94 protein-coding genes (1 of these 94 running past the window's edge) are annotated in these 115,343 nt (G+C 50.2%); 55 read left to right on the top strand and 39 right to left on the bottom strand.

Features of this window, described 5'->3' with window-relative positions; all coding sequences use genetic code 11:
- From QWI17_RS05495 to QWI17_RS05435, 13 genes are all read left to right on the top strand, one after another.
- On the top strand, window positions 1–997 hold the 3' portion of the coding sequence (locus QWI17_RS05495) for a glutamate-5-semialdehyde dehydrogenase (RefSeq protein ID WP_302721512.1). 269 nt of this gene lie to the left of the window's left edge; 997 of the gene's 1,266 nt are visible here — the last part of the coding sequence; its start codon lies off the left edge, out of view; its stop codon occupies window positions 995–997.
- Window positions 997–1,650: a nicotinate-nucleotide adenylyltransferase gene (nadD, locus tag QWI17_RS05490; protein WP_302721511.1), complete on the top strand. Its 654-nt coding sequence runs from the start codon at window positions 997–999 to the stop codon at window positions 1,648–1,650. Before QWI17_RS05495 ends, nadD begins: the two co-directional genes overlap by 1 nt.
- 10 nt (window positions 1,651–1,660) lie before the next feature.
- On the top strand, window positions 1,661–2,002 hold the full coding sequence (rsfS, locus tag QWI17_RS05485) for a ribosome silencing factor (RefSeq protein WP_302721510.1): 342 nt from the start codon (window positions 1,661–1,663) through the stop codon (window positions 2,000–2,002).
- Window positions 2,003–2,015: 13 nt separating this feature from the next.
- On the top strand, window positions 2,016–2,486 hold the full coding sequence (gene rlmH / locus QWI17_RS05480; RefSeq protein WP_302721509.1) for a 23S rRNA (pseudouridine(1915)-N(3))-methyltransferase RlmH: 471 nt from the start codon (window positions 2,016–2,018) through the stop codon (window positions 2,484–2,486).
- Window positions 2,487–2,514: 28 nt separating this feature from the next.
- Window positions 2,515–4,356, top strand: a complete 1,842-nt coding sequence (gene mrdA, locus QWI17_RS05475) for a penicillin-binding protein 2 (protein ID WP_302721508.1) — start codon at window positions 2,515–2,517, stop codon at window positions 4,354–4,356.
- Window positions 4,356–5,501: a rod shape-determining protein RodA gene (gene rodA, locus QWI17_RS05470; RefSeq protein ID WP_302721507.1), complete on the top strand. Its 1,146-nt coding sequence runs from the start codon at window positions 4,356–4,358 to the stop codon at window positions 5,499–5,501. Before mrdA ends, rodA begins: the two co-directional genes overlap by 1 nt.
- Entirely contained in the window at window positions 5,498–6,523 is a 1,026-nt protein-coding gene (gene mltB / locus QWI17_RS05465; protein ID WP_302721506.1) for a lytic murein transglycosylase B, read from the top strand. Before rodA ends, mltB begins: the two co-directional genes overlap by 4 nt.
- A complete protein-coding gene (locus QWI17_RS05460) occupies window positions 6,520–7,326 on the top strand; it encodes a septal ring lytic transglycosylase RlpA family protein (RefSeq protein WP_302721505.1) in 807 nt (268 codons plus the stop codon). Before mltB ends, QWI17_RS05460 begins: the two co-directional genes overlap by 4 nt.
- 270 nt (window positions 7,327–7,596) lie before the next feature.
- Complete coding sequence (locus QWI17_RS05455) at window positions 7,597–8,745, top strand: D-alanyl-D-alanine carboxypeptidase family protein (protein WP_302721504.1); 1,149 nt, start codon at window positions 7,597–7,599, stop codon at window positions 8,743–8,745.
- Window positions 8,746–8,836: 91 nt separating this feature from the next.
- Window positions 8,837–9,109, top strand: coding sequence for a YbeD family protein (locus QWI17_RS05450; protein WP_302721503.1), 273 nt, complete (start codon window positions 8,837–8,839; stop codon window positions 9,107–9,109).
- Between the two features lie 17 nt (window positions 9,110–9,126).
- Window positions 9,127–9,762 (top strand): lipoyl(octanoyl) transferase LipB, encoded by a 636-nt coding sequence (gene lipB, locus QWI17_RS05445; protein ID WP_302721502.1) that lies wholly within the window; start codon window positions 9,127–9,129, stop codon window positions 9,760–9,762.
- Window positions 9,763–9,806: 44 nt separating this feature from the next.
- Window positions 9,807–10,817: a lipoyl synthase gene (gene lipA / locus QWI17_RS05440; protein ID WP_302721501.1), complete on the top strand. Its 1,011-nt coding sequence runs from the start codon at window positions 9,807–9,809 to the stop codon at window positions 10,815–10,817.
- Window positions 10,801–11,325 carry a GNAT family N-acetyltransferase gene (locus QWI17_RS05435; protein WP_302721500.1) on the top strand — a complete coding sequence of 175 codons (525 nt, stop codon included), beginning with the start codon at window positions 10,801–10,803 and terminating at the stop codon, window positions 11,323–11,325. Before lipA ends, QWI17_RS05435 begins: the two co-directional genes overlap by 17 nt.
- Here QWI17_RS05435 and QWI17_RS05430 read toward each other — a convergent pair.
- Window positions 11,322–12,011: a glycerophosphodiester phosphodiesterase gene (locus QWI17_RS05430; protein ID WP_302721499.1), complete on the bottom strand. Its 690-nt coding sequence runs from the start codon at window positions 12,009–12,011 to the stop codon at window positions 11,322–11,324. The two genes, QWI17_RS05435 and QWI17_RS05430, sit on opposite strands and share 4 nt — an antisense overlap.
- A gap of 86 nt (window positions 12,012–12,097) precedes the next feature.
- On the opposite strand from QWI17_RS05430, the gene QWI17_RS05425 reads away from it, so the two are divergent.
- Window positions 12,098–12,604, top strand: a complete 507-nt coding sequence (locus tag QWI17_RS05425; protein WP_302721498.1) for a mechanosensitive ion channel domain-containing protein — start codon at window positions 12,098–12,100, stop codon at window positions 12,602–12,604.
- Between the two features lie 21 nt (window positions 12,605–12,625).
- On the opposite strand, the gene QWI17_RS05420 is transcribed toward QWI17_RS05425, so the two are convergent.
- Together QWI17_RS05420 and QWI17_RS05415 are read right to left on the bottom strand one after the other, a co-directional pair.
- Window positions 12,626–13,732, bottom strand: a complete 1,107-nt coding sequence (locus tag QWI17_RS05420; protein WP_302721497.1) for an EAL domain-containing protein — start codon at window positions 13,730–13,732, stop codon at window positions 12,626–12,628.
- A 96-nt stretch (window positions 13,733–13,828) separates the two neighbouring features.
- Complete coding sequence (locus tag QWI17_RS05415; protein WP_302721496.1) at window positions 13,829–15,019, bottom strand: amino acid aminotransferase; 1,191 nt, start codon at window positions 15,017–15,019, stop codon at window positions 13,829–13,831.
- A 128-nt stretch (window positions 15,020–15,147) separates the two neighbouring features.
- Between QWI17_RS05415 and hisC the strand changes: the two genes are divergently transcribed.
- Window positions 15,148–16,230, top strand: coding sequence for a histidinol-phosphate transaminase (gene hisC / locus QWI17_RS05410; RefSeq protein ID WP_302721495.1), 1,083 nt, complete (start codon window positions 15,148–15,150; stop codon window positions 16,228–16,230).
- Here hisC and QWI17_RS05405 read toward each other — a convergent pair.
- Window positions 16,202–16,744: an STAS domain-containing protein gene (locus QWI17_RS05405; protein WP_302721494.1), complete on the bottom strand. Its 543-nt coding sequence runs from the start codon at window positions 16,742–16,744 to the stop codon at window positions 16,202–16,204. The two genes, hisC and QWI17_RS05405, sit on opposite strands and share 29 nt — an antisense overlap.
- A gap of 529 nt (window positions 16,745–17,273) precedes the next feature.
- On the opposite strand from QWI17_RS05405, the gene QWI17_RS05400 reads away from it, so the two are divergent.
- Complete coding sequence (locus QWI17_RS05400; RefSeq protein ID WP_302721493.1) at window positions 17,274–19,544, top strand: putative bifunctional diguanylate cyclase/phosphodiesterase; 2,271 nt, start codon at window positions 17,274–17,276, stop codon at window positions 19,542–19,544.
- Between the two features lie 42 nt (window positions 19,545–19,586).
- Here the strand turns inward: QWI17_RS05400 and QWI17_RS05395 are convergent, their stop codons facing one another.
- Genes QWI17_RS05395 through QWI17_RS05385 form a run of 3 tightly spaced genes read right to left on the bottom strand, consistent with a single transcriptional unit; the run spans window position 19,587 to window position 22,067 of the window.
- Window positions 19,587–20,660, bottom strand: a complete 1,074-nt coding sequence (locus QWI17_RS05395; protein ID WP_302721492.1) for a succinylglutamate desuccinylase/aspartoacylase family protein — start codon at window positions 20,658–20,660, stop codon at window positions 19,587–19,589.
- On the bottom strand, window positions 20,657–21,562 hold the full coding sequence (rimK, locus tag QWI17_RS05390) for a 30S ribosomal protein S6--L-glutamate ligase (protein WP_302721490.1): 906 nt from the start codon (window positions 21,560–21,562) through the stop codon (window positions 20,657–20,659). Before rimK ends, QWI17_RS05395 begins: the two co-directional genes overlap by 4 nt.
- Before the next feature lie 46 nt (window positions 21,563–21,608).
- Window positions 21,609–22,067, bottom strand: coding sequence for an ATP-dependent zinc protease family protein (locus QWI17_RS05385; RefSeq protein WP_302721489.1), 459 nt, complete (start codon window positions 22,065–22,067; stop codon window positions 21,609–21,611).
- A gap of 228 nt (window positions 22,068–22,295) precedes the next feature.
- Between QWI17_RS05385 and QWI17_RS05380 the strand changes: the two genes are divergently transcribed.
- Window positions 22,296–22,487, top strand: a complete 192-nt coding sequence (locus QWI17_RS05380) for a PA3496 family putative envelope integrity protein (RefSeq protein WP_302721488.1) — start codon at window positions 22,296–22,298, stop codon at window positions 22,485–22,487.
- A gap of 197 nt (window positions 22,488–22,684) precedes the next feature.
- Entirely contained in the window at window positions 22,685–23,986 is a 1,302-nt protein-coding gene (locus tag QWI17_RS05375) for a GGDEF domain-containing protein (protein ID WP_302721487.1), read from the top strand.
- A 6-nt stretch (window positions 23,987–23,992) separates the two neighbouring features.
- Here QWI17_RS05375 and QWI17_RS05370 read toward each other — a convergent pair whose 3' ends face one another.
- Genes QWI17_RS05370 through QWI17_RS05345 form a run of 6 tightly spaced genes read right to left on the bottom strand, consistent with a single transcriptional unit; the run spans window position 23,993 to window position 30,895 of the window.
- The gene (locus QWI17_RS05370; RefSeq protein WP_302721486.1) at window positions 23,993–24,805 is read right to left on the bottom strand and encodes a symmetrical bis(5'-nucleosyl)-tetraphosphatase; all 813 of its coding nucleotides are present in this window, start codon (window positions 24,803–24,805) and stop codon (window positions 23,993–23,995) included.
- Between the two features lie 27 nt (window positions 24,806–24,832).
- On the bottom strand, window positions 24,833–25,201 hold the full coding sequence (apaG, locus tag QWI17_RS05365; protein ID WP_302721485.1) for a Co2+/Mg2+ efflux facilitator ApaG/CorD: 369 nt from the start codon (window positions 25,199–25,201) through the stop codon (window positions 24,833–24,835).
- Between the two features lie 4 nt (window positions 25,202–25,205).
- The gene (gene rsmA, locus QWI17_RS05360; RefSeq protein WP_302721484.1) at window positions 25,206–26,018 is read right to left on the bottom strand and encodes a 16S rRNA (adenine(1518)-N(6)/adenine(1519)-N(6))-dimethyltransferase RsmA; all 813 of its coding nucleotides are present in this window, start codon (window positions 26,016–26,018) and stop codon (window positions 25,206–25,208) included.
- A complete protein-coding gene (gene pdxA / locus QWI17_RS05355) occupies window positions 26,015–27,016 on the bottom strand; it encodes a 4-hydroxythreonine-4-phosphate dehydrogenase PdxA (protein WP_302721483.1) in 1,002 nt (333 codons plus the stop codon). The genes rsmA and pdxA overlap by 4 nt, the downstream gene beginning before the upstream one ends.
- Window positions 27,013–28,344, bottom strand: a complete 1,332-nt coding sequence (locus QWI17_RS05350) for a peptidylprolyl isomerase (protein ID WP_302721482.1) — start codon at window positions 28,342–28,344, stop codon at window positions 27,013–27,015. Before QWI17_RS05350 ends, pdxA begins: the two co-directional genes overlap by 4 nt.
- A 13-nt stretch (window positions 28,345–28,357) precedes the next feature.
- On the bottom strand, window positions 28,358–30,895 hold the full coding sequence (locus tag QWI17_RS05345) for an LPS-assembly protein LptD (RefSeq protein WP_302721481.1): 2,538 nt from the start codon (window positions 30,893–30,895) through the stop codon (window positions 28,358–28,360).
- Between the two features lie 316 nt (window positions 30,896–31,211).
- Between QWI17_RS05345 and QWI17_RS05340 the strand changes: the two genes are divergently transcribed.
- Together QWI17_RS05340 and murU are read left to right on the top strand one after the other, a co-directional pair.
- A complete protein-coding gene (locus QWI17_RS05340; RefSeq protein ID WP_302721480.1) occupies window positions 31,212–32,264 on the top strand; it encodes an aminoglycoside phosphotransferase family protein in 1,053 nt (350 codons plus the stop codon).
- Window positions 32,261–32,941: an N-acetylmuramate alpha-1-phosphate uridylyltransferase MurU gene (gene murU, locus QWI17_RS05335; RefSeq protein ID WP_302721479.1), complete on the top strand. Its 681-nt coding sequence runs from the start codon at window positions 32,261–32,263 to the stop codon at window positions 32,939–32,941. Before QWI17_RS05340 ends, murU begins: the two co-directional genes overlap by 4 nt.
- Here the strand turns inward: murU and QWI17_RS05330 are convergent.
- Genes QWI17_RS05330 through QWI17_RS05315 form a run of 4 tightly spaced genes read right to left on the bottom strand, consistent with a single transcriptional unit; the run spans window position 32,915 to window position 37,564 of the window.
- Window positions 32,915–33,979: an acyltransferase family protein gene (locus QWI17_RS05330; RefSeq protein ID WP_302721478.1), complete on the bottom strand. Its 1,065-nt coding sequence runs from the start codon at window positions 33,977–33,979 to the stop codon at window positions 32,915–32,917. The genes murU and QWI17_RS05330 overlap by 27 nt on opposite strands.
- A gap of 49 nt (window positions 33,980–34,028) precedes the next feature.
- Window positions 34,029–35,045: a hypothetical protein gene (locus QWI17_RS05325; RefSeq protein WP_302721477.1), complete on the bottom strand. Its 1,017-nt coding sequence runs from the start codon at window positions 35,043–35,045 to the stop codon at window positions 34,029–34,031.
- Complete coding sequence (locus QWI17_RS05320) at window positions 35,020–36,438, bottom strand: MBOAT family O-acyltransferase (protein WP_302721476.1); 1,419 nt, start codon at window positions 36,436–36,438, stop codon at window positions 35,020–35,022. Before QWI17_RS05320 ends, QWI17_RS05325 begins: the two co-directional genes overlap by 26 nt.
- A 10-nt stretch (window positions 36,439–36,448) precedes the next feature.
- On the bottom strand, window positions 36,449–37,564 hold the full coding sequence (locus tag QWI17_RS05315; protein WP_302721475.1) for an acyltransferase family protein: 1,116 nt from the start codon (window positions 37,562–37,564) through the stop codon (window positions 36,449–36,451).
- Between the two features lie 197 nt (window positions 37,565–37,761).
- On the opposite strand from QWI17_RS05315, the gene rpe reads away from it, so the two are divergent.
- The 19 genes from rpe (at window position 37,762) to QWI17_RS05220 (ending at window position 60,629) form a co-directional block, all read left to right on the top strand.
- The gene (gene rpe, locus QWI17_RS05310) at window positions 37,762–38,454 is read left to right on the top strand and encodes a ribulose-phosphate 3-epimerase (RefSeq protein WP_370659589.1); all 693 of its coding nucleotides are present in this window, start codon (window positions 37,762–37,764) and stop codon (window positions 38,452–38,454) included.
- A gap of 484 nt (window positions 38,455–38,938) precedes the next feature.
- Window positions 38,939–40,612 (top strand): hypothetical protein, encoded by a 1,674-nt coding sequence (locus tag QWI17_RS05305; RefSeq protein WP_302721473.1) that lies wholly within the window; start codon window positions 38,939–38,941, stop codon window positions 40,610–40,612.
- Window positions 40,613–40,989: 377 nt separating this feature from the next.
- Entirely contained in the window at window positions 40,990–42,072 is a 1,083-nt protein-coding gene (locus QWI17_RS05300; RefSeq protein ID WP_302721472.1) for an Ig-like domain-containing protein, read from the top strand.
- Window positions 42,073–42,162: 90 nt separating this feature from the next.
- Window positions 42,163–43,104 carry a peptidylprolyl isomerase gene (locus tag QWI17_RS05295; RefSeq protein ID WP_302721471.1) on the top strand — a complete coding sequence of 314 codons (942 nt, stop codon included), beginning with the start codon at window positions 42,163–42,165 and terminating at the stop codon, window positions 43,102–43,104.
- A gap of 28 nt (window positions 43,105–43,132) precedes the next feature.
- Window positions 43,133–44,830, top strand: coding sequence for a GspE/PulE family protein (locus QWI17_RS05290; RefSeq protein ID WP_302721470.1), 1,698 nt, complete (start codon window positions 43,133–43,135; stop codon window positions 44,828–44,830).
- Window positions 44,831–44,914: 84 nt separating this feature from the next.
- A complete protein-coding gene (locus tag QWI17_RS05285; RefSeq protein WP_302721469.1) occupies window positions 44,915–46,117 on the top strand; it encodes a type II secretion system F family protein in 1,203 nt (400 codons plus the stop codon).
- 34 nt (window positions 46,118–46,151) lie between these two features.
- Window positions 46,152–46,574 carry a type II secretion system major pseudopilin GspG gene (gene gspG / locus QWI17_RS05280; protein ID WP_302721468.1) on the top strand — a complete coding sequence of 141 codons (423 nt, stop codon included), beginning with the start codon at window positions 46,152–46,154 and terminating at the stop codon, window positions 46,572–46,574.
- Between the two features lie 14 nt (window positions 46,575–46,588).
- Window positions 46,589–47,047, top strand: coding sequence for a prepilin-type N-terminal cleavage/methylation domain-containing protein (locus QWI17_RS05275; RefSeq protein WP_302721467.1), 459 nt, complete (start codon window positions 46,589–46,591; stop codon window positions 47,045–47,047).
- Window positions 47,031–47,417, top strand: a complete 387-nt coding sequence (locus tag QWI17_RS05270; RefSeq protein ID WP_302721466.1) for a type II secretion system protein — start codon at window positions 47,031–47,033, stop codon at window positions 47,415–47,417. Before QWI17_RS05275 ends, QWI17_RS05270 begins: the two co-directional genes overlap by 17 nt.
- A complete protein-coding gene (locus QWI17_RS05265; protein ID WP_302721465.1) occupies window positions 47,410–47,985 on the top strand; it encodes a prepilin-type N-terminal cleavage/methylation domain-containing protein in 576 nt (191 codons plus the stop codon). Before QWI17_RS05270 ends, QWI17_RS05265 begins: the two co-directional genes overlap by 8 nt.
- On the top strand, window positions 47,985–48,845 hold the full coding sequence (locus QWI17_RS05260) for a hypothetical protein (protein WP_302721464.1): 861 nt from the start codon (window positions 47,985–47,987) through the stop codon (window positions 48,843–48,845). Before QWI17_RS05265 ends, QWI17_RS05260 begins: the two co-directional genes overlap by 1 nt.
- On the top strand, window positions 48,832–49,848 hold the full coding sequence (locus QWI17_RS05255) for a PilN domain-containing protein (RefSeq protein ID WP_302721463.1): 1,017 nt from the start codon (window positions 48,832–48,834) through the stop codon (window positions 49,846–49,848). Before QWI17_RS05260 ends, QWI17_RS05255 begins: the two co-directional genes overlap by 14 nt.
- Complete coding sequence (gspM, locus tag QWI17_RS05250) at window positions 49,845–50,402, top strand: type II secretion system protein GspM (RefSeq protein ID WP_302721462.1); 558 nt, start codon at window positions 49,845–49,847, stop codon at window positions 50,400–50,402. Before QWI17_RS05255 ends, gspM begins: the two co-directional genes overlap by 4 nt.
- On the top strand, window positions 50,395–51,003 hold the full coding sequence (locus QWI17_RS05245) for a hypothetical protein (RefSeq protein WP_302721461.1): 609 nt from the start codon (window positions 50,395–50,397) through the stop codon (window positions 51,001–51,003). Before gspM ends, QWI17_RS05245 begins: the two co-directional genes overlap by 8 nt.
- 19 nt (window positions 51,004–51,022) lie before the next feature.
- Entirely contained in the window at window positions 51,023–53,215 is a 2,193-nt protein-coding gene (gspD, locus tag QWI17_RS05240) for a type II secretion system secretin GspD (protein ID WP_302721460.1), read from the top strand.
- Between the two features lie 18 nt (window positions 53,216–53,233).
- A complete protein-coding gene (locus tag QWI17_RS05235) occupies window positions 53,234–53,629 on the top strand; it encodes an outer membrane protein assembly factor BamD (RefSeq protein ID WP_302721459.1) in 396 nt (131 codons plus the stop codon).
- Window positions 53,630–53,686: 57 nt separating this feature from the next.
- The gene (locus QWI17_RS05230; RefSeq protein WP_302721458.1) at window positions 53,687–55,039 is read left to right on the top strand and encodes a methyltransferase domain-containing protein; all 1,353 of its coding nucleotides are present in this window, start codon (window positions 53,687–53,689) and stop codon (window positions 55,037–55,039) included.
- A complete protein-coding gene (locus QWI17_RS05225) occupies window positions 55,036–59,826 on the top strand; it encodes a glycosyltransferase (protein WP_302721457.1) in 4,791 nt (1,596 codons plus the stop codon). The genes QWI17_RS05230 and QWI17_RS05225 overlap by 4 nt, the downstream gene beginning before the upstream one ends.
- Window positions 59,827–59,831: 5 nt before the next feature.
- Entirely contained in the window at window positions 59,832–60,629 is a 798-nt protein-coding gene (locus QWI17_RS05220) for a glycosyltransferase family 2 protein (protein ID WP_302721456.1), read from the top strand.
- Here QWI17_RS05220 and QWI17_RS05215 read toward each other — a convergent pair.
- Genes QWI17_RS05215 through rfbB form a run of 5 tightly spaced genes read right to left on the bottom strand, consistent with a single transcriptional unit; the run spans window position 60,550 to window position 64,704 of the window.
- A complete protein-coding gene (locus QWI17_RS05215) occupies window positions 60,550–61,308 on the bottom strand; it encodes a glycosyltransferase (protein ID WP_302721455.1) in 759 nt (252 codons plus the stop codon). The two genes, QWI17_RS05220 and QWI17_RS05215, sit on opposite strands and share 80 nt — an antisense overlap.
- Before the next feature lie 4 nt (window positions 61,309–61,312).
- Window positions 61,313–62,182, bottom strand: a complete 870-nt coding sequence (rfbD, locus tag QWI17_RS05210; protein ID WP_302721454.1) for a dTDP-4-dehydrorhamnose reductase — start codon at window positions 62,180–62,182, stop codon at window positions 61,313–61,315.
- Complete coding sequence (gene rfbC, locus QWI17_RS05205) at window positions 62,175–62,765, bottom strand: dTDP-4-dehydrorhamnose 3,5-epimerase (protein WP_302721453.1); 591 nt, start codon at window positions 62,763–62,765, stop codon at window positions 62,175–62,177. The genes rfbD and rfbC overlap by 8 nt, the downstream gene beginning before the upstream one ends.
- Complete coding sequence (gene rfbA, locus QWI17_RS05200) at window positions 62,762–63,646, bottom strand: glucose-1-phosphate thymidylyltransferase RfbA (protein WP_302721452.1); 885 nt, start codon at window positions 63,644–63,646, stop codon at window positions 62,762–62,764. Before rfbA ends, rfbC begins: the two co-directional genes overlap by 4 nt.
- Complete coding sequence (rfbB, locus tag QWI17_RS05195; protein ID WP_302721451.1) at window positions 63,643–64,704, bottom strand: dTDP-glucose 4,6-dehydratase; 1,062 nt, start codon at window positions 64,702–64,704, stop codon at window positions 63,643–63,645. Before rfbB ends, rfbA begins: the two co-directional genes overlap by 4 nt.
- A gap of 198 nt (window positions 64,705–64,902) precedes the next feature.
- Between rfbB and QWI17_RS05190 the strand changes: the two genes are divergently transcribed.
- From QWI17_RS05190 to trpC, 3 genes are read left to right on the top strand one after another with little or no spacing between them, the layout of a single operon-like run.
- On the top strand, window positions 64,903–65,490 hold the full coding sequence (locus QWI17_RS05190; protein ID WP_302721450.1) for an anthranilate synthase component II: 588 nt from the start codon (window positions 64,903–64,905) through the stop codon (window positions 65,488–65,490).
- A gap of 58 nt (window positions 65,491–65,548) precedes the next feature.
- On the top strand, window positions 65,549–66,580 hold the full coding sequence (gene trpD / locus QWI17_RS05185; protein WP_302721449.1) for an anthranilate phosphoribosyltransferase: 1,032 nt from the start codon (window positions 65,549–65,551) through the stop codon (window positions 66,578–66,580).
- Between the two features lie 21 nt (window positions 66,581–66,601).
- On the top strand, window positions 66,602–67,408 hold the full coding sequence (gene trpC, locus QWI17_RS05180; RefSeq protein WP_302721448.1) for an indole-3-glycerol phosphate synthase TrpC: 807 nt from the start codon (window positions 66,602–66,604) through the stop codon (window positions 67,406–67,408).
- Here trpC and QWI17_RS05175 read toward each other — a convergent pair.
- Window positions 67,398–69,020 carry a methyl-accepting chemotaxis protein gene (locus tag QWI17_RS05175; protein WP_302721447.1) on the bottom strand — a complete coding sequence of 541 codons (1,623 nt, stop codon included), beginning with the start codon at window positions 69,018–69,020 and terminating at the stop codon, window positions 67,398–67,400. The genes trpC and QWI17_RS05175 overlap by 11 nt on opposite strands.
- A 394-nt stretch (window positions 69,021–69,414) precedes the next feature.
- Between QWI17_RS05175 and QWI17_RS05170 the strand changes: the two genes are divergently transcribed.
- From QWI17_RS05170 to QWI17_RS05160, 3 genes are all read left to right on the top strand, one after another.
- On the top strand, window positions 69,415–71,967 hold the full coding sequence (locus QWI17_RS05170) for a family 20 glycosylhydrolase (RefSeq protein ID WP_302721446.1): 2,553 nt from the start codon (window positions 69,415–69,417) through the stop codon (window positions 71,965–71,967).
- A 982-nt stretch (window positions 71,968–72,949) separates the two neighbouring features.
- A complete protein-coding gene (locus QWI17_RS05165; RefSeq protein ID WP_302721445.1) occupies window positions 72,950–76,024 on the top strand; it encodes a TonB-dependent receptor in 3,075 nt (1,024 codons plus the stop codon).
- A gap of 134 nt (window positions 76,025–76,158) precedes the next feature.
- The gene (locus QWI17_RS05160; RefSeq protein WP_302721443.1) at window positions 76,159–77,670 is read left to right on the top strand and encodes a tryptophan halogenase family protein; all 1,512 of its coding nucleotides are present in this window, start codon (window positions 76,159–76,161) and stop codon (window positions 77,668–77,670) included.
- Window positions 77,671–77,694: 24 nt separating this feature from the next.
- On the opposite strand, the gene QWI17_RS05155 is transcribed toward QWI17_RS05160, so the two are convergent.
- From QWI17_RS05155 to rdgC, 3 genes are all read right to left on the bottom strand, one after another.
- A complete protein-coding gene (locus QWI17_RS05155) occupies window positions 77,695–79,206 on the bottom strand; it encodes a tryptophan halogenase family protein (protein WP_302721442.1) in 1,512 nt (503 codons plus the stop codon).
- Window positions 79,207–79,334: 128 nt separating this feature from the next.
- Complete coding sequence (locus QWI17_RS05150) at window positions 79,335–79,895, bottom strand: glutathione S-transferase family protein (protein WP_302721441.1); 561 nt, start codon at window positions 79,893–79,895, stop codon at window positions 79,335–79,337.
- The gene (gene rdgC, locus QWI17_RS05145) at window positions 79,892–80,806 is read right to left on the bottom strand and encodes a recombination-associated protein RdgC (protein ID WP_302721440.1); all 915 of its coding nucleotides are present in this window, start codon (window positions 80,804–80,806) and stop codon (window positions 79,892–79,894) included. The genes QWI17_RS05150 and rdgC overlap by 4 nt, the downstream gene beginning before the upstream one ends.
- A 722-nt stretch (window positions 80,807–81,528) precedes the next feature.
- On the opposite strand from rdgC, the gene nagK reads away from it, so the two are divergent.
- Entirely contained in the window at window positions 81,529–82,440 is a 912-nt protein-coding gene (gene nagK, locus QWI17_RS05140) for an N-acetylglucosamine kinase (protein ID WP_302721439.1), read from the top strand.
- 158 nt (window positions 82,441–82,598) lie between these two features.
- Window positions 82,599–83,675, top strand: a complete 1,077-nt coding sequence (locus tag QWI17_RS05135) for an acyltransferase family protein (RefSeq protein ID WP_302721438.1) — start codon at window positions 82,599–82,601, stop codon at window positions 83,673–83,675.
- A gap of 73 nt (window positions 83,676–83,748) precedes the next feature.
- On the opposite strand, the gene QWI17_RS05130 is transcribed toward QWI17_RS05135, so the two are convergent.
- The 3 genes from QWI17_RS05130 to QWI17_RS05120 all read right to left on the bottom strand — a co-directional run bounded on the left by QWI17_RS05130 (window position 83,749) and on the right by QWI17_RS05120 (window position 87,251).
- On the bottom strand, window positions 83,749–84,759 hold the full coding sequence (locus QWI17_RS05130; protein ID WP_302721437.1) for a LacI family DNA-binding transcriptional regulator: 1,011 nt from the start codon (window positions 84,757–84,759) through the stop codon (window positions 83,749–83,751).
- Window positions 84,760–84,918: 159 nt separating this feature from the next.
- Window positions 84,919–86,232 (bottom strand): gluconate:H+ symporter, encoded by a 1,314-nt coding sequence (locus tag QWI17_RS05125; RefSeq protein ID WP_302721435.1) that lies wholly within the window; start codon window positions 86,230–86,232, stop codon window positions 84,919–84,921.
- 62 nt (window positions 86,233–86,294) lie between these two features.
- Window positions 86,295–87,251: a 2Fe-2S iron-sulfur cluster-binding protein gene (locus QWI17_RS05120; RefSeq protein WP_302721434.1), complete on the bottom strand. Its 957-nt coding sequence runs from the start codon at window positions 87,249–87,251 to the stop codon at window positions 86,295–86,297.
- Between the two features lie 185 nt (window positions 87,252–87,436).
- Here QWI17_RS05120 and QWI17_RS05115 point away from each other — a divergent pair, with 185 nt between their 5' ends.
- Window positions 87,437–87,997: a lipid-binding SYLF domain-containing protein gene (locus QWI17_RS05115; RefSeq protein WP_302721433.1), complete on the top strand. Its 561-nt coding sequence runs from the start codon at window positions 87,437–87,439 to the stop codon at window positions 87,995–87,997.
- Between the two features lie 100 nt (window positions 87,998–88,097).
- On the opposite strand, the gene QWI17_RS05110 is transcribed toward QWI17_RS05115, so the two are convergent.
- On the bottom strand, window positions 88,098–89,816 hold the full coding sequence (locus QWI17_RS05110) for a GMC oxidoreductase (protein WP_302721432.1): 1,719 nt from the start codon (window positions 89,814–89,816) through the stop codon (window positions 88,098–88,100).
- A gap of 17 nt (window positions 89,817–89,833) precedes the next feature.
- Window positions 89,834–90,418 (bottom strand): gluconate 2-dehydrogenase subunit 3 family protein, encoded by a 585-nt coding sequence (locus tag QWI17_RS05105; RefSeq protein WP_302721431.1) that lies wholly within the window; start codon window positions 90,416–90,418, stop codon window positions 89,834–89,836.
- Between the two features lie 182 nt (window positions 90,419–90,600).
- Between QWI17_RS05105 and QWI17_RS05100 the strand changes: the two genes are divergently transcribed.
- The 4 genes from QWI17_RS05100 to QWI17_RS05085 all read left to right on the top strand — a co-directional run bounded on the left by QWI17_RS05100 (window position 90,601) and on the right by QWI17_RS05085 (window position 96,769).
- The gene (locus QWI17_RS05100; protein WP_302721430.1) at window positions 90,601–91,224 is read left to right on the top strand and encodes a TetR/AcrR family transcriptional regulator; all 624 of its coding nucleotides are present in this window, start codon (window positions 90,601–90,603) and stop codon (window positions 91,222–91,224) included.
- Between the two features lie 164 nt (window positions 91,225–91,388).
- On the top strand, window positions 91,389–92,561 hold the full coding sequence (locus QWI17_RS05095) for an efflux RND transporter periplasmic adaptor subunit (RefSeq protein WP_302721429.1): 1,173 nt from the start codon (window positions 91,389–91,391) through the stop codon (window positions 92,559–92,561).
- A 3-nt stretch (window positions 92,562–92,564) separates the two neighbouring features.
- Window positions 92,565–95,684, top strand: coding sequence for an efflux RND transporter permease subunit (locus tag QWI17_RS05090; RefSeq protein WP_302721428.1), 3,120 nt, complete (start codon window positions 92,565–92,567; stop codon window positions 95,682–95,684).
- Between the two features lie 155 nt (window positions 95,685–95,839).
- Window positions 95,840–96,769, top strand: a complete 930-nt coding sequence (locus tag QWI17_RS05085; protein WP_302721426.1) for a lipase family protein — start codon at window positions 95,840–95,842, stop codon at window positions 96,767–96,769.
- On the opposite strand, the gene QWI17_RS05080 is transcribed toward QWI17_RS05085, so the two are convergent.
- The 4 genes from QWI17_RS05080 to pulA all read right to left on the bottom strand — a co-directional run bounded on the left by QWI17_RS05080 (window position 96,757) and on the right by pulA (window position 109,282).
- Window positions 96,757–99,753, bottom strand: coding sequence for an ATP-binding protein (locus QWI17_RS05080; protein WP_302721425.1), 2,997 nt, complete (start codon window positions 99,751–99,753; stop codon window positions 96,757–96,759). The genes QWI17_RS05085 and QWI17_RS05080 overlap by 13 nt on opposite strands.
- Window positions 99,743–100,933 carry a sugar ABC transporter substrate-binding protein gene (locus QWI17_RS05075; protein WP_302721424.1) on the bottom strand — a complete coding sequence of 397 codons (1,191 nt, stop codon included), beginning with the start codon at window positions 100,931–100,933 and terminating at the stop codon, window positions 99,743–99,745. The genes QWI17_RS05080 and QWI17_RS05075 overlap by 11 nt, the downstream gene beginning before the upstream one ends.
- Before the next feature lie 10 nt (window positions 100,934–100,943).
- Window positions 100,944–105,314 (bottom strand): PAS domain S-box protein, encoded by a 4,371-nt coding sequence (locus tag QWI17_RS05070; RefSeq protein WP_302721422.1) that lies wholly within the window; start codon window positions 105,312–105,314, stop codon window positions 100,944–100,946.
- Window positions 105,315–105,715: 401 nt separating this feature from the next.
- A complete protein-coding gene (gene pulA / locus QWI17_RS05065) occupies window positions 105,716–109,282 on the bottom strand; it encodes a pullulanase-type alpha-1,6-glucosidase (RefSeq protein WP_302721420.1) in 3,567 nt (1,188 codons plus the stop codon).
- 593 nt (window positions 109,283–109,875) lie between these two features.
- On the opposite strand from pulA, the gene QWI17_RS05060 reads away from it, so the two are divergent.
- From QWI17_RS05060 to QWI17_RS05050, 3 genes are read left to right on the top strand one after another with little or no spacing between them, the layout of a single operon-like run.
- Window positions 109,876–111,957, top strand: coding sequence for a type IV pili methyl-accepting chemotaxis transducer N-terminal domain-containing protein (locus QWI17_RS05060; protein WP_302721419.1), 2,082 nt, complete (start codon window positions 109,876–109,878; stop codon window positions 111,955–111,957).
- 10 nt (window positions 111,958–111,967) lie between these two features.
- Window positions 111,968–112,348 (top strand): response regulator transcription factor, encoded by a 381-nt coding sequence (locus tag QWI17_RS05055; RefSeq protein ID WP_302721418.1) that lies wholly within the window; start codon window positions 111,968–111,970, stop codon window positions 112,346–112,348.
- Window positions 112,341–112,790 (top strand): chemotaxis protein CheX, encoded by a 450-nt coding sequence (locus QWI17_RS05050; protein ID WP_302721417.1) that lies wholly within the window; start codon window positions 112,341–112,343, stop codon window positions 112,788–112,790. The genes QWI17_RS05055 and QWI17_RS05050 overlap by 8 nt, the downstream gene beginning before the upstream one ends.
- Window positions 112,791–112,826: 36 nt before the next feature.
- On the opposite strand, the gene QWI17_RS05045 is transcribed toward QWI17_RS05050, so the two are convergent.
- The 4 genes from QWI17_RS05045 to QWI17_RS05030 all read right to left on the bottom strand — a co-directional run.
- A complete protein-coding gene (locus tag QWI17_RS05045; protein WP_302721416.1) occupies window positions 112,827–113,588 on the bottom strand; it encodes an ABC transporter permease in 762 nt (253 codons plus the stop codon).
- Complete coding sequence (locus tag QWI17_RS05040) at window positions 113,585–114,523, bottom strand: ABC transporter ATP-binding protein (protein ID WP_302721415.1); 939 nt, start codon at window positions 114,521–114,523, stop codon at window positions 113,585–113,587. Before QWI17_RS05040 ends, QWI17_RS05045 begins: the two co-directional genes overlap by 4 nt.
- Window positions 114,524–114,562: 39 nt before the next feature.
- Window positions 114,563–115,102: a hemerythrin domain-containing protein gene (locus QWI17_RS05035; protein WP_302721414.1), complete on the bottom strand. Its 540-nt coding sequence runs from the start codon at window positions 115,100–115,102 to the stop codon at window positions 114,563–114,565.
- 17 nt (window positions 115,103–115,119) lie between these two features.
- A partial coding sequence (locus tag QWI17_RS05030) for a hypothetical protein (RefSeq protein ID WP_302721413.1) occupies window positions 115,120–115,343 on the bottom strand: 224 nt, incomplete at its 5' end.

Below are 115,343 nucleotides of genomic sequence, written 5' to 3'. Positions count from 1 at the left end.
GCAGGTAGCGGCTCTGCCCGATCCCTGCGGTGAAATCACTGATTTAAGCTTTCGCCCCAGCGGTATTCAGGTGGGAAAGATGCGAGTGCCGTTAGGTGTCGTCGGAATCATTTATGAGTCCCGTCCCAATGTCACCATTGATGCGGCCAGCCTGTGCTTAAAATCGGGCAACGCGGCCATATTACGCGGTGGTAAGGAAGCTATCCATTCGAACAGAGCGATCGCTCAGTGTATCGAGCAAGGGTTGGCCGATGCAGGTCTGCCGCTTGGGTGTGTACAGGTTGTGCAAACCACTGACCGTGCTGCGGTCGGTGCGATGATTACCATGCCCGAATATGTCGATGTCATCGTGCCGCGCGGTGGGAAAGGCCTCATTGAACGCATTTCCAGTGACGCTAAGGTGCCGGTTATCAAGCATTTGGATGGCATTTGCCATGTCTATATTGACGCTAAAGCGGATCTTGAAAAGGCGTTCAATATTGCGTTGAACGCCAAGACGCATCGTTATGGCGTTTGTAACGCCATGGAAACGTTGCTCGTGGATGAGTCGGTTGCAACGGCGATACTGCCGAGATTGGCTAGCGCGTATAAAGAAAAAGGCGTGGAACTGCGCGGCTGTGACAAGACCTGTGCTCTTATTGATGCCAAATTGGCGACGCGGGATGACTGGGCCACTGAATACTTGGCACCTGTTCTGGCGATTCGTGTGGTGGCCTCGCTAGAGGCGGCAATGGACCATATCGCGCAATACAGTTCACAGCATACCGAGTCGATCGTAACCGAAGATTATACGCGCGGGCGCCGTTTTTTGACCGAGGTGGATTCCAGTTCGGTGATGATTAATGCCTCTACGAGGTTTGCCGATGGCTTTGAGTACGGCCTGGGCGCGGAAATTGGTATCTCTACCGATAAAATTCACGCCCGCGGCCCGGTAGGTCTGGAAGGGCTGACCTCGCAGAAGTGGATCGTGTTAGGCGACGGCCAGATTCGCGATTGATGTTGCGCAAAATTGCATTTTTGGGCGGTACGTTTAATCCGGTTCACCACGGGCATTTACGCCTTGCGCTGGATTTAGTGAACATTGTCGGTTTCGAACAGGTTCGCCTCGTACCTTGCCATCTCCCTACACATCGGCAGCAGCCCAGTGTCAGCAGCGACATGCGGGCGAGCATGGTGGGGCAGGCAATTGCTGGTTGTCACGTGCTCGCGCTCGACCGGCGCGAGTTGGAGCGGGGTACGGCTACCTATTCTGTCGATACTTTGTTGGAGTTACGCCGTGAGCTGGGCGACGATGTATCTCTGTCGATGATTATGGGGACCGATGCCTATCTGGGGTTGCCTCGCTGGCACCGTTGGCGTGAGCTGTTATCGTTAGCGCATCTGGTGGTTGTGGAGCGGCCAGGTTATTCACTTGCCTCACACGGTGAGTTGGCCGAGTACGACCGTCAAAACACGGCGGAGCTAGACGCATTGGACAATGCCGCCTACGGCTCAATTGTGCACTTGAGTGTGCGCTTGTTGGATATCAGTGCAACGCAAATACGAGCACTGATAGCTCGCGGCCAATCAACCCAATACTTATTGCCGGAATCAGTTCGGCATTTTATTTCGAAGCACGGCCTTTATAGTGCCGATGCTCCTACATGTTAATAGGTAATTTATGTCAGATAACTTGATCGATGTTTTGTTAGGCGCACTGAATGACTTGAAAGCCAAAGAGGCGACTCAGGTGGATGTACGTGGGAAAAGTGATGTGATGGATGTGCTGCTTATCGCGTCTGGCACCTCTAATCGCCATGTTAAATCTCTGGCTTCTAACGCCGTGGAAGATGCAAAGAAGGCGGGCTTTCAGCCTCTGGGGGTGGAAGGCCTGGAGAGCGGTGAATGGGTGTTGGTCGACTTTGGTGATATCGTGCTTCACGTAATGAAGCCCGAAACGCGTGAGTTTTACGATTTGGAAAAGCTGTGGTCAGTGGAACCCGCGGGCCGTTCTGCGGACTAAGGTTAGAATCACTGTGCGTATCAAGTTAATTGCTGTAGGCACACGCATGCCTGGCTGGGTAGAAGAGGGCTATGGAGAATATGCCAAACGCCTGCCGCGCGGTGATATGGTTGTGGAGCTGGTCGAGTTAGCGTTGGCCAAACGCGGTAAAAATGCCGATATAGCCCGCGCTATGGAAGCCGAAGGGGAGGCTATAATTGGCGCGATAGGCAAGGGTGATCGGGTAATTGCGCTGGACGTCTTGGGGCGATCTTTCAGCACCGAAACACTGGCAGATAAGTTATCGGGTTGGCGCATGGACGGGCAGGATGTCAGCTTGTTAATAGGCGGCCCCGATGGCTTGTCGGCCAAGGTGCTGGCGCTGGCCGATGAAAAATGGTCTTTGTCAGCACTGACGTTGCCTCACCCCTTGGTGCGAGTATTATTAATGGAGCAGCTGTATCGAGCTTGGACGGTGCTAAATAACCACCCCTACCATAAATAAAACACGATAAATATATACATGGGTTCTAATGTCTGAGGCGCGGCACTTTAAAGACCATCATCGCGAAGCGAAGATTTTTGTTGCCCGTGCAATCTTTACGGCTCTGGCTATTGTGCTTTTAACGGGTATGTTGCTGGTGCGATTTTATTCCCTCCAGGTAACCCATCATCAGGACTATGTCACCCAGTCCGACCGTAACCGCGTTCACGTGTTGCCCATCTCTCCAACTCGCGGGCTTATTTATGACCGCAACGGCGAGTTGTTGGCTGAGAATCGTGCCAGCTATACCCTGTCTATTGTGCATGAGCGTGTAGAGGATCTAGGGCAAACGCTCGATACTCTGGGTGATTTAGTTGATATCTCCGCAAATGATATTGAAAAGTTCAACGATCAATTGCGACAAAAGCGCCGGCCGTTTGACCCTGTGCCGTTGCGTTATAACTTAAATGAAGAAGAAATTGCGCATTTGGCGGTCAATGAGTATCGCCTGGATGGTGTTGAGGTACATGCACAGCTTGTGCGCAACTATACCCATGGCGAACTCTATGCTCACACACTGGGTTATGTGGGGCGTATCAGTGAAAAGGAACTTGCTGGGTTTGATGAAGATACCTATCAGAAATACAGCGGCACCCACTCGATCGGCAAGATCGGTCTCGAGCGAGAGTATGAATCGATGTTGCTAGGCGATGTAGGCTACCAAAACGTGGAAACAAACGCGCGTGGTCGCGTGTTGCGCGTGTTGGATAGCCGCGACCCCAAGCCGGGGCAAGATCTTGTCTTACACATGGACACTGAGGTGCAGCGCGAAGCGCACGCGGCGCTAGATGGCCGCAGAGGCGCCGTTGTAGCGATTGACGTTGCAACGGGCGGCGTGATTGCCGCTGTTAGCGCGCCCAGCTTTGATGCTAATTTGTTCGTTACCGGTATTAGCTTTAAAGATTATCGTTTGCTGAATCAGTCACGCGATTTACCGCTGTTCAACCGTTTTTTACAGGGCCAGTACCCGCCAGGCTCAACGATTAAACCGGTCGTCGGAATGGCGGGTTTGCATCACAACGTCATCACTCCACAAGACACTATTTACGATCCTGGCTACTATCGTTTAGGAAACGATAAACGGCTCTATCGCGATTGGAAGCGTCGCGGCCATGGGACAAAAGTGGACTTATTGCAGGCCATCGCCGAGTCTTGTGATACTTACTTCTACGATCTGGGGCACAATCTGGGAATTGATGATTTGCATAGTTTTGGCAGCCAGTTTGGTCTCGGCGATAAATCGGGAATCGATATTCCCAGCGAGCGTCGCGGCCTATGGCCGTCGCGCGCCTGGAAGCGAGGCGCGCGCGGTTTGGCCTGGTATCCGGGCGACACGCTTAATGTGTCTATTGGACAGGGTGATGTTTTGGCAACGCCTCTACAATTGGCGGTAATGACTGCAACCTTAGCCAGTCGCGGACGGCATTTTCGTCCTCAGTTGGTGGCGAGTATCGGTGGTCAAGAAGTCGCGCCAACGTTGGTAGAACAGGTTGAAGTTGCCCCAGAGCATTGGGAGACTATTCTCAATGCGATGCATGAAGTTGTTCACGGGCTGCATGGTACCGCTAAGAGTATTAATCGCGGTGCCGATTATGAAATGGCGGGAAAAACCGGCACTGCGCAAGTTGTCGCTATTGCTCAAGGCGAAGAGTATGACTCCGAGGCGTTGTCCGAACGCAATCGTGACCATGCACTTTTTGTTGGATATGCGCCTTTTGAGCAACCGCAGATCGCTGTGGCGGTTATTTTAGAAAATGCCGAATCAAGCTCGTCGGCCGCGCAGATATCGCGCCGGGTATTTGATGTTTGGTTAAACCGTGAGAATAACTAATGCCTAACCAAGACTTCTTACGGAGACTCCCCGAATCTGATCAAACGTTACGTCGGCGCGATCGTTTGCAACAACGCGTGCACCTGGATTTTTGGTTACTGTTACTGTTGCTGACGATTACCGTAGGGGGATTGTTTGTTTTGTATAGCGCCAGTGATCAATCTGTCGCTACCGTCAAGCGCCAGGGCGTGTATTTTATAATTGCTTATATTGCGATGATTTTTGTGGCACAAGTCCCCGTGCACTTTATGCGGCGTTTGGCACCTTGGGCTTACGTCGTTGCCGTGGGCCTATTGGTTTTGGTTATTTTTCATGGTGTTGGCGCTAAGGGTGCTCAGCGCTGGTTGAGTTTGGGCGGTTTTCGATTTCAGCCTTCTGAGTTAATGAAGCTGGCTATGCCCATCGCTATTGCAGCCTATTTGGGGCAAAGGCACTTGCCGCCAGCTTTCAAGCATATTTTTTGGACGTTGGTGTTTGTGTTTGTACCCGTCGTGTTGATTGTGAAACAGCCTGACCTAGGTACGTCAATTTTAGTTGCTGCCTCCGGTCTAATGGTGCTCTTTTACGCCGGAATATCATGGCGCTATATTTTTGCTGCTGTATTGGCCGCTTTGCTTAGTTTGTGGCCTCTGTGGCAATTTGTATTACATGATTACCAAAAGCGGCGGGTGCTTACCTTATTGAATCCCGAGGCTGACCGACTGGGCGCTGGTTGGAATATTATTCAATCGAAAACGGCAATCGGCTCAGGTGGTGTGCCAGGTAAGGGTTGGCTACAGGGTACTCAGTCGCATTTGGATTTTTTGCCCGAGGGCCATACCGACTTTATTATTGCGGTTCTGGCAGAAGAGTTTGGGTTAATAGGGGTGTTAGTCTTACTGGGGTTGTATATGCTCGTTGTTGCTCGCGGCCTGATGATTGCGTTGCGCGCGCAGGAAAGTTTTGGCCGTTTACTGGCGGCCAGTATTACGCTGACTTTTTTTGTCTATGTATTCGTGAATATTGGGATGGTATCGGGCTTGCTCCCGGTGGTGGGAGTGCCGTTACCGTTGGTCAGTCAGGGCGGAACCTCGTTAGTCACGCTATTGGCTGGATTTGGTATTCTCATGGCAATTGCGACTGAGCCCCGCAAGGTGATTCGATGAAGATAACCCGCAGAGTTAATTTGCTTGCAACCTACTGCCTCCTTGTTTTTTTTGTAATGTTTAGCGCGGCTGTTAAGGCTGATTACTCTGAGCACCCCAGCGCGCAACCGTTTATTGCGCGGATGGTTGAGCAGCACGATTTTGATTCGTTCGAGCTTACACAACTTTTTAAGGCAGTAGAAAAGAAGCAATCTATTCTTGATACCATCGCGCGCCCGGCCGAAAAGACAAAGAGTTGGGCTGATTACCGCAAGATTTTTATCAAGCCCGCACGCATTGAAGGTGGTGTGAGCTTTTGGTTGGACAACGCTGAAGCTCTATTGCGCGCGGAGAGAGCCTTTGGCGTGCCCGCTGAATACATTGTTGCCATCATAGGCGTCGAAACTCTGTACGGTAAGATCACCGGAAGTTATCGAGTGATGGATGCTCTAAGCACTTTGGCGTTTGATTATCCGCCTCGCAGCCCTTTTTTTACTAAAGAGTTGGAGCACTATTTACTGTTAACGCGCGAGCATGGACAAGATCCGTTGCTCAATAAAGGATCCTACGCGGGGGCTATGGGGCTTGGGCAATTTATGCCATCTAGCTATCGTGAATATGCGGTCGATTTTAATGGCGATAGCTGGCCCGACATTTGGCAAAATAAGGCAGATGCCATAGGCTCGGTCGCGAATTATTTCCACCGGCATGGCTGGCAAGCCGCGCAAAGGGTGACTGTGCGGGCCCGTCCAAACAAGAACATTGTATTGGCTGAGCCGAAAACTATTGCTAAGCCGGAGCTGACAGTGGCTGATTGGATGCAGCGGGGCTTGCAACCTGTCATCGACCTGAACGAGGACGTGCTGGCCAATGCTATTGTGCTGGACGGCGCATTGGGCGATGAATACTGGCTGACAATGAATAATTTCTATGTAATTACACGGTACAATCGCAGTGCAATGTATGCTATGGCGGTAGATCAGTTAGCCCAGGCTATATATCGCGAGGGCTTTGATAAAGTCGAGGAGAAACTCAATCCATGAGGTGTTGGTTAAAGGTTGTCGTCTGGTGTGTGATCGCAGGGTTAGCGGCGTGTTCGCAGAATGAATCACGCTATGCAATGAAACACGATACCGGACCAGACCGTCACGTGGATGTGACGCATATTCCTGATGCCGTGCCCAAATATGAAGCTCGCACGCGGGCCGGGAATAAAAATCCTTATACAGTTCTAGGCCAAACGTATTATTTAATCGAAGATGAGTCCGACTATAAAGAGCGTGGTACGGCATCCTGGTACGGCAAAAAGTTTCACGGTCATAAAACCTCCAATGGCGAAGTCTATGACATGTATGGCATGACAGCGGCTCATAAAACGTTGCCGATACCTTCCTACGTGCGCGTGACCTATTTAAAAAATGGCCGCAGTGTCGTGGTTCGGGTGAATGACCGGGGGCCCTTTCACCAGGGCCGGATAATTGATTTAAGTTACGCTGCGGCGCAAAAGCTCGGTATTGCCAGTGCTGGAACGGGGCCGGTAGAGGTAGAGATAGTTGTTCCCGGTGATACCCCGCCCCCGCCGTTGCGCCCGGAGGATCGTGCCGCTACACACGCCGATGGTATCTATTTACAGGTCGGCGCTTTTAGTTCAGCAAGTAATGCGAAAGGACTGCGGGATGACGTCGATAGCGTGTTAGAGGCACGTGTCTTTGTCAGTGAGTTCCTGGCCGCCAAATCGCTGTATCGAGTCAGAATTGGCCCCTTGGCGGATATGGCTGAAGTGAGTAGGGTAAGGGGTAAGCTAACCGGCGCAGGGTTTTCGGCGGGCCATATAGTCAAGGATTAGTCAAACCGGCGATGACCGCATGGACTTAACCCTAGCAGCAACTGTGTTCTAGATTATGATGGGCTTATATGGCTCCCCCGATCTGAACACAGTTGCTGCTAGTAGACCTGCGATATGGATAATTCTTAATTCGGTAGGGTCACAGTTATACAGAGTACAATTGCAGGTTTATCGACGAAAAATGCGCGAACGGGTGCCGATTGAGGCGGGTTTGCGGTAAACTGTGTCAATCATTTAAACCGATATAGACGGGCGTAATACGGGCCAACCATGCTTTCCAAATTATTTTCTTTCGTAGCAATTTTCTCCCTAACTGTGGCTGTTCAGGCGCAGCAGGTATTGATTCCCGCTCCGCCTCAGTTGGCCGCAACCGCTTATTTACTGGTTGATGCAGACACGGGAGAGGTTTTAGTGGAGCACAACGCCGACGAGCAACTCCCCCCTGCCAGCCTGACTAAAATGATGACCAGCTATATCGTTACCAACGAGCTTGAGCATAACCGCCTTGGTGAGCAAGATCTGGTCAATATTAGCGTCAAAGCCTGGGAAATGGGCGGCTCCAAGATGTTTGTGCGCGAGGGTACGCAAGTGCCGGTCATCGATTTGCTGCGCGGTGTGATCATTCAGTCGGGTAACGATGCGAGCGTTGCGCTTGCCGAGCATATTGCAGGTGGTGAGGACGCGTTTGCTGATGTCATGAATCAAACCGCGCAACTACTGGGCTTGCACGGCACACACTATATGAACAGTACGGGGTGGCCTGCAGAGGGCCATCTGACTACGGCGCGGGATCTCGCTACGTTGGCTCAGGCGATAATTGCTGATCACCCGCAATACTATCCACTGTACGCGGAAAAGTATTTTGAATATAACGAAATCAATCAGCCCAATCGCAACCGACTGCTGTTTCGTGACAGTTCAGTCGATGGACTAAAAACAGGTCATACCGAAGCGGCGGGGTACTGCTTGGTTGCATCGGCCAAGCGCAAACAGATGCGTTTAATCTCTGTGGTAATGGGTACTACCAGCGAGAACGCTCGTGCGGCTGAGACGCAAAAATTGTTGGCGTACGGTTTCCGTTATTATGAGAGCGCTGAATTGTATGTGGCGGGCTCGGTGCTGGATACAGCGCGGGTTTGGTACGGTACTTCTGACGCACTTACGTTAACTGTGCCTGCCGCAGTGACTATGACCATCCCCCGGGGTAGTAAAGACAATATTGAGGCGAGTCTGGTTATGCCTGACACCTTAAAAGCACCTATAGCCATAGGAGACGAACTGGGGAAACTCACGCTGACACTAAACGGTGAGGTGATAGCCGAAGTGCCTGCGGTGGCCGCGCACGATGTGGATGAGGCTGGTTTTTTTGCCCGCTTAATTGACGCTATCAAGCTGTTTATTTCGAATCTGCTGAGCTAATACGCCAGGTGTCGCCAGATTGGCGGCACCAACGGCCATCAGAAGAATTCTGATATAATGCCCGGCGTGAAAATGAATCCCCGAAGGTCGTATGACTCCGCAAGATCCTCCAAAAATTGAATTTCCCTGTCCCGGTTACCCGATTAAGGTGCTGGGTGACGCCGGTGAGACGCTGAAAGCTCTGGTCATTGAGGTCATGCAAGCGCATGACCCTGATTTTGATACGAGCACTCTCAAAATTAAAGACAGTGGTAAAGGCCGCTATCAGTCAATCACGGTATACATTACAGCCACGGGTATTGAGCAGTTGGAAACAATCCATCAGGATTTGCGAGCCAGCTCTGTGGTAAAAGTTGTATTGTGACGACTGAGGCCACCCCTGTGCTGATCAAATACCTGGGCCGACGGGAATATCAGCAGACCTGGGACGCAATGCAAGTGTTCACCAATGAGCGCACGGCGCAAACAGCGGACGAGATTTGGCTGGTTGAACATCCGCCTGTGTTTACTCAGGGGCAAGCCGGAAAAAGTGAGCACTTGCTTACTTTGAGTGATATACCAGTTGTACAGTCTGATCGTGGCGGTCAAATCACTTATCACGGTCCAGGACAGTTGGTGGCCTATCCACTGCTCGATCTCCGTCGTCTCAAATTGGGCGTGCGCGATCTCGTGACCATTCTCGAGCAAAGCTTGATTTGGCTGTTGGCGACATACGGTATTGAGGCCTATGCGAAAGCTGATGCCCCTGGTGTTTACGTTGGCGAACGCAAAGTTGCCTCATTGGGGCTGCGAGTGCGACGTGGATGCAGCTTCCATGGCTTGGCGCTGAATATTGATATGGACCTGACTCCATTTACGCAAATTAACCCTTGCGGTTACGCCGGAATGGCGATGACTGACATGACACGCGAGCTAGGCCAGGCACCTGACATGGCAGAAGTACAGCGGCGTTGGGTTGAGGGTTTTGTACAGAATTTAGGCGACAAAACCGGTATAATACCGACAATCCGTTCCTAATCCGGCTCAAAAGGCCACACGATTAATACCCGAAAGAGTTTTTTATGACCACCGAAATCCCCGATATTCAACCGGTTAAACGTACTCGCCGCCACAAGCAAGGCGAGAAGCTGCGCGATGCTGACAAAGTAGAACGTATCCCGGTAAAGGTGATTGCCAGTGATGCAACTGAAATACCACGCAAACCGGACTGGATCCGGGTGCGCGTTCCCGCCTCGCCAGAGGTGGATCGTATTAAAAAGCTGCTGCGCAAAAATGGCCTGTCCTCCGTTTGCGAAGAAGCCAATTGTCCTAATTTGGGGGAGTGCTTCTCAGGCGGTACTGCGACCTTTATGATCATGGGCGACATTTGCACACGTCGCTGTCCGTTTTGTGATGTTGGCCATGGTAAACCGAACCCTCTGGACACCAACGAGCCTGTGCAATTGGCCGAGGCTATTGCTGAAATGGGGCTCAAGTATGTGGTGATAACATCGGTTGATCGAGATGATCTGCGCGATGGCGGTGCTGGTCATTTCGCTGACTGTATTCGCGAGTCGCGTCAGCGCTCGCCAAAGTTACAGGTCGAAATTTTAACCCCGGATTTCCGTGGTCGAATGGAACCTGCCCTCGATATTTTGGAACAAGAAGCCCCGGATGTTTTCAACCATAATCTGGAAACTGTGCCGCGCTTATACCGGCAGGCACGCCCCGGTGCTAATTACAAATGGAGCTTGAAGTTGTTGGCGGAGTATAAAAAACGTCGCCCGGATGTTTTGACTAAATCTGGCCTTATGGTCGGACTAGGCGAAACCAAGGAAGAAATTTTTGAGGTGATGCGCGATATGCGAGATCATCAGATCGATATGATAACCATTGGTCAGTATTTGCAGCCATCGCGCGACCATTTGCCTGTTGAGCGCTATGTGCATCCGGATGAATTTGCCGAGTATACTCAGCTTGCCGATGAAATGGGCTTTAAGCACGCGGCATGTGGTCCGCTGGTTAGGTCTTCTTATCATGCCGACAAGCAAGCACAGGGCGAAGATGTGAAGTGGTTTGATACTAAGGCGTGATTTTGTGGTCGGTGCGGCGTCAGGCAACTTTGAAATTTGTGAGCTGCAGCGCCGACCTGACTTTCTTGATAAAGTGGCCGCATGGCATTATCGGGAGTGTTTACGCCAGGGGCTGCAAACCACGCTAGAAAAGCGCAAGTCACGCCTAGCCCAGCATCTCAAATATGATCCGAAAATTCCGCAAACGTGGTTGGCTATCAACGAAAATATCTTGGTTGGCTGCATCAGTCTGGTCAGTTACCATTTGCAGTCGGCGGCGAATTCATCCAGCCAGTCGGAACCTCTGTGGCTAAGTAACTTATTTGTCGAACCCGAATATCGCCGTAGAGGGGTTGGTTCTGAGTTAATGAACACCGTCATATCCTACTCACGCGAGCTGGGTGAACGTGAGCTTTGGCTTATCGCCAGCGATCAAACCGATTACTATCGCTCGCGCGGCTGGCATACCGTGCGACAAGTGCGTATTGCCAAGCAACCGGCCAATGTAATGCGAGTGTCTCTGCTTTAGCGTTCATTAAAGCACATCAACTTTTGTGCATGATCGGTAAATACAGCGTCGGCTCGCCAGCGCTTGAGCTCCGTCCATTCATCGATAAAATTCGCAGTGTACACCCAGCTCTCCATGCCTCTGGCGTGAATGTCGGCAATGAGTTCGATGGTGGTCAAGTCAATATGGGTATTGAACGAGAAAGGCGCTAATGGCTCGGCCAAAGCAGCGTAGCTCAGGGGCAGGCCTGCCAGCAATACACCGATTTTGATGTCCGGTAATAGCTTGCGACAGGCGTAAAGCTCAAGGTGATTGAAGCTGGAAATAATCAGGTGCTCTTGCGTTAACTGGAGTTCCCGACAGACGTTATCAATAGTTTGCGCCAGTACCTCGGCGCCGCCTGAATTTTTTATTTCTAAATTGAGTAGGCAGTTGCCGTTAACAGCCTTTAAGATAGAATCGAGACTGGCCAGTGGCTCACCATTGTCCAGTCGCAATTGCGACAGTTCCAAATAGGTTAGTTCATCTATGCGATGATTATCGTAAAATCGCAAGCGACGGTCGTGAAAGACCCAGAACTGTCCGTGGAGAAACCAAAGGTCTACCTCAATGCCGTCGACACCAAGCTCGACGGCGGCTTGCACGGCAGCCAGTGAATTCTCCGGTGTTCCCGCAGCGCTGCAACCTCGATGAGCAATGCACTTCATTGTATCGGTCTCCGTTAATTCCAGCCTTACAGTTGAATTATTAGCATACCAGTATCATAGTGAGTGTTTTTCTAGAGGGGAAGGTTGTGACTAAGCTATTGATGGTAGTTGGATGTATTTTGCTGTTTTTGCTGCTATCACAGGTGGTGGATCGCATTGTCCGCGAACTGGCAAATAAGCGCAATGTCAGTGCGTATCGAGTAGGATATCTTACTAAAATCACCTATTTTGCGATGCTGTTTTGTACTATTGCTGTCGTTTGTTTGGTTTTAGGCTTGGGGTATGGCGACGTTGCTCTGTTCCTGTCTTCTGTCTTTGCGGTCGTGGGTATTGCCCTTTTTGCCCAGTGGTCAATTTTAAGTAACATTACCGCCAGTGTGATTATCTTTTTTGGTTTCCCTTATCGGGTTGGTGACCGCATTCGTGTGCTTGACCCGGACGCTACTTTTACCGGTGTTATTCAAGAAATTACCATGTTTCACGTTATCGTAACGCTGGACGAAGGCGATACGGTTACCTATCCCAACTCATTGATGTTACAGCGTGCCGTGCTGAAAGTGGGTGGCTCGGAAGATAGGGCCGTAGACGATTAAGCGGTTTTCTTCTGATTTGGACTAAAAAGTACTGGCCCGCTCGCACTCAATTATGGGTTCTGGGCGGCCATAGAGGAAGCCTTGAATCAAGTCGATGCCGATTTCGCGGCACAATGCGGCGGTTTGTTCGGTCTCCACGCCTTCGGCCAGAGTCTTAATGCCAAGCCCACTTATTAAGTCATTCAGTGTTGAAAGCAGTTGATAGCGTCCGGCTGTTGACCCCTCCAAATCGCGTACCAGAGCGATATCAAACTTTAGGTAATCGGGTGGTACTTCAACAACTTCCAGTAACCGTGCTTGTCCTGCGCCAAAGTCGTCGTAAGCCAGTCCAATGTTGAGCCGTTTGAGGCTACGCCGTACTTCAGCCATGGCGTCAAGATCGGTAATAGCGGCCTCATGTACTTCAAAAACCAGCTCAAGCATTGGGTAAATCGCACGCAATCTTGTGAGCTCACTAAGCAAACTATCGAAATCATTGGATTCGTTGGGGTGAGTGTTAAAAAATAAGGGAACACTTATTTTTGCACGGGCGGCATCTTCAAAGCACCTTTCGCGAAACAGTCGACTTAAAGCGGCTTCGGAGTCTAGCGTTTCGGCCAAGTTGAACAATGCAGCCGGGCTTTCGCCAAGAATAGGGTGATCGCCACGACCCAGCAACTCAAACGCGAAGGGACTGCCATCATTGTGGGCAATAAGCTGTTTATAACCCTTGACCATACGTCGTTGGAGTAATTCAAAAAACTCGCGAGTATGCAAAGGAAATTGATTGGGCAGGTTGCCGATGCCGACACGGGTCGAGTCACGGGCCGCCTGAGTGAGCGGGCCAACTTCCACCATTAAGCGGAATTCATGATCTCCCAGGTGCAATACAAAACCCGCTTCGAGCTCGGTTGGCTCGCGAATACATTGTCTATTGACAAAGGTCCCATTGGTACTGCCCAGGTCGGTGACAATAAGTTTGTTATCGACTAAGTCAAAGCGCGCGTGTTGACGGGAAATGCTTTCCATATTCAGCTGTAGGTCACACTCTACATGACGCCCTACCACAGAGGGAAGCTCGCGCAGCTCGTAGCGACGCGACTTTAGACTGTCACCAGAATACCCCTCCAGATAATAGTGAATCGTCACTGTCGGCTCCAAACCTTGTCCTTCTTCTAATAGTAGCGTTTTTTAGCCAATAAAAAATCTAGCCTTCATGATGAATTGGCATAAACAAATACCTCCTTAGATTACCCTGCAAATGGCTTTGGCAAGATAATCGACATTAGACTTATTTATACCGGCAATGTTGATACGACTGTTGTCGGTCATGTAAACGCTAAATCCCTGTTTAATTTGCTGTACTTGAGAGACATTCAAACCCAAAAAGCTGAACATTCCGTGTTCGCGCTCAATAAATGAAAAGTCCCGACTCGACTGCTGTTGCGACAGTGCAGCCACCAGGTCACTGCGCAATTGAGAGATGCGCTCGCGCATGCTCTTAAGCTCAGTAATCCATAGCGTTTGTAAGGCTTGGTCGTGATAAATTTTATCGACAATACTCGCTCCGTGAGCGGGCGGCATCGAGTAGAGTCCGCGGGCAATACTCAATACCTGGCTTTGTATGGCTCGGGCTTGTGCGGCGTCTTCGCCGACGATGCTTAGACTGCCGGCGCGTTCGCGGTACAGCCCAAAGTTCTTGGAAAATGAGGTTGCCAACACCAGCTCTGGAAGCTGTTCAGCCATAACTCTAACGCCAAAGGCATCTTCTTCGATGCCCTGCCCAAAACCTTGATACGCCATATCAATAAACGGCGTAAATCCTTTGTGTTTGGCAAGTTCTGTAACGGCCAACCACTGCTCCTGGGATAGGTCCGCACCACTTGGGTTATGGCAGCACGCGTGCAGAAGCACCAAATCACCGGGGAGGGTGGCGTCCAGTGCTGCCATCATCGCGTCGAAGTCTATATTGTGCCGTTCGAAGTCGTAATAGGGATACTCGATTAACTCGATCCCCGCGCTTCCCAGCAGTGGCATGTGATTGGCCCAGGTGGGTGTGCTGACCCAAATACGCGCGTTGGTACGGGTTTTTTTGATCAGCTCCGCGGCTAGCCGCAAGGCTCCACAACCACCCGGTGTCTGCACGGTAGCAATGCGCTGTCCATTTATCGCGCTATGCTCGCTGCCAAACGCCAAACGTTGCGCGGCAAGGTTGGCTCCGGCAATGCCCGCCGGGGCGGTGTAAGTCTTTGTGGTTTGCTCTTTGAGTAACAGCGCCTCGGCTTTGCTCACCGCTTGAAGTACAGGGGTCAGCCCATCTTCAGTCTTGTAAACTCCCACTCCCAGATCGACTTTATTCGGATTAGTATCGCCGTGGTAGGCGGCGCTTAGGCCTAAGATAGGGTCGGCCGGTAGCAGTGGCAGCGCATCAAACATGAAAATTCCTTAGAGACGGTAAAAGCTTGACGAGATGATAACGCATTTTTGCTCAAGCGCGCGGCATAGGAGTCGCGTATATTGCTGTCGCGTTGCTATAATTGACCTTTTTCAGAGGCTGGTCTTGTATGTCGAAGTACTGGAGTGAGGTTGTTCGCACCATTGAGCCCTATGTGCCGGGTGAACAACCCCAAGTGGAAGGGTTGATTAAGCTCAATACCAATGAGAACCCGTATCCACCATCGCCCCGAGTCGTACAGGCTGTGAGTGAAGACGTCATGGAACGTTTGCGTTTTTACCCAGACCCCAACGCCACTGAGCTGCGCCGTGCCATAGCACGGTATAACCACTTAGATGAAAGCTGGGTGTTTGCGGGCAACAGTTCTGACGAAGTCTTGGCGCAAGCATTTATGGCTTTTTTCCAACAAGATAAACCCTTATTGTTTCCAGATATTACCTACGGTTTTTACCCCGTGTATTGTCAGCTATTTGGTATCGAGACCGTAAAGGTCCCGCTGGCACAGGATTACAGTTTGGGGTTGGCGCAGTATCGCCAGCCCAATGGCGGTATTATATTCCCCAACCCTAACGCGCCGACGGGCCTGGAAACTTGTTTAGATGACATTGAGCAGCTGCTGAGCGATAACGCTGAGTCGGTGGTGGTGGTGGATGAAGCCTACATTGACTTTGGTGGAACAAGTGCTGTGGCGCTGCTAGAGCAGTATGAGAATTTGTTGGTCGTACAGACCTTTTCTAAGTCTCGTGCATTGGCGGGGATGCGAGTTGGTTTCGCCATGGGTAACCCGGTTCTGATTGAGGCGCTAGAGCGAGTTAAAAACTCATTTAATTCTTACCCTTTAGATTCTGTAGCGCAGTTGGCGGCAACTGCCGCCATCGAAGATGTGGCGTATTTCGAGGGTTGTTGTAGAAAAGTAATAGCAACCCGCGAGGCCACCACTGAACAATTAACGGCGCTGGGGTTTGATGTGATACCGTCGAAAGCTAATTTCGTCATGGCTAAGCCGCCGGCTAGCCTGGCCGCAAAGTCTGTTGCCCAATTATTGCGCAATCGAAAAATAATAGTCCGCTACTTTGACAAGCCCCGAATTGATGAGTACATACGTATTAGCATCGGAACCGACGATCAAATGCAGCGGTTGATCGCTGCGCTCACAGAAATTATCAAGGCTCCTGGCTCGGCCGCACAATAAACTCCTCTGTCAAACCGCTCCACAGTAGTCGCTTGTAGAGCTCCCGGTTGCATTGATTCAGTGCTATGTCGCGGCTTCCGGCCTGTTTGCTGTCTTTAAACAATAACAGCATGGCCAGCCCTGCCAGACTCATACATTCAGTGTCTCTGAGGTCAAACTCAAATTGGTGAATTCCATTGTCGGCGGTTTCCTTAAGAAGTTGCCGCCACTGTTTCATCATCTGTATATCCATATCTCCGTGAATGTTAATACGGATGCAGTGCCCGTGATTGACTGGGCGCCAGTCAATTGTGGTGCCGGGCTTGATGGGCTTTTGGGATGCTGGGATTGTAATACTTGCGCGCGCTTTGGTTTTGCGCCCTTTCGATTCGGCAGGAACAATATCATCCCAGCTGCTGCTTTTTAGTTCAGCATCCAGTAAATCGTCTAGCATCTGTGTTTCATCGCTAAACGCTGCGTTGTCGGAATCCCTATCGAAAAAATCCTCTCCTACAAAAGGAACTTGTTTCTTCATAGTGCTGGTCTCGCTTTTCGAACGACGATCCGCAAAATCGATTATTGTTTTTCATTTACTCCTAGTATAGCGGTAGTCACGAACAAAACTTAACCACCTGTCGGGCAGGAGGATAGCGAAGGATAGGGATACCGTTAAAAAAGCGACTAAATATGCTAAAAATAGCGATTTTTATAATTTCAATATATTAATGCGTTGTTTTTGGTGCCAAATAGTCTAAGCGCTCAATAGCGACTTATAAGATTTTGCTACAACTAGATGTCCTGTTAAGCATTTATCGCGGAATTCCACTTGCTTAGTGGAGTTTATTCTAATAGATTGTTGTTTATTCCTAGTCCTTATAGATAAGAGCAAAAATAAGCACAATTGACCAATAGGACGATTAGAACACTTGGGGGCATGGTTGCCGGATTGGCAGCTTTGCACACAGAGCAAAGTAGCTTCACGTACCTCGTAAAAGCTGAGATGTAGAAAGGCGCATTAACGAGTTATTCGTCGATAGCGAATCGTTAGTCTTCTGTGGATGTTTATGCAAGAAAAATTAACCGTTGCAGCGCTAATTAAAAAGTACCAGACATTGTTTCGTCGGCTTGATCAGCATCAAATCGCCGAAAGATTGGTAAGCCTTGTGGCGGCTAAGGCTGGCGTGACTCGAGTGGCGCTCATTCTTAATCATGAGGGTGAGCACTTGCTTGCTGCGCTATGTGAGCGTTGTAAAGGAAAAGTGACAGTCAATAGCTCAGTCACTCCGCTGGTGAACGCCCAACAACTCCCCGTGGATGTTATTGCATCCGTTTGTTTTGCTGATCGCACACATTACTTGAGTTCTTCGCAGTTAAAGGAATTGCAGGCGCAATCGGGAGCCGTTGTTCCTGTAGTGTCTGGGGAAGATCGTCTGGCTGCTTTTTACCTCGAGGCGGCTTTGCCCAAGGATAAGCTCGAGCAGCTCATCGAGCAGCTCGAGTCGGTTTGGCTTATGTGCTCGCTATTGGCTGGGCAAATACTCGATATGCAGAGCTTTAGAGATCAGGCCGAGCGCTTTCAACAGACTGAGCAGGCTCTTTGGGCTAATGAAACCTACCTAAGTGCCATATTGCAGTATTCTCCGGCGCTTATTGCGGTGAAGGATCTCAATGGCAATGTGGTGATGGCAAGTGATCACTATAAACAGTTGGCGCACGTGGCGGATGAGCCGCTGGCTGGCAAAAGCGCTTATGACATTTATCCCGAAGAATTAGTCGAGTCGCTAAAGGTAATGGAAGCAGCGGCTTTAGATAATAGTCGTCCTTACGAAACGGAGCTTGAGCTGCAGCATAAAGATGGCTCTATGCACACCTATTTAATGGTGAAGTTCCCGCTCAGTGATCGCAATCAGGAAGTGTTTGGCGTCTGCACCATTTGCACGGATGTATCTGATCGCAAGCTTGCGGAAAATGCTCTACGCGAACAGCAGTCTCGCTTAAATTATATGGCGTTTCATGACTCGTTGACGTCGCTGCCGAATCGTTCACTGTTTTACGATCGAATCAACAATGGCGTTGCCAGAGCCCAGCGCTCCAAACATAAGTTAGCGCTTATGCTGCTGGATGTGGATCGCTTTAAAAACATCAATGACAGTTTGGGGCATGACTCGGGTGACCTTCTGTTAAAAGCGATTGCGACGCGTTTGAATGAAGGCGTACGGGAAATGGATACCGTCGCTCGCCTCGGTGGTGATGAGTTTGTTGTCGTACTCGAAGGCATTAACGATGTCGAAGATGTCCGCTTTGTTGCGAACAAGCTGCTGGCCCAATTGTCGCGGCCCATGGAAATCTCCGGACATGAAATCTCTATTACTGCGAGCATTGGTATTAGTGTATTCCCCACCGACGGTGAGAACACCGATGAACTGTTGAAAAACGCTGATATCGCTATGTACAAAGCCAAAGAAGCTGGCAAGAATAATTGCCAGTTTTATGCCAAGGGCATGAGCGCATCGGCGGTTAATTTTTTGTTGTTGGAAAATGACCTGCGCCGGGGCATTGACCAAAATCAGTTGGTCTTGCATTACCAGCCGCAGGTGGACCTAGCTACGGGTAAGCTGATCGGTGTCGAGGCTTTGGTGCGCTGGCAGCATCCCGAGCGGGGAATGGTATCGCCAATGCACTTTATACCCTTAGCTGAAGAAACGGGGCTCATCGTGCCGTTGGGCGACTGGGTACTAAAAGAGGCCTGTCACCAGCAGCAAAGCTGGCTCGGCAGCGATTTGGATGTTCCGAAAATGGCGGTTAATTTATCCACCAGACAATTTAGGCAAAAAGACTTTCCCGGCAAAGTGGCTATGGTACTGCGTGATACCGGGTTGCCAGCACAGTATTTGGAGTTGGAGATCACTGAAAGCTGCGCTATGGAGCACGCCAGTGAAACCATTAATCAGCTGAATCAGCTCAATCAAATGGGGCTGTCGCTGTCGATTGACGATTTTGGTACCGGTTATTCATCGCTTGCCTATTTGAAACGTTTCCCTATCGATAAGTTAAAAATTGACAGTAGCTTTATTCACGATATTCCACTGGATCAAAACGACGCGGCCATCGCGAGGTCAATTATTGGTCTTGCCCACAATATGCAGTTGACGGTTGTCGCCGAGGGAGTAGAGCAGGAGCAACAGGTTCAGTGGTTGCGCGAGAATCACTGTGATCAAGTGCAAGGTTTCTTATTTGCCAAGCCCATGTCCGCCACCAATTTCAAGGCGCATTTTAATGCGGCGGGCGAGTTTGATTTTAACGCCAACGTTGTTGCACTTAAGGACTTCGCGTAGGTTAACATTGGCTAAACTCCTGCCTTGGACAGTATGTACTACTCAATTTAACAGCGAGTCGTCCTCACCGATAAAAAACGGTTCATCGTCATCCTGCCCCGGATCAAAGGTTTCGTGAAAATTGACCACCTGATCGGCCACCTGATGAATTTGCTTGTGGTAGTTGGCCAGGTGGAATAAAGCCTCACCTTCGTGGATCAAAGGCAGATTTGTCAGGCCGATAACAATGGCTTCGGCTGGCGAGTAGACAGCGATTTGGTTCATACCTATAGGGTCAGATATATAAGCGAGCACGGTACGCTTTTTAACTTTAGCGCCCAGTTGCACCAACGGCCGCATAACACCACTGATGGGCGCTCTGACCCAGCGGCTGTCGTCGGCAATGGTCACATTGCTGTCTTTAGTTAAGCGTGACTTGCGCGGCAGCATATTCAGCTGGCGCATCACATTGATAATTCCCCGGGTGCCGGCACGTATACTGAACTCGTCGAAGCGCAGTGCTTCCCCCGCTTCATAGAGTAGCAGTGGTATGCCACGTTCTGATGCCGCCATGCGCAATGAGCCATCGCGCAGTTTTGCGTCGAGGACTACGGGGGAGCCAAACGCCAGAGCGAGCTCCTGATTTTCTTGCTGTGAAAGGTCAACACGAATTTGCGGTAAATTGGCGCGATGGCGGGCGCCGGTGTGAAGGTCAATACAATGGGTGCAGTGCTGCAGTATCTCATTGACCAGCGTGTGAGCCACGCGACCGGCCAAAGAGCCTTGTTGGCTACCAGGAAAACAGCGGTTTAGGTCGCGCCCATCCGGCAAATACCGGGACTGGTTTAAAAACCCGTGCACATTCACAACGGGTATTGCCATTAACGTGCCACGCAACTTGCTGAGCTCTTTGATGCCCAAAACTCGACGAATGATATCAACACCGTTAATTTCATCACCGTGTACGGCTGCGGTGACCAACAAACATGGGCCGGGGCGCTTGCCGTGGATAATATGTACCGTCAACCCAACATCGGTATGGGTGTACATGGCCGCCAGAGGGATGTCGACACTGCGGGTCTCGCCCGGCGCTATTTCTACTCCGCCAATCACCAGCGGCGTGTTTTTTTCACTCATCCCTTGCCTTTAGTTTTGTTGGCGTGAGGACGTGCATTCTCTTCGATAAACTGAACAATCGCTGCGGCCACATCTTTATTGGTGGCACCTTCAATGCCCTCGAGCCCTGGCGATGAGTTCACCTCCATGATTAACGGGCCGCGAGAAGAGCGCAAGACATCCACCCCCGCAACCTTAAGGCCCATAGTTTGCGCCGCCTTAATGGCTGTGCTGCGCTCGTTGGGGCGCAACTTAACCAGCTCTGCGCTGCCACCTCGGTGCAAATTGGAGCGAAACTCGCCCTCGGGTGCCGTGCGTTGCATGGCTGCAATGACTTTTGTGCCAATGACAAGGCAGCGAATATCACTGCCGCCAGCCTCTTTAATAAATTCCTGTACCAGAAATTCTGCGCGCAGCTCGCGAAAGGCTTCAATAACACTTTCTGCGGCTTTTGCCGTTTCGGCAAGCACCACGCCGCGGCCTTGGGTGCCTTCACACAGCTTAACCACAAGTGGCGCGCCACCGACTAACTTAATAAGTTCTTTGGTGTTGTGAACGTTGTGAGCAAAGCTGGTGCGTGGCATGCCAATGCCTTTGCGTGACAGTAATTGCAACGCGCGCAATTTGTCACGCGAACGCCCCAGCGCTACTGACTCGGTTAGGCAATAGACACCCATCATTTCGAACTGACGAATAACGGCCAGACCGTAGTGCGTTACCGATGCACCAATTCGTGGAATTACCGCGTCGAAGCCTACCAGTTCTTCCCCCCGGTACCAGATCGCGGGTTTAGAGGGGGTAATATCCATGTAGCATTTGAGAATATCAATGACATGGGGCTCATGGCCACGATCTTTACAAGCTTCTACAAGCCGGCGTGTGGAATACAACTTGGCGTTGCGTGAAAGTATAGCGATTTTCATTTAGTGTCCTAAGGAATTAGTGGTTTTGCCGCTTGAATTTGGATGATTAATTTGGCATTCCGGGGCCAGAATCGGCATCGCCTCCGCATAGAAAGGAGGCTTCTGGGTCGACGATAAATCTTCCCGCCATTGTATTGCGCCCCAATAACATACGAAACAGCATCGTTTCCCGGTTGGTTAATGTCATTTCTGTAAGAACAGTATGCCCACCGAGATTGACGGCGGTTTCTATCACAAATCGGTCTTCTTTATGCCCACCTGAGTCGGTGACGGTACGCTTGTCGAGTACTTTGGCCTCGCAAATACACTCAGGATCCAGTGCTTTTTGCTTCGGGTGCAATCCAAAACGCACCCAGGAGGTGTTATCGCGAATGACTTCTTCTACAAAAAATGCATGGATAGCTGAGGTTTTGGCGCCGGTATCTACCTTTGCTTTGATGGGTGTCGCAGTTAGATCGGGCAATAAAACCCATTCTCTCCAACCGATACATTCTTTTTCTGACATAGCTTACTCTCGGTTTAGCAATACATATCCACTGTAGTGGCTCTAGCTTGCAGGTCAAGGGCGAATAAATCAATTTATCTTCACAAAGCTGAATCAATAGAGCTCAAAGTATTGCCAGTAAAAGCTAGACGGAAAAGCTTTGTAATGTAGAAAAACTATGATAAATAGCCGTTGAGTTGCGGCGCTTGTGGTGCCGATCCTAGTTTTATCATCGTGAGAGGTATACCAATGGCTGAAGACCACGATACAGATATCCTTGAACCGGAAGAGTTCGATAGCGAAGTTCGGGAAACCTTGTCCCATAAAGACCAACAAAAACTTCAACTGGATATGCGCAGGCGCCTGGAAGAGCGTTTGGAGCGTCGGCGTTTGCAGGATCAACTCGGTTGCGATGACCTGAGAGAGTTAGACTACCTTTAACCGGGTATGCTCTATGCCATAAAGGTTGGAGGTGTAGAGTTGTGTTCGCTTTCGCGCGCGATTGTTAACGCAGCGTAGCTCCCTGCGCCTGGGAGGGCAGAGTGTTGGCTATGATTAGCGTTTTTAATGCGATAAAATCCGCCATATGCTATAACCTAGTATAAACAAGCGCACTTAACTCTCATGTAGGGCCACGAATGTCTTCAAGTTGGCAGCTCGAAAAAACGCTATTAGCTCTAGTGCTACTGACGGCACTGGCGATTTTGGCGCGAGAACGCTTGCTGCTTGAGACTTTAGTTGTAGAGCCCGGTCAAGGTTATGAGATTCGTCTATACGACGATCACGATGCCGGCGGCAGCAGCGAGGTGAAGCTATTGCCAGCGACTGAGGAAGGCTACCAGTGGCAGTGTGACCTAAAAGCGAGCTTTCTTTACCCGTACTGTGGTTTTGAGATTCGTTTGGTAGATGCCTGGCAGGGGCTTGATTTGTCGCGCTATCGCCAAATCGAACTTAACTTGGAATATTCAGGCCCCAATAAGACAGTCCGCCTGTTTTTGCGTAACTTTGACCCTCGTTATTCCCAGCCGAGCGATGACACCACCACCAAATACAACCAGGTTGAGTTTGCTGCCAACCCTGAGATTTATCAATATGAGTTTAGTTTCAGTGATTTTTTTGTCGCCAACTGGTGGTTGCTGGAAAAAGACATTCCGCCGAGGCTATCACACCCACAGTTTAATAATGTAACCAGTATTGATATCCAAACCGGATCGGCACATCAGGCGGGACTTCATCAATTCCGGTTAAAGCACGTCAAGCTGGTAGGGCAGCGGTTTGATACTGCCGATTGGTACCTTGGCATTATTCTGTGTTGGGCGGTGATCATATTGAGCTTCCTCGCGTTTCGGGTATATGTGCTGACGCAGGAGGTTCGGGAGCGAAAAGTCCGCGAGCACGAACTGCTGGAGGTAAACGCATTACTCGACTCGCGCAGTCAAGAGCTCGAAACTTTGGCAAAAACCGATTCATTGACGGGTGCTTTTAATCGTCAGGGCATTGAGGAGGCCATTAAAAACGGGTTATACGACTGGCGTCGCGATGGTAAGGCGCTGTCCATTGTTATGATGGATATCGACCACTTCAAAAGCATTAATGATACCTACGGTCACGGGGTGGGTGATGCGGTGTTGGCCGGAATATCGCAATTAGTACAATCGCACATCCGTAGCTCCGATCTGTTCGCCCGTTGGGGGGGCGAAGAGTTTGTTCTGGTTTGCCGCAATACGCGTATTAATTACGCCGCTCATATAGCCGAGAAATTCCGGCGAATGGTGGCCGAAAGTGAGTTTGAGCAAGCCGGTCAAGTAACGGCGAGTTTTGGCGTTGCCACTTTACGTGACAAAGGCGGTATCGATGAGTTGTTTAGATCGGCCGATGAGGCGCTGTACAGAGCAAAAGAGCGCGGCCGTAACCGGGTTGAATTGGCAGGCAGCTTATAGCAAACGTTAACGGCATTTAACGCTGACCAGCTCGCCATCCTCTAAGCGTAAAGCGCTCAAGCAGCCGCCCCAGACACAGCCCGTATCCAGTGCGGTAATATGCTCGGGTTCGGCCTGACCTTCCAGTGCAGCCCAGTGGCCAAAGACGATACGGGTATCGCCGCATAAATGATTCGGGTGATCGAACCAAGGCAAAAATTGTTCTGACTGCAAACCTGTAGGCGCCGATTTGTTGGTTAATTCCAATTCGCCTTCGGCGTCGCAAAAACGCATACGGGTTAAATAATTGGTGATAAGTCGAAGGCGGTCGTAGCCTATGTAACGGTTTTTCCATTTGTTGGGTTTGTTACCGTACATCTGCCCGAGAAATTCTTCGACATAATCACTCTGTAGAACCGCTTCAACTTCTCTTGCGTAAGCTTCGGCTTGCTCTAAGGTCCATATGGGGGGGATGCCCGCGTGAACCATGGTGTAACCCAGGTTTTCGTCAGTATGCAATAGCTTTCTATGGCGCAGCCAGTCAATCAGTATCGGCCCATCGGGGGCTTCGAGAATCGCATTGAGTGTATCGGCGGGGCCACTTCGCTTCTTGCCCCAGGCAACCGCCAGCAAGTGTAGATCGTGATTGCCCAGCACTGCGGTGACACAATGTCGAATAGAGTACAAATAGCGCAGTGTGGCGAGTGATTTGGGGCCGCGATTCACCAAGTCACCAGCGATCCAAAGCTGGTCTTGTGCCGGATCAAAGTTAATTTTTTTCAGCAACTTTTGCAGTGGTTTAAGGCAACCCTGGATGTCGCCTATGGCATAGGTGCTCACGATCTTCCGTTCCTGTCTATACTTGCGCTAGTGCAAGGCGCTGGGTTGGACCAGTGCGAATGCCGGGATAGTGGCATCGAACTCCTGCCCATCGGCTGCCCGCATTTGATAGCTGCCTTCCATTGTACCTGCAAAAGTTTGCAATACTGCACCACTGGTGTAGCGGTAATAACTGCCGGGCTCAATAGTGGGTTGTTCACCGATGACACCGTCACCACGGACTTCGCGTACTTGATCCTCAGCATCGGTAATGCGCCAGTAGCGGCTTAAAAGTTGCGCAGCATTGTCGCCGTGATTGTGAATGGTAATGGTGTAACGAAATGCAAACCGCTGGTGATCAGGTTGGGACTGTTCCGGCAAGTAGCCGGTCTCTACTTCAATTTGAATTTTGCTCATGTTGTTACAGTACATAGGGTTCAATGGCGTCGCTTAATGCGACAAAATCGGCAATGGTTAGGGCTTCGGCACGCTTGCTCAAGTCCACCGGCATAGACTCAAGCTGTAGTGGATCGCAAAAAGTTTTTAGCGCATTGCGCAACGTTTTACGGCGCTGTCCGAAGGCCGCTGTCACTAACTTTTCCAGCACCCCGACATTGCGCGCCGGGTGGGGCAAGGTTTTATAGGGAGTGAGTCGGACAATCGCCGAGTCAACTTTGGGTGCAGGGTCAAAGGAGCCGGGAGGTACGTCGAACAACCAGTCTATATTGCAATAATACTGCGCCATTACCGTTAGTCTGCCGTAGGCTTTAGTGCCAGGCTCGGCGGCCAGGCGTTTTACGACCTCTTTTTGCAACATGAAGTGCATGTCCTGCACGATATCGGCATAGCCAATAAGGTGGAAGATCAGAGGCGTCGAGATGTTGTAGGGCAGGTTACCGACAATTCGCAAAGGGCGATTGTCGTCCGCCAACTCGGCGAAATCAAATTTAAGTGCATCGGCCTGATGTAAGCTAAAGCCCGGGTGCTTCTCAAAACGTACTTTGAGCCAGGGTACCAGATCGCGGTCGAGCTCAATAACGTGCAGAGTTGTGGCGCTAGCGGCCAGCGGTTCGGTCAGGGCGCCCTGGCCCGGGCCAATTTCCACCACGATGTCATCGGGTCGCGGGTGCACCGAACGCGCTATTTGGTTAATAATATTGTGGTCGATCAGAAAGTTCTGACCGAAGCGCTTGCGGGCTTTGTGTGGAGCGCCCGGCGTAAAATTCTGTTTCACTGAGCGGACCTCGTGCGGGCGCGAGTCATGAATTGGGCGTAGGAGATAGCAGTATCGAGGCTGCCGGTGTCTGCTTTACCGGAGCCGGCGAGGTCGAGAGCCGTACCGTGATCCACCGACGTGCGAATAATAGGCAACCCCAGCGTAATATTGACTGCCTGGCCAAAGCCTTTGTATTTGAGCACTGGCAAGCCCTGATCGTGGTACATGGCCAGTACCGCATCGGCATTGTCCAGATATTTGGGTGTGAACAGTGTATCGGCCGGTAGGGGAGCCGATACATTGACCCCAAGTTGCCGGAACTGCGCCAGTACCGGTTCAATTATTTCGATTTCTTCACGGCCCATGTGCCCGCCTTCACCCGCGTGCGGGTTGAGCCCGGCCACTAAAATACGCGGATGGGCAATGCCGAACTTTTGTCTTAGGTCACCGTGCAGAATCTCGATAATCTCTCTCAACAGCGGCTGTGTGATTGCAGCGGCCACATCCTTTAGAGGTAAGTGGGTGGTGACCAGAGCGACGCGTAGCCCTTGCGTGGCAAGCATCATGACGACACGTGGGGTATTGGTTTTTTCCGCCAGATACTCGGTATGACCGCTGAAGTTAAAACCGGCGTCATTGATGACACCTTTGTGAACCGGACCGGTCACCAGTGCATCGAAATGCCCCGTTTGGCAGCCAGTAATCGCCGCGTCCAAGGTGTCGAGTACGTAGCGCCCGTTGGTTGGGTTCAGTACACCAGCCTGAGCCTGTGTGTAGAGAGATACCGGTAATACGTGCAACTGCCTCGCGGTGGCGGGCTGTGTTGCGTCGGTGACACCGACTTCTTTTATCACGACATCCAGATTGAGCTGGCGAGCCCGGTCTGCCAACAGCGCCGGGTCACCTATAATCACCAGCTCATCCTGGCGCTTATGCGAAGCTAGCCATAGTGCGAGATCAGGGCCAATACCGGCCGGTTCGCCGGGGGTAACGGCCAGGCGTTGCGGTGTCGTCAACCTTCCAAATCCTTATTTTTGATGTCGATATAAGCGTCTTCGCGCAATTCGATTTGCCATACTTGCAGTTCTTCTTCAAATCGGCGCTCACGCATCATTTGCGCGGCTTTGTTGCGAATTACCACATCGCTCATATCCTCTTGACGGCGATCGACCACTTGCAAAATATGCCAGCCGTATTGGCTTTTGAATGGTTCGGTAATTTCACCAATTTCGGTTTTAGCCATGGCGTTTTCAAAAGCGGGTACAAACATGCCGGGGTTGGCCCAGCCCAAATCGCCGCCCTCAAGCATGGAACCAATATCTTCGGAGTTCTCTCGCGCCATGTCAGCAAAGTCGGCACCATCAATAATTTGTTGACGAATTTTCTGGAGCTTTTCCTGGGCTGTGTCATCGTCCAAAATTTCGCTGGTTTTCAGCAGAATATGGCGAGCCTTGGTTTGTTCAACCAACTGCTCTCCGCCACCGCGCTGTTCAATATTTTTCAACAAGTGAAAGCCAGCACCGGAGCGAATAGGCTCAGAAACCTGACCAACGTCCAAATTGCTCACCACTTCGGCAAAGAGTTCGGGCAATTGCGCCAGTTTGCGCCAACCCAAATCGCCACCATCAAGCGCGGTCTGATCATCCGAATTGGCGATTGCCAGCTGGCTAAAATTAGCGCCATCTTGCAACTGCTGGTACAAGTCTTCGGCGGCCGCGCGGGCCTGAGCAATATCCTCAGCCGATGCGGAGGATGAGGCGCTGATGAGAATGTGGCCTAGGTGGTAGTCCGGGGAGGTGGCAAACTTACCGTCGCTGGAGTCGAGAAAGTTATTAATTTCCTGCTCGGTTACCCGAATGCGGTTGGTGACGATGCCTTGTTGTACTTGGTTAAGTAAAATGTCCCGGCGAATTTTTTCGCGCAGGCTATCTAGCGTAAGACCATCCTGCGACAGACTGGTAGCCAGCTCGTCCATATCGCTCATGCCGTTGTTGCTCATGATTTGCTGTATGGTGCCATTGAGCTGCTGATCCGATACTTCCATGCCGTAGCGCGAGGCTTCTTCCAACTGCAGTTGCTCCAGAATGAGGGCGTCAAGGATTTGCTTGTCCAGCACGCTCTCTGGCGGCAGCTGGTCGTACTGACCTTCCAGCCTCTGCATAATTGAGTTTTTGCGTTCGTTGAACTCACTTTCCAGCACGACACCGTCGTTTACTACGGCTATCACCTTGTCCAGTACTTGGGTTTCGGCGAAGCTGAGGCTGGCAACGCTCAAGGCGATCAGTCCCAATGCGCGGGTCAGAGGCTGGCACAGTCGTTGTTTTGCGAATGTTTTTAAAGGCATAGATGTCACTGATTTATTGGAGGTTATCTTCACGTTCGGCATAGCCGGGTATAGTTTTGCTCAGTAAGCTGCCAACCCGGTCGCTGATGCTGGCCAGTCCCTTGAGTTGTAGATCGATAAAAAAGCCCCGATCGTAGTCATCATTGGTGACGGTTTCCAGCTGGTTGCCACTGTTGTAATCAAAATTTAGCCACTTGCGCCACATCATACGTACACGATAGCAGCAGTCGTTGTATTCGAACCCGGCGTAGGTGTCGAGTTCCAAATCGAAGGTAAAATCGTAGTTTGCCCGACCAATTAGGCTCCAACTGCCCGTGAGCGGAATAAAGGCGCCGACATCGAGCTGATCCAGACTGCGATTGTAAACTAAGTCTGGGTCTGGGTCTGCGCCTGACGCCCGATCATCAACCTGGCGTTGGTAGCGGTAGGTGGCACTGATTAGGCGGTCACTGGCGTCACTGTACTCTACCGAGGCGCTAGCGCTGGTGAGCGTGTGGTCATTTTGGTCATAAACCAGGTCCGAACTCAGACGAAAACGTTCGGATGCCCGTGCGCTGATTCGGCCCACGTACTCGGAGCGGCGATAACTAAATGCTTCACTGGGCGACTCGGGGTTAAGTACCACTTTAGGGGTTTCGAAGCGGTAGATTTGCCCCAGGCTGAGCGCTAAATGCTCTTCACCGGTACGGGCTGAGATAAAGCGGCTGGTAAGGCCTACACTGAGCTGATTGGCGTCGTCAATTCGATCCAGGCCGTTAAAGCGCGATGTGCGAAACAGCTGGTTGTAATCCATCCGGAATAATCGGGTATCGAAGTTGAGCGCTCGGTTACTGTCGTTGAGAGGAGCGTAAAGCTCGGATTGATCATCATACCCATTGTAGAGATAAAACAATCTGGGCTCTAAGGTTTGAATCAGCGGTGTGTCGCCAAACTGTGACCAGCGCTCAAAGTAAAGCCCCAAATCCAGACTGGCGTGGGCGGCGGTCACTTCAGGGCTGGTGTTGTAGATGCTGTCGCCTGCGGCTGCCGACGTATTTTTGACCGCGGCCTGATCCAGCTGATAGCGCAAATCTCGCACACCAATGCGGGGCGTGGCATAGCCCCACTGCCAGCGTTTAGGCAGTGCCAGGCTAATGTCAGAATGCAATCTATCACCGACCACTAAAGTGTTAGTGGGGCGTTGGTAGTAGCTGGTGAGGTCAAATTGCGAGTAGTTACTGTCAATACTTAGCTGCCAGTCACCCCAAGAATAGCGGCCATTGGCGTAAAGGTGGGGCAGCTCTTTATAAGGGCGTTGCGAGCTTTCATTGAGATAGCGAACCTCATTGGCACTGAGGCCCAGATTCCATATGTCGCCACTGTAGGTTATCTGGCCAAACTTACGTATATTAGCTGCGTATTCCAGGTCAGTTGAGCCGCTCGTTATATCGCGCAGATAGTCAACGTCACTCAAGTCCGTGTAGTCGATGACGGTTTTAATCCGTGACTGCGCGCCACCGGTTTGATTGAGCTGAACGAGCCAGCGGTCATCGCCTTTGTGTGGGTAGGCCTCTTCCTCGGTCAGTTCACCATTAGCGATGTCGTTTTCGGCCTGACGATCGTAGCCGCCTTTATCGTCCGCTAAAAAGCCTGCATCAAGTTCCGTTTCAAAGTAACTGGAAAGGTGACGCAGGTTGACGTCAAGCAGATTGCCGCGTTTTTCCATATAGCGTGGGGTAATGGTCGCGTCCATCTGTGGAGCGATATTCCAGTAGATGGGTTGAGCGTATTCAATACCGTTGCGCGAGCTTTCACTGAATGAGGGAAATAGCAGGCCTGTTTGGCGTTCATCGCCAATGGGGAAAATGATATACGGGATATACAGTACAGGAATATCGGCTATTTCCAGTCGGGCGTTTTTAGCGGTACCGTAGTTACTCTCTGGGTGCAGAGATAGCTCCCTGGCCTTGAGTCGCCAAAAAGCATTATTGGGCTCGCAGGTGGTGAAATCGCCTCGCTGCATTTTCAACAGGCGCTCGCCAAATTTTTGCAGTTTACCCGCACTGCCACTGACCCGGTTCTGGTGCAGTACAAAATGCGCGTTATCGACACTGACATCTTCACTGGACGTTGACAGCTCGGCCCGGTCAGCGCGAATTAACAGCCCTGCTTCGCGTACCGTGACATTGCCTTCGAGTGTGACCTGTCCTGTCCTTTGATCGACCTGGGCGCGCTCTGTTTGCAGCAGGCGCGGCCCTTGCTCTAAACGTACCTGACCGTTCAGCTCAATAATTCGGCTGCCTTCGGCTTGAATATCGTGCGCAGTTGCAGAAATGGGCGTTTGCTCAACCGGCAGAGCGTCTGCCGGCGGGGAATAAGGGTCTACGAAGGTGCCACAGCAGCCGGCCGGCAGCTGAGATTTTTCTATGTCGCTCAGCTGTTCGGTGTCGACCCAGTCCAGTTCAGCGGCAGAATTCGTGTTGGATTGAGCGCTGGCAACCAGCGAAGCTATTGCACAGCAGGCCGCCAAAAAGGGCAGGAGCTTACGGCGGTGTCTGCTGTGTGCGGTCATTCTTGGTTCTCGGCCTTTCAATGTGCCGGCAATTCTACTGCATAAAGGCACCTCTAGACCAATTGTTACGAGGATTGTAATTTGGTGTTGAGTAAAGGCAGGCGCAGCGCAGGACGGAATAGTGAAAAGGGCAAGCCTGGCCCCAGAGTTATGGCGTATTGCAATAATCTGGCTAAAACGCGACATTCATCTATTGGGCGTAAAGTCGTTGTTTTGCGGAACGTCGCTTGCCAGTGTGCCGGGCGATAGGGGTAAAATGGACGCTAACGCGCCAGGCACCATAATAAAGAAGCAATAATTGCACAGGATTTGAGTTTTGGATGTAAGCAGTACTGATCCGATCACACGCGGGCGAGCACTTCGTGACTGGCTTGCGGATGTCTTGGGCCACCAGCCCGACCTTCAACCTTGTGGTGGCGATGCCGGGGGGCGTCGCTATTTTGTTGTGGCCAATGACGCCCGTTGGCTGGCCGTGAATGCGCCGCCCCAAACCGAAAACACCGCGCAGTTTCTGTTGGTTGCTAAGCTACTGGCCGCGGGCGGTGTGCGTGTGCCCGAGGTTCGGTTTGCCGATGCGCATAACGGCTTTCTACTGGTCGAAAATCTGGGGCAAAATCTGCTCGCCAATGCCCAAACGCCCGAACTGCAGTCGCTGTGGTACCCGCGGGCGCTCAGCACACTGAGTCGTATCGCTCAACGGCCCACCGGCCAATTACCGCAATTTGACACGGCCTTTATTAGGCGCGAGCTTGCGATCTTCCGGGAATGGTTCGTCGACAAGTTACTGGGGGTGTCCATCGCGGGCTCTGCCTTAAGAAGTCTGGATGTGCTCGATACGACATTGGCCGAGTGTGCCTTGAGTCAGCCTCGGGTATTTATGCACCGCGACTATCATGCGCGCAATCTAATATTGGCCGGCGAAGACGTTGCGGTTATCGATTTTCAGGACGCCGTTGCCGGCCCACTGGTCTACGATTTGGTTTCCCTGCTCAAAGATTGCTATTTAACCCTACCACCGGACCAAGTGCGCCGTTGGGCGCTCAGCTATAAGGCTCAGGCCGAAGCCCTCGAATTAATGGCGGTCACAGCGGATGACGAGTTTATGCGCGTGTTTGATTGGGTTGGGTTGCAGCGCCACATTAAGGTTCTGGGTATTTTTGCCCGCTTGTACTTGCGCGATGACAAGCCCGGATACTTGGCGGACTTGCCCCGGGTGTTGCACTATGTTCTTGATGTGCTCGCCCGGTATCCCGAGTTCGCTGAGGTGCACCAGCGGTTTGAGCGAGATCTGGCGCCTGTATACCGTGAGCAACCCTGGTATCTCGGTGAAGTGCCTACTGTGAAGCCAACCGGCGAGGGTCAATTATGAAAGCAATGATTCTGGCAGCCGGACTAGGCAAACGTATGCGCCCCCTGACAGATACTTTACCCAAGCCACTGATACCGGTGCGGGGTAAGCCGCTGATTGAATGGCATTTAGAGCGATTGTCTGCGGCGGGGGTGAGTCAGGTTCTTATCAATATCGCCTACCTCGGCCAAAAAATTCGCGATGCAGTGGGTGATGGCAGTCGTTGGGGACTTGAGGTTGCTTATTCTGAAGAGCCAGAGCCTTTGGAAACCGCAGGCGCTATCCACTACGCAGCCAGCTGGTTGGGAAGTGAGCCCTTTTTGTTGGTCAATGCCGATGTATACACTGACATAGAATTCGAACCATTGTTGGCAATGACGTTGGCTGAGCGAACTCTGGGGCATTTGGTGCTGGTGCCAAATCCAGAGTTCAAGGCGCGCGGGGATTTTGATTTATCTTGTGACCTCGTAACAGAGGCTGGTGATAGTACTGGCTTTACCTTTGCCGGAGTCAGCGTCCTTAAACCTGAGCTAATATCGACTTACCCCAATGCGCGGCGTGTATTTCCACTGGTAGAAGTATTGCATTGGGCGCTTGCTCAGCAACGCTTAACGGGTGAGGTGTTCAGGGGGCGCTGGAGTGATGTGGGCACCCCAGAGCGGCTGCGCCTGCTAGGTGCTGGCAAAATGCTGTTTTAATCGCAGAAGCTTACGCTCTACAAAATAATACGAGGCCGACGCGAGCAAAATTGTGCCACTCAATGTAACAAGCATCAGCCAGCGAGTGGGTACCTGGTAGTGAATCGCGGCCAATAAAACAGGTACGTGCCACAGGTACACTCCATAGGAAATTTTTCCCAGATAGAAAATAGGCCTAAATGCCAGTGCTCGCGCAAGTATACCGTCTCGGTTACTGGCCAGGTGCATTATCACGAGCGCCGAGGCGATATGTACGATAGGTAACTGCCAAAGATAAAGACCGCGCAATAGATAATTTGTGCTGAACATAAAATACCCAAGCACAACAGAGGCTGGTAGCCAGCACCATTTCAGCCACAAAGTTGTCGACACCTCGCGGTTATCATTGCGACGCAAAAACACAGCCAGTGCGGCCCCCGCCATAAGAGCGTCAGCGCGAGTGTCGAGCCCACAGTAAAGCCGATCAATAGGCGCGTTGTTTACCGTCAGCCAAACTCTCACGGCTATTGATGCCGCCCATAGGGCCAGACAGGATGCCAGTAAAGTGTTGCGATTGCGGGAACGTCTATGGAGCGCTAGCAGCAATAGCGGCCAAATTAGGTAAAACTGTTCTTCAATGGCCAGAGACCAGGTGTGGCGCAGCTGGGTTAAGTTGAACCATTCAAACGCCACCGCAAGGTTTGTGGTGTATGTAATTGCAATTAAGGCCTCGAAGCTGAATGACTGTGCCTTGCTTGCATCAGCAAACAACCAGTAGGTTGGCACGAGTATCGCTAAAATCAACAAGAGAGCGGGCATAAGCCGCAGGGCGCGCCGAGCGTAAAAGTATTTCAGTTTGATGTTGTCATTGAGCTCGAACTCATCGAGCAATAAACCTGTTATTAAAAAGCCACTCAGAACAAAAAAAACATCAACCCCGAGAAAGCCTCCGCTGATAAACAAGGGGTGAACGTGGAACAGTATAATGATGAACACCGCCACGCCGCGAAGGCCATCGAGCGATTTAATGCGCTGTTGAGTTGGGGGTGTAGGTGTCATAGTTCGTTTATTCTATATATTATGAATGTCCGTATAGGCTAGAGGCAGGTTATGGCTCAACCAAGCCTTTATCAATCATTAACTGGATCAACGCGGCGGTATATTCATCCCTGCTATCTCCCTTTACGTGCGATTCATCGGGCTGTTCAAACGCCTGAAGAGTGGGCTCTTCCTGATAGTTAATTGCCGTCAAATGGTAAGTGCTAATCAATTGGTCCCAATACTGCTCTTTGGGTAAAAAGCTTTCGGCGAGACTTTTCTGCCGCCCACTTACGGGGGGCTCGTACAAAATGACCTTGCCCCCCCGGTTTTCAATGGTCTCGATCCATTGCGCCAGCAAATTTAGCTCTTGCAACCACTGGTCGGCAGGCGGCGGTGGGTGATCTTCCAAAAACTGCTCTAACTGATCGCCAAAATTTTTGGCCAAACGTTTGGCGCTTTCCTCGGTAAATATCAGATGGCCGGCCCGACTTGATTTGAGTTCGTAGTTGGGTTTCCAGGGCATGCGCCCAGTGTCAAGAGTGCGTGCAATAGTTTCGGTAATGCTCATAGCGTCGCGCGAAATAACCGTATGCTTTTGCCACACATTCAAAAATAGCCGATGGATGTACCAGTTGGGGGTGAACTGGTGCTCGTAGTAGTCGACATAGGGTTGCTGCATCCACCAAAAGTCTTTAATCATGCCGCGGGCATCAACGTCCAGCAGTACCGTTCCATTGAACTGTGGGTCCTCGGCTAGGTTGCGCAGTGTCGACAGTGGGTACATGCCATTTACCGCCAGCATGATCGGCTGGTAGTGGGGAAGCAATTTTTTCACCGTGGGTGGGTGAATACCAAATTGGGTGCGACTGGCCCCAACAAATACGAGAGAGTTGCCGGTAGTGGCTTTGCTTCGCTCCAGGCTCCAAAGCATGGCGGAATCGAGAATTCGCGGTGTATAGCCCTGTTCGCGCCAGTAGTATTCGGCTGTCAGGCACAGCGCTAAGGCAACCAATAAACTGAGTGTCATGGATACTAGCCAGAACCTGTTTGGCTTGCGCTCAAAACTGGAAGTAGATAAAAGCATGGCTTTCCCCTGGCGATAAAACAATTAAGGCGATCAAAAGCCCCATAGTGATTCCGGTTACAGGTGCCGGGGTTTTGGCGATTACATCAACCATGGTGCGGTCGCGCATTAGCCATTGCCCCGTAATTAACGCGCCAATACAGCCAAGTGCTATCCACTGCGCGCCTGTCAGCGGAACTGGGTTATGAAGAAGTTGACTAACGTCGAGCATAGCCAGAGTTGACTGCCAAGCGCCTGCCAGGCTTTGCGAGCGAAACCAAACCCAAGTAATCACGATAGTGCCCAAAGTGAGCAGACGTAACACGCATCGCAGGACAAATCCGGGTGATACCGTGCCAAAGACATGTTTTGCAACACGCTCAAGAATCAGGAGTGCGCCGTGCAAGCCACCCCAAATTACAAAGGTCCAGGCCGCACCGTGCCACAAACCGCCAATAAGCATGGTTAGCATTAAATTGCGACTGGTGAGCCACGGGCCACCACGGTTGCCGCCAAGTCCTATATATAAATAGTCGCGCAGCCATGTCGACAGAGAAATGTGCCAGCGTCGCCAAAAGTCAGAAAAGCCAAGCGCGCAGTAAGGGTTTAAAAAGTTAATGGGCAGGCGAAAGCCCATAACCAGCGCCGCGCCTAGTGCGCAAGTTGTGTATCCGGCAAAATCGCAAAATATCTGACCGCTGAAGGCGAGGGCGCCAAGCCATGCCTGTTGCGTGCCCGGTTCTGTGGCTTGGTTGAAATAGGCGTCCGCCACAGGAGCAAAGGCGGCATCTGCCAGGACAATTTTCTCAAACAGGCCGACTGTCACTAGACACAACCCCATACCGGTTGTTGCCAGTGACATATGTCGTGGTTGTTCAATCTGTTCTTGCATTTCCCGCCAGCGGACAATCGGGCCGGCAACCAGTTGCGGAAAAAAGCCAACGTACAGAAGGTAGTCGCGCAGGTTTTTGACCGGTGCGAATTTGCCGCGATATACATCCAGGCAGTAGGACAATGAGTGAAAGGTATAAAAGGATATCCCTATGGGTAAAATAATGTCGAAAGGGTCCACCTGCCAGCTGAGGCCCAGCGCACTGGCGAATTGCGCTGCACTATCGCTGAGGAAATAGGCGTATTTAAAATACCCAAGCACCCCTAAATTTATGCTAAGTATGCTCCAGAGCCACAGTTTACGTTTGCGCCTGCTGCCTGCTTGCGCCATCTTTTGGGCCATAAACCAATCGGCAAAGCTGGTGCTTATTAATAGTGGTAAAAACCACGGGTTCCAGCCCGCGTAGAATACGTAGCTGGTGAACAGCAACCAGTTCTTTTTGTGGCTCCAGCCGGGTATTAATCGGTAGCAGCCAACGACAACGACAAAGAACAATAAGAAGGTGAAGGAATCAAACTGCATGACAGCCCTTTTAAAGAGTGTTTGGGGCTTTTAGGTGATTTCTCCGCCCCCAGCCCATCAATGGGCGCTCGATTATATAGTAACTGGCGCTGGCCAGCAGAACGGTGGCTGTGGTGACAATGCTTAAGTAGTAGACGCTATCAAGCAGACTGTCCGACGCGGGAAGCAAGGCTCTGGCCACTTTAAAACAAGGGTAGTGCCACAGATAAATGCCGAAGCTTAAATGGCCCAACCAAACAAGAGGCTGACTGCCTAGCCACGTAAGACCGTATAAGGGGGCATGTGCAGCCCATACAGCACCTGCAATAGCAATGGCCAGCAAGCTTGGCCAGGCCACCAGCATGAATCCGCCTTGCCAGTAGGAGTCAAGGTTATAGTGAATGCCTAAAAGCAGTGCATAGATAGCAATAAAAGCGCCTGCCAGGACGATGTATCGCCACGTGCGAGCGAGCATCGGTAGGTGTGCGATCGCTACACCTGTTAAAAAGGGTGTTAGCACGCCGGGCAGGGCATCTAATACTGCCAGATGTTTATAGTACGGCGGGTCGGCTAGCAAGCTAATGCTGGCCCAGCGCCAGATTAATGTGCCCAGCACACCGGTCGTGACAACCCATGCCCAGTGAATTCTTTGACACAGGAGGATGATCAGCGGCAGTAAAAGGTAAAACCCTAGCTCGATCGGCAGTGTCCACCACACCGGGTTGATCGGCCGCGACATGGTTGGGGGCAAATTTATGTAGAGTAAGGCGTTGGTAATGCCGGCACTGTTAAATGATAGGGTTGGCAGGCCGGCAATCATTGGCCCTAATGCGACAAAAATTGCCACTTGTAGCCACACCGCGGGGTAAATGCGCAAAAAACGTCGCTGCCAAAACTTCAGGCTTCGTCTGGGGGTGATAGGCTGGGTATTCAGTATGTGCGTGAGCAAATAGCCAGAGAGCACAAAAAATAAGGGTACGCCCATCCAGCCAAAGCCGATAAAAAAGGATGCATGCCACTGCAGCCCAAAAGGCGTCGCGCCGGGGTAAAGGTGGTTTTGTACCGGAAAGAGCTGAGCCCAGTGAAAAAGCAGCACCCCAAAAGCGGCCAGCGCACGCATCCCGTGAAGTCGGGGGTTGAAGCTCATGATATACATCCTTTTCTTTGCCGCGCGTGAGGGTTGCCTGAGGTTGATCTGTGAGTGCTGGGCGCGATTATAGGATTTATGGATAGTTTCTACCACAGTGCCGGTAATATGGCAGGAGGGTAGGCTTGCTGGTTCGCCATATATTTGACTCTGCTACAATAAGTGCCTTTCGCGCTCGACAATCTGAGCGTGCACACATTGATGGGGGAGAGAGTTTGACTAAGCAGGTACCAATCATCGCGCCTTCTGTATTAAATGCCGATTTTGCCCGCCTGGGTGAAGAGTGCGATCGGGTTTTGGCCGCGGGAGCGCAAATGGTTCATCTGGATGTCATGGACAACCATTATGTTCCTAATCTGACTGTGGGGCCCATGGTGTGCCAGGCGCTGCGCAATTATGGTGTGACGGTGCCCATTGACGTCCACCTTATGGTGGAGCCTGTGGATGACCTTATCGAGTCTTTTGCCAAGGCTGGTGCAACCTATATAAGCTTTCACCCCGAGGCGAGCAAGCATCTGGATCGCTCGGTGCAGCTGATTCGGGACCTGGGCTGCAAGCCTGGGGTGGTGTTGAACCCGGCCACGCCTATTGCCACCGTTGAACACGTGTTGGGTCAGCTGGACTTGCTATTGTTGATGTCGGTTAACCCGGGTTTTGGTGGTCAGGCATTTATACCCTACGTACTTGATAAGTTGCACCAGGCGCGGCAGCTTATTGATCGGGAGGGTTTTAATGCAAGGCTGGAAGTTGACGGCGGCATTAAAGTGCACAATATTGGTGAAGTGTGCCGCGCTGGTGCAGATACCTTTGTGGTTGGCTCGGAAATTTTTGCCAGCGATGATTATGCGGCAACTATGAGTGCCTTGTTGGCTCAGATTGACGCCGCTTAGAGGGTTAATAGTGGGTGAAAACCGGCGCATTAATGATCCAGTTGGCTATTTCGCCTGGAATCATCAAGTTAAGCTTGACTTGGAACGGATTTCGCTTAAGGTTTGTTGTGTAAGCGCTTGGTTGGGCTAGAAAACTCAGGTTTTAAAAAAGTGCTTTTCGGGTCTTCCCTAAGGCGCTGTCAGCAGGTAAACTGCCAGCGTCGATTAAAGGTAGGCTCAGTCCATAGGTGTAACTGCATAAGTTTTCACCGTATGTGATGGCAGTCAAACTTTTTATACTGACACTGACCAGCCCTTATGCGCGGTCTTAATTTTACCGCAGGCACTATTGTGAAGGTGCAATTGCTGTGGTAAGTTAGAGCGCGATTGGGTGTTCGTAGAGCATCTGGCCGGTCATGTGCTGGTGGTAAATCGAGTTTGTGAGGCTGCTCGCGGCCTGCTAACAGAAAACAATACGATACTTTGTAACTCTAGGAGCTAGACAATGAAGAAAAAACTTCTACCTTTGGCAATGCTGGCGGGACTGGCTGGTGCAGCGGGTACCGCCCAAGCCGTACACATTAACAATGACGGTCTGGGTGAAGTTCTTATTTACCCTTACTACTCAATTGAAGGTGGCCAAAACACCTACATCTCTGTAGTTAACACTACCGAATACTACAAAGCTGTTAAGGTTCGTTTCATCGAAGCCGAAAACAGCCAAGAGGTACTTGACTTTAACTTGTACCTGTCTCCAGAAGACGTTTGGACTGGTGCTGTTGTGCCAGAAGGTGACGGCGCTAAGATTATCACTCGTGATAACTCTTGTACTGTTCCTCACATCTCTCGTCCTACCGCTGACAACCCAACTGCTGTAGACGGTGAAGCTTTCCGTGATCTGCAATACGCAGACGACGGCGGTTCTACCGGTTTGGCTCGTACCAACGAAGGTTACGTTGAGCTGATCGAGATGGCTGTTGTTGCAGAAGATGGCACTGGCTTCGGTACCGCCGAAGGTAACGCCTTGGCCGCTGACATCCTGCACGATCCGTCAGGCATGCCTGCTGATTGTGCGGCGGTTGTGGGTCGCTGGGTAACTTCTGGCGCTTCGTTCGAGACTGGTGACATTGTAGATGGCACAGGTGTTGTTAGCGATACTGGTACTGGAACCTTTAATACCAACCCTAACGCTCCATCAATGCTGGTAGGTACTGATGCGGACGGCACTCTGGGCGGTCTGTACGGCTATGGCGTACTGATTAACCCAATGGAAGGCACCAACGCAACTTACAGTGCTCGCGCTCTGGATGCGTTCTACGACGCCGGCGCCTTCTATGCCCCTAACCACACCAACCCAGGTACTCTTGAGCCTAGCTTGCAGAACTCTCAGGTAACTGCGAATATTCTGGACGGCGTGACTCCTGTTTCGTTTGTAACCACTGACGGTTTGGATGCGGTTTCTGCTCTGTTTATGCATGACACCATTTCTAACGATTTCGTGCTGGATGAAATTATTCAGGCTGAAACCGACTGGGTTATTGCTATGCCTACCAAGCGTCGCTATGTCTTCGACTTGCAGGATGCAGACGATGCAGGTACGCCTTGGAATGATACCTTGGTTCGTCCTCCATTCACCACTGAGTGGACCAGCAATGCTTGTGAAACCATTGAGCTGGAAATGTGGGATCGTGAAGAGGCCGTTACTCAGTTGACCGGTGGCGTAGACTTCTCGCCTCGCCCAGTAGGTGGTCCAACTTCCGATGACCTGACCTTGTGTACTGAGGTTTCTGTTATGGGCTTCGGTGAAGGTTCTGCAGTGGACGCTTCTGATCGCGTTTTCTACGGTATTAACGCCGAAGTTGACCACGAAAACGGTTGGGCTCGTATGGACTTCACCTTGGATGCTGACGGTGACGCTCGTTACTTGTTGGATGCTGCTCAAACCCAAGCGATTATCGGCTTGCCGGTAACCGGCTTTGCGGTACAGAAGTACACTGCAGCGGGTGTTGACGGTCTGTCTGGTTCTGGTGCGTTCTACGCCGGTGTTATTGACCACAAGTCAACTCGTTTGATTGTTGGTTATGACCCAGCGAATGGCGCTGACGACGGCGAAGTTGCCGACGGCTTGCCAGCTGATCCTGGTCACGACGGCTACGGTATCGACAGCTCAGCACCATAAGCTTTCAGCTTAAAAGTGTCTTAAAAGCGCGGCCTTCGGGTCGCGTTTTTTTTTGCCTATTGTTTGAGAGGATGATGGTTAGTACTTTAAGTTTGAAGTGAAGTGTGAGCTAAGTGATGTAACTCTCAAATTTGTAGGAAATTGTACGCAATGTTGACAAGCGGTCGATTAACGAGCTTAATAGGGAATAGAAATTTCGGAACTGCTGCTTATAATAATCCGATGGGAATATTGCATTCAAAAGGATAATTTTTTCACTTTGGCCTGCATTCTGCTAATGGTATGGGTAGGAAGATCAAAGTGACGAGTATTTGGCGTAGCCTCGGAGTAAGGCCCGAATATAAAAGAATATATTTTAAACTTTGTGAGGGTGAACAATGAAACACTTTACTAAAACCGCTTTGGGTTGTGCTCTGGCGAGCATTGCCATTGGAGCCTCTGCTGCCACGTTGCGCCTGGATGCGGGCAGTGAGCATGATGGTACTGGCTCAGGTCCGACCTACGATGATGATATCCTGTATGACGTATCAGGTCTTCTTGTAGATGAATATGGCAACATGGTAATTACAGGGGCCGTATTTGACCCTGGTTCGCTACCTTCCGGCACAGGCTCCATGGTGTGTCACGACGAGACGACTACGGCAGAAGATACCGACGATGATGGCATTGCCGATACTTGTGTTGGTACGGGCCCTGCGGATGAAGCGCCAACGGTTTCCATCTCTATCAATGACTCAACGCTCAGCGCCGGCCAAACGGCAACGGTTTCCTTTAGCTTTAGTGAGCCGGTGACGGGCTTTTCGCGCTCTGATGTGTCATACAGTGCTGGCTCACTATCCTCGGTGAGCGGTTCGGGTAGCTCTTATTCCGCCACTTATACAGCGCCTTCGGGCTCTACCTCTGGTACTGCGACCATTAGGGTCACGGGTAACTATGTGGACTCGGCAAGTCAGTCAGGTTCTGCTTCTAATACACTGACTGTTAATTATGCGGCGCAAACCAGCACCGGCGGTGGTGGGGGCTCCGAGGGTGAGTGTGATGTTCCCAGTGACGTAACAGTGAGGAACGGTCACGAAATATTCACGAACTGGGGTAACACGACCAGTTTGATGGAGTTTGATTTAAGTTATGGTCGGACGTTAGCTGGTAAAGTTCGCATTGGTAGCAACCCCAGCTTCTTCCAGCGCGTTACTCTGTGGGGTAACTATGTGACGGCCAACGATTCAAGGAAGATATGGCTATCGGAGTGCCCAGGTGGTGAGCCTGTCCAAAAATGCGCGCAAGCTGTGGGCAGTCAGATTAGTTGGTATACGGCCCAGACAAACTCTGCGCCACCGCAGTACTGCTTAACGCCTCGCAACCAGGAGCTCTACTTGAACGTCAAGTATAATGAGGGTCAGTGTACGTCCAGTCGTTGTGGTGTGTATATGCAGTACTACGCTGGTGGAACACTCGACTAAATTTATTGTCCAATAAAAAGCGGCGCATGTGCTGGCATGCGCCGCTTTTTTGTTTATAACGTGTAGCCAAATTTGGAAGGAAAAAAGTTAATGCTTGTAAGATCATTGCGACGGTTTCTTGTGTTGGGTGTATGTCTACTTCCGTTGAAGGGTATGGCCGATACACCTGTGGTGTTAGCCGAGTTAGACGGCATTGCAGTAACCAACCTTGATGTAGAACGTTACTTGGCATTTCAGCGCCCTGACGCTGAAATTCGGGAGTTGCTAGGGCGGCCCAATGCGGTCATGCAGTACGTGCAGAATATTCTTATTGTGCGCTCCATGGCGAAACAAGCACAGCAAAATGGCTTGGGTATTGATCAGGACCAATTGGCATGGCAAACAGAATATCAGCGGGCGAGCTGGGATGCGGCGCGCCTGCAAGCGAACGTCGTCAGTCAGGCACGTGACAATGTTGACTGGGAGGCTCTGGCAAAGGAAAAATATCTGGCCGAGCCGGAAAGATTTGCCCGTAGTCCCAGAGTGAATGCCTCACATATTCTAATTAGCACTGACGAGAAAAGCGACGAGCAGGCTTTGCGCGAGATAGAGGCCATTCACCAGAGAGCACTGGCCGGTGAGGACTTTGCAGAGTTAGCTAAAGAGCTTTCAGATGACAAGGGTAGTGGCGCCGCGGGTGGTGAGTTGGGCTTTTTTAAAGCCAACAAAATGGTTAAGCCATTTTCAGAGGCAGCTTTTGCGTTGGAAAATGAGGGCGATATCAGTGCTCCGGTCAAAACCCGATATGGCTACCATATTATTAAGCTCAACCGGAAGGACACCCTGAAAAAAGATCCTTTTATCGCGGTTAAGGGAAAACTAATTGAAGAGTTGAGGCGTCAGATGGCAAGCGAGGCATCTGAGCAATTGGTTACTGAAATCCGTACTTCTACACTAGAGGCCGATATAGATCATGAGGCTGTGGCTGCGCTTGAGGCCAAGTACGGCGCCGAGACTAAAAACTCTGCGCCAGCTACTGAAAATGTAAAGTAATTCCTAATCGATTGTTTTGGAGAGTAATGTGAGATTAGGTGACTACCTTTTAGCTAAGGATAAATTGTCTTCGCGCGATGTGGAGCGAGCGCTACTGGCTCAAAAGGAAATGGGTGGCTACTTTGGCCAAGTGTTGATCAAGCTTGGTGTGGTATCAGAGCTTGATGTGTATCGCGCTCTGTCCGAATTGTTGCAGGTCAACCTGCTTGATGCGCATAGTTACCCTGAGGAGCCGGTAGAGGTCGATGGAATCTCGGAAGCTTTCTTATCCAGTAACGCGGTGGTTCCTGTTCGCGCTGGGGAGCGTTATGAGTTTGCGGCAACGTGCCCTCAAGACCCTTTTATTATTAAGGGTCTTAGCCTGGCTTTAGGCAAGCCTGTCGTGTTGCACCTAGGCCTTGAGGCCGATATCAACACGGCTTTGTCCAAACGTGTTGCCACCAATGACGAGAGCGATACAGAGGTTGATGATGAAGTTCATGATGTAGAGGGCGATCTTGAATTTGTCGAGCACCTTAAAGATTTGGCCAGTGAGGCGCCAGTCATTCGCTTGGTGAATCAAATTATTCACAAAGCGTTGGATATGGGCGCATCGGATGTGCATATCGAGCCTTTTGAGGATAAATTACATCTACGTTACCGCGTTGACGGTGTGATTCAGGAGATGGTAGACCCGCCACCTTTGGGGCAAGCGCCGGCCATCGCATCGCGCATTAAGCTTTTATCTAAAATGAACATAGCTGAGCGCCGCCTGCCACAGGACGGACGCATAATGACTCGTGTAAAAGGGCATGAGCTCGACCTGCGGGTGTCCACAATTCCTACTGTCCACGGCGAAAGTATTGTGATGCGGGTACTCGACCGGGATAGCATTCAGCTAAGTCTCGAGAGTATGGGGTTTGCGGTCGATACACTAGCCAAGTATCAAGAGTTGCTCGCTCGACCGCACGGGGTGCTTCTGGTGACCGGGCCGACAGGTTCCGGTAAAACCACGACGTTGTACGCGTCACTGGCGACACTCGATGCGTCTGAGCTAAAAATTATTACCGTTGAAGATCCTGTTGAGTATCAGTTGGCGGGCGTCAATCAAATTCAGGTGCAGTCTCAAATAGACTTAACGTTCGCCCGCTCTCTGCGAGCTATTTTGCGCCAGGACCCCGATATTATTATGATCGGCGAGATGCGCGATGGTGAAACAGCGCAAATTGCCGTTCAGTCCGCTCTTACGGGCCACCTGGTATTGTCTACGTTGCACACAAATACTGCTGCAGGTGCAATTACCCGGTTAGAAGATATGGGAATAGAGCGTTACCTGATAACGTCTTCAGTGAATGGAGTGTTGGCCCAGCGTCTGGTTCGTACTTTGTGCAAGCACTGTAAGGTTGAGCGCCCGGTAGCAGATATTGCTCCTGGCGAGTATGCTGCGCTGGCTAAATTCATTGACAGCGGGCAGACGGTTTACCGCCCTGGTGGATGTGAGCTCTGTAAGTACACGGGGTACAAAGGTCGAACGGCTATTCATGAGTTGTTCGTTATGACCGGTGCAATGCATCGTGCAGTTCAAAGTGGCGCCGATGCCACTAAACTGCACGCGACGGCTCGCAGTGAGGGGATGTTGACCTTGTTTGAAGACGGTTTGCGCAAAGTGGCAAAAGGCGAAACCTCGCTTGAGGAAGTGCTGCGCGTCACTCAGGATCAGTCTGAAGCGGAAGAGGTGATTGCCTGACCGGCAAGCCTTGATCACGGGTGTTAGACGCCCACTATTAACTCTATCGATTAAACACTGTGGCGGCCTAAGGTCGAAATGTTTATGCCAGGTTATTCGTATAAAGCAGCCAAGCGCGACGGCTCCTTGGTAGAAGGCTCATTGGATGCTGGAACCGAGGATTTAGCCGCACGTGAGCTACGTAGTCAGGGTTTGGTGGTGCTTTCTCTTTCTGGCGGTGTGCAAAGCGCTGCGGTCAGGAGCCGCGGCGGCGGTTTTGGCCAAAAACAGGTGCTGTCTTTCACCAGCGAATTGGCCGTATTGTTACGGGCAGGGTTGCCAATTGATAAGGCTCTGAAAGTTCTGCTGGATATGAGTACACACGACAATGTCAGAACTGTACTCACCGGTGTATTAAACACAGTTAAGTCGGGCAAGGGTTTTAGTCAGGCGTTGGCGGAGCATCCGGCTCAATTTGATGAGTTTTACATTAGTATGGTGCGCTCTGGTGAAGCCAGTGGTAACTTGGCCCAGGTGCTTAACCGTCTGAGCGAGCAGCTGGAGCGAATCAAAGAAGTGCGCTCTGGTGTGGTCTCCGCCATGATATACCCAGCCATTTTGGCTGTTGTTGCGCTGATTTCCGTATTGGTCATGCTTGGCTTTGTGGTTCCCCAATTTGATGCGCTGTTCTCCGATATGGGCGAGTCTTTACCGCTGTTAACCGAAATGGTTATTGCGGGGGGGGAGGCTATTAAAAATAATGGCATATGGATTGTGCTGTTCTCAGGTCTTTTTATATATGCATTGCGGCGTTGGTTAAGAACTGAGCCAGGGCGCAATTGGCTCGATAATTTCTTGCTTAAATTGCCAGTACTTGGCGGCGTGGTTTTTAAGTATGAAGTCGCTCGTTTTTCCCGAACAATGGGAACTTTGTTGTCCAGCGGTGTCTCACTCCTGCAGTCGTTAAAGATTGCCGTAGGTACCGTTGGCAACGTGCATGTACACTCTGCATTGGCGGCACTGGCTCCTGAAGTGAAAAAGGGAGGGCGGATCTCTAAAGCGCTCATTGAGGCCGATATGTTTTCTCCGCTTATGATTCAAATGGTGCGTGTAGGTGAAGAGTCAGGGCAGCTTGACGAGATGTTGCTTGAGTTGGCGAAAGTTTATGATGATGAGGTTTCCTCTGGTATCAAGCGCAGTCTTACTTTGTTAGAGCCTATTTTGATTTTAACTATGGGCGGTATGATTGGTTTTATAATTGTGGCCATTTTAATGGGTATTTTGTCGGTTAATGATTTGGCGGTCTGATCGGTCGGCATACTTGAAATATAGGTAGAGTGTTATGAAAAATACAAAACAATCAGGCTTTACGTTGGTAGAGCTATTGGTGGTGCTGGCGATCATTGGCCTGTTGGCCGGTTTAGTTGGGCCTAAAGTTCTGAATCAGCTTAGTGGTGCAAAAAGCGACACCGCCAAAGTACAAATTCGAGATTTTGAGCAGGCGCTGGAAATTTACATGCTGGATACCGGTGAGTTTCCTCGCAGTGAGCATGGCTTGGAAGCATTAGTGAGTAACCCAGGTCAGGTAGCGGGATGGAATGGTCCTTACTTGCGTCGTAATGAAATACCTCAGGACCCCTGGAATCGCGATTATCAGTATAAATCACCCGGGGAGCACGCTGATGTAGATATTTACTCGCTGGGTTCCGATGGTAAGCCGGGTGGTGAAGGTGATGCCGCCGATGTCGGTAATTGGCAGCTGTAGTCCTTCAGCTCTATATGCATAAGCGGTATAGGCAACTTGGTTTTACGTTAATCGAAGTAATGGTGGCGATCTCTATTGCTGCCATGTTGGTTGCTGTTTCTGTGCCCGCTGCATCCAAGATATACCAAAGTATGTCTTATCGCAGCGCGGTGCGAGAAGTGCGAACAATGTTGGAGTCGGCAAAACTGCGGGCCTTGAGTGGGGCGCCTTATGCCAGTGTGCTAGTCAACCCTCGCGAGCGCTGGCTGAGGTTAGACTCAGACGAAAAATATTATCTGCCCGATGAGTTGCGCCTTGAGGTTGTTAGTGCTCAAGAGTATGAAATAAATGGCAACACGGGAGTATTGCGCTTTTACTCTGATGGCACCTCCACTGGGGGTAATATCGATGTATTGCGCTCCGACGACTCGGGAGTGCGGTTGGAAGTTGGCTGGCTTCTGGGTGAGGTAAAGCAGCATGCGATTGCACCATAAGGGCTTTTCCCTTTTGGAAATGCTCGTGGCTGTTGCCATTCTAGGTATATCTTTTGGGATGTTATATCAGTCAGCGGGCGGTTCAGTGCGAAGTGTCGCTGTTGGCGAAGATTATGCCTACGCAGTGACCATAGCTCAGTCGCTATTGGCTGAAAATAGCCTAGTTCCACAAGGCGGTGTGAACACGCGGAGCGAAACGGCGGATGGATATCGCTGGTCAGTGCAGACGGCCCCCCTTAGTGACGTCAATGGCGATCCTTTAATGCTATATCGAATCGATGTTGAGGTTCAGTGGGGGCAAGGTTCTGGTGGCAGAAAGTTTGTCTTAAATTCAGTGGTGCCCGAGGCGCGAGTGGATGCCAATGAATAGCCACAAAGGGTTTACCCTGATTGAAATGGTGGTTGCTTTGACCATCTTGTCGTTAGTTGTAATGGCAACCTTGACTGGAATGCGCACACTAGCACTCACGCAAACCAAATTGGAGCATCGCGCCGATAATAACGCTGAGCTAAGAGCGGTAAATGGATTTATACGGCGCTTGCTTATGCAGGCCAAGCCTGTGCCTATGTTTATGTTCGGTCGCTCAGAGGGACATTACTTCTACGGCGAGGCTAACGAACTTATTTTCGCCTCGCCTATGCCTATTCCGGGCCAGCAGGGAGGACTTTTCGCTATGCGTATAAGTCGAGACCAAGACAAGCTGTGGTTGCAGTTGCGCGAGGGCATCAATTTTGTAATATGGGGAGAGGAAGAGGCGTATTTGCTGGCGGATAAGGTTGAGGATTTTACGGTCAGCTATCGTAAGGATCGCTATTCCCCCTGGCAGGAGCAGTGGAACAGGAATGCAGAGCAGTACCCGCCCGGATTTGTAAAGATTGCGCTAAAAGTGAGTGGTCGTTATTGGCCCGAATTAATCATTCCGGTTAGGGGCTGGTAATGGCGCGCCACGACGGAAATCGTTATACCAAGCAAAAAGGTGTTGCACTGGCTATTTTGCTATGGTTTGTTGCGGCCCTCACGCTGCTGGTTAGCTCCTTAGCTATGTTGGCGAAAACAGATATCCGGTTTACCCGGCTGGTGGTAGAGCGAGCTAAAAGTGAGGCGCTGGGCGACGGGGCGGCGCAATTGATACTGGTTACTTCGCCCGAGGACCAGCCTCTATACCTCAGGCAATACCAGCTGGCGGAATCACTGATTAATGTCCGTGCAGTGCCCTTTGACTCCCTGATAAGTGTGCGTGATGCGAGTAAGGACTTGCTAACTCAAATGTTTCACATTATGGCTCATGTTGAGTTGCCTCGGGCGGCCGAGCTGGCAGATTCTGTGGTACAGTGGCGCACCTTATTAGCGGCTGAAGTTCCTGAGCGATCTCAGGGTGAGTATAAAGGGATTGCGGTAATGGAGGACCTTATGTCGGTACCCGGAATCACCCGGGAGGTGTATGAGGCTGTACGGCCCGTTCTCCACTCAGGTGCTCAGGGTAGCAAAACGGTGAACCTTGAGCAGGCCCCAGCAGAAGTAGTGAAAATTGTAGCCGCGAGTGACCCAGGCGCTATTGAATTATGGATGGAAAATCAGACCAGCACTGAACCAGATGCATTTTCGGGGGTCAGGATAGCGAGGAGCCTAACACGTGTAGATGCTCGGGTGAAAATGCCTTCAGGGCGGATATTTGAACGCTCCGTTTGGATGGAGCCTGGCAATGGCGTGACTGGTTGGCAAGTCGCCCGCAGGCTTCCCGTTAAGGCCGTAAATACATTACAGTTTAATAGCTTGGAAAAATATGGCAACGAATAGCCACCAGTGGGTTTTGTTTGGTGTTGATTTAAAGGGAATGTGGCAAGAGTATATTGCCGCATGGCGCGAGGTGTTCTGGCAGCAGGGCGCTCGTATCCGTTCGTTGTTAGACGAGCCCGTAGAGCTTCTTGAATTGAAGCAGGGTGAAGTCGTTAGTCAAAGTATCGGTTCCGGTGCGGCAGATACACAGGCATGTGCCTTACTGCTGCCACAGGAACTGGTTCTCGATCGCCAGATTCGATTGCCCAGAAGTGCTCATGCCAATTTATCTCAAGTAGTGGCGGCGGAAGTCATTGCCAGTAGTCCATTTGCCCCAGAGGATACAGCCACTGGTTGGCAAGTTATGGAAAATACCGGTTCGGTCATTGTCGTGGCGCTTGTGATTGTCTCTACCAGCGCCGTTATGGAATATGTCCACGGTACCCCAGCGCTGGGTGATGACCCGTTAGAAATTTGGGCGCAGGTCGGGAGCCAATATGTAGTGATTGAAGGTTTCGCTGAGACGCAAAGAAACAAACGTTATTCAGGGCGTTTGAAGAAGCTTGCCGTGATGTGTGCCTGTATTGCGCTAGCCTTTCTTGTGGTTTGTATTACGCCGGTTTTTTATAAGCTACAACAATTGGCGTATGTAGAGGAAGCTTACAGTGAGGTTAGACTAGAAGCCGGTGAGATAGCCTCATTGCGTGGCAGTCTTGCGAAAAAAAATAAGCTGATTGACGACCTAAATGGCCTGTTGCAATCTGATGTTCAGCCTTTACAGGCATTAAACCTTTTGACGTATTTGTTGGCGGATGATGTTTGGCTAAGCGACTATAGCCAGCGTGGATCGGTAGTGGAAATACAAGGTACTGCTGTCAACGCCGCAGCGATGATGCAGTATTTGTCGCAGCAGCCATATTTCGAGAAGGTAAGAGCAACCTCTGGGTTTCGTAAAATTGGGAATCGGGACCTTGAGCGCTTTCAGATAGAATTGACGTTTTCCTCGCTAGAGGAAAAAAAATGAAGAGCATTAAAAGTCTGACTAGGGCCCAATGGCTAGTTTACGGTACCTTTGCCGCCATTTTAGCGGCAGCATTGGTATTGTTTCTGTATTGTTTTACAAATTTTTTGCTTTACCGGGCTCAGGTGTCAGACATGATGCCCCGAGTGGCGAGATTACAAGGCATGTTGCAGTCTGAAGGTGATATCCGCCAGGCTGAATCCAGGGTTAGCGACTACTTAACTGAATTTATGTATACGGACGAGGATGCCAACGCGATAGCTGTACGCATGCAGCAGAATTTGCGTTCAATGTTTTCATCTTCAGGGCTGACAGTGAGTGGAAGCGGAATAAGACCGGCGAAAGAACTGGAAGGGCTTACACGCGTAGGATTGACAATTAATGCAGAAGGCGAACTAGAACAACTGGAAGAGACATTGCGCAAGTTGTCTCAGGCACGCCCTTTAGTGATTGTAGAAAGTTTAGATGTCCAGCCTAAACGGCGCAGAGGCAAAGATACTTCGCAGGAGATTGAAGTGCGGATACAGCTTTACAGTATGAAATTTGATCATGAGTAGAAGTTCTAGCTTCACATTAAGCGACTTTAAATATTCGCTAAGTTCACTTTCTGTTTTTGACAAAATAAAGTGGCTGGCGGTAGTTGCCGTGCTTGTCTCCGTTGTTTGGGTACTTCTGTTCGTCGCTATGTATAGCGTGAAAACAAAGGTGGGTATAAGGCAGCCTGATGGCAAGATTCTGCGGCCCGTTGTTTTTGCGAATACGGTTAAAACGACAGAACATGATGGCATACTGATTGAGCGGCCGCTGTTTTGGCCGGAGCGTCGCCCGCCGCCAGAAATTGTCAAAGTAGGGAGAGCAAAGCCCGCGCCTAAGAAAGTGAATCGCAACGTTGAATCGTTTGAGCTCCTCGGTGTCCTAGGTGCAAGCGAGAGCAGTGTGGTAAACATCAACTACAAAGGCAAGATGTATCGGCTGCGTATTGGTGAAAGCTTGGCAGGTTGGACTTTGGAAGAGGTCATTGGTGACGGAGCGCGTTTTGTAGAGTCCGCAACACAAAACACAGATAACGTCGTCAGAGAGAGTCTCCTGATGTATCCCAAGGTAGATATTTCGCCAAGCTGGCCACGTGAATATACTGAATTTAACAACGACAACTAAGGTTGACGAGAGATTTTGAATGAATAGAGTAACCTGGGTGATGTTTAAAAGCTCCGCATGTTTGATGAGCCTGCTGTTGGTTGGTTGCGCGACGCCTTGGCAAAAATCAGTGGATTTGGGTGTTGAAGAGGGTACAACTGTAAGCGAGCAAACAGAAGAGGCTGAACAGGCACAAGTATTTGGCGCTGATAAGGCTAACCTTAAGGGCGACGGGCAAGACCAACGCAGGGAGCCGGATTTATACCCCGGGAGCGGACGCCTTTATAAAGCCCCTGAAGCCCGAAGCCCCATTGCCATTTCAGGAAATGCAGTAATGGTTAACTTTGATGCATCTCCACTGGAAGATGTCATTCATGGTGTATTGGGAGACATACTGGGATTAGACTACATCATAGAAACCCCTGTTACTGGCACGGTTACTCTGCGCTCGCGCGGGCCGATCGATCGCGATGAATTATTGATGATTGTTGAGGCCTTTTTACGAGAAAACGGCTTGGTCATGATTCGTGGTGGCAACGCTGCTCGTTATGTGATTACCGCAGCTGAAAATGCAAATAGGCGTATGCCTAGGTATAACAACTTAAATGACACCGGTGCGGGCTTTAGTAACGTCATTGTGCCTTTAGAGCATATCGGTGCACAGGAAATGGTCGATATTCTCACACCGGTTGCCCCTGAGACGGCCTTTATACGTGTGGACGGTGTTCGTAACTTGCTAATATTGGCCGGCACCAGAGGTCAGATGGATGGCTGGTTAGATATTGTCGAAATGTTCGATGTTGATGTGTTGAGTGGTATGTCGGTGGGCATATTCCCGGTCGAGTACAGCTCAGTGGAGGAAATTCTTTCAGCACTCACCTCTGTTATGTCTTCTATGGCTTCCGGAGGCGAGGAGCAACTAAGCGGATTGGTCAACACCATACCGCTAGAATCATTGGGCAGTATATTGGTAGTAACACCGAAAAAAGCTTACTTAAAAAGAGTAGGTGATTGGATTGAAAAGCTCGATAAAGCGCCTGAGTCTGGTGCTGAACCTCAGCTGTATGTGTACGAAGTGCAAAATGGTAATGCCGATCACTTGGCACACTTGATCAGTAGTGTCTTTGGCGGCACTGGAGGTTCAGGCTCTTTAAGTCGACAATCTGGCCGAGGTGTTTCGCCAGGGCTGACGCCTTCCTCTCTTACTTCCGATGCAGGAAGTACAACGGGTGCGGCTGGGGCAGCGTCACAATCCAGCAACCGACATCGCAATAGTACAGCTTCCGGTGCATCAAGTTATTCTTTTGGTGATACGGCTAAAATTGTCGCAGACCAAGTTAATAATTCATTGTTAATCTATGCGACCAGTACAGAGTATAAAAAGATTTCGTCAGCCTTAAAAAGTCTTGATATTATGCCCTCACAAATACTAATTGAGGCAAGTATCATAGAGGTGAGGCTTACCGATAATTTAGAATACGGCTTGGAGTGGTATTTTGATAATGAGTTTAATGGTGGCCGCTCGGGAGTGGGCAATGTTGGGTTTAATGTAGATGGCAGCGGTGAATTTTCTGGCTCAATCCCTAACTTTGGCTACGCGTTTACCAATTCAATTGGCAGCATTCAGGCTGTTTTGAATGTGTTGGCCGGAAAAAATTTATTGAAGGTCTTATCCACGCCGTCGCTTATGGTGTTGGACAACCAGTCTGCATCTATTCAGGTGGGTAATTCAACGGCGGTTTTGTCTAGCACAACGGCCGGAGACTATGGTTCTACTCAAAATGTAACGTATCGTGATACCGGTGTGCAGTTAGACGTTACTCCTTCGGTGAATGCTGGCGGGTTGGTGACCATGGAAATACAGCAGTCGGTCTCTAATCAAAACCAAGGGGCGCCAGGAGCCGCTGGAAATCCATCGTTTTTTGAGCGCTCCATTCAAAGTAAGGTGGCTGTACGGTCCGGTGAATCTGTTATTTTGGGCGGACTTATCAGTGACACAGAAAGCTCGGCTAAGAGTGGATTGCCTTTCTTTAGTGATTTGCCCTTAATTGGTTGGATGTTTGGTGGAACCACTATTGAAGAAGAACGGCAGGAACTGCTAGTTATAATCACTCCTCATGTGATGAAAACAGACCAGGATCTCCGAGATGTGACAAAAGAAATGCGCAGTCGCATGAAGGGTTTGGAGGCTTTTGAACAGTCGATAGACTCTAGTAGATTAGTTAACGAGTAAATAATTGTGAGATTTTTTATGCAAAAGAATATTGGTGTTGTTTCTTTATTGTTTGCGACGCTTATTGTTGCTGGCTGTGCTGGTCAGTTTAAATCCAGCACGCCAGAAGAAACGGTGGGCCGTTTGGCGCAGGAAAGGCTGGATGCGCTGCTGGCTAAGGATTTAGAAAAAGCGTACGAGTTTACCTCGCCGGCATACCGTTCCAGTGTGTCTCTCGCGCGTTATAAGCCCCATGTTGCAGGTGCAGCAGGCTGGAAATCTGGAAAGATTGACTCCGTTAGTTGTGAAGAGCAGTTGTGCGATGTTCGATACATCGTGACGTACCGTACTGCATTTATTAAAACCGATTTGACGACTCAGATTAATGAACGCTGGATCAATATTGATGGCAACTGGTGGCTTTATCAGAAATAATTGAGTTTCTGATATAAGTGTCTTTTGCGCGCTATTGACAGCTTTTCAGGGGGCGGTATGAAGAAAAATTTGGAATCGCCCCAGCTTCTACAAGTTGGACTGATTGGCTCGGCCGAGTGCGAGTCAGCTGAGTGTCATACACTTTGGTTTGAATTTACGAGCAGTAAGTCGCCCACAGGATTGGCCGCCTGGCTCAGTGATCGTGAAGATGTCTACTTTGTGGCACAGCACTGCGCATCCTTGTCGGGAGGCTTTGCTTCACAGTCGCTAAACGCAGTAGTGGCTAAAAAATTGATGAGTGGCCGTTACGCTGGGCTATTTGTACATGATGTTTACGGTTGTACGATAGATTTATTGCGAGTCGCCTCTCAGTTGGGTCTCCCCTGTGTTATTTCCCTGAACGAAAGGTCCTGTGGCGCCATTGCTGATGCGACGAAAGAGGCTCGATCCTGGGTGTCAGCTTGTCTAAGCAAAGCGGCTATTGTTTCAGCCCCCGAACAATACAAACAGATGCTTGGCGAGATGGGGGTAACAAACTATGTTGGCCCCCTGGCATCGGAGGCGCTTGTCGAGGCCGCTATTCGGGATGTGGCAACGTCTAAACCCCTTAAGTTTGACTACGATACATACGAATTATTGTCTAGGGATCACTCATTACTTGCGGCTATGCAGGCTCCTGATGCCAAGTTGTTTCAAGGTTGTGAGCGTGTTCTAGATCTCGGGTGTGGTGTTGGCTTGTTTCTCGATCTGTTGCGTAAAAGCAGGATTTATGGGGTAGGAGTCGAAAGGAGTCCAGGAATCGTAGAATATGGCCGCGAAATGGGGTTGGATATTATTGAAGCCGATGCGGTTCAGTATATTCAGAATAACAATGAAAAGTTTGATGGCATCTACTGCTCTCATTTTGTTGAGCATTTGCCCGTAGAACTGGTGCAAAGTTTACTCGAGGGGATGAGTCAGACACTAGAACGTAACGGCGTTCTAGTGTTGGTTTTCCCCGACCCCGAATCAATACGCTCACAATTGCTGGGCTTTTGGCGTGACCCAGAGCATGTCAGGTTCTATCACCCAGAACTCATTACTAATATGTGCGCTGCTTTGGGCATGGAGCTAGAGTGGAGTTCTTATGATATTCAGCCGCATGAAATAGTCCCGTTTACTTTGAATCCGCCGCCTTTACACGAGTCCACTGCTCAAGAACCACTGAAATATTCCCTCTGGGAAAGAGTCCTCAAAAAGCTTGGTTTAAGCTTAAATAAGGACTATCAGGCACTCCGGAATCAATTGGGCGATCAACGAAAGGTTAATCAAGACTTAGCTGCTCGGACGGATCAGTTGTGGGCCGTTAACAAAACCTGGGCGTGGAACGATAACGTTGTACTGAAGTTTCGCAAGAGAGTTGCTGAGTGAATGAGCGCTTTCCGTATATTGTTTTACCGGTATACCGCAACTTAGCGCTGACTCGGGCGTGTGTAGAATCGGTGTTAAACAGTCGGCCGGAAGGGGTTACGCTGGTCATTATCAATGACGCAAGCCCTGAGGCTGGCGTTAGGGACTACTGCGAGTCTTTAGCGTTAGTATCTGATATTCACGTCGTTCACAACGTAGTTAATCAAGGTTTTGTGAAGTCGGTTAACATGGGAATGCGGCTTTTCGGCAATCGTGATGTCATATTGCTCAATAGTGACACTCAGGTAGCTGCTGACTGGGTGGGGCGATTGCAGTCAGTGGTCATCAGCGACGAAAGTGTTGCCACCGTCTCACCTTTTTCCAATAATGCCGAAATTTGCTCCTATCCTTCCATGTGCTATAACGGCACTTTGTTCCCAAATGTATCCGTTGAGACGTTACACCAGGCCTGTATCAGTGCCAATGATGGTCGGTGGGTGACACTGCCAACGGCGGTAGGCTTTTGCATGTATATTCGGCGGGCCTGCTTAAGCCAGATAGGTCTGTTTGATGAGGTGGCGTTTGGGCGTGGCTACGGTGAAGAAAACGATTTTTGCCTTAGAGCCTCTGCTCAGGGTTGGCAGCATGCGCTTGCCGCAGACTGTTTTGTGTATCACGCCGGTGGTGTGAGCTTTAAGGGCGACAAAAATGCTCTCGTAAAGCAAGCAGAGAAAGTCATACAGGAGCGCTTTCCACATTATTTCGCCGAAGTCCATTCGTTTATCGCTGCGGACCCAGTTCGTGAGTTACGCGATCGTATTGACATGGCTTTGAGCCGCAATGCCCCTGCGCGGGCCCAACAATTAATTGATTTTCGCAAATTAGAAGAAATGTATTCGATGCAAGAGTATAACCCGTTAAGTTTGACCCCCGCCCAAGTGCAGGCCATCGAAAGTTTTATGCATTCCGATAGGCCTCGCTTATTGTTCTTCTCCCACGGCTGGGGAGGCGGTGTGCAAAAACACATAGAGGATCTCGTGTCAGTGAGTGATGCGGATATTCTCGTTGCGCGCGGCTTAGGTGGCGGTGGGGTGGAACTACAGTTCTATCTCGACTCTGAGCCGCTGCTGTGTATACGATCGGGCGGTTTTGGTGCCCATACATTTGCCAAATGGTTGGGTTTTTTCGAGCTGTTCCAGTTTGATTCATTGCATCTTCATCATGTTCATGGCTGGCCGCTTGCGTTGTTGCAACTAATTGAGCAATTAAATGCGCGCTACGACATAACGTTGCACGACTACTACGCAGTTTCACCCTACTATCACCTTAAGCGAGATGGCGTGTGTTGCGATGATAAATCCTGGCCCACTGACGATGACGCCTGGCAGAAAAAACTAGAGCCCCTGATGCTTGGAGCTGAGCGCATTATTGCTCCCTCGCAGAGTGTTGCATCCGTTGTGCAGCAAGCTTACCCATCCAGCAGTATTGAAGTGAAAAGTCACCCTGAAGTGGTTGTTCAGCCAGTTCAACCTTACAAGGTTCTGTTGTTAGGCGCGCTTTCTGTCGAAAAAGGTTTGCGTCAGGTTGAGCAAGTGGCGCAACTCGCTTCCCGCGAAGCGCCCGGTTTACTGCTTCGGTTGATTGGCTACACTACGGACATTCCGTCATTTTCGTTGAGTATGACAGGAAGCTATGAAGAACAGGAGCTTCCACAACTGATAGCGGCCGAGAAACCCGATGTGGTTTGGATGCCTGCCCAGGTTCCAGAAACTTACAGTTATACATTGTCACAGGCGTTGGCAACGGGTGTACCTATTGTTGCGAGCAAGTTAGGCTCTTTTGTAGATCGTCTTACCAGTGTTAAGAATGCCCAACTTATCGACAGCGATGCCAGTGCCGAAATCTGGTTGGATGCTTTGAAACAGGCCTGTCACTACCAAAGTGTTGAGTCTAAAGTGTTGCTAGATAGCACTGAAGAGTATGGACTTTGGTATATGGGACCTATTGAAAGTCAGTGTAATGAGGCGGTGGGTGCTCTCGTTTTGGTTGAGCATATGGAACATTTCCAGCAACTGCCGCCTGCCCAGGATCGCCCGATTAAATCACTGTTTCAGTACGGTTGGAAAACTCAACATCAAGGTGTGCTGGCCGATGTTGCACGCCGGCTGGATGAGCTGGATGATATGGAGTCGGAAGTTGCAGGGATGCAACAATACAGGGACTTGAATGCGGAGCTTCAGCAATACAAACCACTAAAAGAAAAAATTGCAGTTTTGCAAAATGACCACCGTGAAGAAATTGCTGTTATCAAAAACGAGCAGCGGCTTGAGCTAGAAAAAGCCGAGACAGATATCAATCATTTGGGTACAGCGTTACGCGAAGCTGAAGAAGAGCTTCAGGCTGTTACGACTCGTTACGAGGTAGCATTGCAGGGAGCAGAGCAAACCATTGCTCTTCATGCCGATAACCTGGCAATCGCAAAAAGCAATATTGCAGATTTACAAAAGCAAGCTCAGGATGCTCAGCAGCATATTGACCATCAAAAAGAAACTCTTGAACAATTAAGGGCTGACAATACCGATTTGAGTAATAGCTATAATGCCGTTATCAACAGTACATCTTGGAAGCTGACCAGACCTTTGCGAGTAATGATGAGAGTGCTGCGAAGATTATTAATCTTCACTAAAATGACCCTACGTCACCTACTTCGTCCTGCATCTTACTTTCGTGCCATGGCGATGGTGCGACGAGGACAGTGGCGCGCAATCGCTCATCGCTTAGGGTTTGAGTTACAACAGCGAGAGCAAAATCAGCAGGTCACTGCGGTAGAGAGTCGGCGGCGGGTAGAGCAGTTTAATGAAGTCGTAGAGCGACAGGCGAACGCAGAAGCAGAGTTACCCGCTCTTGAGCTTGCCACCAGTGGGCAGCCACAGCTTTCTATTGTTATTCCTGTTTATGGTCAGCATCCCACGACCTATCAGTGTTTAGTAAGCATTGCTAAAAACCCGCCCTCACTACCCTATGAAGTAGTCATTGCCGATGATTGCTCACCCGATAATGCCGCCGAAGCACTGGCAATGGTTAGTGGAGTCACGTTTTATCGCGGTAAATTAAACCTGGGGTTTGTTGGTAATATGAACGCAGGGGCGGGCCAGGCAAAAGGTGAGTTTCTTGTACTGCTCAATAACGATACCGTAGTTTGTCCGGGAGCCTTTGATCGGTTGCTGGATACTTTTACCGAACAACAAGACATTGGTTTGGTGGGCGCAAAGCTGCTGAATAAGGATGGAACATTACAAGAGGCGGGCGGTATTATTTGGAAGGATGGCAGTGGTTGGAACTGGGGGCGGAACCAAGATGCCAGTGACCCGCGTTTTAACTATACGCGTGATGTTGATTACTGCTCTGGCGCTGTGCTGGCTATAAAACGGTCCTTATTCGCTGAAATGGGTGGGTTTGACACCTACTATATGCCGGCATACTACGAAGATACCGATCTCGCGTTTCGAATTCGTGAAAAGGGGTTGCGGGTTGTCTATCAGCCAGCGGCAGAAGTGTTTCATATTGAAGGGGTGAGCCACGGCACGGATGAGAACTCTGGCATTAAAGCTCATCAGGTCACTAATGGCAAAAAGTTTTTCCAGCGCTGGCAAGAGGTGCTTAATGGGCACAATGACAACGCTGTTGATCCTGAAAATCAAGCTCATCGGTATACGAAAGGGAATGTGCTGGTCATTGAGGCATGCATGATTACGCCCGATCAGGATTCTGGCTCTATTCGCATGCTGAACTTGCTCAAGGTGTTAAAAGACGAAGGCTACCACGTCACTTTTATCGCCGATAATCTTGAATATCGAGAGAAGGTCGTTAAGCAGCTCAATGCGATGGGGGTAGAAGTGCTCTTTAACCAGTGGGCCGGTTCGGTCCGCAATGTGCTGCGCAAGCGAGGGCCTGGGTTAGACGCTGTCTTTATTAGCCGTCACTATATAGCGTCTCAGTACGCGGCCTTGGTACGTGCTGTAGCACCGCAAGCTAAGCTGGTTTTCGACACTGTTGATTTACATTATGTACGCGAGGAGCGAGAAGCTCAATTATCGGATGACGATGCGCTAATGGCGCAGTCAGAGACAACAAAACGCAAAGAGCTTGGACTGATCAACAGCTCAGATATCACTATTGTGGTCTCTGAGTATGAAAAGGCGTTGCTGGCCGATGTTACGCCGGATGCAAGAGTGGAGATAGTATCCAATATACATTCACATACCCCAGATCGCCCAGATTACGCAGAGCGCGAAGGCATATTGTTTGTGGGTGGATTTCGTCATCCACCCAACATTGACGCTGTTAATTGGTATGCCGCGGAGGTGTTACCTCACCTGCGTAGGATATTGCCCGGAGTCGTCACAACCATTATCGGCAGTCACATGCCAGATGATATAAAAGCACTGGCTGCAGACGATGTACGCGTGTTAGGTTTTGTGGAGGATATTGAGCCTGAACTGCAACAAGCTAGAGTGTCTATTGCGCCACTGCGTTATGGCGCGGGGGTTAAAGGCAAAGTTAACGAAGCGATGAACTATGGAATTCCCGTGGTGGCAACACATTGCGCGGTTGAGGGCATGCACGCTATTGATGGCGAAGACGTTCTGGTGGCCGAAGGCCCTGAAATATTTGCGGAAAAAATCGCACAGATCTATAAGGATGCAAAACTGTGGCGGAAAATTTCCGCAGGTGGCATCCGTAATCTTGAAACCTATTTTTCTCCTGAAGCTGCGCGTCCGGCGTTGCAGCGAATTATGCAGGACTAGCGTCTATGCCGGTTGATTCAACGACGCTTCCTATGGCACTCGTTAGTATTATTATGCCGGCATACAATGCGGGAGCGACGATAGCGAATGCAATTGAATCTGTCGTTCGCCAAAATTTTATGGATTGGCAGCTCGTGGTTGTCGACGACGCCTCTGCCGATAACACTGCAGAAATTATCAATAAGTATGTCAGTGCAGACTCTCGAATTTCGTATATCAGATTAAATGAAAACAGTGGTTCGCCCGCCATTGCGCGCAACAAGGGTCTGGAGTATGCCCGAGGCGAATACATTGCTTTTCTCGACGCGGATGATGTGTGGCTGACACAAAAACTCCAGCGACAGTTGCAGTTTATAGATGAGCGCGAGCTTGACTTATGCGCGGCGGGCGTCGACCTTATCAATGCGGCGGGGCAGGTCGTCGGGTTGCGGCAACCTAAAACGGCGGTGGACTACAAGTCTCTATTGGCGAGTAATCCCCTGATTTGCTCAACAGTACTGTGTCAGGCGAAGCATTTGCAGCACCATAAATTTCCCGTCGTCGGTCATGAAGACTATGCGTTGTGGCTAGTGTTATCCCGGGCGGGCGTGCGTATGGCTGTTCAACAAGAGCGGCTGGCGCAATACCGAAAACATCCCGGCTCAGTGTCGGCAAATAAGCTTCGCGTAATTTCTTACTTTTGGCGTATCTACTCAAAGGAGCAGGGCTTTTCGGTGCCAATGTCTATGTACTTGACCGCGCGTTATTTGATTTTAGCCGTATGGCGCGCCAGAAAAGAATTAATAGGCAAGCTAAAAATTTAATCCGACTGATAGCGACAATAGGTAAAGCTCGCCTGGTGGGAGTAGAGACATTAGCCGCGTGTAAGCGCTTGTACAGTAACGGACTGGTTAGGTGTTTGATTCCGCCGTGCATATTGGCTGCCATGGCTATCCATAAGTCGTGAGACTCAACCCATCTAGGAATGGGCAACACAAGATGTGTTAGCTCGCGTCTAAAGGCCATAGCACAGCCAAAATAGGGCCTACGACCAAGAAATATACCAATGATATTTGCCAGTGGTTTTTCGGAATCTTTCGCTTTTAGCCTACGCTCTGGTGCCGCTAAGGGTTCGCCCCTCTCGTCTATTTGATTGAATGTGCCCGCTACAAGAGCGCAATTTGAATGCAAAAACGCATCATTTACGATTTTTTGCCGGCCGTCAGTCCAGATGTCATCCTGATCGGATAGAACAATAATGTCTCCCGTGGCATGCTTAATGGCTTTGGCGAAGCTTGCGACATGACCTAGCTGTTTATTAGAGGCGAGAAGTATTACTCGCTTATCATCAAAATCTTTAATGATGTCGACGGTGTTATCCTGAGAGTGGTCGTCGACGATAATAAGCTCATCCTGTTGTGCAAGCTGCTGCAAAATACTGTCTATTTGTGCGTGAATAAACTGGCTGCCGTTATGGCTGGCAAGGCAGACGCTGACCTTCATATTGTTAAAACTCGACAAGCGATTTAGCTAACGAGTGGTTCCAATAGGGGATGCTGATATCAAAGTCGTCACAGATTTTGCGGCAATCGAGAACACTATAATGTGGCCGTTGCGCGGGGGTAGGGTACTCTTCGGTGCGAATTGGGCTTAATTTACAGCTGAGCTGGCGATGATTCATTATATGCTCAGCGAAATCAAACCAACTGCATGCGCCTGTATTGCTGTAGTGGTAAATCTCCCCCGTTTTGTTCGCTATTTCTGAATGAGCAGTAATGTGAATGATGGCTTGCGCTAAATCCCGTGCCCAAGTAGGGCTACCCACTTGATCGGCTACTACATTTAAGCTTGGTTTCTCCGCTCCCAGTCTCAGCATGGTTTTGACAAAGTTCCCGCCAAAGCAGCTGTAAACCCAGCTAGTGCGAATAATAATGCCGCGTACATTGGTGGCAACTATTGCTTGTTCACCCGCAAGTTTGCTTTTACCGTACTCACCTGTTGGTTCAGTTAAATCGTCAGGAAAATAGGGCCGGTGGTGTCTACCGTCAAAAACGTAATCGGTGGAAATATGAATAAGACTTGCACCCATTTTTTTTGCAGCTAGGGCCAATGCTCTTACCGCCAAATGATTTATTTGATTGGCGAGGTCGGCCTCTCGCTCTGCATTGTCGACCGCGGTGTACGCAGCGCAGTTAATAATCACTTGCGGTGCATGCTTCGCAACATACGCATCTATTGCGCTCGAATCTGTCAGGTCCAGCGCGCTGCGGTCCGCAAAAATCCATTCGTTGTCCGTGATATCAGAACACAGGTAACGAATCTCTGAGCCTAGCTGACCCGTTGATCCCAATACCAGTATACGAGAGGTATTAATCATAGAGCGTGCTGCCGTATTGAAACAATGCCTCGGGAGTAGACTCGGTAAGTTCGGCCAGGGTCGGCAGCGTTGCATCTTTTTCGGATGTTTTGATGTCTTGCTGCGGCAACTGCCAGTCAATCCCGAGACTTGTATCGGCATAATAGATGCCGCAATCGTGCTCGGGAGCGTATACGTTATCCACTTTATACACAAAGGTGGCGGTTTCACTTAAAACAATAAAACCATGGGCGAACCCGCGTGGTATAAATAATTGGTGCTTATTTTTACCACTGAGGCGGGCGCTCGCATGCTGGCCGAAGGCGGGACTGCCTTGGCGAAGGTCGACGGCAATGTCGAGTACATCACCCTCAATCACGCGTACTAACTTGCTTTGTGCGTAGGGGGGGCGTTGAAAGTGTAAATTGCGCAATACCCCTTTACCTGACTTGGATTCGTTATCTTGAATAAAATTAACAGGGTAGCCAGTGGCCGCCTCGAACAGGTCTTGGCGAAATGATTCGAAAAAATAACCGCGCTCGTCGCCAAACACTTTGGGCTCAATCAATAGGACGTCAGCGATGGTCTGTGGCGTGATTTTCAATTGACCGACTCCTCTTGTGCACGTCGTAGTAAATACTGGCCATATTGATTCTTTGCTAGTGGCGCAGCAAGCGCTATGAGCTGTTCCTTACTGATATAGCCAAGTTCGTAAGCAATCTCTTCAATGCAGGCAATTTTTAGGCCTTGGCGCTTCTCAATAGTTTCAATAAATTGCGCGGCTTCGAGCAAACTTTCATGGGTGCCAGTATCCAGCCAGGCATACCCTCGCCCCATCAGTTCTACTTTTAACCGGCTTTCATCCAGGTACATTTGATTAACACTGGTAATTTCCAGTTCGCCGCGATGTGATGGCACTACCGACTTGGCTTTTTCGATCACATCGTTGGGATAGAAATACAGACCGGTTACCGCATAATGCGATTTGGCCTGTTCAGGCTTTTCTTCAATACTGATGGCATTGCCAGTGGCATCGAACTCTACAACTCCATACCGTTCGGGGTCGTGCACATGATAGCCAAAAACAGTGGCCTGTTGGTTGGACGCGTTACCAACAGCATTTTTTAGGGTGTCGGCCAGTTGATGGCCGTAGTAGATATTGTCCCCCAGCACTAAACATACTGAGTCTTCGCCAATAAAGTCTTCGCCCAAGATGAACGCTTGCGCGAGTCCGTCGGGCGATGGTTGCACTATGTACTCAAAGCTAACCCCGAGGTGCGATCCGTCGCCCAGTAAGCGTTTAAAGCTACTTTGATCTTCTGGTGTGGTAATGATCAAGATTTCACGAATACCCGCGAACATTAAGATCGACAGCGGATAGTAGATCATCGGTTTGTCGTAAACCGGTATAAGCTGTTTCGAGACACCCTGTGTTATTGGGTACAGGCGCGTACCGCTGCCCCCAGCGAGAATAATGCCTTTCATTGGGTCAGTCCTATTCGTTCCAGTTTATAGCGGCCATCCAACACATTCTGCCACCAATGTTTATTCTCTAAGTACCAGCGTACGGTTTTGCGCAAACCTGTGTCGAAAGTCTCATCCGGTACCCAACCGAGATCGCGCTGAATTTTACCTGCATCAATTGCGTAGCGCACGTCATGCCCGGGGCGATCTTTTACAAAGGTAATCAGGTCGCGGTAGTTCGCAATAGCGCTGGGTTTCAAATCGCCGGCGAGCTCCTCGAGTAGGTGGCAAAGCGTTTCCACCACCTCAATATTGCGCTTCTCGTTGTGGCCGCCAATGTTGTAGGTTTCGCCTACGGTTCCCTCCAGCATGACCTTAACCAGCGCTTTCGCGTGGTCTTCGACATAAAGCCAGTCGCGGATTTGATTGCCATCGCCATAGACTGGCAGCGGCTTGCCATCCAGAGCGTTTAATATCATGTGTGGTATAAATTTTTCCGGAAAGTGAAACGGGCCATAGTTGTTGGAGCAATTGGTGATCACAACCGGCAGGCCATAGGTTCGGTTCCAGGCCCGAACCAGGTGGTCTGAGCTCGCCTTACTGGCGGAGTAGGGTGAGCTGGGGGCATAGGGGGTGTCCTCAGTAAATAGGTCTGAGGTGCCTTTCAGGTCACCATATACTTCGTCAGTGGATACGTGGTGGAACATAAATGGCTGTGCGCTATCACGCGATTCCCAGTAGCGGCGAGCCTGTTCAAGTAGGGTATAAGTGCCAATAATATTGGTCTGCATAAACTCGGCGGCATCGGTAATCGACCGGTCGACATGACTTTCAGCGGCTAAATGCATTATGGCATCTGGTTGATAGTCGTTCAGCAGATGTGCAACGGCTTCGCTATCGCAGATGTCCACTTGCGCAAAACGGTAGCGAGGGCTGTCACTAACCTCGCTGAGGGAGTCTAAATTACCCGCATAGGTTAGCTTGTCGAGATTGAGTATGTGGTGGTCAGTGTCGTTTATTAGGTGGCGAATAACGGCTGAGCCAATAAATCCGGCGCCGCCGGTAACGATGACTTTCATAGGCGAAGTTACTTACTTGAGCAAATGTGGCCGGTGTTCCGGCATGACGGTACCTGGACCGATATTAACCGCCTATGATACCGGATTGGCGCGGTGGGTTGTAGTTAATCAGGGGGCTTCACATGGCGGACAATGTCAGCGGGCGGGGGTTTTATGCTACCCTTGCCTCCCCCTGCAACAGCGCTCATTGGGGCCGTCATGCTGTTAATGATCGACAACTACGACTCGTTTACCTATAACCTGGTTCACTATTTCGATGAGCTAGGCGCACGCGTGCGAGTCGCGCGCAACGATCAGTTAACCCTTGCCGAGATCGAGCAACTGGCGCCCAGTCATATTGTTATCTCGCCAGGGCCTGGGCAGCCTAAGCAGGCCGGTATATCGGTCGAGGTTATTCGTCGATTTTCTGGTAGTATTCCAATTCTCGGAGTGTGTCTCGGGCACCAGTGCATTGCCGAAGCTCTGGGTGGCGCAATCATTCATGCCGGGCAGGTGATGCACGGCAAAACATCAATGCTTGAACACCACCAAGAAGGTGTTTTTGCGGGCTTGAACAACCCATTGCGGGTGACGCGTTACCACTCACTGGTGGTGGCGCCAGATACACTGCCCGAAGAGTTAGGCGTGACAGCATGGTCAGAGCCCGATGGTTCTGGCCACCATCGTGAAATTATGGGGTTGAAGCATAGAAGCCTTCCGCTTGAGGGAGTACAGTTTCACCCCGAATCGATTTTAAGCGAGCAGGGCCATCGGTTACTGGCAAATTTTTTAATGTATTCGCGCTAACGCACGAATCCGGGGGATTGAGATCGCCCCATACCAATTTAGCAATATGGAGACCGCTGTGGAAATTAAGCAGGCATTGGCCAAGGTGGTGGATACCATCGACCTGAATACAGATGAGATGATATCGGTAATGCGTCAGGTCATGACGGGCGAGGCAACCGATGCGCAAATAGGCGCTCTGCTGGTCGCACTGCGTATGAAAGGAGAGTCTCTCGATGAAATCACCGGTGCGGCTACCGTCATGCGTGAGTTGGCCAGCAAGGTCAGTATCAATGCCGAACACTTAGTGGATACCTGTGGTACCGGTGGAGATGGCGCCAATCTGTTTAATGTCTCCACGGCAAGTGCATTTGTCGTGGCTGCGGCTGGCGCCAGTGTTGCCAAGCACGGCAATCGCTCGGTTTCGAGCTCCACCGGTAGCGCTGATGTACTAGAGGCGGCGGGTGTCAACTTGAGTATTAGTGCCGAGCAAGTGGCTCGCTGTGTTGAAGAGTTAGGCGTCGGCTTTATGTTTGCCCCGGCCCACCACAGTGCGATGAAACATGCTATCGGCCCTCGCAAAGAGCTTGGCCTGCGCACAATTTTTAATATGTTGGGGCCTTTGACTAACCCCGCTGGTGTACAGCGCCAAGTGATTGGTGTGTTCAGCGCGCAACTGTGTAAGCCTATTGCCGAGGTGTTGGGTCGCTTGGGCAGCGAACATGTTTTAGTGGTGCATGCACTGGACGGGCTCGATGAAATTTCTTTGGCCAGTGAGACACGGGTAGCCGAATTAAACGGCGGAGTGGTCAGTGAATACACCATTAAACCAGAAGATTTTGGTATCGAAAGCCAAAGCCTGATCGGGCTGGGGGTCGATAATGCAGAGCAATCGTTGGCATTGATTCAGTCAGCGCTGGGTCGTAAACCTGATGAGCTGGGACAAAAAGCCGCTGATGTGATAGCGCTAAATGCCGGTGCTGCCATATACGTCAGTGGTGTTGCGGGGTCCCTAAACGAAGGTGTGGCAATGGCTCAAGATGCGATTGGCTCAGGGCTCGCCGGCGAGAAATTGCGCGAGCTGGCCGCTTTCACCCAGTGTTTTGAGTAATACGTTCAAGGTAAATATTGAATGAGTGATACACCTACAATTTTGAAAAAAATCATTGCCCGCAAGAGGGAAGAGATTGCCGAGCGCAAAGCTCAGGTTTCAATCCAATCTCTAGAGCAGGCTGCTGCGACACAAAAGCCTACGCGTGGCTTTGTACAGGCCATAGAATCTCGTATTGCGGCGGGACAGTCCGCAGTGATTGCGGAAATTAAAAAGGCTTCGCCGAGTAAAGGGGTAATTCGTGAGAATTTTGTGCCGGCGGAGCTGGCTCGCAGCTACGAGCGTGGCGGCGCCGCTTGCCTGTCCGTTCTGACCGATGTGGACTTCTTTCAGGGGGCGGATGAGTATCTAGTGCAAGCTCGTCAAGCCGTTAATTTGCCTGTGATACGCAAAGACTTTTTGGTGGATGAGTATCAGCTACTTGAAGCGCGGGCAATGGGCGCAGATTGCGTATTGTTGATTGTTGCCGCATTGAGCCCAGAGCGACTGCAAACTCTTAATCAATTTGCCCTCGAGCTGGGTTTAGATGTATTGGTGGAAGTGCATAACATGCAGGAGTTGGAGCAGGCACTTGTACTTCCCAACCGCTTAATCGGTATTAACAATCGCAATTTGCATACCTTTGAGGTGAGTCTGGATACTACCTACGCTCTGCTCGATTCTATCGGTGATGACCGTATTGTGGTTACCGAAAGTGGTATTTTAGCCCCGGCCGACGTCGAGGCTATGCGAGCCCGAGACGTTAACGCCTTCTTGGTTGGCGAGGCGTTTATGCGCCGCGACGATCCAGGCGCGGCGCTTGCGGAGTTTTTTGACTTTAAAGTGTAAACTGCTCCAGCTGCTCGCTCATCTGGTGGGCAGCGTCGCGAATTTTTCTGGAAGTCTCCAGTGTGCCCTGGGCCGCAGATTTGGTGTTTTGCGAAGACGCCTCCATGTGGCTGACATATTCTAAGATCAGGCCGCTGGCCTCTACATGTTCCGCCATAGCTTGGCCAATGCGCGAGACAATGTCCTCCACGACTTGAGTTTCGCTGCGAATAGACTCGACAATAGCGCCCCCCTCACGGGTTTGTTTTATACCTTCGCGCAACTCGTTCACCATAGCGTCCATGTGGCTTTTACTTTCCTGGCTGCTTTGCTGCACGGCACTGATGCTCTCGCTGATTTCTTGCGTGGCTTGCGTGGTGCGCGAGGCCAGTTGCCGAACCTCGTCCGCTACCACGGCGAAGCCGCGGCCTTGTTCGCCCGCCCGTGCCGCCTCAATGGCTGCGTTCAGCGCTAGTAAATTGGTTTGCTCAGCTACCGCACTGATCACCGATACCACGGCAGAAATGTTGTCCACCCGGTTGGCTAGAGTGTCCATGCTGTCCTGAGTCGTACTGACGCTTTGGTCAATTTCCGTAAATTTACTGACGGCACTGGATATCAGGCGTTGACCATGTTCTGAAGTACTAGAGGCCGAATGAGTCTGGTTTTTAGCGTCCTCCGCTTGACCCATGGCGTGGCGTGTTTGTTGATTAAATTCTTCGGCTGAGGCGGCAATTTTAATGGCGGTGCTGCTTTGTTCCTCCGCCATGGCAGTGCTGGTTTGCGCCCGTTCGACAATGTCATCACCGACTTGATCGAGCGATTGCGCCGCAGATTGCAAAGCGAGCATAATCTCGCGCATTGAGTGGCGCATTCGCAACATGGAGCCGTAAATGCTGTCATCCGCCGAGTCTAGCACGTGGGCGCTTTCGGTAAGGTCACCGTCGGCAACGCGTCTCACCAAGCCAAGTACGTCACGCAGTTCACCCCCCAAGCCAATTTTTATCTTGCTTACGGCGAAGTGAACAGGAACGACAATAAACAAGCTGACAATCAAGCATATGACTAACTGACTGCCTGCGCTGTCCCAAAAGCGCGCGTTTACTTCGTTAAAGCCAATTCCGGTGCCGACGAACCAACCCCAACGTGGAGAGCGCTGCGCGATCGACAACTTTTCTTCAATGGATCCATCCGCCTGGCGTTGAGTCCAGTGATAGCTCGCCAGGTTGTCACCTGCGGAGTTCACCGCCTGCAGCATAATTTCGCCCACGCTTTTGTTGTTTCCGTCTTTAAACTCGTGAAAGCTGGTTCCGTGTAACTGCGGATCTAGTGGGGCCGCAATAAAATCTAAGTTATCATCAGCGACGTAAACATACTCCGAATTGTGATAGACGTTTTCACGCAGCAGCCGCGCCGCAATTTCCTGAGCTTGCTCATCGCTCAAAACGCCTTCTTTGGCGAGTGCTTCCATTTCTACGACAGTGGCGTAAGTACTGGTCAGTAACTGTTTGACCCGAGCTTCGTTATCATCACTGGTCGCCTGGCGCAGGGTGAACAGGCCGACACTGGTCAAAACCAAAAGACCTATAAGAATCAGCCCGGATAAAACCCACACTTTCAATCTAAGAGACATTATGTACCTCGCGGTGCCTAGAAACAGTGTTTACTTGATGATCGAAATTATGTCTGCATGTCAACGTTGTCAATCAGTTTTGGTGCATTATTCCACAATAAGTTGAAGTTAATTAAATTTTCCATTTTTAGGTATATGCGTTATCTATTATTGGTGCAACTTCCTTGCAGATTGCGTCAAGGCGGTGCGCGAGTGATGGCTCTGAGACTGTATCTCGACAGAACCATTGAGTGTTCCCTAAATACTAGACGCTATCGGCACGAGATAAATTAACATAAGTCAAAGTGTGTAAAGTAATGGGCGCCCGCCGGTAATTGGTGTAAGGTGGACAACGTTGTCAGGCTGGCTTGGCACTTTTCGGCCGCCGCATAAAACAGTACTGAGGAAAATAACAATGCGTAAACTGATTCTAATAATGGCCGCTTGTTGGCCGGTAGCATCGCTTGGAGCCGCGTGGTCACAGAGCGATATGGCCGAGTTTGCAGACGATACTCAGCTCACCTTTGAGGTCGTGTCGAATACCGATAAAGCAGGCCGAAAAATGCTGTTGAAGCTCGACAATCAGTCGCGCCAGGCATTGCCCGCAGAGAATTGGGCTGTATATTTTCACGCCGTTCGTAAGGTCCAAAGCGCGCCCGAAGCTGACTTACGCATTGAGCATATTCAGGGTGATTTACACCGGTTGGTGCCGACTGAAGAATTCAGTGGCCTGAAATCTGGCGAGGCACTGGCGGTCGAATTCAGCCCCAATGCACACATGGTGGCTTACTCCGACTTTATGCCCAGATCATTTGTGGTGTATGAGGGCTTAGAGCCTGAAGTGTTTGCCAATACAGACACCGAACAATTGACAGAGTTTGTTGCTCCCATTGTCCAGGAGAAGCAGCTGCGCCGCAGTGCGGATGATCAATATATGATCGTAACGCCACAGCAGCGCTTTGTGCTGGCCGAGGGTCTGGTCGAAGCGGTCCGGGAGCCGCGTCTTATTCCGGCCCCCTCTGAAATCAAATATCGCCGCGCAGAGGCGCTGCTGACCAAAGAGTGGCAAATTCGCTACTCTGGTGGCGCGCGCTTTGAAGCCAACTATTTGCAAAAACGCTTAAAGCAAGACTACGGCCTCGAGCTAGCTGCTGAGCCCGATCACGTGGCAGCAAGCGGTCCGGTGATTTATGTCCTGTCTGGCAATTCCGACACGGTAGAGGCAAAGGCACCCCAAGGGGCCGAAGGCTACGCCCTGCAGGTGGAGAAAAAACAGATTGCCGTGGTTGGTAGCGATGTTGCCGGGGCTTTCTATGGAATCCAGAGCTTACTGGGCTTGGCTAAAACCGAGGATGGCAATGTTGTCGTTCCGCGCGTTAGCATGCAGGACAGCCCGCGCGCGGGCTGGCGTGGTATGCACTACGATATGGGGCGCAATTTCCACGGCAAGGAAGTCACCCTGCGCTTGATTGAGCAAATGGCGCGTTACAAGCTCAATAAGCTGCACCTTCATCTTACTGAAGATGAAGGTTGGCGTTTGCAAATACCAGGATTGCCTGAGTTGACCGATGTGGGGGCCAATCGTTGCTTTGACCCGAGCGAGCGTGAATGTTTGCTGACCCAACTTGGAACCGGTCCTCACAGTTCTGGCAGCGGTAATGGTTATTATAGCGTCGACGACTTTATTGAAATACTCAAATTTGCCACCGAGCGCCATATCGAGGTGATTCCCGAGATCGATATGCCGGGGCACGCCAGGGCTGCGATCGTGTCGATGAACGCGCGCTACGAGCGTCTCATGGAGGAGGGGCAGCCTGAGCAGGCAGAGCGCTACCTATTGTCAGACCCGAAAGATCAGTCGCAGTATATAACGGTACAAAATTACACGGATAACTCGGTTAACGTTTGCCGCGAATCTACCTACAACTTTGTCGATAAGGTTATATATGAGTTGCAGCAAATGTACCGCAAAGCGGGCATCAAGCTGGATACTTTCCATATGGGAGGCGATGAGGTTGGAGCAGGCTCCTGGACGGCGTCACCTATATGTAACCAGTTATTTGCCGATACGCTGGGAATCTCCGGCCCGTCCGATCTGAAGCCTTACTTTGTAAGTCGTGTTTCAGCGATTGCCAATAAGCGTGGGTTGGATTTGGCCGGTTGGGAAGACGGCCTAATGTATGATTGGACCAATACTTTCAATCGCTCTCAGTTCGTCAATGAAAATGTGATTGCGAATGTCTGGGATAACATTTGGGAGTGGGGTGTTGCTGACCGGGCGCATCGTCTGGCCAACGCCGGTTATCAAGTGGTGTTGTCACACGGCACACACTTGTACTTTGATCATCCGCACGAGGTTCACCCTAAGGAGCGCGGCTACTATTGGGCGGCGCGGTATACGGATTTGGCGAAAGTGTTCTCTTATCTGCCCGATGATGTCTATGCCAACGCCGACTATACCCGCAATGGCGATCCTATAGACAACCTGGAGGCTTTGGTGGGGCGCCCACTGCCACCGTTGGAGAAGCCGGAAAATATACTGGGTATTCAAGGGCAGGTGTGGACCGAAACCATTCGTACTCCTGAGCAGCTCGAGCAAATGATTTATCCCCGGTTAATGGCATTGGCTGAGCGCGCCTGGCACAAAGCCGCCTGGGAGGACTCTGCGTCTGTGTCTGCTCGTCAAAGAGATTACCAAGGCTTTGTTGGGGCCCTTGTAAATCGTGAGTTGCCTCGTCTGCAAGCGCAGGGCGGCGAGTTCTATTTGCCGCCACCGGGTGCCTCCATCAAAGCGGGTAAGCTCCACATGAATAGCCTCTATCCTGGCGTTGAGCTGGAATACAGTCACAATGGTACGGATTGGCAGTCTTACCAGCAGCCGGCAGAAGTCGGCGGTGGGAAGATTATGTTGCGGGCCCGGTTAGGCGAGCAAATAAGTCGGATTGACAGTCTCGCTGTTACGCCGTGAACCGGAGGTTTGCTCGCCTACTGGTGTGAGAACCGATGGATTGGTTGCCACACAGTGGTTCTATTTAAGCCCCGGCGGGTTGTTCCTGCCGGGGCTTTTTTAATAAGCCGAGCGCAGTAAAAGTTAGAGCCGGTCGATGGCTTCGCTTGTTTTTCCGGCGGGCCGTGCTATTACTCTTTAAACAAGCCTGCAGCAAATGTCTATACCTTACTTTAATGAGCAAAGACTTTGGCGGTGCGAGCACACTTGTATTGTCAGATTATGCCGTGCGCATACAGCTGTGTCTTGCACTGAGTGGAAGAGTGCCATTGTGTCGCGTTCATTCTGCCGGCTAAGTGCTGCCAGCCACTCGTAAGAATGTCTTAATAGGGCAATGACTCGAGTGTTAAAGCTTTCCTTCGGTTTCCAAAGCTTGCACGTGTGCGAGAGGGGAGTGCACCAATAAAGCGCCTGGATTCACTGTTGGTAGGCGCGGTTATTGTATCTCTCCCTCTGTGTTTGGCCTGCTTGCGCCACACCGCTGTGCATGTTTGATGGGGTGTAATGAAAATATTGCGTGGCGGCGATTCTAATAACTGCCGAACAACGTTGTCAGGTGTCGTTTTTTCGAACATTTTTGGGTCTTTGATTAGGTCTTTTTTTTGTTTGCAATAATTCTGTAACCTGTTGCTACTAAAGGAAATAATTTGTTTTGGTCGATGTGACTATATTGGTGGGTTCGCGCTTACCTACAAAAAACTTTCTTGACAACGTTGTCGGGGCGGGTGTAAAACTACATTCCGTAATATACGAGTCTTGTATTTAGTTGGTTTTAGGCTTGTAACGGTTTTGTAGCGCCTTGCGCATAAACATTATGTGCAGGTGTTATACACCGATAAAAAGTTGACTGAGTTCATCCGGCGTGTCCGAAAGGTGTTAGCAATCACCTAGTGGGGCGTCAAATGTTTCAAAATAACATTAAAATGATAGTGAGGAGACAGTTATGGAAACTACCAAAGGCAACTTCCGGAGGAAGGTACTGGCTACCAGTATTTCGTCCTGCCTGTTAGCATCCGCATATGTACAAGCTCAAGACGAGCCTATGCTCGAAGAGGTTGTGGTAACCGGTGTTTATGCTTCGCAACAAAACGCCGTTAACACTAAGCGCGACGCGGCATCTACCGTTGACGCCATCTCTGCCGAAGACATCGGTAAGCTTCCCGACGTAACCATTTCCGACTCGCTGCAGCGTGTGCCTGGTATCCAGGTTGAGCGTACTGCAGGTGAAGGTGGTCCGGTTCAGATCCGCGGCTTGGGTAACGTAGACACCACCTTAAATGGTGAGACTTTCCTGAGTGCGACTACCATCGACTCTTCAGGCGCTGACTTTGGCGATTTGCCTTCTCAGCTGTTCTCTGGTGCGGACGTATACAAGTCTGCCCGCGCTGACCTTACCTCTTTGGGTATTGCCGGTACTATCGATCTGAAAACCCGTCGTCCTTTCGATCTGGATGAAGGTTTCACCTTCTCTGGCCAAGCCGAAGTTGATCACGGCAGCATCAGCGATGAATACGATCCTACCATCAGCGGTTTGATTGGTTACAACAACGAAAACTGGGGTGTATTGATCAGTGCCGTAACCACTGAGAAGAATCTCGCCACCAACTACAATGGTTACTTTGATACCTCTGAAAATGGCGGTATTGGTGCAGCTAACCCGAACATTATGGGTTGGGGCGGCGAGCCGTTGTACAGTGATAACTATCACGTCGTACCTCAGGGTTTTGCCGCTTTCAACAAAGAAGAAGAGCGTAACCGCGATGGTATTAACGTATCGTTCCAGGCTCAGCTGACTGACAGCGTTGAGTTGGTTGCTGATTACTTCTACAGCAAGCAAGACCGTTTCAACCGTCGTATGGGTTTCTCTCAGAATAACCGCTGGCAAACCTTTACCACCTACGCCACACCTGCTGAAGGCGGCTTTACTGGCGATTCCTGGACATGGAATGATCAGAACTGGGTAGGTGTTAACGCCTATGACGCGCGTCCATACCGCTTCCAGTCGTTCACTCAGGTTAACCGCAACACTGAAGAGTCTAATAACGCCAGCGTTGAATTGAACTTCGATAACGGCGGCCCGTTGACCGGTCAGGTACGTGTGACTCGTGCTGATGCGACCGCCTCTATGCGCCACGGCTACATCGAAGGCGATATGATGAGTATCGACAGCGGTACCCTTGTTACTGGCCCAGGCGGTATGCTGCAGGCTGAGTACTGTGACCAATACGGTGTGATCCCCGGTACTGCGACTGGTGAATTTGGTGGCTGTTTTGTCCAGTACTCTCCCGGTGGTATGACTGGTACCGACTGGACTATCGGTTATGACGCATCAGGTGAGCACCCAGTGTTCTCCGGCTTCGACCAAATGGTAGATGGCGGTCAAGGACAAATGTCGGTTGCTGACTACATGTCTAACATCGACTCTTATCATGTTGGTGCAATCTCTTCCGAGAACAATACTGACGATAAAGGCGAGTTGAACACCTTCAGCACCCGCTGGAATTACGCATTTGACGATGCGGCATTCTTGACCAGTATTGATTTTGGTGTTCGTCAGAGTGAGCGCAAAGTAGATCACGATGTTTTCTCTTACTTTGCGACCTTCCCCGACACTGGCTGCTCTGCTCAATGGAAGGCTGTTGACCAATTCTCCGGCACGTCAGAGTGTGATCCAAACTTGCGTCAGTCAGAGCGCCTGAGCGATGGTGACGGCGGATGGGTTCAAAACCCTATCACCGACGAAGATGGAAATATTACGGGTTATGAAGATCATTACGAAGCCTACACCCTGATTCCTCCGCTGCGTCTTGACCAAAACAACGACGTAATTTGGCTGGACAGCATCGGCGGTGTATCTGGTATTCCAGGTGTTTGGGTTGCCGACCCTAAAGCCTTCGATGATACTTTGGCGTATCAAGAGCGCGTATTTGGCGAGCAGTCTAAGTTTGTTCAGCCAGGTCAAAGCTACAGCGTTGGTTTGGATGAATTCAGCTACTTCTTGAACGGTAACTTCGAAGTTGGCAATCTGACTGGTAGCTTGGGCGTTAAAGTTGTAGAAACCGAGTTGACCGTTGTTCAGAACGTAACGGGCGAAAGCGTGCCTCACTCGGGCGTAAACTACGATGACGGTGATGTGTACACGACCCGTAGCTATACCGATGTTTTGCCGGCGTTGAACTTGGCCTACGACTTTACTGACGACTTCAAGATGCGTTTTGCCTACGGTGAAACCATGCAGCCTTTGAACCTGCTGACCTGGGGCGGCGCTAAGTCTACCGGTCGTGTGTTTAACCAAGACTGTAATTGCATGCGTGTGAATGGCGGCTCTTTGAGTGGTAACCCGGAGCTGGACCCAACTCGCGCTACCAATATGGAAGTGACAGCGGAATGGTACTTGGGTAGCGCTTCTGCGTTGACTGCTGCGATCTTCAATATTGAAATCGATAGCTTCGTATCCAGCGGTACCGTGATGATCGACGAGCCAGACGCTGACGGTATTCGTCGTGGACCTTGGCCGTTTAGTGCACCTGTACAGGGCACTGGTGGTGAAGTTCAGGGTGTTGAATTGGCAGCGAAAGTTGCGTTTGCGGACATTACCGACGGTTTCTTGTCTAACTTCGGTTTTGACGTGAACTACACATTCTCTGACAGTTCTCAAGAAGGTACTGGCATTAACGGGTCTGAGATTCCATTCGTTAACAACTCAGAAGATACTTACAACATCGTAGGTTGGTTTGAGAACGACTTCTTGTCAGCTCGTTTGGCCTACAACTTCCGTTCTCCTCGTCTGATTACTGTAGGTACTGATGCAGTTGGTGGTCAAAACCTTTATCAGGATGACTACGGTCAATTGGATCTGAACGTAACTTGGGATGTGACTGATAACGTTGCTGTATACTTGAACGGTTCGAACATCACCGAAGAGTTCCAGCAAACTTATCTGGAATACGCAGATCAAAAAGCATTCCAGAATATCTACGAAGCTCGCTGGGCACTGGGTGCTCGCGTAAACTTCTAAGTTCTGAAGCCGGATAGGCGGATATAGCTTAGGTTATATTCGCTTACCAAATTAGCCGCCGTTAGGAGCCTTAGGGTTTTTACCGGCGGTTTTTTTATATATGCTGTCGAAAAGATTCTCCTAATGGTTGGCCTGTGAATACAAAAGAAGTTCATAAGATTGTTATAGTCGGTGGCGGTACGGCAGGATGGATGACGGCTGCGATGCTGAGCAAACACTTCCGCAAGACTGCCATTTCGATTACCTTGATTGAATCCTCAGCAATTGGCACCGTTGGTGTCGGCGAGGCGACAATTCCAACATTGCGGCGTTTTTACGCCGAGTTGGGATTGGACGATATGGATGTCATGCGCCGAACCCAGGCGACGTGCAAGTTGGGTATAAAATTCAAAGACTGGTATCAGCCGGGGTCTGATTTTATACACCCCTTTGGGCTTTACGGTCAGAAGGCAAATGGTATTGATTTTATCCACTACTGGATGAAGCTACGCAGTACCGGCGATACCAGCAAGCTTGCCGACTACTCTTTAGGGGTGAATTTGGCGCAGCAGAGTAAGTTTATTGAACCTTCACCTCGCCCACCCTCCGAACTGTCAGTATTTGACTGGGCCTTACATTTTGACGCATCCCAATTTGCGTTGCTTATGCGCGAATACGCTGAAGCAAATGGCGTGCGGAGGGTAGACGCAAAAATTGAGCGAATTCAGGCAAACGCTGACGTTGGAGTAGAATCACTGTTTTTGGATAATGGTGAGGTGGTGTCCGCGGACTTGTATATTGACTGCTCCGGATTTCGTGGTTTGCTGATCCAAGAGGCGTTAGAGACAGGCTACGAGGATTGGAGCGAATGGCTAATGTGCGACCGCGCCGTGGCGGTGCAATCCACTCGCGAGGGGCCGGCACCTTCCTACACCGTTAGCCAGGCACATAAGGCCGGTTGGCAGTGGAAAATTCCGTTGCAGCACCGCCAGGGCAATGGCCATGTGTATTGTAGTCGGTATGTAAGTGAAGACGAGGCTATTACCACGTTACGTGAACATACCTCAGGAGAGTGGTTGCACGAGCCTCGCAAGTTTGGTTTTACTGCTGGGCGACGTAAGAAAGCCTGGAACAAAAATGTTATTGCTGTCGGTTTATCGTCCGGCTTTCTGGAGCCGTTAGAGTCCACCAGCATTGCGCTTATTGAAACCGCTATTGAGAAAATTCGCCGAGCCTTTCGGGGACCGTTTTTCACAAAACAACATGTGGATGAGTTTAATGATTTGACGGCTCAAGAATATGAGCGGGTTCGCGATTTTATTATTTTGCATTACAAGCTGAATCAACGTGATGATAGCGCGTTCTGGCGCGAGTGCCGTGATATGGTTTTGCCAGACAAACTGGCGGAAAAAGTAGCCGCGTTTCGTGAGCGGGGAGAGCTTATTCGCTATCCAATAGAGATATTCGGTCCGCCCAGTTGGATAGCTATTTACGATGGCTTTAACTATCTACCCGAAAAGTACGATCAGCGTATCGATCGGATGAGCCCTGAGTATTTGCAAAAAGCCCTAGAGGACATGCGCAACGCGGTTGCCTCAGCGGTAAATTCAGCGCCCAGCCACGAAGAGTTTATCCGCCAGCACTGTGCCGCGCCAGCACCTAAATAAGGCTGGCTTGCACGCGTTGGGCAGTCAATCTGGTTTCGGTGCCGCGCAGTGGCGACGAATAAACTCACTGTGGCTAAGGGGTTGGCTAGCCGCGCTGGCAATGGATTGTTTCATCTTCTCAAGCTGAGCGTTCAGCTCGTTATCGGATATCGTGTCGGCGCGGCGGTCGTAATCAGCAGCGTATTTTTCATAGCCGCAGTACATAGTGACCCAGCTGTCGCGTTCAAAGGCTTCGGGCTCCAGCATCATCACATGACCACGATTTTCAAACAGTGCCATTTTTAACTGCAAGGTTTCGGGGATTTCCATGCTTTGACAGTGGCGCCAGAAGGGCGAGTCGTCGCGTTTCGTGGCCTTGTAGTGCAGGATTAGAAAATCTCGAATACGCTCAAACTCGTGGCTGTGCTGCCGGTTAACCTCAGCCTGATCCCATTCATTAATGCCATGGTATGGAAAAAAATTCAGCAGTTTGCTGATACCGGTTTGTATCAATGAGATGCTGGTGGACTCCAGTGGTTCCAGAAAGCCGCCAGACAATCCAATGGCAAAGACATTCTTGTTCCATATATTCTTACGTTTTCCGGTAACGAACTCAAACTTGCGAGGTTCGGTAATCGGGGCGCCGTCGAGGCCATCTAATAATGTTTTTTCGGCGCGATCGGGCGTGCAGAAATCACTGGCATAAACATAACCATTCCCCGTTCGGTGTTGCAGGGGGATTCGCCACTGCCAGCCTGAATCTTTTGCCGTGGTTCGGGTGTATGGAGTAATCTCTCCACCCATTTCACTCTGCACCGCAATAGCCCTATCACAAGGCAACCAATGGCGCCAATCGTCGTAGCCGGTTGCTAAGGTCTGCTCAATGAGCAAACCCCGAAAACCTGAACAGTCGATAAAAAGTTCGCCACTGACGCTTTGACCAGACTCAGTTGTCAATGTCGCAACGTCCCCGTTATCGTTTTGTTCGATATGCTCAATTTTCCCTTCTATGCGTACGACGCCGCGCTGTTCCGCGTAATTGCGTAGAAACAACGCGTAGCGACCTGCATCGAAATGATAGGCATAGCCGTAATCGGCTAAAGGAGACGGTGGGTTAGGGTGGGGCTGGGCAAAGCGATTTTGCTTCGCCAGTTGCGTGGGGAATGAAAAATCCGCAATGTCTACGTTTTGTCCAGTGCTGCGCAATCGATTCAAGTGGTGGTGGAAGGGAATACCTGCCAAGTCAATCCCATAATCGGCAAAGGGGTGGAAAAAACTCGAGCCCAGTTCACGCCAGTCGCGAAACTCAATGCCTAACTTAAACGAAGCTTGCGTTTTTTGCAGAAATTCAACTTCATCGATACCGAGCGAGTCATTAAAGCTACGAATGCTGGGAATGGTGGCCTCACCAACGCCCACCGTGCCAATTTCCTCGGATTCGATCAGGCTGATTTTAAGGCCGTCAATCTTTAGGTTGTGAGCTAAAGAGGCGGCCGTCATCCAACCTGCTGTACCGCCACCAACAATTACGATGTTTTTGACTTTACTGTTTTGCAAGGTGTAGCCCCTCTTTGTACTGTGTCGCGAGTTATTTAAGACTATACCCGAATCGAGAAACTAGCCCCAGCCGTACGCCGTTAAATTTGGGATAAATTGGCGCTTGTTTGATTTACGACAGTCATTGCCTAAAGCGGTGGAGGCGTTGTCGCCGCAAAGTAGGGATATTGCTTTATACCCTGTAAAAATACCTGCAAATTTGGATAGCTTTTCAGGGAGATTCGTTCGCGGTACAGCCCCCAATCCAAAAAACAGCCTAGCTTGAGTTCAAAGTCATTGTACGGCGCTTTTTCAGCCAGGTTTTTCAGCTCTAGAGCGTCAAGGCTCGATTTAATACGATCAGCTTGACGCTTTAGATAATCACTTTGTGCTGGCCCAACACCGTCCAGCTCCAGAAAGAACACATTGGCGGCGGCATCCAGAGCGGTGTTGGTTAAACAGTAACTGTCGTAATCGGCAATATCGGGCAAGAATGGGGTGTTAGCCTTTTCGCGCAAATACTTGACGATAGCGCTGGAGTCGGTGAGGCAAATGTTACCATCTTCTAAAAACGGTACCCGTTTGGTGGGTGATTTGATCGCGCTTCCCGCGCGATCTGTCTCGATAAACTCGAAGTCCTCGCCAATCTGCGATAAAACAATACGGCAATGTCTGACATAGGGGGAGGTGTAGCTTCCATACAGCTTCATGTGAACTCTCCTTCGGCTTCGCCGCCAAATGCGTGCAGGGCGGCCTTGATGAATGCGGTTAGCTCTAGCCCCATTATGGCAAACTCATGATCAAACTGTTCGGCCAGAGTGTCAGGTGAGCGGTCGCCGGCTCTTTCCAGCAAGGAATCGGCAAATTTCACACGCTTAAAGCAAAATTGATCGTCAACGACGCAGCTAATGGTCTCTTTCCAGTGGATGGCAAGTTTGCTCACAAACATGCCGGTGTCCAGATGTTGAGTGAGCTGCTCATCGAGTAGGTCGAGTTTTTTGCCACGAATGATACGCTCATCCTGACTGGACATGAGTTCGCACTCATCGCCCAGAGTAAAGTCCGCGGGTAGGTTGCCACCTTTAAGCCAATGGGTAAGTGTATTGGTGACGGCGTTGTGAGGTGAAAGAGGGATACAGCGCAGAGATCCCAGCGCTTCGCGCAGGGTGCTAATCAGTTCTTCGGCCCGGTTGGCGCTGCCGGTGTCGATAATCAGTAAACGGTTCGCGGTATCAATGTAGGCATGATCGACGCTTGATTTGGCGAAAGCCTGCGGCAATAAAGAGAAAGTAATCTCCTCCTTCAAGTGCTCCCGCTCCTTGCGGCTTACCGGTCGGCTTTCTTTGGTTTTGATGTCGCGAATAGCATCTTCCAATTGTTCTTTGATGACACCAGCGGGAAGAATTTTGTCTTGCTTTTTTGCGCACAGAGCAATCAGGCCGTTGGCAGCGTGTACCAGAGATTGGCCGTCTGGTCCGAGCGGTGATACCCAGCCATAGCGCGATAGATCCATCTTGCCACAAGGAACAAACTCAGCGGACTCCAGGTGCTCCGCCAAAGCCTCCGGAGTTAGGGTGAATTCGTCTTGCAGGCGGAAAACTCTTAAGTTCTTGTACCACATATTGTTTGTTTTTCCGTATCAGGGCGTCATTAAAAAGGGCCGCGAGTTTACCATTTGCCACCTGATAGGACTATGACGACGATACAATCCGAGGCTCAGCTCACGCATTGTTTGCGAATAATAATATTAAACAAAGTTCGCTTTGTTGAGCGCGGCTTAACACCTTCGTGATTACCTACCCTATATAGCTCAGGTTTCGGTAATTGGGGCGAATCGCGCATCACACGCTGCTGCGTGACTGGCCGCGAATATGGACCAGTTTGAGACCCAAAACGCCAATTGTGAGCGTAATAAAGTTTGTTAAATAGCCCAAATATCTCTTAACTTGTTGAATTATATGAAAAACATATGGTGAAGCAATATTGGCTTGATCAAAAATAATGCTTGACAACGTTGTCTCTCAGGCCTAAAGTTGAGGTATCGGACAACGTTGTCCAGCAGGCTGAGAAAACGAAGGGCAACAAAAGAATTTGGATCGGCTGTCGTTATTATGGGCATTTTGACGGTGGCCGACCGAATCGCAGTGACAGGGAAGACATTGCGCGATACGCAAGGACTGTATGTATCATCTATCATGGCTCTCCTTATGGTTGGTGCCCACGGGCACCAACCATCTTTTTAAATCGGGGTGCCAGCACTACCTAGTTTTTTAACGGGGCGCTGCTGTAGACTGCGAACCGTTCCGGCGATTGGCCATACTAAGAATATATAACGAGGATATCATGGGCTCTCAACCAGCAACCGAAAACCTGCTTTATTTAGGCGTTGATGGAGGCGGTACCAAGTGTCGCGCCATACTGGTTGATCAGAATAATCAAGTCATTGGCGAAGGCAATGGCGGCCCTGCAAACCCTTATCACGGTGTAGCTCGCGCTTTAGAGTCGATTGTTAATGCCAGTGATAATGCATTGCGTTCGGCAGGTTTAAAACCCGAAGATAAATCTCGCATCGTCGCAGGCCTCGGTCTTGCCGGCGTAAACGTCCCCAGTTTATACACAATCGTCAAGCAGTGGGACCATCCCTACTATGCCCAGTATCTGACTACCGACCTTCATATTGCGTGCGTTGCTGCGCACAGCCAAGACGACGGGGCTGTTATTGTCTCGGGAACGGGTTCGTGTGGTTTTGCGCACGTGGGTAACGAGTCGTTAACCTTGGGAGCTCACGGTTTCCCCTTAGGTGATATCGGCAGCGGCGCCTGGATGGGGCTGGAGTGTATTAAAGCAGTATTGCTGGACTCGGATGAACTTGGCCCCAAGACAGCGATGACTGAGTTGGTGGCAGAGCAATTGCAGGCGCGCGGCATTATGATTGTGGAGAGACTAAGCGGAGCCAAATCGAGCGATTACGCCAAAATGGCACCGCTGGTATTTACCGCTGCCGAGCAAGGCGATGAAATTGCGCTTAAGATTGTTCAGGAGGGCGCGAAGTATTTGACCGATGTTGCTCGTAGGCTTTGGGAACTCAACCCTCCGCGTATGGCAATGCTTGGCGGCGTTTCACAGCGCATTGTGGACTGGATGGATAAAGATATCGCTGAGAAAATGTCAAAACCTTTGAATCAGCCAGAGTTTGGTGCAGTGCATTATGCTCGCAGCCGATTTGAGACAGAGTTAAAAGCAGTCGCCGAGTAACTTTCCTTTCGTTCAATCTAGAGGTCAACTTGGCTACTGCATAAACTAAACTTGCTCGTTGGTAAGAGCAGGTTGACGGCGATATAAAAAAGTAAACAATAACATGTCGGGCCATGTGCCAGTGGCGCTCCTGTTCGACCAAAACTGGGAGATTTTTTATGGCGAAGCAACGGTATGTCGCTCTCGATGCCATGCGTGGCCTAACGTTGGCATTGATGGTGTTAGTCAATACCCCCGGTTCCTGGTCTTACGTCTACGCGCCACTACTGCATGCCGATTGGCATGGCGCTACCTTCACAGATTATATATTTCCTTTCTTTTTGTTTATTGTTGGCTCGGCGATGTTTTTTTCCAACCGTTCGCAAGCTAGCATTCCCTATAGTGTTCGCACCGTAAAAATAATTAAACGCACCGCGCTCATGTTTTTGATTGGGTTGTTGCTGAATTTTTATCCGTTTAGTGGCAGTGTCGACGAGCTTAGAATTCTCGGAGTGCTGCAGCGTATAGCCTTGGCGTATTGCGCGGCTGCTTTTATTGTGTGGCTGCCCGGTGTTGCGCGCTTGATGATCAGCGCTACATTACTATTGGGCTACTGGGGTTTGATGAATTTAGTTGACGATCCTTATGGCCTGACTGGCAATATAGTACGGCAGATTGACTTGGCAGTGCTGGGTGCCGATCATCTGTGGCAAGGCAAAGGCTTGGCTTTTGACCCCGAAGGGGTGCTGAGTACATTCCCTGCGATCGTCAATGTAATTTTCGGGTTTGAGGCGGCGCGGATGCTGATTGCCAGCGAAAATAAAGCAAAGGCCCAGATTAAGTTAGTGATAGTCGCAGTAGCCAGTATTGCCGTCGCCTTAACGTGGCATCAGGTTTTCCCAATCAACAAATCCTTGTGGACCAGTTCCTTTGTCTTGTTGACAAGTGGCGCTGCTATTTTGGTTTTGTTGGCTTTGGTCCAGCTTGAAAAATTAAGCTTGGCAAGGTCACTCGAAGTTGGGTTTGCTCAGTTGGGTAAAAATCCACTGTTTATATATATTCTTAGTATTGTCTGGGTGAAAAGTTACTATCTTTTCAGTGTTGACGGCCAATCGTTGTATCAGTTTATTTTTCAAGCCTTTAATAGTTTCCTTAATGAATACAACGCCTCTCTTGCCTTTGCTTTGATTCACGTCGCCATTCTTTGGCTAGTGGCTTGGTGGATGGACAAGAAAAAAATTGTTATTTCGATCTAAAAAAAGGCCCTTCGGGCCTTTTTTATGTCAAGCAGTCTGTAAGCGCAATGCGGTAGCTATATTGGGGGGCGAATTAGGGAGCCTGCGTGGACTCGCGCACAATAAGCTCCGGGTAGAAGCCTTCGCTTTCTACCTTTTTCCCATTGCGCAGAGATTTTATCAGTAGGTTCGCCGCTTTCTGGGCAATAGTACTGGTTGGCTGCGCGGCTGTGGTTAAATTTGGCCATGCCTGACGAGAGAAGGGGCTGTCCTCGAAGCCGGCAATAGAAAGCCGGTTGGGAACATCAACGCCCTGAATACGTGCCGCGAACAAAGTGCCGGCAGCGATTTCATCGTTACAGGCGAAAATTGCTGTGGGACGTACACCTGGGCTTGAAAGCAACATACGGGTACGTTCAACCCCCGACTCAAACGAATAACTGCCGGGCAGCACACGTCTATCTGAAAATTTTATGTTGTGATCTATCAATGCTTTTTTATAGCCCTCAAGGCGCTCGCCACTGGATTGGTGCTCCTCGTCCCCGCCCAAAAACGCAATGTCTTGGTGGCCCAAATTAATTAAATGTTCGGTAATCGCATAGGCTGCATTGCGGTCGTCAATGTATACACACGGTGACAGTTCATCCGGTGCACTGGAGCCAGATAATACCCGTACAAACTTAACGTCACGCTCGGCAATAGCCTTGAGAATATCTTGATTCTCGGAGATGGGTGGGGTCAATACCAGACCACCGATGCGACTGCGATCGATCATGTCCAGTACTTCTTGAATAATTGAATGATTTTTAGCATCGCAAGGGTGAATGACCAGTTCGTAGCCTTGCTTGCGGCACTCATCGAGAATGCCGCGCTGCATATCAATAACGTAGTTGCTGTTGGGGTTATCGTAGATAAACCCAATGGATGAGGCGGCACCGCGCAGCCCACGTGCTGACAGGTTGGGGCTATAGTTAAGCTGTTTAATTGCTTTCCACACGCGATCTTGCAGGTCTTGCCCAACGGTGCCTTCGTTGTTTACAACACGCGATACTGTTTTGAAGGAAACGCCGGCGAGTTTAGCTACATCTTTAATAGTCGGTTTCATAGTGCCGAGTGATCGCTAAATCCCTGATTGATGTTATTGGCTCCCTTTTCTGTAAACAGCCAAGAGACGCTTTTGATAACTGATTTTACAGGTTTCTGGCGCCATTTTCGAGTAAAAGTTACAAGCGAACGCCAGTGCCGCTCGCTTGCGCGCTAAGTTTTAAGTGATTAACCCATTAATGACCAAAACGCCCACAATACCGACGACACCGACAATTGATTCCATTACCGTCCAGGACATCAAGGTTTGTTTAAGGCTGAGGTTAAAATATTCTTTGTACATCCAGAAGCCGGAGTCGTTAACGTGCGAACACATTAAGCTGCCAGCGCCAATGGCTAGAATCATTAAATTGGGGTTGGCGCCCGTTGCCGCTACGACAGGCGCCATAATGCCCGCGGCCGTTAGGCCCGCAACCGTAGCTGACCCCAGGCAAATCCGGATGATTGTCGCAATGAGCCAGCCCAACAGTAACGGATTTATGTCCACGCCGTTGAGCAGTTCGGCCAATGTTTGGCTCACGCCACTGGCAATAAATACCTGCTTAAGAGCGCCGGCACCGGCGACAATCAGAACAATCAACGCAATGTCCTTTACCGCCTCGCCGTAGTGCACCATTAACTTTGTCACCGAGGTTCCACGTTTAATACCCAAGGTGTAAGTGGCGACCAGTAGGGCTAGCAGCATAACCACCAGTGGATTACTGATAAATTGCAGTAACTGCGTTTGTTGCTCGTTGCTGGCGAGTTTAGGTAGCGCGACAGAGCTTGCAATCAAAACAACGGGCAATAGGGCGGTGATAAAACTATTCCAGGTGCTGGGCAGTTCGGTGTCCTTCAGTTCTGCCGGAAGGAAGGTTTCAAGTGGCTTGGACTGTATGTTCTTCAGTGTCATCGCAAACAGTGGGCCGGCCACGATCATGGTAGGCACGGCCACCAAAAGCCCCAAAAGCAGGGTAGTACCAATGTCGGCATTGAACATAGGTACCATTGCGGTGGGAGAGGGGTGTGGCGGCAAAAAACCATGAGTCACAGACAGCGCAGCAAGCAAGGGAATGCCCAGGTAAACCGCGGGTAATTTTGAGCGATACACCACTGAAAACACCAATGGCACAAGGAGCACAAACCCCACGTTATAAAAGAGAGGAATGCCGACAATAAAGCCGGTAAGCATCAGCGCCCAAGTGATCATACGCTGCCCAAAAAACTGTATCAGTACATTGGCGATTTTCTGCGCCGCGCCGCTGACAGCGATCAGCTTACCGAACATGGCGCCCAGACAGACAATGCCGACTAGGCCGCCCAACGTGTTGCCAATGCCCTGTTCGATGATGCCGGGAATTTGATCGGCCGGTAACTTAAGGGCAAAACCTGCAAATAGTGATGCAATTAAAAAGGCGATGAAGGGGTGAAGTTTAAGCCAGACAATTAAACTGATTAACAGGGCAATTGTGGCTGCTATGGCTAACAGGTCCATGGTGGGCTCTCACATTTTTATCATTTTTGGAGTGCCCAGTGTAATCAGTCATTTGCGTCTTGTCAGCCACCTGCCTCAAAGGCGTCGCAAAATACATTGCGGGGCTTTACTCCGGCGAGAAAGCACTGTTTTCGCAACTTGCCAACAAAGCTGGCAGCGCCGCAGATGTAAACTTCAAAATCGTTCAAAGGCGCAAATTCATTGCGAATTAATGAGTAAACATCGGCAATTTCGCCGCCATGGGGCGGTGGGCCCTCCAAGGCTAGCAGTCTGAGCTTAAACTGAGGGTGACTTCTGGCTAAGCGCTGTAATTCATGGCTCCAGTAAAGTGAGTCAAAATGGCGGGCGCAGGCCAGAAAGTGAACGTCGCCCTCGTGGCCCCGGTTTAGTGCGTCTTGTGCGATTGCGGCTAATGGCGCTATTCCCGTGCCGGTTGCCGCAAGCAGTAACGGACGATCTGTATTGCCTTGGTAGTAACACTCGCCAATGGGCCCCTGTAGCCCAAGTGTATCTCCCACTTTGAGTGTTTTATGGGCCCACTGGCTGAATAGGCCATTGGGTCGAATATCCATGTGAAAGCTCAAAAAGCGCTCATCGGGCATGCTCGCCAGGGAAAAACTTCGGGCAATTTGCTCATCGCGCCACAGTGTGACGTATTGTCCCGCCCGGAATTTAAGTTTGGCGTCTAGTTTTAGTTCCAGTATGTCAGGCCGCAACAGGCGTTTACTGGCTACCTGCGCGGTGATTAAATCATCTTTGGGGGAGTAACGTTGTAACTCCATATCCGAGTCGGGGTAGCAGCTACAACTAAGTATCAGTTTTTTATTGATTTGATCACTGCTTAGGCCAGCCTGTGCCTGGGGCGGAATGAATCCGGTCTCGACTTTAACCAAACAAGACTGGCATACACCCTGGCGGCAACTGTAGGGGATTTGTTGGTTTGCTTCAAGCAACGTATCCAGCACATTTTTACCTGTGGGTACGGGCAAGCTGTGGTGTTCAAAGAGTATTTTCGTCATATTCCATTTAACTGAAGTAGAAAAATTGTGCCCTTAAAAGGTAATTTTACTGTGCGTTGCTTCACGCCTACTTATTAGGCCATAGAACCACTTGCGGGGTAAACTGTCCGAATATTCAAATATGTTCAGCCAATTTGGCTGCTGTTTACTGCTCAATCCTTATCTTAACCAAAAGAGAGTGCCATATGTTTCGAGTCATCAGCGTCGCAGTGCTATTCATTTGGGCTGGCGTATCGAGTGCGCAAGACCCTTATCAGGCTACTGTAAATACCTTTAAAAATTCCGCTCAAGTACAGGACTTTTTTCAAAGTGCGCACGGGTACGCGGTGTTTCCGACCATTGGCAAAGGCGCAATTGGCATTGGTGGCGCGCACGGCAAGGGGCGTGTGTATGAAAGCAATCGTCATGTTGGCAATACCAGTATGACTCAACTCAGTATCGGTATGCAGTTGGGAGGGCAAGCTTTTAGCGAGATAATCTTCTTTGCCACCAAGGCCGATTTACAGCGTTTTCAAACGGGCAAGTTTGAGTTTGGCGCTCAGGCCAGTGCTGTGGCAATTACCGCAAGTGCCAGCGCCAAAGTGGGTACTACCGGGATGGCGGCAGGTGCCTCCGGCACCTCTGATGACGCTGGTGTGCAAAGAGCAAAGTATAACAATGGTGTCGCGGTATTTACCCATGCCAAAGGTGGCCTGATGTACGAAGCTGCCTTGAGTGGACAGAAATTCAAGTATGAAAGCCTCTAGCCGATATTAACCCAATGACCAACTTGGCTCACGCAAGATATTCTTATGTCGCAGTCTGTGTGATGAGAAGGGGAGGGGAATTACCCCTCTCTTTCTCATGTTAAATCTCTCCTCGATTAAGCGCATTAGCCGCGTAATCACAGGCCCGCGCGGTGAGGGCCATAAAGGTTAGAGAGGGGTTTTGCCAGGCGCTGGAGGCAAAGCTGGCGCCGTCGGTAACAAACAGGTTGGGAATGTCGTGGCTCTGGTTGTAACCATTCAATACGGAAGTTTTTGGGTCCCGCCCCATGCGCGCCGTGCCCACTTCGTGAATAGCAAGCCCGGGCGTGTAGGGGTTGTTAAAAGACTTCACGTTTTTAAGGCCAATGGACTCAAGCATTTCTACCGAGGTTTTGGCGATATCGGCAATCATTTTTTCTTCGTTCTCTCGCCGCTCGCAGTGCATGATTAGCTGAGGAATGCCCCATTTGTCGGTTTGCTTATCGTGCAGACGAACATGGTTGTCGTAGTGTGGCAGCATTTCGCCGGAGCAGTTCATGCGAAAATGCCAATCCCCGGCGTTGCGAATCTTTTCTTTTAGATCGAGGCCGAACAGTGGGCCATTGGCTAGTGATTGCCAACTGTCGCGCCGGGCATTACCCGCGAAAGAGTAGCCGCGTAAAAAGTTGGCATCCTGCTTTTCAACATTGCGAAAGCGCGGAATGTAAATACCGGTCGGGCGGCGACCTTTGTAGTAGGCATCGTGGAACCCTTCTACATCGGCGGTAGCGCCTACTCCGTACAGGTGGTCCATTAAGTAGTGGCCAAGCGCACCAGAGGAGTTGGCAATGCCGGTAGGGAAGGCGTCGCTTTTGGAGTTAAGCATAATTTGGGTCGTGCCCAGGGTCGAGGCGCACAGGAAAACTACTTTGGCATAGTACTCACGCGTCTCTAATGTTTCGGCATCGATAACCCGAACGCCGGTGACCCGATTGGTTTTATCGTCGTAGATGACGCTGTGCACGACACTGTCGGTGGCAATCGATAAATTACCGGTCTTCAGAGCCGCGGGTAACGTGGAGCTTTGGGTTGAAAAGTAAGCGCCAAAAGAACAGCCTTTTTGGCACTCGTTGCGCGCCATGCATTTGTAACGACCTTGCTCTACGTGGTGTTGTGCAGGCTCGGACAGGTGAGCGCAGCGACCTATAATCATTTTGCGGTCTTGGTAGCGCTTTTCAATGCGCTTTTTGATGTCCTTTTCTACTTGATTAAACTCAAACGCCGGCAAAAATTCGCTGTCTGGCAGTACGGCGAGATTTTCCCGCGATCCGCTAATGCCCGCATGCTTTTCCACATAACTGTACCAGGGGGCGACGTCTTTGTAGCGAATGGGCCAGTCGACGCCGTGACCGTCTTTTTGATTGGCTGCAAAGTCCAGGTCACTCCAGCGGTAGCTTTGACGATGCCAGAGCAGGGACTTGCCACCGAAGGCGTTGCCCCGAATCCAGGAAAAGGGCTTTTCTTGTTGATAGGGGTAGTCGCGATCGTTGCCGAAAAACTGTTTGGTGGCGTCGTTAAAGGCGTAGCACTCTTGTTGTATGGAATGTTGCTCGTCGACCCGTTTTTTGTCGACGCGGCCGCGCTGGGGCATATCCCAGGCTTTGACGCCTTCACCGACGTAATCTTTACGGTGCTCGACCGCTTGGCCCCGCTCAACCAAAAGTGTCTTTAGTCCCTTCTCTGTAAGCTCTTTTGCAGCCCAGCCACCGGTGATACCGGAGCCCACCACAATAGCGTCGAAAGGTTCATTGGCGGTTTGAATATAAGGTGAATTGCTCATAGCGAAATTCCGGTAGGTTAAATAAAAGGTTGCAGGGACCAAGCCTTGCCTGCCTCGGCAAAGGTGTAGTCACCGTCAAAACCTCCCGGTATCGGCAGGTAACTCAACTCTTGGGTGGCGCCTATTTCGCTGGTGTAATAGCCGAAGACGACCAGCTGCTTATACAAAGCAAAACCGCTTTTATCGCTATTGCTGAAGGGTAATTGGCCATTCGCCAGTGCTTGAGTGAATTCGTTTTGTTGCTCGGACGTGATGCTGGAAAATCTTTCAGCGAACGTTTTTTGCGCAATTTGATCGAGTTTGTCGAACATCGCTGTGACCAGGCCCTTTTCCTGATCACTGCCGCAGGCATGAAGGTGATGGTCGACATAATTGTGAACGCCTATATCACCGGCGCCCGGTGTTTGCGTTGCTGGAATTATGACGTTGGCCAGCGCTTGCGCGCACACAGTTTGGCTGAGGTTAAATATCTGGCTTGGTTGGTCTTTTGCCGGCTCGAATGCTGCCAGTGCCTGTAGTTGCCCGGCACCAAGCCCAAGCCCCATAAGCCCGGCCAGAGATTTCATCGCCCGGCGGCGAGAAGGGTTCATAGAGTGTTTCATGTGGCTACTCATAATTATTATAGATATTTGAATTTAAGCAGACGCCTTCATGTACCAACAAGCGGCTTTAATTAGCTTAACAGTTCTTGTGTAAATACTAGAGATTCCCGGCATGAACCTGCTTTACCTGAGGTGTGAGTCGGTATAAAATGAATGAATGTTCATTGGGTGTGACGAGATCTATGGCTGACGACAAGCGCCGGGCAATTTTGTATGCAACACTTTGCCTGCTATCTCAGCGGGGCTTTCATGGATTTTCCATGAAGCAGTTGGCGGAGCGAGCAGGGGTGGCGGCCGGTACGATATATCTTTATTTTTGCGATAAAGAAGACCTAATTCAGCAGCTTCACCAGGATATTATTGTCGAGGTCGGTCGCCAGCTGTTGGCAGACGTCGATGGCAGTGGACCGCTGAAGGCTCAGTATTGCCAAATCGCGCGCAATTTATGGCGCTTTAGTTTGAAATCACCCGAAATTATGATGAGCAAAAGTCAGTTTGACTCAATGCCGCCCGATCTTTTGTTCGGCAGTAAAAGCGACGATATGCGCGCTCTTTTAGACCGTCGGGACGAGGTTTTCGATCCGGTTAAGCCTATCAGCGACATGTATCAGGTTGGTCGGGATTCTAAAGAGTTAAAAGACTTACCCGATGAGGTACTGTCTGCGCTGTGTATCGACCCGCTGTGTAATCTGGCCAGAGAGCACTTTCTCGGTTTGGTTGATGTCAGTAATGACATGCTAGATGCCATTATTGATGCTTGCTGGGATGCTATTCAGCGTCATCCCCAGGGCTCAAGTAACGCTTAACACCGTGAGTGGCAGGCTCACAGTGTAAATAAGCCCTTACACTTTCAAAGTTTTGTTATTCGACGCGTAATCGGATTCGACTTGCGTGATAATGAACGTTTGTTCATCGTTGACTTTATCGTCATTCACCATGCAATACAGGCCCACATGGTCAGGAGTAAGAGATGTTCGCTAATGTTAGTCTAGGAAAATGGGCCCGAGTTGGGCGTATCACCATCGCCGCAGCATTGGCATTGGTAGTGCTGGCGGCTTGTGAAGAACAACAAGGCGGTGGCGGCATGATGCCCGCCGGGGGGCCGGTAGAGGTATCGGTGGTGACTTTGCAGGAGCAGCGAGTTGAGCTGAGTAACCAACTGCCTGGTCGCGCGGTCGCTTACCGGAAAGCTCAGGTGCGCCCGCAAGTCAGTGGCATTATTGAAAAACGTCTGTTTACCGAAGGCGCCGAAGTGGAGATGGGTGAGCAACTCTACCAAATCGACCCGGCCCGATATGAAGCCGCGGCCGCGAACGCCCGGGCCCAACTGCAGCGCGCTCAGGCGAATCTTTCCACAGCACAAGCGCGCGAGACGCGCTATAAAAACCTGATTAAAGAAAAAGCGGTAAGCCAGCAAGAGTACGACGATGCCCTGGCCACATTTGAGCAGGCACAAGCCGATGTGGCGGTGAGTCAGGCCGCTTTGCAAACGGCGGAAATCGATTTGCGCTATACCAAAGTAAAAGCGCCGGTTAGTGGTCGTATCGGTGTTTCATCGGTAACAGAAGGTGCGCTGGTCTCGGCTGGACAGTCGCAAGTTTTGGCGACTATCCATCAAATGGATCCTATCTACATTGATGTTTCCCAACCGGCTAAACGCATTTTGCAAATGCGCCGTCAGCTGATGCAGGGCAAAATCTCTCAGTCAGAATCACCGGGCGTGCGTCTAATTTTGGACGATGGTTCGGTCTATGAACATGAAGGGCAACTCCAGTTTTCAGATATGAGTGTGAATGAAACTACCGGTACTGTGGTAGTGCGCGCCTTGTTCCCAAATCCCGACAGCCTGATATTGCCGGGTATGTTTATTCGTGCAGAAGTTAATGAGGGGGTGCACGACAACGCAGTACTGGTTCCCCAACGCGGTGTGACGCGTGACCGCGAAGGTAACGCGACAGCGCTGGTTGTCAATGAAAGCAGTGAAATTGAGTCGCGCACTGTGGTCGCCTCGCGCGCGGTTGGTAGCCAGTGGCTCGTTGAAAGCGGTTTGGCCGCGGGTGACAGAGTGGTTGTCGCGGGGCTGCAAAAAATCAAGCCCGGTGCCAAAGTCAACGCTGTTGAAGTGGGCACACAGGGGGAGTAATTCATGGCGAAGTTTTTTATTGATCGCCCCGTATTCGCGTGGGTGATATCGATCATTATTATGTTGGCGGGGTTGCTGGCAATCAATACCCTGCCTATTTCCCAGTACCCAGAGGTGGCCCCCCCCTCAGTAGAAATTAGAACGGTTTACCCTGGCGCATCGGCGAAAGTGGTTGAAGATTCCGTCACTCAAATTATCGAGCAAAACCTCACGGGTATCGATAATGTGCAGTATATGTCGTCGACCAGTGATTCGTCGGGCGTGGGACAAACCACGGTGACCTTTGAGGCCGGAACGGACCCCGATATTGCACAGGTACAGGTGCAAAATAAACTGCAGGGCGCTATGACTTTGCTGCCTCAGGAAGTGCAGCAACAGGGTATTCGGGTTAGCAAATCATCGGCAGGCTTTTTATTGGTTTTGGGTTTTGTCTCGAACGATAACAGTCTGGATAAGTACGACATCGCCGACTACGTGGCCGCAAATGTGCGCGAGCCACTGAGCCGTGTGGGTGGTGTGGGTAGCATCACTATCTTTGGCTCCCAGTACGCGATGCGGGTGTGGCTCAATGCCGACAAGTTGGCAACGTTTAAAATGACAACGCTGGATGTGGTGCAAGCCATTCGCGCCCAAAATGTACAGATAGCAGCGGGTGAGCTCGGCGGTGCGCCGGCAGTGCCCGGCCAGGATGTGAATGCCAGTATTGTGGTGCAATCACGCCTCGAATCACCAGAAGAGTTTCGCAATATTCTGTTGCGGGTCAATGAAGACGGTTCGCAAGTCAGATTGGGTGATGTAGCGCGTGTTGAACTTGGTGGGGAAAACTATCAGTTTGAAACCGAGCTCAACGGACAGCAAGCCACGGGATTAGCGATTACTTTGGCCTCGGGCGCCAATGCTCTGGAAGCGGCCGATGGCGTTCGCGAACGCATAGATGAATTACAGCCATTCTTCCCCGACTCGCTGGAAGTGGCCTATCCCTACGACACTACACCGTTTGTAAAGCTATCCATTGAAGGCGTGGTTCACACCTTGATTGAAGCGGTCGTGTTGGTGTTCCTGGTTATGTACCTGTTCCTGCAAAACTTTCGCGCGACACTCATTCCCACCATTGCCGTACCCGTTGTTTTGTTAGGTACCTTTGCGATTCTTGAGGCTTTTGGTTTTAGCATTAACACGCTGACCATGTTTGCTATGGTGCTGGCGATTGGCTTGCTGGTGGACGATGCTATTGTCGTGGTGGAAAACGTCGAGCGGGTAATGCATGAGGATAAGCTGCCGCCGCGCGAGGCAACGCGAAAATCCATGGGGCAAATTACCGGTGCATTGATTGGCATTGCTTTGGTGTTGTCAGCTGTATTTGTACCTATGGCGTTTTTTGGCGGTTCAACCGGGGTTATCTATCGCCAATTTTCCATAACCATCGTGTCTGCGATGGGGCTATCAGTTTTGGTGGCACTAACGCTAACGCCAGCTTTGTGTGCGGTCATGTTAAAGCCTAGTGATGACGGGCATTTTGACAAGGGTGGTTTTTTTGGTTGGTTTAATCGTTTCTTTGACCGGTCATCCACTGGTTATCAAAAAAGCGTAAGCCATATTCTTGGCCGAACCGGTCGCTTTTTCGCCATCTATATTGCCATCGTGGGGGTGCTTGTGGTGACGTTTGGTCGGTTGCCGGGTTCATTTTTGCCCGACGAAGATCAAGGCATTATGTTCACCCAAATGACATTGCCGGTTGGGGCGACTAAAGAGCGGTCTATGGACGTAATGGATGGCATTGAGAATTACTACCTTAATACGGAAAGTGAAGTGGTGGACTCGGTGTTTTCGGTTATTGGTTTTAGCTTTAGTGGTCGTGGCCAAAATAATGGCATTGCTTTTGTTAAGCTCAAGGACTGGGACGATCGCACCGATGACGGGCAGGACGTTCAGTCATTGGCCGGGCGCGCTATGGGCTATTTCTCCACTATTAAAGAAGCAATGGTGTTTGCGTTTGTGCCGCCCGCAATAAACCAGTTGGGAACGTCTTCGGGTTTTAGTTTGCAACTGAAAGACTTGGGTGGGCAAGGGCACGATGCGCTAATGAATGCTCGTAATCAGCTTTTAGGCATGGCTTCGCAGGAAGCTGAATTGGCCGCTGTGCGCCCCAATGGTCAGGAAGACACGCCGCAGTTCAAGCTGGATGTGGATTTGGAAAAAGCGTCGGCGCTGGGTGTTCCTATCGAGCAGATCAACAGTGTTTTTTCCACGGCGTGGGCCGCGTCCTACGTCAATGACTTTATTGATCAGGGGCGTATAAAGCGTGTTTATGTGCAAGGTGATGCACCCTTTCGGATGATGCCTGAAGATGTGGGCAACTGGTACGCACGCAACAACGAGGGCGAGATGGTGCCATTTTCGGCGTTTTCTACCGGACGCTGGATTTACGGCTCGCCGCGGCTTGAGCGTTACAACGGTGTCTCTTCGGTCAATGTACAGGGGCAGGGTGCTCCCGGTGTCAGCTCCGGACGCGCCATGGACATAATGGAAACCTTAATGGCAAAGCTGCCAGCAGGCTTCGGCTATGAGTGGACCGGCATGTCTTTACAAGAGCGCGAATCCGGTGATCAGGCGCCTATGCTCTATGCGTTATCGATTTTGGTGGTGTTCCTTTGTTTGGCTGCACTTTACGAAAGCTGGTCGGTGCCATTTGCCGTAATGCTTGTTGTGCCGCTCGGCGTGCTCGGGGCCGTGTTATTTGCCATGGGCCGTGGACTGTCGAATGATGTCTATTTTCAGGTGGGTTTGCTGACTACGGTTGGTCTTTCAGCAAAGAATGCCATCTTGATTGTCGAGTTTGCCAAGGCGCTGTACGAAGATGGTATGGACTTGGTAAAAGCTACGATGGAAGCGGTGCGAATGCGCTTGCGCCCCATTATCATGACATCGCTGGCATTTGGGCTAGGGGTGACGCCCTTGGCCATCAGCACAGGTGCGGGTTCGGGTTCGCAGAACGCCATAGGCACGGCCGTTTTAGGCGGCATTATTTCCGCGACATTCCTGGCTATTTTCTTTGTGCCACTGTTCTTCGTGGTCGTGTTTAAGTTGGCAGAATGGATTTCTCCAAAAAAGAGGCACGGTTAAATTGGCCGATTCGCGGATAGTTTGCTAGTCTTTAGCAGCACCATTGAAGATTATATTGCAAGCTTAATATTAAGTGAACGAATCACACTGCGGCGGCCTAAGGCCGCCGCAGTGCTTTTATGGGACCAATATCGAAATCAGCAGGGATTATGGATATGGCTGGATTTAGTAAGGAAATTGCGGGCGTTCAAATGACATTAGCGGGGCTGGCCTATTTGGATTCGGGCCACTCCATCGAGGCTGTTCGCAAGAAACTCAATCAAGCGCTAAGCCGCACTGACTATGCAACTGCCGGGCGTTGGCAGTTGGTATGGGGCCCGGTAGTACATGGTGACGGTGATAACCTAATGTATCTGGCCTACAACCCAGATACCACTGATTACTCCATTGTGCTGCGTGGAACCGTAGAGGAGGCCGGGAGTATTTGGGAGGATGTACCTGACGGGCAGGATGACTTCCCCTATCTAACTCAACAGGGCGCCAAAGTCTCATCACACTTTCTCGAGGCACAAAAAGCGCTGTTGTGCGCCCGTGATGACCGCTTGATGGTGACCTTAGGCGAGTATTTAGGTAATCGGGCTAAAGCAAAACGCGTGTACGTGACCGGGCACAGTCAGGGGGCTGGTTTAGTGTCTATGTTTCAGGCCTGGTTTGATCACGTTAACCGCTCCATTGGTCTTGGTGCCGAGGCGGCGGGCTATGCCTTTGCGCCACCGACAGCGGGTAATCCAACGTTTGCCGCAGGTGTGGGCGCACTGAAAAACTACTACGCGGTGATCAACCCTCTGGACGTTGTGCCTTTTGGTTATGCCGATATCAAACGTCTAATTTCCGACAAAGTTCCTGATGCAGTACCTGTGGAGTTGGAGCCGTTAATTTATGCTGCAGCAGAAGAAGTGTCTGCAGTTGGTGCATGGCAACACCCGTCAACGGTAGTCTCGCTCGCTAAAGTCCAGTTGCCCGCTAACATCGGTTATCTGGATCAAATCGCCGCTCAACATAATCACAATAGTTATCTATACCTATTGGGAGCGCCTCAGACAGATGGTTCACCTTCTATTTTGCCGAAGTATCAATCGGAATGATGGTTGGAATGCTGATCCATAAATGCCTGAAACGCATTGACAGTGTGCTGCAAGTCACTTAGAAAAAGGTCTACATATCGCTTGAGCTCGCTCCAGTTTTCTGAGCGTGCACAGGCTTCCAGTGTCTGTGCGGAGCGCTCCAGAGTCTGAGCTTTTAGTTGACCCGCACTGCCTTTTACCGAATGAGCGACAAGCTCGATTGTGCCAATATCTTTGGATTCAAATGCCGTCATTAATTGCTGGCGCTTTTCTTCGCTACCACTGATAAAAATATTGAGTAATTTGATTAGCACTTCTGGTTTATTGAATAGGCTCTTTAGGGCTTGGCTGCTATCCCATATCGCTGCAGCTGAAGTCTCAGTAAGTTCGCTTCTTAACGAGGCTTCACCTTCAAATTTGTGATTGGGTGCAATCCACTGGCTAAGGCAGCGCAGTAATTCAGCACTGTGTAATGGTTTACTGAGGTAGTCGCTCATGCCCGCAGCAATGCAGCGGCTACGATCCCCCTCCATTGCGTTAGCGGTTAGAGCAATAATGGGAATGTGCTGGTAAACATGGGGAACGCTGCCAGAGCGAATTTGGCGGGTGGCTTCAAAGCCATCCATTTCCGGCATTTGGCAATCCATCAAAATTAAACTGAAAGGTGTTGTGACTTGTGACTGCTGCAGTATTTCCAGTGCTTGTTTTCCATTTGTGGCTATTTCGGCGCTTAATCCAATCTCCTCAAGTACCAGCAGACATACCTGCTGATTGATCTCATTGTCCTCTACCAGAAGTAGTCGAGTGCTTGGTGGCCAGCTGGGTATTTGTGTGGCTGTTGATTCTGGCTTCTGAGTGCCCAGGGTTCCTCCATGTGCGTGTAAAAACGACAGTGCATTAAAAAGTGCTTCAGTGGCCATAGGTTTGGTCAGTTGCCGGTAATTGTCTTGCTGAATGGTAATGTGTACATCCTGCGGTGTTAACAGGATGACCAACGCATTTTTAAAAGTGGAAGCTTGCGTTTTACTTCTCTTGAGGTTGGCGTTATCGATTACGATGATAGTGCTATCCGTGTCGGGAACTGCTTGTTCGTTGTTTAGTACTGTTGTCTCAATCCCCCAATTACTTAAGGTATTCTGAATACACTCTTGTTGCCATACAGAATTGGAGACAATGTAAGCGCTATACGTTTGCTTGGGAAATGTCGGTTCTACATAAGAGCTAGAGTTACCCGGCAATACCTGTAAACGGACACTGAAGTTGCTGCCGTTACCCAAGGTGCTGGTCAGTGAAATATCTCCGTTCATCATGGTGCACAATTTTTTGCAGATCGCCAAACCCAGACCCGTGCCACCATAGCGCCGTGTCGTAGATGGGTCCTCTTGTGTGAAGGGTTGAAATAAGTGTTGTTGCCTCTGCTCGGTAATGCCGATGCCGGTGTCTTCTACGTTTATTTGTAGAACAACTCTATCTTGCACTTGTGTGCTTTGAAGTGTGACACGAATGCTACCCTGTTCAGTAAATTTAATGGCGTTGTTGACAAGGTTTGTCAGTATTTGCTGAAGGCGGGAGGAGTCCCCTTTGATGGCATAGACATTGAGGCCACTGGTATCGATAATCAGCTCTAATCCTTTTTCTTGCGCTCGTGGCGCTACTATTCGACCAAACATGTCAATAAATGGCACCAGCTCGAAATCCAATGATTCCAGTTCCAATTTTCCCGCTTCGATTTTGGAGAAATCGAGAATATCATTGATGACATCTAAGAGCGCGTTGGCACTAAATTTGGCTACCGAAATTTTATCGATATTTTGCGGCTCTGTGGTACTTTTCTCCAGAGACTGGAGCATGCCAAGAACCCCATTCATAGGGGTTCTAATTTCGTGACTCATGATGGCCAAAAACTCGCTTTTGGCCGCTGCAGCTTGCTCCGATTTTAGGGTTTCATTTTTTAAGTCTGAAATTTGGGTCTCAATGGTCGAAGCCATCGTACTTAGGGTTTTACTGAGTTCGTCAAATTCGGTGAACTTAGTCTTTCGTCTGGGGAACTGAAAGTGCCCGCTCGATATCTCTCGGCAAATATCGAGTAGTTGCGTCATAGGTTTCTTTACTGAGCTCAAAAAATATCGAGAAAAGAGAACAACAAAAATTATCGTCAATAACAAAATTCCCATTGTTAAGAGTATTTGAGTGCGAATAACGCTAATAGTGTGAAGTCGGGGTAACGTTAGAGCGAGCTGAACTTTCTGAGCGTCTGTACCGTTAATCTGTACGCTGGTCGACAGTGCAAAGCTCTTGGTAAGGTCTGGATCGAGTGTAAATTGATTGCTTGTGATAAGGGGGTGGCCGCTGATGGTAAGCCTGTACTCATAGGGTGAGCCACTGAGTCCTATTAAATGATCAATGTGTTTCGCCAGTTGCTCCAAATCAACAGTGCCTACTATGGCTCCCGTCAGGCGATATGGGGTCGCCAGTGAATTGGTTGGTCTTAGTAAGGGGTGCGCCAATGCCAATTTAATTTGGTCTTTCTGGCGATTTTCTTCCTTTAGCGTATAGAGGTAGGGCCCGCTTTTGTGCTGATTAAGTTGTTCGGTGTGTTGCGCGATGTTTGAGAGCGCAGCCCCGCCTAAGCTAAACCCACTTAATGGAAAGGCTTCAGATATATCGCCACGGGTATCTACTACCAAGATGGCGTCTAACTCCTTAGATTGTTCCACTTCTCGCTGGATGAGATTGATCGCAATTTGTGAAAAAACTATGTCTTCGGGTAGGGCCTGAATAGGCTTGGTAGATGCCAGTAACTGAAGATTTACGTGAGAATGAAACAAACGCTCCTGAATATGTGAGCCAATTTGTTCGGAAAGAAAGTGCTGCTTGTAAGTAACTTCATCAACAGTGTTACGGTAGCTTAGGGTCAGTAAATAGCCCATGCAAAGTATTGCGGGAACGAGGGTTAGAATTATAATTTGCCAGCGTATAGTGCTGTAAAAGCTCTTAGGGCGCATTTTGACTCCGGTCTATATAGCGCTCAGCGCGCTCCTGCATATAATTTGCTGCCTCGTTTGCATTGAGGGAGCCGCCTCCAAAACGCCGGTAACCCATTGACATTGCTTCCCATATATACAACATATTTCGAGTGGTGGGCATAGGCACAGCTTCGCTCAGTGCCGTCAGGATGGCGTTAATATCCGGGTCATCTAGCTCTTGCAGGAAATTCAGCTCATGTTGGTGTGCGGGTAAATCACTTAGCACACTCCAAATTTTCCTTTGGAAATGTGTGGATTGCATAAAAAGAAAAAGTGATTTTATCGCATCGCCTTCTTTGTCTGATACGTCTTTTTTAGGTACAAATGCGACAATGGATGAAAAATATGGTCGGCTTAGTCTATTGTTAATCGTCGGTATCGAGTTGACGCGTAGTCGATCTCCGTGTGCATTTTTATACTCTCGGTATGCCCATACACCATTTATGATGTAAGCAAGCTTTCGATCTAAAAACATTTTGTGTTGACATTGATAGTTGCACTTAGTATCCAGTACACCAGATTGTGCCATTGTCCAGACAAAGCTTAAAGCTTCAGCCATCGCGGGCTGATTTAGACTTGGCTTATCCTCCACGGTAATAGTGCCGCCAAAGCCATGAACGAAAGGTACAAACCAGAACATCTCCATAAAACTCCAGCCTATCAGTGCGATTTCTTTGCTTAACGAAGAGCGTTGTTGGCGGAGTTCTTGCCAACTCGAAGCTGGCGTAGCAACTAAGTCGTGATTGCTGTATAGCAGTAAATGGTTGCCAGAAAGGATAGGCAGGCCGAACAGCTTATCATCAATGGATGATGTGGCGCGTAGCTCGTCATCCATTGGCATGGTTATCCAATCTGGCTCAATTGGGGTTAAAGAAAGGTGATGCCGAAATCCGAGAAAATCCGACGGAGCAATAATAACATCTGGCAATTCACCTGAATCGGCGTAGATAAGCAGTCGGGATTTCAATTCATCGGGATCGATGCGGCGAATGGCAAGTGCGTGAGTGCTGTTGTTTTCGAACTCGCTCAATAATATAGGGAAATCGCTGTGATCCAGGCTGTGTACCACCTCCAGCGTAAGAGATTCAATCTCACTGGCACTGGCTGGTACGCCAATTGAATAAAGCACTAACAGTAAATACAGAAAACGGATATTCATAAGCGTCAAGTTATGTCGCATCTTGTAGGTATTTTTGAATATTGTTTGTGGCTTCTTGGATTCGCCCCGACAGATCAGATAACAGATTTTCAAGTTGTTCAGTGCTTGCAGTCATCGACGTTTTCTCTAAGCTTAAGGCTATATCAGCTACGGCTTTTACTTTGAGTTGGGCGCTGCCGCCTTTTAACGTATGCGCATGGAATTTAATCGATTCTCTGTCGTCTCTTTTTATTGCTGTTTCCAGGTCCTGCAGCCGGCCTGGTAATTGTTCAAGGTAACGGTTTAGTAATGTGTTCATTAGGTCGCTCTTGCCGAATAGGCTCTTAAGCAATTCTTGCGAATCCCACTGTGGTTGATCTGAGGCATCGGTTTTTATTGGGGAGCTGTGTTCACTAATGCTAGATTCTCCAGCCGGCAACCAATTTTGAAGAGCTGAGTAAAGCTGATTGGCCTGAAGGGGTTTGCTGAGGTAGTCATTCATTCCTGCCGCCAAGCATTTTTCTCGGTTGCCTTGCATAGAGTTGGCGGTAAGCGCAATAATGGCAATGTCGCAATAAGCGTCTCCTGCATTGCCGGCGCGAATTTGACGCGTAGCCTCGAAACCGTCCATTTCCGGCATTTGACAATCCATTAAAATTAAATCGTAGGTGCGGGAGGGATGAGATTTTAATGAGTTTAAAGCGCTAATACCGTTACCTGCAATATCTGCGCTTAGCCCGTACTCATTCAGCATGAGTTGAGCCACTTCCTGATTAATAAGATTGTCCTCCACAAGCAGTATTTTTGCACTACTGTTAAGCGACTTGGCGGGCTCGCCATTACCCTGTTTTCGGTGAGAATTTCGGCTTTGCTTCAGTTCGCCGGATGTGCCTAGGGTCTTGTCAAATACATCAAAAAGTTCGTGCGAAGTGGGCGGTTTGTAAATGGTATAGTCAAATGGCAGCGTAGTCGCCTCTTCGCTCAATCCAATTAGGCCTACTATTTTGGCCAATGGGTGGTAGGATCGAATGGCTTCGACACTGCCCGGCCAGCGTTGAACAAAGTTATAATCAATAAAGACAAGCTCTAGATTATTCTTACCGCTGCTCCTTTGGCTGAGCTCGTCCCAGTTTATGACTGTAGCCACTTTCGCTCCCCATAGCGAAAATTTTCTAGAGTAAATATCCAGAAAATGAGAGTTCTCACTGACAAGTAAAAACGTAGGCTGGGACTTGCTAAAATCGGGAGGAGAGAAAAGATTATTGTCGCTGGAAGAAAACAATATATGGAAATGAAAACTGCTGCCTTCACCTTCGAAGCTGGTGACATTTACGTCGCCCCCCATCAGCTGGCATAGTTGTCGGCAGATCGCCAGGCCAAGGCCAGAGCCGCCGTATTGGCGTGTGGTGGAGGCGTCTACTTGAGAAAATGCATCAAATAGACTGTCAATTTTATGCGTAGGTATACCAATGCCTGTATCGACGATACGAGCCTCTAACAAAATGCCTCGGTCTGACTGGCGTGTCGAGCAAACAACATTGATATAACCCTCTTCGGTAAATTTTATGGCGTTACCGAGTATATTGGTGAGAATCTGTTGTAGGCGTCCCGGATCACCTTTTACCGTGCTAATCTGCAGACCCGTCGCATCAAGGTTTAGTTCCAGGCCTTTATCCTGTGCTCGCATGGCCTGAACATGGCAAATGCTTTCGAAGTGTTGATTAAGCTCAATATCAACTTGTTCTAGCTCAAGTTTTCCTGCTTCAACTTTAGAGAAATCCAGAATATCATTGATAATGCTGAGCAGAGACTCGGCACTGACACGTGCGACTTCAGTTTTGTGTCTTAGTGAGTCCTCCAGTGGTTCGCGCTGGAGCAAATTTAGCATTCCGAGTACGCCATTCATGGGGGTACGAATTTCATGGCTCATCACCGCCAAAAATTCGCTTTTTGCCCGAGCAGCCAGTTCCGCATCACTTTTGGCCTTTTCCAAGGCTTGTTCGGCCAGTTTACTTTGATGAATGTCCTGCACAGAGCCGTACAGTCGTGTGCACTCACCTTCAATTAGTTCAGCCTCTCCGGTAATGGCGACCCAGCGCTCTCGCCCTCTGGCGGTAATAATGGTGATTTCTTCGCGGAACCCGACCCCGGTTTCCATAGCTCGTTGAATTAAGTGCTGCATTTGCTCGCGATCACGCCCGGGTTTACAAAATTCGATGGCATTTTTTAAATCGGGTGAAAAGTTGTCGGGTACTTCATGAATCTTGCGCGCCATAGTTGACCAGTACACACTTTGATTTTCTAAGTCATACTCCCAGGCGCCAATTTTCCCTAGCGTGCTCATCGCCTCAAACAGCTTACTTTGGCGCTTCAATTTATTGGCGTATGCTTCTCGGTCGGTAATGTCAATGGCTGAGGCGTAGAACTTTCCGGTTATGGGGTCGAGCGATGTATTCCACAGCAGAGTTAAATAATGGCCTTGCTTATGGCGGGTTCGGTTAGTGTAGGCTGCTGCTGGTTGGCCGTCGGCGACCTGCTTCAGTTTGTTCTCCGTGATGGCGAGATCGTCAGGGTGAGCTATGGTGATTGTTTTGACGCCAAGTAATTCGGATTCATCGTAACCTAGCAACGCCTTAAAGCTATGGTTAACTCGCTCAAGCTTGCCTGTGTTGTCGGTAATACACAGTAACGCGTTAGAGCTTTCAAAAAATTGGCTGAGTTGTCTTTCGGAAAACTCCAATTGCTGCAGGGTATGCTTCTGCTCGCTGATGTCTAAATGGGTGCCCACCATACGCTTGGGACTTCCATCGTCGTTCCATTCCACTACGCGACCGGTATCCAATACCCATACCCAATGGCCGTCTTTATGTCGCATTCGGCTTTCACAGGTATAGTGTTTGGTGTCGCCTTGCCAGTGTGCCTGCAAGGCGGCCTCGGAATGTGTCAAATCGTCGGGGTGAGCAAAGTCCATCCAGGTTTGAATGCTTGTCGGTTCCAGCTCATTCAGCTGATATCCGATTATGTTGGCCCAGCGTTCGTTAAAGTGGGTAACGCCAGTGTCTATGTCCCAATCCCAAATACCGACACCGGTATTGTCGATAATCAACTCCAACTGTTGGCGTTGTTCTTCTAGCACGCGGTTGTTAGCGACCCGTTCGCTGATGTCCTCAACAATTGACCAAATATATTCATGCCCCGAGCGGTCGCGAATCAAAATGCCGGTCAGCTGAACCGGAAATCGCTCCCCGTCTTTTTTTATGTATTCTTTTATATAGGGGCCGTAACGACCCGTTTGCTTGAGTTTGGTTAGTTGCTCCTGCTCTTGCTCCATATAATCTTTTGGGGTTACGTCCCAGTAACTCAACGCCACAAAGTCTTCTTTGTTATAGCCGACAGCCTCTAGCAAAGAGGGGTTAACCTCTAAGTACTGACCTGTGGCAAGATCATTGAGCGCAATCCCAATCGGAGATAATTCGAAGAGGGCTTTAAGCCTCTGCTCGCTGGTACGCTTGGCAAGTACCGTATGTATACCCCAAAGCGTGGGTAATAAAATCAACAGAGCCAAAACAACGATGGCTGAGCGAACCTCAAGAGCGTTATCGGCCGCTTTAGGCCACCCCTGCTGAGGGATTGCGACCAGTTGCCATTGGCCTCCGGGTATGTCAACCATGGCGCTGACAAATTCCTGTTGGAAGATCTGGTTATTACCGTAAAAAGCCTCGCCTTGTGCGCCACTGCCGTCCTTGCCACGAATTGCAATGTTCAGGTTTGGGTGATTGAGTAAATCCGATGCACGGTAGAATTTATCGACATTAATGACGGCTGAAACAATGCCCCACAACTCCTTGTTTGCTAAATAAACGGGTATTCGGCCGATCAGGCCCTGGCCGCCCTGAATAAGATTAATGGGGCCGGCAACGGTCATGGAGTTGGAATTGATGGCTTCCATAACGGCGGGGGTCTGCTCGGCAACTTTGCGATAATCAAGCCCTAAAGCGCCTTCGTTACCCTGAAGGGGGTAGACCATGGTGATGACCAAATTGGGCGCGGCGCCAATGTTTTTAAGCAGTGAATTGCCGCCAAATAGGTGCTCAGCGTACCCCTCAAAACGCGGCTGAGCGATATCCGGCTCCATTTTGATGGTGGCGACCAGCCCCTGAACCGTCTGTAGGCTTGAACTTATATTGCCCTCAAGTTGGGCGCGAATAACCGCCAACTCGTCGCGAACTGCGGAAATTTGAACCTGCCGGTAACGGTCGTTATTGAGTTTATCTACGAAGTAGCCGCCAATGACAATGGCCACTAGCACCAGCAGTGCTGCAAATACGAATATCAGCCTGGAGGTGGGAATAGCACGGAAGCTGAGTCGGTTGGTCGGTATCGGTGGTTGAGACTCGGTCATATGGCTCCCGGAAATTTAAATGCGGTTTCATCAAATATAGCGCATCTAGCAGGCTGTTGAAAAAACCTTGCATGCTCAGCGAGCCCCGAAGCGAGCAGATGTCGTGCCTTGTCTCGACGGACAGGGTGGTTCCCTTTGCTAGAGGCAAGGAGCGGCAGATGTGCGCTTCAGGCCTCGCCCTGCGGGACTTCCAGGCTGGCCCGTACTCGTCGTTACCACTTTTCGATGGGTGGGCACACACCGTCAAAGTGGCGCCTAGATTACGAACCAGCTTGAGAGTCTGAGTACGTAAGGGGTTTTTCAGCAGCCTGCTAGTGCCTTTGTTGTGCTAAAAGGCCGGAACAATATGATCGTATCGAAGTGGGGTATAGCCGGCGGCATGCTCGCCGCCGGCGGGTTGGCTAGTCGTAGGCTACAAATACCGCTGTGGTGAGGCCCGGTACGGAGAGTTGATCGCCCATTACCGCCGCTTGGCGAGTGGTTGCATCCACGGAGTTGGACTGCGCCGGATGCAGCTGAAAGTCCCCTGCCAGAGGAGCAGGTAGCTCAATCACAGCCGCAGTGGGGTTAAAAACAAGGGTTATCGCCGCAAAGTTAGGGTCGATATTAGTGTTATCTTCTAGCGTCATCACGATGAGCCCGGGAATCTGATCCGGGCCTGTATTGTGAAAGCGCAGGTGACTATTGACCGCTTGTGCATCATTTAAGCGAAACAGAGGCGAGCCGCTGCGAATCGTCAACCATTCGGCAAACAGTGCTTTGGCCTGAGCGATGTCATCGCTACTGGGCGCGGCCTGAAGGTCTGCAATGATCTGGCCGATTAAGTCCCAGTTACTGGCGTCTTTGTCTTCGCGCGGTAGCCCCACATTCCAGTTGTTGTGGGTTGCTGTGAAATCCACCCGATTGAACCAATCTCCGGAGTCGTAGCTGTCGCGTTGCATGGATTTTGAGCGCAGCAAGTCGACCCCCATATGAATAAACGGGATACCTTGCGCCAGCATAGGCACGCTCAGCGAGAAGTTTTGCATGCGCACACGCTCGGCGCTGGTAAGCGACGAGGCCGCCTTATACTGCAGGTTATCCCATAGAGTTTGGTTGTCGTGTTTGGAAATATAGTTAATGGACTCCTGTGGGTCTTGAGTGTAGCCCGCAAACAAATCAAAGTAGGGTACTTGTCCGCCTGTAACCGTATTGCCGTGACGATCGGTTAGGTCAAAGGAGGTTAGACTGCCTGCGAGATTGACCCGCAGGCGGTCGGTGAGATCGATCAGCGCGCTACGCTCACTCTCGGAGGCCGTATTGAATTCATTGGGGTAGTGGTAAAGCCCCGTACCGAAGCCTTGGTTGCGACGCAGAGCATCACCGCTGTCGAAGGGGCCGCCGCCGCGAACGGCATCGCGAATACGGTCATTGAAACTGCCAACGCCGGTTCCGGCCATATTGACTTGCACCGCGTTAGTGCCGCGACGGTTGTCAACCACTTCTCCAAAATTCCAGCCTTCACCATAAAAGTAGGTGTCGGGATCGATCGCTTGCACCGCCTGTAACGCCGCCAATATATTCCGACGCATATGGTGGCCCATTAAATCAAAACGGAAACCGTCAATTTGGTAGGCATCGGCCCAGATTACGAGCGAATCCACCATTAACTTTTCCATCATCGTGTGTTCTGAGGCGGTGTTATCGCAGCAGCTAGAGGTCTCGACCGCACCGGATAACTCATTGCGTCGGTGATAGTAGCCAGGTACGAGTTTATCCAACACAGAAGCGTCCCAAAGCCCAGAGGCGTTGGTGTGGTTGTAAACGACATCCATAACAACACGAAGGCCCATATTGTGCAAAGCTTGCACCATGGAACGAAACTCGATTATGCGGGTGAAACCGTCAGCGTTGGTGGCGTAACTGCCCTCGGGCGCGGAGTAGTGGAATGGGTCATAACCCCAGTTAAATGAGTCGTGGGCACGAAGGTCGTTCATCAAGGCTTGTGCATCACCGGTGCTCGTATCGAAGCTTTGCAGCACCGATAACAAGCTGGCATTGGCGTCAGCACTGTCGCACACCGAAGCATTGGTGTTGAGCGCGCACAGTTCGCCAACGGTACCGTTGATGTCTACCCGCGCATCAGTGGCCTCGTCGATAGTGGCAATGTCAAATGTGGGCAGTAAATGGATGGTATTAAGCCCGGCTTGCTGCAAGTGAGCGAGATGTTGTACAGGCGCGCTGTCACTATCGGTAAAGGCTAAGTATTTACCCCGGTATTGCTCCGGAGTGCTGCTATCGAGAGCGGAAAAGTCCCGGATATGCACCTCATAAATAATGTGGTCCTCCGGTGCGTCTAAAGCGGGCACTGCGTGGCCTTGCCAGCCTGCTGGCATGGTGTCGGCGCGATTTAAGTCTACTACCTGAGACAGTGCGCTATTTTCCGAAAGGCTTAAGGAATAGGGGTCGGTAACCTTAACGGATTCGATTTGATCGCTTAGGTAGTGGTATACGCTGAGATTGTAGCGGTAGTAGTGACCGTGCAGATCATTGGCAATGCTCGCAACCCAGACGCCATCTTCTTCGCGTGTCATGGCGACTGAGGTGTTCATTGCGTTTTGGTCGCTGTCGGTAAAAGTTTCAACGCTAAGTTCGTGGGCGGTAGGTGCCCATACGGCGAAGTGTGTTACTCCATTTTCAACCCAGGCACCAAGCTTTTTATGACTGGTATAGTAGGCATCAACGGCTCCCTGAGTTTGAACGCTGGTTGCTTTTAGCAGTGTTCCGTCGCTGTCGTAGGCCGCTGCAACCAGCTCTCCGGCAAGCCAGGAGTTCGCGTCAATGGTATTGGTATCAATGTGCCACGCTTGCCAATCGCCAAGGTGGGGAAACTTTTCGACAGATTGCGCTTTGATAGAAGTTGTTGCAAGAGTAATCGATGTATTCCCAATGACGCTGTTATCGCTGACGGCAATGGTACCTGTACTGTCGGTATACAGCTTCACCTCAGTCGTATTGTCCGGGGTGTTCCAGAGCAGTGTGTTTGTGTCTACCCAATGGGCTGAGAAGCCCGCAAGAGAAACCTGTGCTGGGCCTGACACACCTTGGTAAGTGATGGCACTGGCGCCATGCTCAGTAAAAGCTATATTGCCCTCGGTTAAATCCATTGCCAGGTCGGCGTCACCGAGCGCCTTAGTGTCCCCTTGGTGCACTATAAAGTTAATGCAGCCGCCCGGGTCATTTAGGTCCAAAATAAAATAGGCGCCACGATCGCTGTCGATACCGGTGGGGGGCATAGGTGCATCCCAGGTGACACCGTTAATGGAGTTATCAGCCAAGGCATTGCAGTTGCCGCCATTCCACAGATGCAGTCCCCAGTTGTCATAATCGGCGTCAGGTCGCATGTAAAAAATAGCGGCTTGCGATTGCGTTAGGGTAAAGGGTAAAGGGGATTCTCCGCTGCTGTCCTGCGGGTATTCGATATTGGCTAAGCCATGCTGGGCCAGTGCAATATTGCCACGTGACAGATCGAGCGTAAGATCTCCCTCGCCCAGCGCTTTGTCGTCACCTGAATGCACGATAAAATTAAGACAACCGCCGGCCGTCGCACTGTTGGCCAAGTCCAATACAAAATAGGCACCTAAGGTCTCATCAACGCCCGAGGCAGGCATGGGGCTGTCCCATGTAATCCCCGTTACTGCGGATTCGGCATGGCCACTGCAGTTGTCGTTGTTCCACAGGTGTAGGCCCCAGCTGTCATAGTTGCCGTCTTCTCGTTGATAAAAAACAATCGCTTGTGTATCGGTTAGTTCAACAGGCAGTTCAAAACTTACATCCGAGCTCGAGGACATAGATGAGCTGGAGTCGCTGCTGGCGACTGAGCTGCTATTGAGTGATGACGAAGAGTGGTTTTCGTAAATATTTGTGTCACTACCACAAGCGCTGATGAGTGCAGCGGCAATGACACCGGCTAGGTGTTTGTATCCCATGCTTAACCCCTTTGAACATTATGATTATTAAGAGTGGTCAAAAGGTTACTATTTTTGATTTGAATGAAATGGATGCATACGTATGCATTGCAATGAATACGTATGCAAGCAGCCTTCACTGCCAATGAAATCGGTTTCGCTTTCGGTATCAAAAATGGTGCAGAGCGCTCGCATTGTGAACTAAAACTAAGGGGCTCTATCTCCCTGTTGGTGCGCCAATGGTAAGCGCACCTTGAGTGTTTGCATTCTCTGCGGGCCAGTGAATGTCAGTTGGCGGTGGAGCTGCTGCATTGTTTTGGTTCGAGCGCTTGAATTTTATGCTCTGAAAAAGCACTTTCAGTATCTTCAGGTTTTCTTATCATCAATGGCAGCTTCGCTGTAAGTTCATGATATTGAATATAAAAACGTCAATGGCCCAAGGATTGCTCTGGAGCAATAGTGGGTAAGTCAAAACAATACGTGAGTACAAATGCCCAAATTTATTATTTCTTAAAAACTCACGGTTTTGGCGCAAAACAAAAAACGACATTTGTGATGAGCACCATGCTTGGGCAAATGTGGAAAACACGTGCCTGGAGCCATGGGAGGTTACCTTGCTTACAACACTATTTGGAAAATATAAGGCTATTGTCGTATCCATTGCGCTATTTTTGTTATTGGATGCCTCGGTACTTATGTTGAATTTCTATATTTCCTTTCAGATTTCTGGTGATGCGGTGGGTGTGAACCTTGCCGGCAGGCAGCGCATGCTGTCCCAACGTATGGTCAAAAGTTTGCTGGATATTCGCTACTTGAATGACTTAGGACAGTCTGCAGAGCAGTCGCGACAAGAGCTGGAAAAGACCTATGGGCTGTTTGATGCAACGTTGCTGGCCTTCGAGCAGGGCGGTCAAGCAAGCGGTGCTAACGGAGAGTCGGTTAACTTGTCTGCCGTTGAGTCTCCTGCCGGGAAAAAGGCCATCGCGCAGGCGCGAACGCTTTGGAGTCCGTTTAGCCAACAGGTGAGGTCGGTTATCGACAGTGAAAATCGTGAGCAATTAAGTCTAAACTTATCCACCGCATTGGCAATGGCGCGAGATATGAACCTTACGTTGCTCGGGCTTATGAATGATTTAACTGTGGACCTGGAACAGGTGGCGACAGCCAAAGCGATGCGCTTGCGCCTGATTCAGACAGTTGGTATATCGCTGGCTATTGTTAACTTTCTGTTGATACTTTTTCACTTTCTTAAGCAACTTCGCCGAAACGATGAAGCTTTGGAAGAGGCGCGCCGGGAAACAGAAGAAATTCTCAGTACGGTCAATGAAGGCCTGTTTCTTCTCGATAAAGATATGCGAGTGGGTAAGCAACACTCTGCTCGGCTTGAGTCCATGTTTGATGGGCGAAAAGTGGCCGATTTAACCTTTTCGGAACTGCTTTCAGGTTTGGTGTTTGAAAAAGATATGAAGACCGCTGAGCGCTTTGTCGGACTGCTGTTTCGAGCGGATATAAAAGCGAACTTGATTACTGAGCTAAATCCACTTAATGAAATTGAAATTAATATCTGTGACGAAAATGGTTCTTACTCCTCACGCTATCTCAGTTTTGACTTCCGTCGAGTTACGCAGAAAGGCGAAATAATCGCGGTATTGTCCACGGTAAACGATGTTACCGATCGCGTTAAACTAGAAAGAGAACTACAGCGCGAGAAAGAGAAGGGCGATCATCAGATGTCGCTACTGTCGAAGATACTGCATGTCGAGCAGGATACTTTGCAGTCATATTTGAATAAATCGTGGGCGACACTGGATGATGTTAATCAATTACTAAGGGAGCAACGCAAAGGAAGCTCCATAGAGTTGGCAAAAATTGATGACATTCTAGCGCTGATTCATAAGTTTAAAGGCGATTCCTCGGCATTAGAGTTCGAGCACTTGGCCAATAGTGCTCACAGTATGGAAGACACCTTAACCGAGGTTAAAGCTCGACCCGAGCGGTCGGGTAAGGATTTATTTGGGGTTGTGGTGCTACTGGAAAGTCTCTACAAAAACCTGGAGTCGGTCAAAGCCTTGGCGGAGCGCCTGGCCCAACCCGCCGCGCAGGATAAAGGGAAAACAGCTAAAGCTTCTAGCTGGGCACATCTCAATCGATTGGTCGAGACGTTGAGCGAACGAGAGGGCAAAAAAGCGTGTTTAACTGTGTCGGGGTTAAATGAGGTTCCTTGGACCCCCGCAATGCGCGAGACGCTCGACAGTATGCTCGTGCAATTTTTACGTAATTCAATGGTGCATGGCATCGAGCTACCCGATGAGCGTCAACGCAAAGGTAAGCGTCCAGTGGCGCGTTTGGATATTAGAGCTTGTGAAGTCGATGGTGCAATTGAAATTGTATTTCGTGATGACGGCAACGGTCTCAATGTGGAGCGTTTACGCAAACAGTGTATTGCCCGCGGTGTGGCAAGCCAATCTGAGGTGATGGGGTGGAGCGACAAAAAATTGTATTCCATGATTTTCAGGGCTGACATATCGACGGCATCGGCGGTTACGAAAGATGCCGGTCGCGGCGTTGGCATGCATTCGGTGGCAAAGGATATTGCTGATCTCGGTGGCAGTGTGAAGGTGAATTCAAAACCACAGTCAGGTTGTTTGTTTAAAATATGTCTGCCATTGCAAGCACAGCAATCTGAGGCAGCTTAAGGAGAGCGCGATGAGTCAATTATTTAAGATGATGATTGTCGATGATTCCAATATCATTCGCCGCAAGATTGAGCGCAGCAGAGATGCATCAATTTTTGACGTGGTGGCGGTAGCAAGCGATGGTGAGTCGGCTCTGCAGCAACTTGAAGATAAAACGCCTGATGTTGTGACCATGGATCTCACCATGCCGAGGATGGATGGGATCGCGTGTATAGAAGCGATGATGGGAAAAAATCCGGATATTAAAGTATTGGTGGTGTCTGCCTTATCTGATAAGGCCACGGGAATAGAAGCACTTGAAAAAGGTGCCCGCGGCTTTATTTGTAAGCCTTTTAGCGAATTGCAATTGAGCGATGCACTCAGAGAAATGGTAGGAGTTGGCAATGTCTGAGAAAGCCCTTGAAGTTTTTATTGACGGTGTGTTGAATTATTTCAAACATACCAGCGACAATAAAATTAAGGTAGGCGCCCCTTACCTACATAACAATACCGAGCCGGCCACACTTGATTACACCGGTATTATTGGTGTATCCGGAAGCTACAAAGGTGTCGTGTATTTTACCGCACCTAAGGTATTATTGACGCACTTACTCTTGTCTCTGGGCGAAAGTGATACGTCGATGGAGAATATCGCAGATCTAATCGGCGAAGTCGCCAATACGATTTCGGGTAACGCCAGAAGTGAGTTTGGCCAGAATTTTATGATTTCAGTGCCTACAGTAGCTCGGGGTAGGCTTAGCGAGGCGCACGTCCCGCAGGCTTTAAGATCCTACGTTATTCCTATTTACTGGAAATCGTATAACGCGGCGGTAGTGGTTTGCCTGGAGCAATAAAGTGGAACGTGGCCCCGCCTGGCGGGGCGACAAGGTTTACGATTTTATTTTGTAGCCAGTTTTGAACATCCAGGCAATGATGCCCGCAAATAACGTTATAAATACTGCGATCATACCCAGGCTAATTCCGACGTGGACATCGGCGCTGCCGTAGAAACTCCACCGAAATCCGCTCACCAAATAAACAACCGGGTTGAGCAATGTCACTTTTTGCCAAAATTCTGGCAGCATGGTGATAGAGTAGAAACTGCCACCTAAAAAAGTCAGCGGCGTTATTACCATCATCGGAATAATTTGTAACTGCTCAAAACTGTTGGCCCAAATACCTATTAAAAATCCGAGCAGGCTGAACGTAAGGGACGTCAGTACTAAAAATCCCAGCATCCAAAATGGGTGCTCAATCGAGTAGTCCACAAAAAACCGCGCCGTGGCTAAAATAATAATGCCGAGAATTATCGACTTGGTCGCTGCCGCACCTACATAGCCGATGACGATTTCCAGGGTGGAGACCGGCGCTGACAGTATTTCGTAAATAGTGCCGGTAAATTTCGGCATATAGATGCCAAACGAGGCGTTTGAGGTGCTCTCTGTTAAAATGGTGAGCATAATCAGGCCAGGAATGATAAAGGCGCCGTAGCCAATACCATCTATTTCCACAATGCGCGAACCAATCGCTGAGCCAAACACAATAAAATACAGTGACGTAGACAGTACCGGTGAGGCAATAGATTGCATCAGCGTTCGCCAGGTGCGGGCCAGTTCAAAAAAGTAAATGGCTTTGATACCGTATCCGTTCATTGTGCGGCCTCCACTTTTTCTGCAACCAGCGATACAAATATCTCTTCCAGGGAGCTCTGTTTGGTGGACAAGTCTTGATAGCCAATATTAAGGCTCGCAAGCTTTTCCAGCAAGGGCGCAACCCCGTCTTGCTGATCTGCCGTGCTGTATTGATAAATCAGTGATAGGCTGTCGTCGCTGATGCTAATGTCATAGTTCGCCAGCAGCTCGGGTATTTTGTCGAGCGGCTCGGCAAGGTGAACGGTAAGGGTTTTTTTGCCGAGTTGTTGCATTAGATCGTGCTTCTGTTCTACCAGAATAATTTCCCCTTTGCTGATTACGCCAATTCGGTCGGCCATATCTTCGGCCTCCTCGATGTAGTGAGTGGTCAAAATAATGGTGACACCCTGCTCGCGCAGTTTGCGAATCATTGACCACATGTCCCGGCGTAATTCAACGTCGACGCCGGCGGTAGGCTCGTCGAGAAACAACACGCGGGGTTCGTGAGCGAGTGCCTTGGCAATAAGCACACGCCGCTTCATGCCCCCGGACAGTGCCATAATATTGGTGTCCTTTTTCTCCCACAGCGATAAATTTTTGAGTAATTCTGCCAAGTAATCGTCGTTGGGCTTGCAGCCAAACAGGCCGCGACTGAATTTAACCGTATCCCAAACGGACTCAAACATGCTGACCGCCAGTTCTTGCGGAACCAGACCAATGCGCTGGCGTACTTCACGGTAATTATCATGGATATCAAGTCCATCCACCGTAATTCGCCCTCCGCTGGGCCGAACCAAACCACACACAGTGCCGATAAGTGTGGTTTTGCCCGCACCATTGGGGCCGAGTAGTGCAAAAATCTCTCCGGGTTGAATGGTTAAAGAAACCCCGTTGAGTGCTTTAAATCCAGATTTATAGGTTTTTTGAATATTTTCGATGGCAATAATTGGTTGCACGGTATGTCCTTTTAAGCTGTGACGGCCTACTTATGATGTCTAATCGCTCTTTGACGCACACAGCGGCTTGCTGGTCGCGGTATTGGCCGCTAACAGTGCGGAGTTGCCAATATACATTGAGCTGGCGAGATTGTTCATGGGGGCCAGGCTCATTACCAGCGCCGGGAGCATCTCCCGCTCTTTTAAGTCCAAGTGTAAAAGATACTCACTGACAAAAAGATTCCAGTCAAGGTACATTTCCTCCTGCATGTGTCGGCGCTTAATGCCATATATGGAAACCAGCAGGCGAGCTCGGGCACATAAGTGGTCAAGCTTTGCTGCGAATTTTAAGTGGTTATCCTCCCGCTGATTGGCCAGTACCGGGTCGTAGTCTCGCAACGCTGCCTCTAACAATTGAGCTTCCTGCTCAGCTTGCGACATTATCTGGCGACGCATGTCCTGTATAGCCTCTAATACGGTAACTGCATCATCCGTTGATTTCGCCAGCAGACTGGACAGCGCAAATACCTCAGTACGCAGTGTTTTATGGATGGCTGTCATAGCATCGCGAATTAGCAGTGGGTTGGCACTGAGTGACATCTTGATTTCCTTTCCCGTTATGTTGATAGGCCCGCAATGATTAAACCGCAAGTTAACTTTAGGGAGCCTCTGATTAAGTCTTCAGTGGCCTCTGGCTTACAGAGCTTTTCGAGGTCAAGGCGGCGATCCGATGGCGTGCCGATGGCCCGGTGAGGGGAGCCAACACAGAGATCGGAAAGCTCTGCAAGCCCCGAAGGGCGCGGCCAAAACGTCCATCCGCTGTGTTGCACCTCTTGCCAAG

Source organism: Gilvimarinus gilvus (assembly GCF_030518155.1).
Taxonomy (GTDB): Bacteria; Pseudomonadota; Gammaproteobacteria; order Pseudomonadales; family Cellvibrionaceae; genus Gilvimarinus; species Gilvimarinus gilvus.
This window is presented reverse-complemented; position numbering and strand designations above follow the sequence as displayed.

Coding starts and splice junctions, on each gene's coding strand:
- QWI17_RS05150 (WP_302721441.1), bottom strand. CDS start 79,895: ATGAAGCTGTATGGAAGCTACACCTCCCCCTATGTCAGACATTGCCGT.
- mltB (WP_302721506.1), top strand. CDS start 5,498: ATGAAGATAACCCGCAGAGTTAATTTGCTTGCAACCTACTGCCTCCTT.
- QWI17_RS05235 (WP_302721459.1), top strand. CDS start 53,234: ATGCAAAAGAATATTGGTGTTGTTTCTTTATTGTTTGCGACGCTTATT.
- gspM (WP_302721462.1), top strand. CDS start 49,845: ATGAAGAGCATTAAAAGTCTGACTAGGGCCCAATGGCTAGTTTACGGT.
- QWI17_RS05100 (WP_302721430.1), top strand. CDS start 90,601: ATGGCTGACGACAAGCGCCGGGCAATTTTGTATGCAACACTTTGCCTG.
- QWI17_RS05190 (WP_302721450.1), top strand. CDS start 64,903: ATGCTGTTAATGATCGACAACTACGACTCGTTTACCTATAACCTGGTT.
- hisC (WP_302721495.1), top strand. CDS start 15,148: ATGTCGAAGTACTGGAGTGAGGTTGTTCGCACCATTGAGCCCTATGTG.
- QWI17_RS05260 (WP_302721464.1), top strand. CDS start 47,985: ATGGCGCGCCACGACGGAAATCGTTATACCAAGCAAAAAGGTGTTGCA.
- rsfS (WP_302721510.1), top strand. CDS start 1,661: ATGTCAGATAACTTGATCGATGTTTTGTTAGGCGCACTGAATGACTTG.
- QWI17_RS05405 (WP_302721494.1), bottom strand. CDS start 16,744: ATGAAGAAACAAGTTCCTTTTGTAGGAGAGGATTTTTTCGATAGGGAT.
- QWI17_RS05175 (WP_302721447.1), bottom strand. CDS start 69,020: ATGTCTCTTAGATTGAAAGTGTGGGTTTTATCCGGGCTGATTCTTATA.
- QWI17_RS05255 (WP_302721463.1), top strand. CDS start 48,832: ATGGCAACGAATAGCCACCAGTGGGTTTTGTTTGGTGTTGATTTAAAG.
- QWI17_RS05345 (WP_302721481.1), bottom strand. CDS start 30,895: ATGACCGCACACAGCAGACACCGCCGTAAGCTCCTGCCCTTTTTGGCG.
- gspD (WP_302721460.1), top strand. CDS start 51,023: ATGAATAGAGTAACCTGGGTGATGTTTAAAAGCTCCGCATGTTTGATG.
- QWI17_RS05315 (WP_302721475.1), bottom strand. CDS start 37,564: ATGAGCTTCAACCCCCGACTTCACGGGATGCGTGCGCTGGCCGCTTTT.
- QWI17_RS05265 (WP_302721465.1), top strand. CDS start 47,410: ATGAATAGCCACAAAGGGTTTACCCTGATTGAAATGGTGGTTGCTTTG.
- trpC (WP_302721448.1), top strand. CDS start 66,602: ATGAGTGATACACCTACAATTTTGAAAAAAATCATTGCCCGCAAGAGG.
- QWI17_RS05115 (WP_302721433.1), top strand. CDS start 87,437: ATGTTTCGAGTCATCAGCGTCGCAGTGCTATTCATTTGGGCTGGCGTA.
- QWI17_RS05135 (WP_302721438.1), top strand. CDS start 82,599: ATGGCGAAGCAACGGTATGTCGCTCTCGATGCCATGCGTGGCCTAACG.
- QWI17_RS05130 (WP_302721437.1), bottom strand. CDS start 84,759: ATGAAACCGACTATTAAAGATGTAGCTAAACTCGCCGGCGTTTCCTTC.
- QWI17_RS05305 (WP_302721473.1), top strand. CDS start 38,939: ATGAAGAAAAAACTTCTACCTTTGGCAATGCTGGCGGGACTGGCTGGT.
- QWI17_RS05245 (WP_302721461.1), top strand. CDS start 50,395: ATGAGTAGAAGTTCTAGCTTCACATTAAGCGACTTTAAATATTCGCTA.
- QWI17_RS05385 (WP_302721489.1), bottom strand. CDS start 22,067: ATGTCAGAAAAAGAATGTATCGGTTGGAGAGAATGGGTTTTATTGCCC.
- rdgC (WP_302721440.1), bottom strand. CDS start 80,806: ATGTGGTACAAGAACTTAAGAGTTTTCCGCCTGCAAGACGAATTCACC.
- QWI17_RS05050 (WP_302721417.1), top strand. CDS start 112,341: ATGTCTGAGAAAGCCCTTGAAGTTTTTATTGACGGTGTGTTGAATTAT.
- nadD (WP_302721511.1), top strand. CDS start 997: ATGTTGCGCAAAATTGCATTTTTGGGCGGTACGTTTAATCCGGTTCAC.
- QWI17_RS05080 (WP_302721425.1), bottom strand. CDS start 99,753: ATGCGCCCTAAGAGCTTTTACAGCACTATACGCTGGCAAATTATAATT.
- QWI17_RS05215 (WP_302721455.1), bottom strand. CDS start 61,308: ATGAAGGTCAGCGTCTGCCTTGCCAGCCATAACGGCAGCCAGTTTATT.
- QWI17_RS05380 (WP_302721488.1), top strand. CDS start 22,296: ATGGCTGAAGACCACGATACAGATATCCTTGAACCGGAAGAGTTCGAT.
- mrdA (WP_302721508.1), top strand. CDS start 2,515: ATGTCTGAGGCGCGGCACTTTAAAGACCATCATCGCGAAGCGAAGATT.
- rfbB (WP_302721451.1), bottom strand. CDS start 64,704: ATGAAAGTCATCGTTACCGGCGGCGCCGGATTTATTGGCTCAGCCGTT.
- QWI17_RS05275 (WP_302721467.1), top strand. CDS start 46,589: ATGCATAAGCGGTATAGGCAACTTGGTTTTACGTTAATCGAAGTAATG.
- nagK (WP_302721439.1), top strand. CDS start 81,529: ATGGGCTCTCAACCAGCAACCGAAAACCTGCTTTATTTAGGCGTTGAT.
- QWI17_RS05110 (WP_302721432.1), bottom strand. CDS start 89,816: ATGAGCAATTCACCTTATATTCAAACCGCCAATGAACCTTTCGACGCT.
- QWI17_RS05460 (WP_302721505.1), top strand. CDS start 6,520: ATGAGGTGTTGGTTAAAGGTTGTCGTCTGGTGTGTGATCGCAGGGTTA.
- rimK (WP_302721490.1), bottom strand. CDS start 21,562: ATGAAAATCGCTATACTTTCACGCAACGCCAAGTTGTATTCCACACGC.
- QWI17_RS05415 (WP_302721496.1), bottom strand. CDS start 15,019: ATGTTTGATGCGCTGCCACTGCTACCGGCCGACCCTATCTTAGGCCTA.
- rfbA (WP_302721452.1), bottom strand. CDS start 63,646: ATGAAAGGCATTATTCTCGCTGGGGGCAGCGGTACGCGCCTGTACCCA.
- QWI17_RS05295 (WP_302721471.1), top strand. CDS start 42,163: ATGCTTGTAAGATCATTGCGACGGTTTCTTGTGTTGGGTGTATGTCTA.
- QWI17_RS05075 (WP_302721424.1), bottom strand. CDS start 100,933: ATGAATATCCGTTTTCTGTATTTACTGTTAGTGCTTTATTCAATTGGC.
- QWI17_RS05125 (WP_302721435.1), bottom strand. CDS start 86,232: ATGGACCTGTTAGCCATAGCAGCCACAATTGCCCTGTTAATCAGTTTA.
- gspG (WP_302721468.1), top strand. CDS start 46,152: ATGAAAAATACAAAACAATCAGGCTTTACGTTGGTAGAGCTATTGGTG.
- QWI17_RS05450 (WP_302721503.1), top strand. CDS start 8,837: ATGACTCCGCAAGATCCTCCAAAAATTGAATTTCCCTGTCCCGGTTAC.
- QWI17_RS05120 (WP_302721434.1), bottom strand. CDS start 87,251: ATGACGAAAATACTCTTTGAACACCACAGCTTGCCCGTACCCACAGGT.
- QWI17_RS05220 (WP_302721456.1), top strand. CDS start 59,832: ATGCCGGTTGATTCAACGACGCTTCCTATGGCACTCGTTAGTATTATT.
- QWI17_RS05375 (WP_302721487.1), top strand. CDS start 22,685: ATGTCTTCAAGTTGGCAGCTCGAAAAAACGCTATTAGCTCTAGTGCTA.
- QWI17_RS05395 (WP_302721492.1), bottom strand. CDS start 20,660: ATGAGTGAAAAAAACACGCCGCTGGTGATTGGCGGAGTAGAAATAGCG.
- QWI17_RS05270 (WP_302721466.1), top strand. CDS start 47,031: ATGCGATTGCACCATAAGGGCTTTTCCCTTTTGGAAATGCTCGTGGCT.
- murU (WP_302721479.1), top strand. CDS start 32,261: ATGAAAGCAATGATTCTGGCAGCCGGACTAGGCAAACGTATGCGCCCC.
- QWI17_RS05320 (WP_302721476.1), bottom strand. CDS start 36,438: ATGCAGTTTGATTCCTTCACCTTCTTATTGTTCTTTGTCGTTGTCGTT.
- QWI17_RS05085 (WP_302721426.1), top strand. CDS start 95,840: ATGGCTGGATTTAGTAAGGAAATTGCGGGCGTTCAAATGACATTAGCG.
- pulA (WP_302721420.1), bottom strand. CDS start 109,282: ATGGGATACAAACACCTAGCCGGTGTCATTGCCGCTGCACTCATCAGC.
- QWI17_RS05070 (WP_302721422.1), bottom strand. CDS start 105,314: ATGACCGAGTCTCAACCACCGATACCGACCAACCGACTCAGCTTCCGT.
- QWI17_RS05090 (WP_302721428.1), top strand. CDS start 92,565: ATGGCGAAGTTTTTTATTGATCGCCCCGTATTCGCGTGGGTGATATCG.
- QWI17_RS05430 (WP_302721499.1), bottom strand. CDS start 12,011: ATGAAGTGCATTGCTCATCGAGGTTGCAGCGCTGCGGGAACACCGGAG.
- apaG (WP_302721485.1), bottom strand. CDS start 25,201: ATGAGCAAAATTCAAATTGAAGTAGAGACCGGCTACTTGCCGGAACAG.
- QWI17_RS05095 (WP_302721429.1), top strand. CDS start 91,389: ATGTTCGCTAATGTTAGTCTAGGAAAATGGGCCCGAGTTGGGCGTATC.
- QWI17_RS05325 (WP_302721477.1), bottom strand. CDS start 35,045: ATGCTTTTATCTACTTCCAGTTTTGAGCGCAAGCCAAACAGGTTCTGG.
- QWI17_RS05170 (WP_302721446.1), top strand. CDS start 69,415: ATGCGTAAACTGATTCTAATAATGGCCGCTTGTTGGCCGGTAGCATCG.
- QWI17_RS05165 (WP_302721445.1), top strand. CDS start 72,950: ATGGAAACTACCAAAGGCAACTTCCGGAGGAAGGTACTGGCTACCAGT.
- QWI17_RS05045 (WP_302721416.1), bottom strand. CDS start 113,588: ATGAACGGATACGGTATCAAAGCCATTTACTTTTTTGAACTGGCCCGC.
- QWI17_RS05285 (WP_302721469.1), top strand. CDS start 44,915: ATGCCAGGTTATTCGTATAAAGCAGCCAAGCGCGACGGCTCCTTGGTA.
- QWI17_RS05330 (WP_302721478.1), bottom strand. CDS start 33,979: ATGACACCTACACCCCCAACTCAACAGCGCATTAAATCGCTCGATGGC.
- QWI17_RS05300 (WP_302721472.1), top strand. CDS start 40,990: ATGAAACACTTTACTAAAACCGCTTTGGGTTGTGCTCTGGCGAGCATT.
- lipA (WP_302721501.1), top strand. CDS start 9,807: ATGACCACCGAAATCCCCGATATTCAACCGGTTAAACGTACTCGCCGC.
- QWI17_RS05055 (WP_302721418.1), top strand. CDS start 111,968: ATGAGTCAATTATTTAAGATGATGATTGTCGATGATTCCAATATCATT.
- QWI17_RS05230 (WP_302721458.1), top strand. CDS start 53,687: ATGAAGAAAAATTTGGAATCGCCCCAGCTTCTACAAGTTGGACTGATT.
- QWI17_RS05350 (WP_302721482.1), bottom strand. CDS start 28,344: ATGCCTTTAAAAACATTCGCAAAACAACGACTGTGCCAGCCTCTGACC.
- rfbD (WP_302721454.1), bottom strand. CDS start 62,182: ATGATTAATACCTCTCGTATACTGGTATTGGGATCAACGGGTCAGCTA.
- rodA (WP_302721507.1), top strand. CDS start 4,356: ATGCCTAACCAAGACTTCTTACGGAGACTCCCCGAATCTGATCAAACG.
- QWI17_RS05455 (WP_302721504.1), top strand. CDS start 7,597: ATGCTTTCCAAATTATTTTCTTTCGTAGCAATTTTCTCCCTAACTGTG.
- QWI17_RS05105 (WP_302721431.1), bottom strand. CDS start 90,418: ATGAAACACTCTATGAACCCTTCTCGCCGCCGGGCGATGAAATCTCTG.
- QWI17_RS05400 (WP_302721493.1), top strand. CDS start 17,274: ATGCAAGAAAAATTAACCGTTGCAGCGCTAATTAAAAAGTACCAGACA.
- QWI17_RS05035 (WP_302721414.1), bottom strand. CDS start 115,102: ATGTCACTCAGTGCCAACCCACTGCTAATTCGCGATGCTATGACAGCC.